At 70.1% G+C, this 115,343-nt stretch carries 96 protein-coding genes and 2 pseudogenes (2 of these 98 cut by a window edge); 50 read left to right on the top strand and 48 right to left on the bottom strand.

The annotated features are described in order from the left end of the window. The 5 genes from BKA14_RS17710 to BKA14_RS17690 all read left to right on the top strand — a co-directional run. Positions 1-1,169: the 3' portion of a hybrid sensor histidine kinase/response regulator gene (locus BKA14_RS17710; protein ID WP_184952041.1), read on the top strand. Its footprint begins 526 nt before the window's first position; 1,169 of the gene's 1,695 nt are visible here — the last part of the coding sequence; the start codon falls outside the window, past its left edge; its stop codon occupies positions 1,167-1,169. 194 nt (positions 1,170-1,363) lie between these two features. Then, positions 1,364-1,510, top strand: a complete 147-nt coding sequence (locus tag BKA14_RS17705; RefSeq protein ID WP_184952040.1) for a hypothetical protein — start codon at positions 1,364-1,366, stop codon at positions 1,508-1,510. Positions 1,511-2,215: 705 nt separating this feature from the next. Next, positions 2,216-3,346 (top strand): epoxide hydrolase family protein, encoded by a 1,131-nt coding sequence (locus tag BKA14_RS17700; protein ID WP_184952039.1) that lies wholly within the window; start codon positions 2,216-2,218, stop codon positions 3,344-3,346. After that, positions 3,336-4,199 carry a class I SAM-dependent methyltransferase gene (locus BKA14_RS17695; protein WP_184952038.1) on the top strand — a complete coding sequence of 288 codons (864 nt, stop codon included), beginning with the start codon at positions 3,336-3,338 and terminating at the stop codon, positions 4,197-4,199. The genes BKA14_RS17700 and BKA14_RS17695 overlap by 11 nt, the downstream gene beginning before the upstream one ends. A gap of 155 nt (positions 4,200-4,354) precedes the next feature. Beyond that, positions 4,355-5,572 carry a low temperature requirement protein A gene (locus BKA14_RS17690; protein WP_221477278.1) on the top strand — a complete coding sequence of 406 codons (1,218 nt, stop codon included), beginning with the start codon at positions 4,355-4,357 and terminating at the stop codon, positions 5,570-5,572. A gap of 13 nt (positions 5,573-5,585) precedes the next feature. Here BKA14_RS17690 and BKA14_RS17685 read toward each other — a convergent pair whose 3' ends face one another. The 3 genes from BKA14_RS17685 to BKA14_RS17675 form a co-directional block, all read right to left on the bottom strand. Further along, positions 5,586-5,960 (bottom strand): nuclear transport factor 2 family protein, encoded by a 375-nt coding sequence (locus BKA14_RS17685; RefSeq protein ID WP_184952037.1) that lies wholly within the window; start codon positions 5,958-5,960, stop codon positions 5,586-5,588. A gap of 32 nt (positions 5,961-5,992) precedes the next feature. Then, on the bottom strand, positions 5,993-6,667 hold the full coding sequence (locus BKA14_RS17680; RefSeq protein ID WP_184952036.1) for a hypothetical protein: 675 nt from the start codon (positions 6,665-6,667) through the stop codon (positions 5,993-5,995). A gap of 129 nt (positions 6,668-6,796) precedes the next feature. Next, positions 6,797-7,513 (bottom strand): TetR/AcrR family transcriptional regulator, encoded by a 717-nt coding sequence (locus tag BKA14_RS17675; RefSeq protein WP_184952035.1) that lies wholly within the window; start codon positions 7,511-7,513, stop codon positions 6,797-6,799. Positions 7,514-7,615: 102 nt separating this feature from the next. Here BKA14_RS17675 and BKA14_RS17670 point away from each other — a divergent pair, with 102 nt between their 5' ends. Continuing rightward, complete coding sequence (locus BKA14_RS17670) at positions 7,616-8,824, top strand: FAD-dependent monooxygenase (protein WP_184952034.1); 1,209 nt, start codon at positions 7,616-7,618, stop codon at positions 8,822-8,824. A 75-nt stretch (positions 8,825-8,899) separates the two neighbouring features. Next, complete coding sequence (locus tag BKA14_RS17665) at positions 8,900-9,526, top strand: LysE family translocator (protein WP_184952033.1); 627 nt, start codon at positions 8,900-8,902, stop codon at positions 9,524-9,526. A 1-nt stretch (position 9,527) separates the two neighbouring features. Here the strand turns inward: BKA14_RS17665 and BKA14_RS17660 are convergent, their stop codons facing one another. The 3 genes from BKA14_RS17660 to BKA14_RS17650 all read right to left on the bottom strand — a co-directional run bounded on the left by BKA14_RS17660 (position 9,528) and on the right by BKA14_RS17650 (position 12,567). Next, positions 9,528-10,436 (bottom strand): alpha/beta hydrolase, encoded by a 909-nt coding sequence (locus tag BKA14_RS17660; RefSeq protein ID WP_184952032.1) that lies wholly within the window; start codon positions 10,434-10,436, stop codon positions 9,528-9,530. Positions 10,437-10,468: 32 nt separating this feature from the next. After that, positions 10,469-10,858 carry a DUF2255 family protein gene (locus BKA14_RS17655; RefSeq protein WP_184952031.1) on the bottom strand — a complete coding sequence of 130 codons (390 nt, stop codon included), beginning with the start codon at positions 10,856-10,858 and terminating at the stop codon, positions 10,469-10,471. 62 nt (positions 10,859-10,920) lie between these two features. Continuing rightward, on the bottom strand, positions 10,921-12,567 hold the full coding sequence (locus BKA14_RS17650; protein ID WP_184952030.1) for an alpha/beta hydrolase: 1,647 nt from the start codon (positions 12,565-12,567) through the stop codon (positions 10,921-10,923). Positions 12,568-12,761: 194 nt separating this feature from the next. Here BKA14_RS17650 and BKA14_RS17645 point away from each other — a divergent pair, with 194 nt between their 5' ends. Then, the gene (locus BKA14_RS17645) at positions 12,762-13,505 is read left to right on the top strand and encodes a helix-turn-helix domain-containing protein (RefSeq protein ID WP_203722890.1); all 744 of its coding nucleotides are present in this window, start codon (positions 12,762-12,764) and stop codon (positions 13,503-13,505) included. Positions 13,506-13,651: 146 nt separating this feature from the next. Here BKA14_RS17645 and BKA14_RS17640 read toward each other — a convergent pair whose 3' ends face one another. The 3 genes from BKA14_RS17640 to BKA14_RS17630 form a co-directional block, all read right to left on the bottom strand. Further along, a complete protein-coding gene (locus BKA14_RS17640) occupies positions 13,652-14,821 on the bottom strand; it encodes an acyltransferase family protein (protein ID WP_184952028.1) in 1,170 nt (389 codons plus the stop codon). Continuing rightward, on the bottom strand, positions 14,818-15,570 hold the full coding sequence (locus BKA14_RS17635) for a DedA family protein (RefSeq protein ID WP_184952027.1): 753 nt from the start codon (positions 15,568-15,570) through the stop codon (positions 14,818-14,820). Before BKA14_RS17635 ends, BKA14_RS17640 begins: the two co-directional genes overlap by 4 nt. Before the next feature lie 135 nt (positions 15,571-15,705). Further along, complete coding sequence (locus tag BKA14_RS17630) at positions 15,706-16,368, bottom strand: TetR/AcrR family transcriptional regulator (RefSeq protein WP_184952026.1); 663 nt, start codon at positions 16,366-16,368, stop codon at positions 15,706-15,708. Positions 16,369-16,476: 108 nt separating this feature from the next. Between BKA14_RS17630 and BKA14_RS17625 the strand changes: the two genes are divergently transcribed. Continuing rightward, positions 16,477-17,265, top strand: coding sequence for an SDR family NAD(P)-dependent oxidoreductase (locus BKA14_RS17625; RefSeq protein WP_184952025.1), 789 nt, complete (start codon positions 16,477-16,479; stop codon positions 17,263-17,265). A 13-nt stretch (positions 17,266-17,278) separates the two neighbouring features. Here BKA14_RS17625 and BKA14_RS17620 read toward each other — a convergent pair whose 3' ends face one another. The 7 genes from BKA14_RS17620 to BKA14_RS17590 form a co-directional block, all read right to left on the bottom strand. Then, the gene (locus BKA14_RS17620; protein ID WP_184952024.1) at positions 17,279-18,742 is read right to left on the bottom strand and encodes a GGDEF domain-containing protein; all 1,464 of its coding nucleotides are present in this window, start codon (positions 18,740-18,742) and stop codon (positions 17,279-17,281) included. Between the two features lie 59 nt (positions 18,743-18,801). Further along, positions 18,802-19,257, bottom strand: a complete 456-nt coding sequence (locus BKA14_RS17615) for a hypothetical protein (protein WP_184952023.1) — start codon at positions 19,255-19,257, stop codon at positions 18,802-18,804. A 145-nt stretch (positions 19,258-19,402) separates the two neighbouring features. Beyond that, positions 19,403-19,717 carry a hypothetical protein gene (locus tag BKA14_RS17610; protein WP_184952022.1) on the bottom strand — a complete coding sequence of 105 codons (315 nt, stop codon included), beginning with the start codon at positions 19,715-19,717 and terminating at the stop codon, positions 19,403-19,405. Between the two features lie 420 nt (positions 19,718-20,137). Then, the gene (locus BKA14_RS17605) at positions 20,138-23,608 is read right to left on the bottom strand and encodes a ThuA domain-containing protein (protein ID WP_184952021.1); all 3,471 of its coding nucleotides are present in this window, start codon (positions 23,606-23,608) and stop codon (positions 20,138-20,140) included. 568 nt (positions 23,609-24,176) lie between these two features. Next, on the bottom strand, positions 24,177-24,470 hold the full coding sequence (locus BKA14_RS17600) for a chorismate mutase (protein WP_184952020.1): 294 nt from the start codon (positions 24,468-24,470) through the stop codon (positions 24,177-24,179). 83 nt (positions 24,471-24,553) lie between these two features. Beyond that, positions 24,554-25,711 carry a cellulose binding domain-containing protein gene (locus BKA14_RS17595; RefSeq protein WP_184952019.1) on the bottom strand — a complete coding sequence of 386 codons (1,158 nt, stop codon included), beginning with the start codon at positions 25,709-25,711 and terminating at the stop codon, positions 24,554-24,556. An 11-nt stretch (positions 25,712-25,722) separates the two neighbouring features. Then, on the bottom strand, positions 25,723-27,126 hold the full coding sequence (locus tag BKA14_RS17590; RefSeq protein ID WP_184952018.1) for a non-reducing end alpha-L-arabinofuranosidase family hydrolase: 1,404 nt from the start codon (positions 27,124-27,126) through the stop codon (positions 25,723-25,725). A gap of 224 nt (positions 27,127-27,350) precedes the next feature. Between BKA14_RS17590 and BKA14_RS17585 the strand changes: the two genes are divergently transcribed. After that, positions 27,351-28,382: an SMP-30/gluconolactonase/LRE family protein gene (locus tag BKA14_RS17585; protein ID WP_184952017.1), complete on the top strand. Its 1,032-nt coding sequence runs from the start codon at positions 27,351-27,353 to the stop codon at positions 28,380-28,382. Here BKA14_RS17585 and BKA14_RS17580 read toward each other — a convergent pair. From BKA14_RS17580 to BKA14_RS17565, 4 genes and pseudogenes are all read right to left on the bottom strand, one after another. Next, a pseudogene (locus BKA14_RS17580) lies at positions 28,370-29,282 on the bottom strand (transposase family protein). The gene BKA14_RS17585 and the pseudogene BKA14_RS17580 sit on opposite strands and share 13 nt — an antisense overlap. A gap of 223 nt (positions 29,283-29,505) precedes the next feature. Beyond that, positions 29,506-30,549 carry a PaaX family transcriptional regulator gene (locus BKA14_RS17575; protein ID WP_184952016.1) on the bottom strand — a complete coding sequence of 348 codons (1,044 nt, stop codon included), beginning with the start codon at positions 30,547-30,549 and terminating at the stop codon, positions 29,506-29,508. Positions 30,550-30,665: 116 nt separating this feature from the next. Then, entirely contained in the window at positions 30,666-31,967 is a 1,302-nt protein-coding gene (locus BKA14_RS17570) for an extracellular catalytic domain type 1 short-chain-length polyhydroxyalkanoate depolymerase (RefSeq protein WP_184952015.1), read from the bottom strand. A 308-nt stretch (positions 31,968-32,275) separates the two neighbouring features. Next, complete coding sequence (locus BKA14_RS17565; protein ID WP_184952014.1) at positions 32,276-33,694, bottom strand: aromatic acid exporter family protein; 1,419 nt, start codon at positions 33,692-33,694, stop codon at positions 32,276-32,278. Between the two features lie 216 nt (positions 33,695-33,910). Here BKA14_RS17565 and BKA14_RS17560 point away from each other — a divergent pair, with 216 nt between their 5' ends. Beyond that, complete coding sequence (locus BKA14_RS17560) at positions 33,911-34,453, top strand: SRPBCC family protein (RefSeq protein ID WP_184952013.1); 543 nt, start codon at positions 33,911-33,913, stop codon at positions 34,451-34,453. Further along, complete coding sequence (locus BKA14_RS17555) at positions 34,450-35,625, top strand: zinc-dependent alcohol dehydrogenase (protein ID WP_184952012.1); 1,176 nt, start codon at positions 34,450-34,452, stop codon at positions 35,623-35,625. Before BKA14_RS17560 ends, BKA14_RS17555 begins: the two co-directional genes overlap by 4 nt. A 58-nt stretch (positions 35,626-35,683) precedes the next feature. On the opposite strand, the gene BKA14_RS17550 is transcribed toward BKA14_RS17555, so the two are convergent. Then, a complete protein-coding gene (locus tag BKA14_RS17550) occupies positions 35,684-36,790 on the bottom strand; it encodes a hypothetical protein (protein WP_184952011.1) in 1,107 nt (368 codons plus the stop codon). A 190-nt stretch (positions 36,791-36,980) separates the two neighbouring features. On the opposite strand from BKA14_RS17550, the gene BKA14_RS17545 reads away from it, so the two are divergent. The 7 genes and pseudogenes from BKA14_RS17545 to BKA14_RS17515 all read left to right on the top strand — a co-directional run bounded on the left by BKA14_RS17545 (position 36,981) and on the right by BKA14_RS17515 (position 46,438). Continuing rightward, a complete protein-coding gene (locus BKA14_RS17545; protein WP_184952010.1) occupies positions 36,981-37,166 on the top strand; it encodes a hypothetical protein in 186 nt (61 codons plus the stop codon). Between the two features lie 35 nt (positions 37,167-37,201). Beyond that, complete coding sequence (locus BKA14_RS17540; RefSeq protein WP_184952009.1) at positions 37,202-38,548, top strand: polysaccharide biosynthesis protein; 1,347 nt, start codon at positions 37,202-37,204, stop codon at positions 38,546-38,548. A 32-nt stretch (positions 38,549-38,580) separates the two neighbouring features. Further along, positions 38,581-40,110, top strand: a complete 1,530-nt coding sequence (locus tag BKA14_RS17535; RefSeq protein WP_184952008.1) for a glycosyltransferase family 2 protein — start codon at positions 38,581-38,583, stop codon at positions 40,108-40,110. A 508-nt stretch (positions 40,111-40,618) separates the two neighbouring features. Beyond that, positions 40,619-40,855 (top strand): annotated as a pseudogene (locus BKA14_RS45715) (IS5 family transposase); the annotation flags it as partial. Between the two features lie 177 nt (positions 40,856-41,032). Then, complete coding sequence (locus BKA14_RS17525; protein WP_184952007.1) at positions 41,033-41,428, top strand: integrase core domain-containing protein; 396 nt, start codon at positions 41,033-41,035, stop codon at positions 41,426-41,428. Between the two features lie 335 nt (positions 41,429-41,763). After that, complete coding sequence (locus tag BKA14_RS44075; protein WP_184952006.1) at positions 41,764-45,975, top strand: endonuclease toxin domain-containing protein; 4,212 nt, start codon at positions 41,764-41,766, stop codon at positions 45,973-45,975. 7 nt (positions 45,976-45,982) lie between these two features. Next, entirely contained in the window at positions 45,983-46,438 is a 456-nt protein-coding gene (locus BKA14_RS17515) for a hypothetical protein (protein WP_184952005.1), read from the top strand. A 5-nt stretch (positions 46,439-46,443) separates the two neighbouring features. Here BKA14_RS17515 and BKA14_RS17510 read toward each other — a convergent pair whose 3' ends face one another. Continuing rightward, the gene (locus BKA14_RS17510; protein WP_184952004.1) at positions 46,444-48,600 is read right to left on the bottom strand and encodes an MMPL family transporter; all 2,157 of its coding nucleotides are present in this window, start codon (positions 48,598-48,600) and stop codon (positions 46,444-46,446) included. Positions 48,601-48,775: 175 nt separating this feature from the next. On the opposite strand from BKA14_RS17510, the gene BKA14_RS17505 reads away from it, so the two are divergent. From BKA14_RS17505 to BKA14_RS17485, 5 genes are all read left to right on the top strand, one after another. Then, entirely contained in the window at positions 48,776-49,930 is a 1,155-nt protein-coding gene (locus tag BKA14_RS17505) for an amidohydrolase family protein (protein WP_203722888.1), read from the top strand. Positions 49,931-50,020: 90 nt separating this feature from the next. Continuing rightward, positions 50,021-50,704: a response regulator transcription factor gene (locus tag BKA14_RS17500; RefSeq protein WP_184956800.1), complete on the top strand. Its 684-nt coding sequence runs from the start codon at positions 50,021-50,023 to the stop codon at positions 50,702-50,704. A 68-nt stretch (positions 50,705-50,772) separates the two neighbouring features. Then, complete coding sequence (locus BKA14_RS17495; protein ID WP_239093641.1) at positions 50,773-52,149, top strand: HAMP domain-containing sensor histidine kinase; 1,377 nt, start codon at positions 50,773-50,775, stop codon at positions 52,147-52,149. Positions 52,150-52,427: 278 nt separating this feature from the next. Further along, entirely contained in the window at positions 52,428-58,154 is a 5,727-nt protein-coding gene (locus BKA14_RS17490) for a ThuA domain-containing protein (RefSeq protein WP_239093639.1), read from the top strand. A gap of 64 nt (positions 58,155-58,218) precedes the next feature. Continuing rightward, complete coding sequence (locus tag BKA14_RS17485) at positions 58,219-58,728, top strand: hypothetical protein (RefSeq protein WP_184952001.1); 510 nt, start codon at positions 58,219-58,221, stop codon at positions 58,726-58,728. A 35-nt stretch (positions 58,729-58,763) separates the two neighbouring features. On the opposite strand, the gene BKA14_RS17480 is transcribed toward BKA14_RS17485, so the two are convergent. The 5 genes from BKA14_RS17480 to BKA14_RS17460 all read right to left on the bottom strand — a co-directional run bounded on the left by BKA14_RS17480 (position 58,764) and on the right by BKA14_RS17460 (position 63,867). Further along, complete coding sequence (locus BKA14_RS17480; protein WP_184952000.1) at positions 58,764-59,759, bottom strand: alcohol dehydrogenase catalytic domain-containing protein; 996 nt, start codon at positions 59,757-59,759, stop codon at positions 58,764-58,766. Continuing rightward, the gene (locus BKA14_RS17475) at positions 59,759-60,649 is read right to left on the bottom strand and encodes a carbohydrate ABC transporter permease (RefSeq protein WP_184951999.1); all 891 of its coding nucleotides are present in this window, start codon (positions 60,647-60,649) and stop codon (positions 59,759-59,761) included. The genes BKA14_RS17480 and BKA14_RS17475 overlap by 1 nt, the downstream gene beginning before the upstream one ends. Beyond that, positions 60,646-61,560, bottom strand: coding sequence for a carbohydrate ABC transporter permease (locus tag BKA14_RS17470; RefSeq protein WP_184951998.1), 915 nt, complete (start codon positions 61,558-61,560; stop codon positions 60,646-60,648). The genes BKA14_RS17475 and BKA14_RS17470 overlap by 4 nt, the downstream gene beginning before the upstream one ends. 55 nt (positions 61,561-61,615) lie before the next feature. After that, positions 61,616-62,977, bottom strand: a complete 1,362-nt coding sequence (locus BKA14_RS17465; protein ID WP_184951997.1) for an ABC transporter substrate-binding protein — start codon at positions 62,975-62,977, stop codon at positions 61,616-61,618. Between the two features lie 80 nt (positions 62,978-63,057). Then, entirely contained in the window at positions 63,058-63,867 is an 810-nt protein-coding gene (locus tag BKA14_RS17460; RefSeq protein ID WP_184951996.1) for a GntR family transcriptional regulator, read from the bottom strand. 206 nt (positions 63,868-64,073) lie between these two features. Here BKA14_RS17460 and BKA14_RS17455 point away from each other — a divergent pair, with 206 nt between their 5' ends. From BKA14_RS17455 to BKA14_RS17440, 4 genes are all read left to right on the top strand, one after another. Next, positions 64,074-64,931: a class II fructose-bisphosphate aldolase gene (locus BKA14_RS17455; RefSeq protein WP_184951995.1), complete on the top strand. Its 858-nt coding sequence runs from the start codon at positions 64,074-64,076 to the stop codon at positions 64,929-64,931. A gap of 8 nt (positions 64,932-64,939) precedes the next feature. Next, complete coding sequence (locus tag BKA14_RS17450; RefSeq protein ID WP_184951994.1) at positions 64,940-66,385, top strand: FGGY-family carbohydrate kinase; 1,446 nt, start codon at positions 64,940-64,942, stop codon at positions 66,383-66,385. Next, the gene (locus BKA14_RS17445) at positions 66,379-67,806 is read left to right on the top strand and encodes an FGGY family carbohydrate kinase (RefSeq protein WP_184951993.1); all 1,428 of its coding nucleotides are present in this window, start codon (positions 66,379-66,381) and stop codon (positions 67,804-67,806) included. The genes BKA14_RS17450 and BKA14_RS17445 overlap by 7 nt, the downstream gene beginning before the upstream one ends. A 67-nt stretch (positions 67,807-67,873) precedes the next feature. Beyond that, positions 67,874-68,626 (top strand): GntR family transcriptional regulator, encoded by a 753-nt coding sequence (locus tag BKA14_RS17440; protein ID WP_184951992.1) that lies wholly within the window; start codon positions 67,874-67,876, stop codon positions 68,624-68,626. A gap of 1 nt (position 68,627) precedes the next feature. Here the strand turns inward: BKA14_RS17440 and BKA14_RS17435 are convergent, their stop codons facing one another. After that, positions 68,628-69,554 carry a YihY/virulence factor BrkB family protein gene (locus BKA14_RS17435; protein WP_239093637.1) on the bottom strand — a complete coding sequence of 309 codons (927 nt, stop codon included), beginning with the start codon at positions 69,552-69,554 and terminating at the stop codon, positions 68,628-68,630. 278 nt (positions 69,555-69,832) lie between these two features. Here BKA14_RS17435 and BKA14_RS17430 point away from each other — a divergent pair, with 278 nt between their 5' ends. Continuing rightward, positions 69,833-70,000: a hypothetical protein gene (locus tag BKA14_RS17430; RefSeq protein ID WP_184951991.1), complete on the top strand. Its 168-nt coding sequence runs from the start codon at positions 69,833-69,835 to the stop codon at positions 69,998-70,000. Positions 70,001-70,131: 131 nt separating this feature from the next. Beyond that, positions 70,132-71,769, top strand: coding sequence for a methyl-accepting chemotaxis protein (locus BKA14_RS17425; RefSeq protein WP_239093635.1), 1,638 nt, complete (start codon positions 70,132-70,134; stop codon positions 71,767-71,769). Positions 71,770-71,792: 23 nt separating this feature from the next. On the opposite strand, the gene BKA14_RS17420 is transcribed toward BKA14_RS17425, so the two are convergent. From BKA14_RS17420 to BKA14_RS17390, 7 genes are all read right to left on the bottom strand, one after another. Further along, positions 71,793-73,295: an acyl-CoA dehydrogenase family protein gene (locus BKA14_RS17420; protein WP_184951990.1), complete on the bottom strand. Its 1,503-nt coding sequence runs from the start codon at positions 73,293-73,295 to the stop codon at positions 71,793-71,795. A gap of 409 nt (positions 73,296-73,704) precedes the next feature. Continuing rightward, positions 73,705-74,253 carry a GAF domain-containing protein gene (locus BKA14_RS17415; RefSeq protein ID WP_184951989.1) on the bottom strand — a complete coding sequence of 183 codons (549 nt, stop codon included), beginning with the start codon at positions 74,251-74,253 and terminating at the stop codon, positions 73,705-73,707. 17 nt (positions 74,254-74,270) lie between these two features. Next, the gene (locus BKA14_RS17410; protein ID WP_184951988.1) at positions 74,271-74,846 is read right to left on the bottom strand and encodes a GTP-binding protein; all 576 of its coding nucleotides are present in this window, start codon (positions 74,844-74,846) and stop codon (positions 74,271-74,273) included. Then, positions 74,824-75,198, bottom strand: coding sequence for a DUF742 domain-containing protein (locus BKA14_RS17405; RefSeq protein ID WP_184951987.1), 375 nt, complete (start codon positions 75,196-75,198; stop codon positions 74,824-74,826). The genes BKA14_RS17410 and BKA14_RS17405 overlap by 23 nt, the downstream gene beginning before the upstream one ends. Continuing rightward, the gene (locus tag BKA14_RS17400; protein WP_184951985.1) at positions 75,195-75,629 is read right to left on the bottom strand and encodes a roadblock/LC7 domain-containing protein; all 435 of its coding nucleotides are present in this window, start codon (positions 75,627-75,629) and stop codon (positions 75,195-75,197) included. Before BKA14_RS17400 ends, BKA14_RS17405 begins: the two co-directional genes overlap by 4 nt. 35 nt (positions 75,630-75,664) lie before the next feature. Then, on the bottom strand, positions 75,665-77,074 hold the full coding sequence (locus BKA14_RS17395) for a sensor histidine kinase (RefSeq protein WP_184951983.1): 1,410 nt from the start codon (positions 77,072-77,074) through the stop codon (positions 75,665-75,667). Positions 77,075-77,306: 232 nt separating this feature from the next. Continuing rightward, positions 77,307-78,947 carry a glycoside hydrolase family 27 protein gene (locus tag BKA14_RS17390; protein WP_184951982.1) on the bottom strand — a complete coding sequence of 547 codons (1,641 nt, stop codon included), beginning with the start codon at positions 78,945-78,947 and terminating at the stop codon, positions 77,307-77,309. A gap of 455 nt (positions 78,948-79,402) precedes the next feature. Between BKA14_RS17390 and BKA14_RS17385 the strand changes: the two genes are divergently transcribed. Further along, positions 79,403-81,442 (top strand): family 43 glycosylhydrolase, encoded by a 2,040-nt coding sequence (locus BKA14_RS17385; protein ID WP_184951980.1) that lies wholly within the window; start codon positions 79,403-79,405, stop codon positions 81,440-81,442. Between the two features lie 283 nt (positions 81,443-81,725). On the opposite strand, the gene BKA14_RS17380 is transcribed toward BKA14_RS17385, so the two are convergent. Continuing rightward, the gene (locus BKA14_RS17380; RefSeq protein ID WP_203722886.1) at positions 81,726-81,878 is read right to left on the bottom strand and encodes a hypothetical protein; all 153 of its coding nucleotides are present in this window, start codon (positions 81,876-81,878) and stop codon (positions 81,726-81,728) included. Positions 81,879-82,138: 260 nt separating this feature from the next. Between BKA14_RS17380 and BKA14_RS17375 the strand changes: the two genes are divergently transcribed. The 4 genes from BKA14_RS17375 to BKA14_RS17360 all read left to right on the top strand — a co-directional run bounded on the left by BKA14_RS17375 (position 82,139) and on the right by BKA14_RS17360 (position 88,061). After that, a complete protein-coding gene (locus BKA14_RS17375; RefSeq protein WP_184951979.1) occupies positions 82,139-82,591 on the top strand; it encodes an HAD-IIIA family hydrolase in 453 nt (150 codons plus the stop codon). Positions 82,592-82,970: 379 nt separating this feature from the next. Next, positions 82,971-84,002: a LacI family DNA-binding transcriptional regulator gene (locus BKA14_RS17370; protein ID WP_184951977.1), complete on the top strand. Its 1,032-nt coding sequence runs from the start codon at positions 82,971-82,973 to the stop codon at positions 84,000-84,002. Between the two features lie 452 nt (positions 84,003-84,454). Continuing rightward, complete coding sequence (locus tag BKA14_RS17365; protein ID WP_184951975.1) at positions 84,455-86,665, top strand: pectate lyase-like domain-containing protein; 2,211 nt, start codon at positions 84,455-84,457, stop codon at positions 86,663-86,665. Between the two features lie 196 nt (positions 86,666-86,861). Further along, the gene (locus tag BKA14_RS17360; protein WP_184951974.1) at positions 86,862-88,061 is read left to right on the top strand and encodes a sensor domain-containing phosphodiesterase; all 1,200 of its coding nucleotides are present in this window, start codon (positions 86,862-86,864) and stop codon (positions 88,059-88,061) included. A gap of 289 nt (positions 88,062-88,350) precedes the next feature. Here BKA14_RS17360 and BKA14_RS17355 read toward each other — a convergent pair whose 3' ends face one another. Further along, positions 88,351-89,331, bottom strand: coding sequence for a TIGR03557 family F420-dependent LLM class oxidoreductase (locus tag BKA14_RS17355; RefSeq protein WP_184951973.1), 981 nt, complete (start codon positions 89,329-89,331; stop codon positions 88,351-88,353). A 193-nt stretch (positions 89,332-89,524) separates the two neighbouring features. Between BKA14_RS17355 and BKA14_RS45095 the strand changes: the two genes are divergently transcribed. From BKA14_RS45095 to BKA14_RS17340, 4 genes are all read left to right on the top strand, one after another. Then, complete coding sequence (locus BKA14_RS45095) at positions 89,525-89,776, top strand: SDR family NAD(P)-dependent oxidoreductase (RefSeq protein ID WP_203722884.1); 252 nt, start codon at positions 89,525-89,527, stop codon at positions 89,774-89,776. Continuing rightward, positions 89,713-89,994, top strand: coding sequence for an SDR family oxidoreductase (locus BKA14_RS43235; RefSeq protein WP_260417118.1), 282 nt, complete (start codon positions 89,713-89,715; stop codon positions 89,992-89,994). The genes BKA14_RS45095 and BKA14_RS43235 overlap by 64 nt, the downstream gene beginning before the upstream one ends. Further along, the gene (locus BKA14_RS17345) at positions 89,994-91,760 is read left to right on the top strand and encodes a glycoside hydrolase family 15 protein (RefSeq protein WP_184951972.1); all 1,767 of its coding nucleotides are present in this window, start codon (positions 89,994-89,996) and stop codon (positions 91,758-91,760) included. Before BKA14_RS43235 ends, BKA14_RS17345 begins: the two co-directional genes overlap by 1 nt. Positions 91,761-91,985: 225 nt before the next feature. Further along, entirely contained in the window at positions 91,986-93,425 is a 1,440-nt protein-coding gene (locus BKA14_RS17340; protein WP_184951971.1) for a ricin-type beta-trefoil lectin domain protein, read from the top strand. A gap of 51 nt (positions 93,426-93,476) precedes the next feature. Here the strand turns inward: BKA14_RS17340 and bglS are convergent, their stop codons facing one another. Continuing rightward, positions 93,477-94,250, bottom strand: coding sequence for a beta-glucanase (gene bglS, locus BKA14_RS17335; protein ID WP_184951969.1), 774 nt, complete (start codon positions 94,248-94,250; stop codon positions 93,477-93,479). Between the two features lie 252 nt (positions 94,251-94,502). On the opposite strand from bglS, the gene BKA14_RS17330 reads away from it, so the two are divergent. Beyond that, the gene (locus BKA14_RS17330; RefSeq protein ID WP_184951968.1) at positions 94,503-95,540 is read left to right on the top strand and encodes a glycoside hydrolase family 26 protein; all 1,038 of its coding nucleotides are present in this window, start codon (positions 94,503-94,505) and stop codon (positions 95,538-95,540) included. Between the two features lie 8 nt (positions 95,541-95,548). On the opposite strand, the gene BKA14_RS17325 is transcribed toward BKA14_RS17330, so the two are convergent. Continuing rightward, complete coding sequence (locus BKA14_RS17325; protein ID WP_184951967.1) at positions 95,549-96,562, bottom strand: LacI family DNA-binding transcriptional regulator; 1,014 nt, start codon at positions 96,560-96,562, stop codon at positions 95,549-95,551. A gap of 136 nt (positions 96,563-96,698) precedes the next feature. On the opposite strand from BKA14_RS17325, the gene BKA14_RS17320 reads away from it, so the two are divergent. From BKA14_RS17320 to BKA14_RS17310, 3 genes are all read left to right on the top strand, one after another. After that, positions 96,699-97,070, top strand: coding sequence for a hypothetical protein (locus BKA14_RS17320; protein WP_184951966.1), 372 nt, complete (start codon positions 96,699-96,701; stop codon positions 97,068-97,070). 78 nt (positions 97,071-97,148) lie between these two features. Further along, entirely contained in the window at positions 97,149-99,464 is a 2,316-nt protein-coding gene (gene secD / locus BKA14_RS17315) for a protein translocase subunit SecD (protein WP_184951965.1), read from the top strand. Positions 99,465-99,561: 97 nt separating this feature from the next. After that, positions 99,562-100,104 carry a GAF domain-containing protein gene (locus tag BKA14_RS17310; RefSeq protein WP_184951964.1) on the top strand — a complete coding sequence of 181 codons (543 nt, stop codon included), beginning with the start codon at positions 99,562-99,564 and terminating at the stop codon, positions 100,102-100,104. A gap of 184 nt (positions 100,105-100,288) precedes the next feature. Here BKA14_RS17310 and BKA14_RS17305 read toward each other — a convergent pair whose 3' ends face one another. Together BKA14_RS17305 and BKA14_RS17300 are read right to left on the bottom strand one after the other, a co-directional pair. Continuing rightward, positions 100,289-100,642, bottom strand: a complete 354-nt coding sequence (locus tag BKA14_RS17305) for an STAS domain-containing protein (RefSeq protein WP_184951963.1) — start codon at positions 100,640-100,642, stop codon at positions 100,289-100,291. Continuing rightward, on the bottom strand, positions 100,639-101,064 hold the full coding sequence (locus BKA14_RS17300) for an ATP-binding protein (RefSeq protein WP_184951962.1): 426 nt from the start codon (positions 101,062-101,064) through the stop codon (positions 100,639-100,641). Before BKA14_RS17300 ends, BKA14_RS17305 begins: the two co-directional genes overlap by 4 nt. 265 nt (positions 101,065-101,329) lie before the next feature. Between BKA14_RS17300 and BKA14_RS17295 the strand changes: the two genes are divergently transcribed. The 3 genes from BKA14_RS17295 to BKA14_RS17285 all read left to right on the top strand — a co-directional run bounded on the left by BKA14_RS17295 (position 101,330) and on the right by BKA14_RS17285 (position 106,123). Then, the gene (locus BKA14_RS17295) at positions 101,330-103,294 is read left to right on the top strand and encodes an ATP-binding protein (RefSeq protein ID WP_184951961.1); all 1,965 of its coding nucleotides are present in this window, start codon (positions 101,330-101,332) and stop codon (positions 103,292-103,294) included. 128 nt (positions 103,295-103,422) lie between these two features. Then, positions 103,423-104,787 carry an aminotransferase class I/II-fold pyridoxal phosphate-dependent enzyme gene (locus tag BKA14_RS17290; RefSeq protein WP_239093634.1) on the top strand — a complete coding sequence of 455 codons (1,365 nt, stop codon included), beginning with the start codon at positions 103,423-103,425 and terminating at the stop codon, positions 104,785-104,787. 82 nt (positions 104,788-104,869) lie between these two features. Then, positions 104,870-106,123 carry a PP2C family protein-serine/threonine phosphatase gene (locus tag BKA14_RS17285; RefSeq protein ID WP_184951959.1) on the top strand — a complete coding sequence of 418 codons (1,254 nt, stop codon included), beginning with the start codon at positions 104,870-104,872 and terminating at the stop codon, positions 106,121-106,123. Positions 106,124-106,238: 115 nt separating this feature from the next. Here the strand turns inward: BKA14_RS17285 and BKA14_RS44065 are convergent, their stop codons facing one another. From BKA14_RS44065 to BKA14_RS17265, 3 genes are read right to left on the bottom strand one after another with little or no spacing between them, the layout of a single operon-like run. Further along, entirely contained in the window at positions 106,239-107,021 is a 783-nt protein-coding gene (locus BKA14_RS44065; protein WP_239093632.1) for a cupin domain-containing protein, read from the bottom strand. Beyond that, positions 106,990-107,988: an AraC-like ligand-binding domain-containing protein gene (locus tag BKA14_RS17270; protein WP_239093631.1), complete on the bottom strand. Its 999-nt coding sequence runs from the start codon at positions 107,986-107,988 to the stop codon at positions 106,990-106,992. Before BKA14_RS17270 ends, BKA14_RS44065 begins: the two co-directional genes overlap by 32 nt. 38 nt (positions 107,989-108,026) lie before the next feature. Then, positions 108,027-108,878 carry an AraC family transcriptional regulator gene (locus tag BKA14_RS17265; protein WP_239093661.1) on the bottom strand — a complete coding sequence of 284 codons (852 nt, stop codon included), beginning with the start codon at positions 108,876-108,878 and terminating at the stop codon, positions 108,027-108,029. 86 nt (positions 108,879-108,964) lie between these two features. On the opposite strand from BKA14_RS17265, the gene BKA14_RS17260 reads away from it, so the two are divergent. Further along, positions 108,965-109,924 carry an acyl-CoA dehydrogenase family protein gene (locus tag BKA14_RS17260; protein WP_184951957.1) on the top strand — a complete coding sequence of 320 codons (960 nt, stop codon included), beginning with the start codon at positions 108,965-108,967 and terminating at the stop codon, positions 109,922-109,924. 198 nt (positions 109,925-110,122) lie between these two features. On the opposite strand, the gene BKA14_RS17255 is transcribed toward BKA14_RS17260, so the two are convergent. Further along, positions 110,123-110,974 carry a helix-turn-helix transcriptional regulator gene (locus tag BKA14_RS17255; protein ID WP_184951956.1) on the bottom strand — a complete coding sequence of 284 codons (852 nt, stop codon included), beginning with the start codon at positions 110,972-110,974 and terminating at the stop codon, positions 110,123-110,125. Between the two features lie 86 nt (positions 110,975-111,060). Between BKA14_RS17255 and BKA14_RS17250 the strand changes: the two genes are divergently transcribed. Further along, positions 111,061-111,792 carry an SDR family NAD(P)-dependent oxidoreductase gene (locus BKA14_RS17250; RefSeq protein WP_184951955.1) on the top strand — a complete coding sequence of 244 codons (732 nt, stop codon included), beginning with the start codon at positions 111,061-111,063 and terminating at the stop codon, positions 111,790-111,792. Here BKA14_RS17250 and BKA14_RS17245 read toward each other — a convergent pair. Further along, positions 111,782-112,105 carry a nuclear transport factor 2 family protein gene (locus BKA14_RS17245; RefSeq protein ID WP_184951954.1) on the bottom strand — a complete coding sequence of 108 codons (324 nt, stop codon included), beginning with the start codon at positions 112,103-112,105 and terminating at the stop codon, positions 111,782-111,784. The two genes, BKA14_RS17250 and BKA14_RS17245, sit on opposite strands and share 11 nt — an antisense overlap. A gap of 270 nt (positions 112,106-112,375) precedes the next feature. Between BKA14_RS17245 and BKA14_RS17240 the strand changes: the two genes are divergently transcribed. After that, the gene (locus tag BKA14_RS17240; RefSeq protein WP_184951953.1) at positions 112,376-112,807 is read left to right on the top strand and encodes a DUF2000 domain-containing protein; all 432 of its coding nucleotides are present in this window, start codon (positions 112,376-112,378) and stop codon (positions 112,805-112,807) included. Positions 112,808-113,188: 381 nt separating this feature from the next. On the opposite strand, the gene BKA14_RS45090 is transcribed toward BKA14_RS17240, so the two are convergent. Further along, on the bottom strand, positions 113,189-113,647 hold the full coding sequence (locus BKA14_RS45090; protein ID WP_184951952.1) for an Lrp/AsnC family transcriptional regulator: 459 nt from the start codon (positions 113,645-113,647) through the stop codon (positions 113,189-113,191). A 127-nt stretch (positions 113,648-113,774) separates the two neighbouring features. Beyond that, positions 113,775-114,392, bottom strand: a complete 618-nt coding sequence (locus tag BKA14_RS17230; RefSeq protein WP_184951951.1) for an ester cyclase — start codon at positions 114,390-114,392, stop codon at positions 113,775-113,777. A 476-nt stretch (positions 114,393-114,868) separates the two neighbouring features. On the opposite strand from BKA14_RS17230, the gene BKA14_RS17225 reads away from it, so the two are divergent. After that, positions 114,869-115,343: the beginning of a LysR family transcriptional regulator gene (locus BKA14_RS17225; RefSeq protein WP_184951950.1), read on the top strand. It continues 476 nt past the right edge of the window; 475 of the gene's 951 nt are visible here — the first part of the coding sequence; it begins with the start codon at positions 114,869-114,871; its stop codon lies off the right edge, out of view.

The raw sequence follows: 115,343 nt of genomic DNA, 5'->3' as shown, positions 1-115,343 counted from the left end.
TCAACGCCGAACTCGCCGCCACCAGCGCCGCACTGCGGGCCCAGCAGCAGGCCAAGGACCAGTTCATCGCCACCCTCTCCCACGAACTGCGCAACCCGCTCGCCTCCGCCCGCGCCGCCCTCGACGTGCTCGGCCTGGACATTCCCGACCATCCGGCCCGGGCCGTCCTGGACCGGCAACTGACCGCGCTGACCCGCATGACCGACGACCTGCTCGACGCCGCCCGAGTCGTCACCGGCCGGCTGCACGCCAGCCGCCATCCACTCGACCTGCGCCTCCTGGTCGCCGCCACCGTCCGCGACGCCCACGCCATACGCGCCGCCGGCGTCGAGAACGAGCAAGAGATCCGGCTGATCCAGCCCGACACCGCCGTCGTCGTCGACGGCGACCCCGTCCGGCTCGCCCAGATGCTGACCAACCTGCTCGACAACGCCCACAAACACACCCCCGCCGGCACCCCCGTCACCGTCGAGGTCAGCACCGCCGACGGCCACGCTCGGATCGACGTCCACGACGCCGGAGCGGGCTTCACCCCCGAGGTAGCCGCGACCCTGTTCGACCCGTTCGTCCGCGCCGCCACCGCCGGCCACCGCGCCTCCACCGGGCTCGGGCTCGGACTGGCCGTCGTACGCGGCATCGCCGAAACCCACGACGGCACCGCCACCGCCCACAGCGACGGCCCCGGTGCCGGCGCCACCTTCACCGTCCGCCTGCCGCTGACCCGCGGCCCCGTCACCGGCCCGCGCCCGGCCGGCCCGCCGGCCCGGCCCCCGCTACGCATCCTCTTCGTCGACGACAACGAAGACCTCGCCGCCATGTACGAACGGCTGTTCACCGAACGCGGCGACACCGTCACCGTCGCCGCCACCGCCACCGCTGCGCTGACCGCCGCCCGCCGTACCCCCTACGACCTGATCCTGTGCGACCTCGCCCTCGGCGCGGACAACGACGGCTACACCGTCGCCCGCCGGCTACGCCGCAGCAGGACCCACCGCCACACCCGCCTGATCGCCGTCTCCGGCTTCAGCACCGACACCGATCGCGCCCGCAGCCGTACCGCCGGCTTCGACGCCCACCTGGCCAAACCCCTCGACCCGGCCGACCTCGACCGGCTGCTCGCCACCTGGACCCACCAGTGGACGCGTCCGCTGTCAACGGACGAGGCCTGATGCGTGCCGCACCCGCCGCCCGGCCTCTCACGCCTGATCTCGCGAGGGCTGCCACCGCTCGACAAGAAGTGGTGCGGCAGTGAGATCAGACCGTCGCTCAACGCGAACGGAACCTCATCGACGTCGAGCTGATCGGCTCGGCGGCTCGGGTCGTCAGTGAGCTGGTGACCAACGTAGCCGCGCACGCTCATACCATGATGTCGCTGACAGTCCGGCTGCAGCTGTGTCACCTGCACATCGCCGTGGTCGACGGCTCGGCCGTGCACGCCGTCCGGCGGCCCCTCGATCCGCACCGGGCAGGCGGGCGGGGCAAGCATCCAGTGCCGCCGCGTCCACGGTGAAGTCGCGCTGGATCAGATCCGGGCGCCGCGCCGCGGCCGGCGGGGTTCAAGGTCGTCACCCTGACCGCGCCGACTGCAACGGTGTCATCGGCAAGCTCCGGCCCCGCAAACTCGGGTTCGACGTCTGCATGTTCAGGCTCCACAAGACGTTCGGGGCGCCCCAGCGCGGCGTCGGCGGACCTGCGGCCGGCGCCTACGGCTGCTCGGCCGAGCTCGCGCCTTTCGGCGCCGCACAAAACAAGTGGCTCACCGGCTGAAGCCCGTGCGACCGGCGACCCGGACACTCGGGCCACGACCTGGCGCGCTCACCAGCGAAAGACGGGCCGCTAGCAGTCTCGGCGACACGCGGCCCACCTGGGGCGAGCGCCGGGCGGCGTTGTCGCGGCTCACTCGGCTTGACTGTGTCGCAACGACATGGTTTCCACTGGAGAGGCACAAGAGCGGCTCGGCTCGGACGGGGACGGTCCGCCGAGTTCGTGGCCGACGGCGTACCTAGTGGAAGGACGGACGGCGATGCCCGTGGCGGTCTTCAGGACACCCGAGGCGCGTCCGGCAGCGCGGGAGCCGCGCACGTGTGAGCTTCACGCGACCACCGAGGCGCAAAGTTGATCTTCTGGGGGCCGGCGGACAGACGCGCCGTCTCCGGCCTGCTGCCCGCTTCAGAGGTGGCGGCACACCGATTTCGCACTGACCGAGGAGCGCCGCATGATCGAGTCCTATCCCGTCCACATCCCCGAGGATGACTTGGTGGATCTGACCCGGCGCCTCGACCGGGTGAGGCTGCCGGAGCTCGAGACCGATCCCTCGCAAGGCGTCTCCCTGGACCGGTTGCGGACACTGCTCGAGGCCTGGCGCGGCCACGACTGGCGGAAGCTGGAAGAACGGTTCAACACGATCGGTCACCACCGGGCGCACATCGACGGACTGGACATCGCGTTCTGGCATGTGCGGTCGCCCGAGCCGTCGGCCGTACCGCTGCTGCTGACCCACGGCTGGCCCGGGTCCGTGCTGGAGTTCGAGGATCTGATCGGGCCGCTGACCGATCCGGTCGCGCACGGCGGCTCGGCCGAGGACGCCTTCCACGTGGTGATTCCGTCGCTGCCGGGGTACGGCTTCAGCGGCCGCCCCGCTGAAACCGGCTGGGGATTGGCCCGGACCGCGCGGGCCTGGGCCACGCTGATGACGGAACTGGGCTACTCGCGGTTCGCCGCGCACGGCGGCGACTGGGGCGCTTTCGTCACCATCGAGCTCGCCACCCAGGTGCCCGAGCGTCTGGTCGGCCTGCACCTGACAATGCCCGTCGCGTCCCCCCTTCCCGAGGATCGCCAGAGCGCCGACCCCAAGGAGCAGGCGATGATCGCCCAGCGCGATCAGTTCCTGTTCGTGGACGGCACCCACTCGATCGTTCTCGGTGCCAAACCGCAGACGATCGGCTATTCGCTGCTGGACTCGCCGGCCGGGCTGGCCGCGTGGCTGGGTGAGAGGTTGACCGCGTTCGCGGACGACGACGGGGTGCCGCTGCAACGGCAGGTGGACAACATCGCGCTGTACTGGTTCACCCGTACCGGAGCTTCCAGTTCTCGGTGGTACTGGGAGGCCCGCCGCGACACACCGCTGGGCGCGGAGGCGGAGAACGCCCGCCCGATCGAGGTTCCCACGGCGTGTTCGCTGTTCCCCGGCGAGCCGTACCCGATCGCCCGGCGATGGGCCGAGCGCCGGTTCCGCAAACTGATCAGCTGGAACGAGATGGAGCGGGGCGGCCACTTCCCGGGCTGGGAGCAGCCCGCGGTGCTGGTCACGGAGATCAGAAACGCGTTCCGGCACTATGGGCGGTGATGCTCATCGCCGGCGGCAACTCGCCCGGCAGATCTCGCCCTCCAGCCTCGGCCAACCCGACTACAACGAGGCCGCCCGGGGTTGGGACCGGCTCGAGTTCCTCATCCGGCCGGTCGCCGAAGCGATTGTGGAACGATTGCCCGACCCGGCGCCGGGTGCGTTCGTCCTCGACCTGGGGTGCGGTACCGGCGAGCCGGGGTTGACGGTCAGGACGCGTCACCCGGCGGTCCGGTTGCTGGGCGTCGACCGGGCGGACCTGATGGTCGAGATCGCCCGGGCCAAGGCCCGCAGCCTCGGCTTCGACAACACGACGTTCGAGACCAGGCTGATGAGTGACACGGCCGTCGCGTCGGCGTCGGTCGACCTGCTCGTCTCCCGTTTTGCCTTCCTGATGCTGGATCATCAGACCCTCGACCTGTCGTTGGCCGAGGCGACCCGGGTGTTGCGGCCCGGCGCCGCCTACTCGTTCGCGGTGTGGGACCGAAGCGAGCTGAACACCCTGATCACGTTGTTCCGATCGGTCCTGAGCGGTTTTCCCGGGGGTGAGTCGCTCCCTGACCCGTCGGCGATCAACTACCTGGCGGATCCGGGACATCGAGCTGACCTTCTGCTGCGCGCCGGCGTCACCACTGTCGAGGAGGCCCCGCTCAGCTGGGACACCCGCATCCCGGACCGGGACTCACTCGTCGACGTGCTCGAGCACACTCCTTTCGGCGCCTTCTTCACGTCGCTGGAGCCCGCCGGCCGAGCGGAGGCCGTGTCCCGCATCATCGAGAGGGCTGGCACCTACCGGGAGCCGGACGGCGGCTACCGGTTCCCGACGACCTGCCGTCTGTTCTGGGGCCGCCGGTGACACCGTCCGGCCGCGGTGGCGTGGCGCAGTTTCTTGACTGTGTTGTGGGAACACGGTTTTCAGTAGGAGCCGTCCGGCCGCGACAAGGGGGCTGACCTACGACGGGCGCTCCGGTCGTCTGCGGTCCTCAACCTTCGCAATCCGAGTAAGGGCAGATGATGGCAGCACCCCACAGTCGTTACCGGCTCGTGCCGATGCGGCCGCGCAACCCCCACGAGCCCGGCCGAAGCGCGTCCAATCTTGAGCTGTTCTTCGACCTGGTGTTCGTCGTCGCCGTCAGTATCGCCTCGGTTCAGCTCCACCATGAGCTGACCGAGGGGCACATCTTCGAGGGCGTCCTCACGTACGCCTTCGTGTTTTTCGGCATCTGGTGGGCCTGGGTGAACTTCACCTGGTTCGCCACCTCGTTCGACACCGGCGACTGGCTCTACCGGCTGATGACCATCGTCCAGATGGGCGGCGTCCTCGTCCTCGCCTCCGGCATCGAACCCGTCTTTTCCGACCACGACTTCGCCCTCGTCGTCCTGTCGTACGTGCTCATGCGGTTCGCGCTGGTCGGGCAGTGGCTCCGCGCTGCGCGGGCGGCTTCGGACACGCGCCGCTCCGCCCTCACCTATGCGACCGGCGTCACCCTGGTGCAGATCCTCTGGCTGACCAGTCTGCTGCTTCCTGCCGACGCCCTGCCCGTAGTGTTCCTGATCCTGGTGGCGGCCGAGCTCACCGTGCCCGTGGTGGCCGAGCGCCGCGGCGGGACTCCGTGGCACCCGCACCACCTGGCCGAGCGGCACGGGCTCTTCGCCCTCATTCTGCTGGGTGAGAGCCTGCTCGCTTCGGCGAACGCCATCATCGAGGCGCTTCGCGAGGCGGATTCTCTCGGCCCGCTCATCATGATCTCGGCGCTCACCCTGATCGTCACCGCGGGGCTGTGGTGGATCTACTTCTGGGCCCCGCATCACCACACCATCGACGGGTTCTCCAAGACCTTCTTGTACGGCTACGGCCACTACTTCATCTTCGCCGCGGCCGGCGCCTTCTCGGCCGGAATCGAAGTGGAGATCGACGTCCTCACCGGTCACAGCGAATTGCACCCGCCAGGCGCGTCCTTCGCCTACACCGTCCCGATTGCCGTCTTCATGCTCGGCGTCTGGCTGCTCGTGATCCGCCCCGTGGCCAACGGCGTCATCAACGCGGTTGTTCCGGCGGGGGCCCTCCTCGTCCTCATCGACCCGATCATCCCCGTTCCGACCGCACTGACGGCCGTCTTCCTGATCGCCGTGGTCGTCGTGCTCGTCTGGCAGGAACCGAAAGTCGAGCCAGCGGCCGGCTCGGGCGACCGCGACCGGCATGCCGACGGCGGCATCGCCGCGCCCTGAACCGGCGTTCCGGTCAACCGGGCCGGCGGGTGAAGGTGTTGCGCAGTTCGACGATGCGCCCGTCCGGCCCGATGACCGCGTGCTCGATGCCGGCGACGGTGATGACCGCGCCGTCGATCGTGCGGGCCGCGCACACCCACTCCACCCGTTGGCGGCCGTCCGGCAGCACCGTGGTGTTCCAGTAGTGCTTGGTCGCGGTGTGGAAAGCGACGAACCCCTGATAGAACTCACGGATGGCCGCCGCGCCCTGGACCGGGGTGTCGTCGATCTGCACCACGGCATCCGGAGCGAACAGGCCGAGCAGGTCGTCCAGGGCCGCCTTGTCGGCGACCGCGCGGTCGGTGGCGGCGAGGTAGCGGTCGAGCGTCAGAGGCGAAGCCTCAGTCATGTGACGATGTCCTTCCGAGGAAGCGGGAGAGGTCAGCTGCCGGGTTGTGCCGGTGCCGCGCCGTTGTCGACGAACGTGTAGACGGTCCGCAGCGGGGCGTCGCTCAGTTCCTCCGCGATGAGGCCGCGCTCGGGGGAGATCTGCAGGTAGGCACCCTGGTTGCTGATGCCGTAGCCGTCCGCTGACGCCTCGGGCGCCGTGCGTACCCGGAACAGTTGCCCCGCGCGCCGCGTGTCGCAAGCCGCGGCGACGACGGTAAGCGGATCGGCCCCGTTGTTCTTGACGCCCATGCAGGACGGCTCCCCGCCGGCGCCGGCCCTGGCCGTACGGATCTGGTGCAGCCCGTCGCGGACCGGCACCAAGACGAAGAGCGCGAAGTCGGACCCCCCGTCGGTGAGGTTGAGCCGGCCCCGCCCGTCGACGGCCAGGACACCCTCGGGGCCACCCGCCGGCCGGATGGCGACCTGCCGCCGGCCGCTGAGGATCGGTCCGTCACCGCCGCTGCCCGCGGCTGGGGTGCGGGTCGGCCGGCCGGTGGTCGTGGTGGGCTCGGGCGCGGGCCTCGTCGTGGGCGCGGTCGTGGCTGAGGCCGGCGCCTCCGGCGACACCGGCGCCGCGGCGTCCGTCGGACTTGCCGAGCCGCATCCGCACATGGTCAGGGCGACCCCGGCCACCAGCAAGGCGTTGTGGGCATGGGTACGGAACATCGCAGTCCTCCCGGGTCTCGTCGAGTTCGTCGGCCGCGCAGATGCATTGGAAACCGTGTTCGTGCCACACGGTCAACCCGGGCGGTCGGCTACTTCCCGGTGCAGCCGCTCAGGGACTGAGAACGCCGGTCAATGCCTGGCTCCGGTGGGGGCCTCGGCCGGTGGGCGTTCGTACGGCCGCAGCCGGGCCGTGGTGGGCCGGTCGGGCGCGGCGGCGGCGACGAGGGCGTCGACGGCGTCCTCCAGGGCCTCGAGCACCTCGGGCACCGCGGCCGCGACACTCTCGACGGGTCCGTCGAGCCGGTCGTAGGCCGAGGACACGAGGTGTTCGAGCGCCGTCAGGATCGTCGGCCGCTCCGGCGGCTCGCCGAGCGCCCGCACCAGGGCGCCCGTCATGGCCACTTCCATGCCCGCGATGACGTCGTCGGTGTCGAGGTCCCGGACGAGGTCGTACGACCGCATGACGTCGACGATGCGGCGGAGCGCACGCCTCGGGGCGACGGCCAGCGCGGGGGCGGACGTCAGCTGGTTCGCCAGTAACGGCGCCGTCGACGGGTGGTCGAGGCCGGCGGTGATCTCGTGCCGGGCGATGGCGCCCAGACTCAGGCGCAGTTCGTCGCGCCGCAGGCCCGTGGCCAGTGAGGCCAGCGTCCGGGCCACCTCGAGGCCGACGACCGCCTCGTGCAGCCGCGTTTTTGACGGCCAGTAGAGGAAAACTGTCCCCTTGCCCACACCGGCGCGGGCCGCGATCTCGTCCACAGTGGCCCGGTCGACGCCGGCTTCGCGGAACTGCGCCCGGGCCGCGGCCAGAATGACCTCGGTTCGGTCCTGTGCCGGACGCGCCACCTCGCGACCCCTTCTCTCGTCTGACCGCATGCTATCGAACAGAGTTTATGACTCGTGATAGCTTTCTGGTCAATAACCGGTATCGCCCGTAGAGGAACAGTCATGAAGACCCAGCGTGCCCTCATCGTCGGCATGGGGATCGGGGGCCTGGCCACCGCTCTTCGCCTGCACGACATCGGGTGGGAGACCGTGCTCGTGGAGCGAGCGGCCGAACGCCGGGCTCCCGGCTACTTCATCGCCCTCTTCGGCACCGGCCGGGCCGCGGCCGAACGGCTCGGTGTTCTGGACGCCATCGGCAACCGCCTGGACGACGACGCCCGCAACTACGACATCGACCGGTCCGGGCGGCGTCGGCCCGGGATGGGCCATGCCGACCTGCCCGGCGCGCCCCGGCTCGTCCTGCGCGGCGACGTCGAGTCGGCGCTGTTCGACGCGGTATCGCCCTGGGCCGAGATCCGCTACGCGACCACACCGGTCAGGATCGACGAGCACGCCGACGGCGTGCTCGTGACTCTGCGGACCACGACGCCGGTCGGGCCGGCTGACGTCTCCGAACGGTTCGACCTCGTCGTCGGCGCCGATGGGCTGCGCTCCACGGTGCGCAGCCTGCACTTCGGCCCGCCCGAGGACTTTCTGCTGCCGTTCCGGCACATGATCGGTGCGACCATCCTCCAGCGCCCGGTGACCGGGTTCCGCGCCAGTGACGGCTTCGTGCTGGCCGAGCCCGGACGGTCGGCCTGGGTCTTCGCCTTCGCCGACCACCAGCCGGGAGTGCTGTTCAACTACCGTACGACCGACGAACAGGCCGAGTTCGGCCGGCCGCCGGTCGAGTCGATCCGCCGGGCCTTCGGCCCCGAACCGCTGGGGCCCGTGCTCGAGGATCTGGTGCACCAGTTCGGGGCGGCCGGGGACGCGCTGTTCGACGCCGCCTACCAGGTACGCATGCCGTCCTGGCACACCGGCCGGGTAGTCCTCCTGGGCGATGCCGCCTGGTCCTTGACGCTCTATTCCGGCATGGGCGCCAGCAGCGCGCTCGCGGGGGCGGACCTGCTGGGAACCACACTCCAGCGCAATCCCGGTAATCCGGTCCGGGCGCTGCGTGAATGGGAGCAGAAGCTGCGGCCCTTCATCGGTGCCGTGCAGACGACCGCCCACCGGGACCTGGTGATGTTCGTACCGCAGACCAGGCGGGACCGGACTGCCCGGACCGTCACCCTGAACCTGCTCCGCAACCCCGTTGTCAAACGCGTGATGAAGGGCGTCATCTCCCGGCAGTTCCGCGAGAAATCGATGGATGTGGCGGGGGTGTGACCCTTGACCCTGTGGTGGGAACGTGTGGTCGGGTGGGCCGGACAGTGATCAACGGTGGTGCGGGAGAACGCAGAAATGACTGACTGGGCCGGATACCTCGGCGCGGCCGTGCTGGTGTCCCTGATCCCGGGGGCCAACCAGCTGCTCGGTCTCGGCAACGCGGTCCGGTACGGCGCCGCACGGGCCATGGCCGGGGTGGCCGGGCGCCTCGCCGCGTTCGTCGTCCTGATCGGATTGGTCGTGGCCGGGCTGGGCGCGGTGCTGATCGCGTCCGGCACGGCCCTCGAAACGATCAAATGGGTAGGCGTGGTCTACCTGGCCTGGCTCGGTGTGTCCAGCCTGCGCAGCGGCCTGCGCCCGGCCGGCCCGGGCGTCGCGCCGGCGGACGCGGGTGGGGCCTGGCGATCGATCGTCACCCGCGAGTTCGCGGTGGCGATCAGCAACCCCAAGGCGCTGCTGTTGTTCGCCGCGCTGCTGCCCCAGTTCACCGACACGACGGCGCCGGGCGCGAGCCTCGACCTGGCCCTGCTCGGCGCCGTCTATCTGCTGATCGAACTGGTCGTGGGGCTCGGTTACATCGGCCTCGGCCGCCGCCTGGGCGCCACCGGCATCCCGGCCCGTACGCAACGACGGGTCGACCTGGGCACCGGTGTTGTCTTCCTCGGCCTGGCCGGCTTTCTGGCCGTCGACGACCTGAGCTGAGTCACAGCCTGTCGGCGTAGAACGTGGCGAGCCGGTCGACGGCGGCGTCGACGTACTCGGGGATGTCGTACATCTCGTAGTGGCGGGCCCGGGGGACGATCACGCGCTCGACCGGGTTGGGCGCGAGCTTCCAGAGCCGCTCGCCGGCGGTGTCGAACCCGGTGCCCTCGAGGTTCTCGGCCAGGATGAGCAGCAGGGGCTGGGTCATGAGCTGGTCGACCAGGTGGAAGGCGTCGTAACCGAGCAGGAGCGTGTCGCCGCGGGAGAGCCGGCGGTTGGTCGAGTGCTCGTTGATGCCCCGTTCCGTTCGGTAGTACCTGATGGCCTGCAGCAGGTCGACGTCGGTGATGCCGGCCGCTTCGGCCTCGGCCATCGTGTCGGGCAGCCAGTTGTCCCGGTGCAGCACGCCGGTGCGGACCTCCTCGAGGCGGGCCTCGGCCATGGCGTCGAGGGCGGCCACCGGTCCGTCGGCCTGGAAGCTGCGGAACGAGGCCCCGATCTCACCCGGGTCGACCGCACCGACGGCTTTGATGCGGTGGTCGGTGCGGGCCGTGTGAATCGCGTAGCCGCCACCGGCGCAGATGCCGAGCACACCGATGCGGTGCGGGTCGATGCCGGGCAGGGCGGTGAGAGCGTCGATGGCGTACGAGATGTCCTCGCCCCGCTGGTACGGATCTTCCAGGTCGCGGGGTTCGCCGCCGCTCTGACCCTGGTATGCGGGGTCGAAGACCAGCGCGGCGATGCCCCGGGCGGCGAGGCGGGAGGCGTAGTTGGCGCCGATCTGCTCTTTGACACTGCTGCCGGGTGTGGAGAGCACCACCGCGGGCAGCGGCCTCGTCTGGTCGAGCTCATACGGCAGGTGCAGCTCGGCGTCGAGCGTGATCGGTCCGCGAGGAATGGTCAGGTGCATGGGACAGCGCCTTTCTGTTCGGAAATGGTGGCTCAGACGAGCGGTGCCACGCGGAGCGTCGCCTCTCGGGCTGATGGTCTGGTCATCCGGCGGACGCCGAAGCCGCGGCCGTAGCGGGCCCGCAGGGCGTGGTCGACCTCGTCCTCGCGCCCGTGGTCGACGATGAAGGCCACTTTGATCCGCCGGCCGTCGACCTCGATCGCGCCCTGACCGGTGCGGGTGGCTCCCCGGTACCAACTGCCGCCGGTCCCGTTCAGCGAGCGGATGAGTTCGTCGTCGCCGACGCGGACATGCCCGATCAGGACGAAGGAGCGAAGTGTCCCGTCCGGTCGTGCCCCCGCGACCCGAATCAGCGGCGCGTCGTCGAGAGCTGCCAACTCGGCCGCGTCCCAAGCCCGGGTGGGTGGTGTTCCAGTGCTCATGAGTTCCCCTTGTACGGAATGAGCAGCCTCGACCCATCAGACACTGTGTTCCGGGAACAGGGTCAAGCTCCCTGGTTCCCCGCAATGGGGGCGAACGCCCGGTCGACGACAGGAATCAGTTGCTTGCCCCGGCTCTCGGCGAACGTTTCGGTGTTCCCCGTGAACGGCTGCGGAGCGTCGGCGCAAACCGGGTTCCCGGCCGGCGGCGTGCCGGTCAGCAGGTAGGCGTCGATCAGGGCGGTGGCACAGGCACCGCGCCCGTACGCGGTGTGGCCCCAGTTGTTGCTGGACAGCAGCCGTGAGTTGGGCAACAGCCGGCTCGTGGAGACCGCGCCCGCGTAGTTGGTCGACGGGTCCCAGAAGTTGCCCACCACCAGCACGGGTGCCGCGGTGCGGCGATGGAACGGGCCGGTGTACGCGTCCTCGTCGCGCACCGTCCACGTGCTGCTCGCGCACGCATTGTCCTTCCAGACCAGGTCGCCGCCGCCGAAGTACGGGGCATTCTTCTCCCGGGCGGCTACGGCGGCCGGCCAGTGCGCGGCCCGGGCGGGGAAGCGGCCGTCGGTGCAGAGGACGCCGAAGACAGCTTCCCGGCTGTTGTCATAGGGCCGGTCGCCGGCCGTCCGGAGCCGCTTCAGCAGAGCCGCGGTGTCGCCGTCGAGCGCGTCCCGGACCTCGGCGGCGAGGGCGGTGACCTCTTCGCCCGCCGTCGGCAGGTACATGGCCGTGTGGACGTCGGTGATGAACCTCGCGTACGTGATCGTCCGGTCTCCGATCACCAGGGGCTTGGACTTGAGCCGCCGGGCGATCGTGTCGAAGTTGCGTACGGGGTCGCCCGCCGCAAAGGCACAGGCCGTCTCGCCGGCCCGGTCGCACCGCCGCAGAATCTCGAACAACGCCCGGGACGCGGCGCCGGAGGAGTTGATCCGCTCATCGAGGATCTGCCGGGTGTTGCCGACCCAAGCGCGCGCGTCGAGCACGCCGTCGACAACCAGGGCGCGAAAGCGGTCAGGGAACATGTTGGCGTAGTACTGGCCGAGGACACTGCCGTAGCTGAGGCCGAGGAAGGTCAGCTTGTCGTCGCCGACCGCGCGGCGCAGCACGTCATGATCACGGGCTACTTCGGCGGTGGACATCGACCCGGCCAGTGGCCGCCCGGTGGTCGAGCACGCCCGGCCGTACCGCTGGGAACCTCGGACGAACGCTCGCTTCTCCGCCTCCGTGACCGGGAACAACTCGCCCAGGTCGCGCAGGGCCGGCGCCTGCTGCTCGGCCGACGCGAAACACCGCACGGGCCGGCTGGAGCCGACACCGCGCGGATCCACGCCGACGATGTCGAAGCGATCGAGCAGCTCGTCGCTCAGGAAGAAAGGCGCGAGACGGGCGATCTGGGTGGCCGAGACGCCGGGCCCGCCCGGGTTCAGGAACAGGCTGCCGATCCGGTTGGCCTGGTCGCGGGCCTTGACCCGCAGGACGGCCACGTCGGTGGTGGCGCCGCGCGGCTGGTCGTAATCGAGCGGCAGCTGCACGGTGGCGCACTCGGCGATCTCCAGACAGGCCGCCCAGCTCAGCCGGGGCGTCGGTACCGCGTCCACCTTGCGGCTCTCCGCTGCGCCGCTCCGATCCGGGGCAACCGTGGCTTGAGCCGGGGTCGCGCCGGCCAGTGCGACGGCCACACCTGCGACGACAAGCCATTGTCCGACCTTCACGGCGTCTCTCCTTCGTCGGCGAGCAACCCATGCTGATCACGAGCAAACAGTGTGTTGCCGCAACACAGTCAAGACCGCGCCGGCCTGGAAGGCTGCTGCCGGCGACCTCGGCTCCGGCGGCAGTACTATCCCGTCCAGCCGGCGAGAAGATCAGTAAGGTTGCCGCCGGATCGTCGGCTGCAGGAGGGGGAGAAGTGGCCTGGAGTACCCGTGAGGTCGCTGAACTGGCCGGCACGACGGTCAATGCCGTCCGGCACTACCACCGAGTGGGCCTGCTCGCGGAACCGGAGCGCCGGCACAACGGCTACAAGCAGTACGACGTTCAGCATCTGGTCACCCTGCTGCGCATCCGGCAACTCGCCGACATGGGGCTGTCTCTGGCCCAGATCGCTGAGCTCGACCGGGACGGCGACCTCGACCCGGAGATGATGCGACAGCTCGACGCCGCCCTCTCGGCCAAGGTCGAGCAGCTCGGGGAGATGCGGTCGACGATCGCGACAATCATCCGTGGCGACGCCCCGGCTCATGTCCCGGCGGGCTTTGAATCCGTGGCGTCGCGATTGTCGGAGATCGACACGTCGCTTCTGCACGTCTACGGCCAGCTGTATGACGACGACGTACTGAAAGACTTCCGCCGGATGGCCGAAGCCGATACCGATCTGATCGGCCGCGAGCTCGAGGCCCTACCGCCGGACGCCGATGAGGCGGCTCGCCGGCACCTGGTCGAGCGACTCGTGCCGGCCCTTGTGCAACGCCTGGTCGACTATCCCTGGATGCGAGATCCGGTGGCTCGGCTGTCGACCGGCAAGCACAGCAACCGGCAGACCCTGGCCGACGCCATGGCCGTGTTCTACAACGCCGCTCAGATCGACGTGCTGCGCCGCGCGAACACCATCGCGTTCCGGCAATTGGGCCTGAAGGTGCCTGAGCTGAACTAGGACCTGTCCTGGGCCCCGGCGCGGATCCGCCGGCGGCGGAGGCGATGGACCGTAAGGGGACGCCGCAGAGCCCGCACGGGCACGATGCCTGAGCCGGGAATCAGGCATTCATCGGTGGGGTAGCCACTGATCCGACCGGCCCGGACTCAGTGGCTGACCGGTTCGGTCGACGCCGCAGTCTTCGCTGGTTGTACGGGACCCCGGGGCACCGGGTGCTCGTACCGGCGTACCAGCACCACCAGGCCGGCCAGCACGACCGCGAGCACCGGATACCAGGCGAGCCGGGCGGCGACCCAGCCGCCGTCGCCGGGCGCGTCGCCGAGGCCGGGCAGTGTGCCGAACCGGCGCGCCACCTCCGAGACGCCGACGAGCGCCACTTGGTGCCAGCAGAAGATGCTCATCGCGCTCAGGTTGAGCGCAGCCACGACGGCCCAGACCCGGGGCCGGCGCAGCAACCGCTCGATGCGCTCGCGCATCAGCAGCGCGCCACCCGCCTGGATCGCGGCGAGGGCCGGCACCATCAGCGACGGCGGGTTCGAGTTGGAGCGCATGGCGCCGGGCACACTCACCAGACTCACCGGATACTTCAGCACGACCAGCAGGACCACGAAAAGAGCCAGTCCGCCGGCGAGCAGACCGCCCGCGATCCGCCGGTCGACACGCCCGCTGGACCAGGCCACGCCCAGTTGGTAGGCGAAGGCCCAGGCCGGCAGCACACTCAGATATCCGACCGCGGCCGGCGTGCCGTCCAGGCCGAAGCGCGCCAGGTCCACCGCCGCCACCGCGGCCGCGAACGCCGGAATCACCCAGAGCCCACCACGGCGGTCCAGCCGTAACGCGTACGGCGTGAGGGAGGTTGTCACCGCGTAGACGCCCATGAACCACAGCGGCTGCACGAACAGCACGACGGTGGTCCGCGCGGTGCCCGCGCTGAGCCCGAGAAGACCGAGCAAGGGCAGCGCCACGGCCAGGATCATTGTCGCGGCGACAACCGGCCGCCCGATCCGCCACAGCCGGCGGCGCACCCAGGCGATGTCGGTCTCACCACGGGCCCTCGCCCGGTGGAGTCCCTGCGCCGCCGTGTAACCGCCGACGAGAAAGAACAAGCCCAGCATCTGCAGAAACCAGGTAGCCGGATGCAGCCACTCCAGATATCGCATCGGACTGTCGATCCGCAGACCACCCGCTCGGGTCTCGACCAAGGCGCCGACCAGCCAGTGGCCGCTCACGACGCCCAGGATGGCCAGGGCCCGGAGCCCGTCTATGAACCGGTCGCGCTGCCGCACGACGTCGTTCGAGCCGGTTGCCCGGGTCATCGGGTCACCGCCGACGATGCGACGGCCGCATGCTCGGGGATCCGGCCGACCGGCCCGGCAACTGCTGCGCCGGGTGCGGCCAGCACGGCCGCGACCGTCATCGTCGCGACCGAGGCCCGAAGCTCGCGTTTCCCGGCCCCGGCCGGCTTCCCGGCATGGCGGTGGGGTCGAGCGGTGAGGCGACGCCGGGTCAGTTCCACGATGCTGCCGACCAGAAGCGACGCCCCCAGCCCGACAGCGACGCCGAGCAACGGCCGCTCAGCGAACGCCGTGCCGCCCAGCACGCCCAGACCGGCGATGTACGCCGCCCAGGCCAGCGCCGCGATCGCCGAGGCCGGGCTGAACCGCGACAGTGGCACCCCGGCCGTGCCGGCGGCGACGTTCATCGTCACGCGACCACCGGGCAGGAACCGTGAGGCCACGATCAATGGGCCTGCCCGGTGCTCGAGCTGCCGGCCCGCTTCGGTCACGGCACGGCGAAAGCGCGGTGACCGGCCGAGCAACCGCGGGCTGGAAGCGCTGCGGCTCAGGCCGTACGCGAGGTGGTCGCCGATGAACACTCCGGCAGCGGTGGCCACGACGACCAGCACCAGGCTCGCCGACCCGGTGCGGGCCAGCACACCCGCCGTCAGGACCGCCGCCTCGGACGGGACGACCGGCACGACGCCGTCCAGACTGCTCAGGCCCGCCAGCAGCGGGTAGAGCAGCGGCGCGGACATCACCGGGTCGATCAGGTGCATCAGATCCATGCACCGAAGCGTGGGCGCGCGGTACCGGCTGCGGCGTCAGCCCACGGAGCCGTTGCGGATCACCCTCGGGTAGGGGTGGGACTACCTCGCCGGACGGACGCCACCCGTACGGGGGCTCGGCGCAGTCAAGGCCCGTCAGGTGACCGGGCGACGTGTCTCGGAATCGCCGGACGGGGCCGGGGCGAAGGACGCGACGGCGTCGGGATGCGCACCCAGCGCGCCCAGCACTGTGCGGACCGTGAGGTTGGTGCGGGCGCCGAGCTCGTCGCCCGCACCGGGGGTGAGCTCGGGGTCGTCGGCCGGCAGCAGGTCGACCTCGTTGAGCACCGCCAAGTAGATGCGGCGGCACCAGTCCGGATTGCCGGCGGCGACGGCGCCGGCGGCGTGCAGCCGGGCGAAGAGCAGGTCCACGCCTTCGCGGACTTCCGGGCTCAGCATCGTCCGGCCGGTGCCCGCGTCCATGGTGGCCATCATGACGGAGCGATGACTCAGCTTGAGCTCGAAGATCAGCTCGGTGGCGCGGTGCAGTGCGACCAGGGGCGGGGCCGTGGCCACGCGGGCCCGGCGCACCACGTCGAGGAAGAGCGCGTTGAGCCGAGCCGACAGCGTCTCGAGCAAAGCCGCCCGGGACGCGAACCGCCGGTGGACGGTGGCCCGGGCCAGCCCCGCCGCGTCGGCGATGCGCTCGAGTGACGCGTTCGGGTCATCGGCGAGGACGGCCCGGGCCGCGTCGAGGATGCGGGCAGTGCTCCGCTCGGCGTCCGCCCGGACGCGCCTCGGCGAGGTGGCTGCACTCATGACCGGAGCCTACTCGGAGCCTAACTGAGACTTAGGTGACTCAGTTATTGACTCCGAAGACAATAAGGTGTTGCATTTTCTTCTACAAGACATACAGAGGAGAACCAGATGGATCTGCAGTTGGTGGGTAAGCGTGTCCTCGTGACCGGGGCTAGCAAGGGGATCGGGCTCGCCACCGTCCGGGCCTTCCTGGCCGAGGGCGCCACCGTCGTCGGCACGTCCCGGACCTTGACCGCGGAACTCGAGGCCACCGGGGCGGCCTTCGTGGCCGCCGACCTGTCCGGCACCGACGGGGCGCGACGCATGGTCGAGGCCGTGCTCGAGGCCGATCCACGGCTCGACGTGCTGGTGAACAACGCCGGCGGCGGCGAGATGCCGCTCGAGGCGTTCGGCGACCCGCTGGACGGTGACGAGGACGTGTGGGACACGAGCCTCGGGCTCAACCTGCGGTCGGCGGTGCGCGTGACGCGGGCTGCGCTCCCCGCCCTGACCGAGGCGAAGGGCTCCATCGTCAACGTCAGCTCACACGCCGGGCGGGCGATGAGCGCCAACCCGTTGCACTACGTCACGGCCAAGGCGGGCCTCAACATGTTCTCCCGCGCCCTCGCCGAGAAGCTGGCTCCTTCCGGCGTACGGGTGAACGTCGTCAGCCCGGCGGCCACGCGCACGAATCTGACCGCGGGCAAGGACGGCTTCCTGGCCCGGGCGGCCGGCGCCATGGGCGTCGACCACGCAGCGTTGCTCGCCGGCGCGCCGGAGCAGACCGGCATGCTCACCGGGCAGCTCGCCGAGCCGGACGAGATCGCCCGCGCGATCCTCCTGCTGTCCTCGCCGGCCATGCCGAGCCTGATCGGCACCAACCTCCTCGTGGACGGCGGTGCGGTCAAAGTCGCCTGACCGGCGTCGGCGGTCAGCGGGAACTGTGGTCGGCCGGGCCGAGCGATGATGCCGACGGTTCTGGCGTCGCCGGTGACTCGAAAACTTCGACGCGGCCGCGGCCGCCCTCCTTGGCCCGGTAGAGCGCGAGGTCAGCCCGGTGGATCAGGGCGGCCGCCTCCGGTGCCTGCTCGTCGAGCATCGCGACGCCGATGGACACGCCGATCCGTACGGTGCGGCCGTCGATCTCGAACGGCTCGGACACGTAGTCACGGATCCGGTCGGCGACCGCCACCGCGTCCTGCTCGGTGTGCAGCTTGCGGCAGAGCACGAGGAACTCGTCGCCGCCGAAGCGGCTCACCATGTCCTCCGGCCGGGTGGCCTCGATCAGCCGGAGCGCCACCTGCTTGAGCAGCGCGTCGCCGGCGGCGTGGCCGTAGGTGTCGTTCACCGGTTTGAAGCCGTCCAGGTCGAGGAACAGGGCCGCCACCGGACCGGTGTCGCCGGTCAGCCGTTTGCGGCGCCAGTCGGCGATCACGGCGTCGGCGCGCTCCAGGAACAGTGCCCGGTTGGGCAGCCCGGTCAGGGCGTCGTGCATCCGCGCCTGAGCCAGCCGCGCTGAGCCGCGCAGGACGGAATACCCGATCAGCACGATGATGACCATCGCGATCGCGAACGCGGTGAACATCAGCCAGGCCGCCTTGGCGTTGGCCTGGACGGGGGCCAGCAGCTTCGAGGTCGAGGTGGTCAGGATCAGCCGCCAGTCGCTGCCGGCGACCGGCCGCGCGACGAAGTACCGGTCGCCGTGGGCGCCGTGAGTGCTCCGCGTCGCGGCGGCGAGCAAGGCGGTGTCGGCCAGCGGCGACCCGGCCAGCCCGTCCTGGGAGGAGACGACAATCCGGCCGTACTCGTCGACGACGTACGAGGTGCTGAAGGTGCGGTCGAGGGTGCCGGCGAGGATGGTGGAGAGATCGGCCAAGCTGACCGGAATGGCCAGCATCCGCCCGCCGCGGGGGGTGTCGAAGGGCTGGAACGCGAGCGCGTACGACCCACCCGCATCGGTCCGCACCTCGCCGAACGCGAGCTTCCCGGTCCGCGTCGCGATCCGGAAGCCCGCGTCCGCCGCCAGGCCTGCGGTTTCCGCCTCCTTCGTCACCGGGTCCGCGATCAGCCGATCGCCGTCGGCCTCGAGCACGGCATACCAGGGTGCGCCGACCTCTTGCCGGCCGATCTGGGCTCGCAGGTCGGCGAGGTCTCCGGCGAACGAATCCTCGCCGGTGGCCCGGGTCTTGGAGTCGCTGCCGGCCAGTGTTCCGGCGATCAGGTCCGCTGAGGTGATGGCCCGGGTCTCGTACTCGCTGATGACTTTGGCCCGAGCGGACGAGGTTGTGCGCGCGAGATAGGTGCCGATCCCGGCAATCAGGCCGACACTCAAGAGCACCGCGGCGGCGACGCCGAGCCGGCGAACCGTCGCCGACGAGGTGAGCTCAGAACCCATGCCAGACAGATCGGTGCCGGACCGGCAATTCTGAGGCACGAACCGGCATCAGTCCACGTCTACGCGGCGGGGTCCACCTTCACGAGCGGGGACCACGGGCTGCAGACGGTGGTGACCTTGGTGCTCCACTCCGCGGCGCACACACGGAACTGCACCTTCGAGTCCTCCCGCATGTTCTTGTTGCAGACCCGGGCGGTGTCGACACCGGCGGTGTTGAAGCACGCGCCGTTGCGGTAAAGGGTGTCGCCGGGATAGTAGTTGCGCCAGAACACGGCGGCCGAGTGGCCGTCGCTGAGGCGGTCGGTCACGTAGAAGAAGTCGCCGTTGGGCTCGAAGCAACCGGCCCCGTAGGCGTAGAGCGTGCACGCACTGTCGTTGGTGAGCTCGTACGACACAGCCGACGTTCCCTTGTCGAACTCCATGGCGATCGCCGCGCCGGCTGGTGCGCTGCCGACCGGCGACAGCAGTAGCGCGGCGGCCGCGGCAACGACCGCGAAAACCTTCGTGATCCGCATGGAACCTCCCCGTGAACACTCCGATGTAGATCATCAGCATTCTCCTGACACCGGGAAAGTCAAGGTCTCTTCCCGAGGCCGGCGTCGCGGTTCGACGCCTGGGGACGGGGGTGCCGGCTGCCCGGTAGAACGGCCGGACCCTCGATCAGGAGGTCCTGGTGACGTCGCGGGTGGCGAGATAGGCGGAACGCTGCTGCAGCAGGGTCCGTAGCCGGTCGGCCTCGCTGCTGGTGGCCTGCTCGTCGTACCCGTCCACCGTGGCCAGCACCTTCAGGGCGGACTCGAGAGCGTTCAGGGCGGCGGCGTTGCCGTAGATCTTCTGGTACATGTCGCGGTAGGCGTCCTCGTACCGGGTCTTGAACGCCGTGCTGCCCAGGAACCGCTCCTTGAGCTTGTTGCCGCCCATGCCGCGAGGCCCGCCCCGGCCGCCGCCCGGGAAGCCCTGCCCGCCGGCCGGCACCCGGCCCTCCGGTATCTGACCGCCTTCGGGCAGCCGGCCGCCGCCGGGGAAGCCACGGGCTGCTCCTTCGGCGTCGCCGGCCCGGCCTGGTCCGAAGCCGTTCTGCCGGGCCTGGCCGTTGCGGGTGAGGCCGGACAGGGTCGAATTGCCCTTGAGCCGGATGCCGACGCTGGTGACGGTGACCCCGTCGACGGTCAGGTCGGCCTCGAGGAAGTCCTTCTCGCCTTCCTCCCAGAACGAGTCGAGCAGGCGCTGATAGTCGGCGTCCCGGAAGGTGATCTTGATGGTGTGGGCGACACCGGCGTCGAACAGGTCGGTGTCGTTCCGGAGGTCGGGCTCGTCAGGCCCGGTGCGTCGGGTGGTTCGTCGGGTGCGGAGACCCCGAGGATCTCCGCACCCCGTCGTACGCGGTCTGCTCGATCAGGAGTAGACCTCGAACTCGAACAGTGAGTAGCCCCAGGCGGTGGCGCGGGCTGTGCCGTTGATCCGCACGTACCGGCCGGTGGCGGCCAGCGCGGTGTGATCGTCGACCGCTCCGTCGCCGCCGGTGATCGTCCGGGCCGTGGTCCACGTCGTCCCGTTGGCCGACGTCTGGATCTGGTACGCGGAACCGTACGCCGCCTCCCAGGTCAACTTGACCCGATTGATGGGGTAGGACTGACCGAGGTCGACCTGGATCCACTGCGGGTCGGCGAAGGCGCTCGCCCACCGGCTGGTCAGCGAACCGTCCACCGCCGCGGAGGCCGGGTAGGCGACCGCCTCGGTGCTGGACGCCGTGGCCGGCTTGTTCAACGCCAGGTTGCCCGACTGCGGCGGGGTGGTGCCGCCGGAGGTGAACGTGAAGTCGTCGATGTCGAACAGCGACCCCGCGCCGCCGGTGAACACCAGGTACAACTGCTGCGTGCCGGCCGGTGCGCTGATCGTCCCGGTGACGTCGGCCCACGTCTCCCAGCCGCCGGTCGGGGCGACTTGCAGCGTGCCGGCCACCGGGCCGGTCGGCGAGCCGGTCCGCACGGTCAGCGTGCCCCCGACGCCGGCCGAGGCGACGCGCGCTTTGATGCCGGTGACGCCGGCCAGGTTGTAGCGGGCGAAGGAGATCCAGTCCCCGTTCTCGATGTACCCGACAGCATTGCCGCCGTGCGCGTTGGCCTTGGCGACGACCTGGACGCCGTTCATGGTGCTGAGGTGTTCGGCCTGCCGGGTCCGCGGTTGCAGCAGGTGCTGAGCCTGGACCGGGACGCCGGCGACAGGGGTGTACTCCGCGGCGAGCACCCCGAAGATGTTCGCGCTCGCGTCGTGCTCCCCGTCGACAGTGGTCTGGATCGAGCCGCTGCAACCGTTCTTGCTGGTGATCGGGTGACCGTGGCTGTCGTGGCCGAGCACGTAGTTGAGCACGACCCGGTTGCAGTCGATGGTGCCCGCGTTCGGATCGGTGACTCTGATCTCGTACGGCACCAGGTCGCCGAACTGGAACACCGATCCGTCGGGCGGGGCGATCAGCTGGATGGAAGGCCGGCCGACGCCGACGACCGTACTGGCCGTCGAGGTCTTGCCGCCGGAATCCCGTACCGTCAGTGTCGCGGTGTATTCACCGTTGGCCGGGTAGGTGAACGCCGGGTTGGCCGCCGTGGAGTCGGTGCTGCCGTTGCTGGTGAAGTCCCAGGCGTACGTGATCGGGTCGCCGTCCGGGTCGTTGCTGCCCGCCGAGCTGAACTGCACGGTCAGCGGCGCCGCGCCGGACGACGGGGTGGCGGAGGCCTGGGCGATCGGAGCCCGGTTGCCACCACTGTTGTACTCGATCCGGTAGAGAGCCGAGTTCTCGTCCCCGCCGAACCACGTCGTGCCGTAGTCGAGCACGTACAGGGCGCCGTCCGGCCCGAACTCCATGTCCATGATCGCCGTGCCGGTCCACGGGATCGGCTCGATCGCCCCGGCCGTGCCGTCGCCGTTCAGGGTGACCGCCTTGATCCAGCGGCTGGTGAATTCCCCGAGCAAGACCTTTTTGTCGTATGACGCCGGGAACTTCACATCGGAGGCCAGCGCCGGGTCGTAGTGGTAGACCGGGCCGCCCATGGGCCCGCCCCCACCCAGCTCGGGCCGCCACGGACCCTGCCCGCCGTAGGGCAGCCACGCCGCCTGCGACGCCGGCAGCGCGGTGATGCCGGTGTTGTTCCGCGAGTTGTTCGTCGGCCCACCGGCACAGTTGTACGCACCGGAGGACGGCCCGGTCGGGAACGCGTATTCCTGGTAGGGGGTGTTGTAGTTGGAGCAGTACGGCCAGCCGAAAAAGCCGGGCCGGGTGATCCGCTCGAACGAGACGGTGCCCGCGGGCCCGCGCTGCGGGTCGGCCGAGCCGGCGTCGGGGCCGTAGTCGCCGAGGTAGACGACGCCGGTGGCCTTGTCGACGCTCATCTTGAACGGGTTGCGGAAGCCCATGGCGTACACCTCGGGCCTGGTGTTCGGCGTGCCCGGGGCGAACATGTTGCCACCCGGGACGGTGTAGCCACCGGTCGCGCCCGGCTTGATCCGCAGCACCTTGCCGCGCAGGTCGTTGCTGTTGCCCGAGGTGCGCTGCGCGTCGTAGGCGGGGTTGCGGTCGGCCCGCTCGTCGAGCGGCGCGAAACCGGCCGAGTCGAACGGGTTGGTGTCGTCACCGGTGGACAGGTACAGGTTGCCGGCGGCGTCGAAGTCGATGTCACCGCCGACGTGGCAGCACAGCCCGCGGCTGGTCGGCACGTCGAGGATCGTCACCAGCGAGGCCGGGTCGATCGTGTTGTCGTCGCGCACGGTGAACCGGCCCAGCTTGTTGGAGCCGTTGAACGGCGCGAACTGCGCCGCCGTGCCCGTGGACGGAGCGTCGCCGCCGGGTGTGCTCAGCGGTGGCGCGTAATAGACGTACACCCAGCGGTTGGTGGCGAAGTTCGGGTCGGCCTTGATGCTCTGCAGACCCTCCTCGTCGTGGCTGTAGACCGGCAACGTCAACGCGACCTTGGTGTTGCCGTTGACATCGGTGTACCGGATGACGCCGTTGCGCGAGGTGTGCAGCACACCCCGGTTGGGCAGCACGGTGAGACCCATCGGCTCCCCGGTCTCGGCCGCGCCCTTGGCCAGGTTGACCTGGCTGAACGTGCCGGCGGGAGCCTGCACCGAGCAGTTGCCGACGTTCTGCGCGGCGTACCTGATGCCGCCGAGCAGGTGGGTGCGGAAGTGGGCCTCGGTGTAGCTCTCCTGGGTGTGGCCGAGGCCGGTGTACCAGGACCGGCCGCCGTCGTAGGGCCGGCACCACGAGATCGGGTGGTCGCCGTTCATGCTGCCGCCGGTGTACGTGGCCTCGTTGAGATTCGCGAGGACGTGCACCTGCGAGCGGGGGTTGGTGCGGTAGTTGTAGAGCTCGTCGGTGCGGTTCCAGTTCACCGGGATGCCCGCGTTGGACGGGTGAGCGGTGTCCTCGATGCGGACGGTGACCGGCTGGATCGCCGGGTGGCTCGCGAAGTAGGCGCCGACGAGGTTGCCGTACCAGGGCCAGTCGTATTCGGTGTCGGAAGCGGCGTGTACGCCGACATAGCCGCCGCCGGCGCGAAGATAGCGCTCGAATGCGGCCTGCTGGGTCGCGTCGAGCACGTCGCCGGTGGTAGACAGCCAGATCACCGCTTTGAACCGGGCCAGGTTCGTGTCGGTGAACTGGGAGGCGTCCTCGGTCGCCTCGACCGCGAAGTTGTTCTGCGCGCCCAGTTGCTGGATCGCGGCGATCCCGGCGGGGATGGCGTCGTGCCGGAACCCCGCGGTCTTGCTGAAGATCAGTACCGAGAAGTCGGCCGCGAATGCCGGGGCGGCGTTGACGCCCATCCCGGCCAGGACAAGGGCGGCGATCAGCAGCACTCTGCGAATCATGATCGGTTGGTCCCTCTCGTGAGGAAGCAGCCGAGACGTGTGCCGATCACGTCTCGAACGTGGCCGCGGCAGGCGCCCCGCGATGGGCCGGAGCGCGCACGGCGGCGCCGCTGACCGTCCCAGCGGTGGAGGTCGGCACGTCGCGCATCGGGGAGGTCGCGCGGCGCCGCGATGGGGGATGGGGAAGGGGTGCGTCGGGTGATGGGCGGCGCCTGATCGGGGTGCGGCGCCGTCACAGCTCGGAAGTCAAACCCTGGGAGAGCGCTTTCTCGTACGGTGCTGAGAAGTTAACAGATTCGTCACTGTCCAACAATGGTTCCATCGACCGCCGTGAAAATCGGTCGTCGAAGTCCATCTCGGCCTGGAAACGCACGATGATGACCGAGGAGCCATTGCGACGGGTCTCTGCTGGTCAGACCTTGGACGCCCGATGACCCATCGTCGGTCGCCGTCGACGAGACACAAGCGCACCCCACTCTGCCCGATGAGGCAACGCGGCCCCCGACCATCGTGCCGGCTGTGAGAGCGCTTCCAGGAGGCTCGACATCCAGGAGAGCGCCCGTCGGCGTTACTGTTCCGCCGCCTGGCGGTGCCGGGCCAGTTCGAGCTCGATGAAGGCGGTGATCATCGAGCGCCAGACCGCCTCGGCCACGGCGGGGTCGAGGCCGGCGGTGGTGGCCTTGGCGCGGACGGTGGCGATGACCCGTTCGACCCGGTCGGGTGCTCGGACGGCGTGCTCGTCGCGCTTGAAGCCGGCCGCGGCCTCGACCAGCCTCTGACGCTGGGCCAGCAGCGTCACCAGGTGGGTGTCGAGGTCGTCGATCCGGGAGCGGACGTCGGCGAGGGACTCGGGTGCGGACACCGGAGGCGGGATCCTTTCGGGCTGGCCGGGAGGAGCCGGTGACCGGACCCGCGGCGCACCGCGGGTCCGGTCACCGGCCTGCTTCAGCTTCCGGTGCAGGTTACCGTGGCGCCGCTGCCGTTTCCGGAGCCTTGGAAGCCGAATGTGGCGCTCTGGCCCGCGGTCAGCCGTCCGTTGTAGCTCTGGTTGGTGACGGTGACCGCGCCGCTGCTGCCGTTGGCCACGGCGTTCCACAGGGAGCTGATGGACACTCCGCCCGGCAGGCCGAGCGTGACGCGCCACCCGTTGAGCGAGGCCGACCCGGCGGTGACGGTGACGTTGGCGACGAAGCCACCGTTCCACTGGTCCTGCACCGCGTAGGTCGCGGAGCAGCCCGTGCTGGGCTCCTCGGTGGGCGGCGGCGTGTCCCCGCCCAGGGTCAGGTTTCTCTGCTGGACCTGCCATTGGCCGCTGCGGCACAGACCGCAGCCGGAGCCGGCGAAGGTGGCGCCGGCGGTCGTGTCGCCCTTGAGCCGCCACTTGAGGTAGAGCACCGCCACCCGGCCGAACTCGCCTCCGTTGACCTGGTCGTAGGTGCCGCCGTGCCCGACGTTCAGGTTGCCCATGAAGGCGGGCAGCCCGGCCGGGAGTTTGCCCCAGTCGTCGATGGCGTTCGGGTAGGCGATGTCGCTGGGCCCGCCGACGAAGTAGGCGATCGGTTTGGTCAGTCGCCGCAGCTGGTAGTCGTCGGCGTCGTTGAGCAGCCCACTGCTGAAAATGGTGGTCGTGGTGACGCGCGGGTCGTTGGAGACCGCGTACGCCTCCAGGCCGCCGCACGAGAAACCGCCCACGGCCACCTTGGTGGTGTCGATCTTTCCGAAGTACTTGCTGCCGGGCCGGGAGTTCTCGGCCACCGCCCAGTCGATGCTTTGCGTGAGCATCTGGGAGTTGGTCGAGCCGGAGGCGTTCGGGCCGCCGTTGGCGATGGCCAGGAAGCCGTGGGAGGCGATCTCGCGCAGGAAGTTCTGCTGGGACAGCCCGTTGGCCGAGCAGCCGCCGTTACCCCACGCAAAGATGGGCATCGGCTGGGACGGCAGGGTCTGCGGCCGGTAGATGGTGTGGTTGGGCAGCCCGGCCGAGGTCTCGTAGTCGGCCGGATAGGGCCCGGATCCACCGACGGCCGCGGTGGCCGGGGCCGCCCCGAGCGTGACGGCAGCGGCGGTGACGGAACCGAGAACGGCCGCCAGAAGCGCTCTTCTCATGTCAGTTCCTTTCATCGCTGCCGGGTGAGCAGGCCCGGACGCCACGGCAGGTTGTTGTAGTCGCCGCCGGCCGTGGGGTTCTTGCCCTGATAGAGCAGTTGCAGGTTGCAGGGGTCGACGGTCTTGGTCTGGTCGGGGTTGGTCCGCACCAGGTCGCCGTGGCTGATGTCGTTGGTCCAGGTGGCCCCGCTGTTGGCCTCGCCCGCGAACGGGTTGCTCTCGGTGGCGGCGTTCGGGGTCCACGTGCCGTTGAGGCTGGTCGCCGTGAACGAGCGGAAGTAGCGCCCGTTCGCACCGATGGCTTCCACGAGCATGAGGTACTGGTTCTGCCCGGCGACCTTGTAGACCTCGACGCCCTCGAACAGGTTGTTCGTGGAATCGCTCATGATCGTGGTGTACGACGCGCCGAAACTGCCGGGGAAGTTCCCGATCGGCATGCTCGCGCGGTAGATCTTGCCGTTGTCGCCGGCGAAGAACAGGTACATGTTCTGGCTGTCACCGATGATCGTCTGGTCGATGACCCCGTACGGGGCGTCGGAGATCGTCCCCGTGAACAGGGTCTGAGCGCCGGACCAGCCGTTGGCGTTCGACGGGTCGGAGGAGGTCTTGTAGCTGAACGACGTCGGCCCCCACTGGTAGGCCAGCACCCAGATGTTCTTCGGTGCGAAGTAGAACAGCGTCGGCGCCACCGTGCCCTGGCTCATCGCGTTCTGACTGGCCGTGGCCATGTCCGACCAGTCGGTGAAAAGGCCGAAGTTCATCGACCCGTACGAGCCGTTCGACACGTTCGACGCGTACACCAGGTGTTTGCCGTTGTAGACGACGTTGGTGAAGTCCTTGAGGGACGTCCAGCCGTTCTTCGGCTGGGCCAGCGCCCCGGTCGACGTCCAGCGGTAGCTCGACGGCAGCGTGCACGTGGGATCTGTGGGCGGCGGGGTCGTCGGCGGCGGAGTGGACGGCGGCGGGGTCGACGGCGGCGGCGGGGTCGACGGCACGGCGCTTCCCGTGCAGGTCACGCCGTTGAGCGCGAAGGCGGCCGGAACGGGGTTGCTGCCGGTCCACGACCCGTTGAAGCCGAACGACACCGTGCCGCCGGTCGCGATCGATCCGTTGTAACTCGCGTTCTTCGCGGTCACGGCCGAACCGCTCTGCGTCACGGTCGCGTTCCAGGCCTGCGTCACGCTCTGCCCGGCACCGTACGACCAGGTCAGCGTCCACCCGGACACGGCGTCACCCAGGTTGGTGATCGACACGTTGGCGCCGAACCCGCCCTGCCACTGCGACGACACGGCGTAGTTCACGGAGCAGCCGGCCGCCGCCGCGCCGGCCGGCCCGGCCGCGACGACGGCGGTCGACGCCAGCACGGCCGCGCCGGCCGACACTATGGCGATCTTGTTCGATCTCGACAGGTTCATGAAATCTCCTGACCTGGGGGAGGGCAGTGGGGATGAGAGATCGACGCTTGTTACCGTTAACACGTCTTTCCGGCATGGTACGGGAGCGCTCCCACGGCTTCAACAGGTGGCACGAACAATCGGCGAAAAACAATGACTCTTGACTATTTCCGGCGACGTGGCCGGGGGTTGGTGCCGAACGGAACCGATTTGCGCATCTGCCTCCGAATGCTACGTTCACAATCATGTACGTCGATGCCGGAAGGCTCTTGACGCGGCCCGCCGCCGCCGTTTTTGGCGCCGCGTGCCTGGTTCTGGGTGCGCTGCCGGTCGCCTCGGCCGCGGCCGGATCGGACACTCCGCCAGGAGCGCCGCCCGGCGTGTGCGAGGCCTCCGCTCCGGCCGGGACGCCCCTGTCCGGGCCTGCGTTGTCCGCCCCGCGGGTGCAGGGTGGCTTCACCTTCCTCGAAGGGCCCGTGTGGATCGACCAGCCGGGCCATCTGCTCGTCTCCGATCTCGGCCCGGCCGGCGGCGTCCAGCAGGTCCAGCCGTCGACCATCCACCGGCTGACTCCCGGCGCGCCGGCCCAGACGTTCGTGGCCGCCTCGGGCAGCAACGGCCTGGCCCTGAGCCCGGACGGGGAGCGGGTCGTCGCGGCGACACATGACAATCGCGGCGTCTCCGTGTTCCGGCTCTCCGACGCCGGCCGCACGGTGGTCGCAGCGACCTTCCAGGGCCGGGCGTTCAACTCGCCGAACGACGTCACGGTCCGCGCCGACGGCGTCGTCTACTTCACCGATCCCAGCTTCCAGCGGGGCCGCCGCGGCGACGAGATGCGCGGCCGCACCGGGGTGTTCCGGGTCGTGAACGGCCAGGTGGCACTGGTCGACGACACCGTGCGCCAGCCCAACGGCATCGCCCTGTCACCCGACGGGCGCACGTTGTACGTCGGCGCGTACGGGGAAAACGTCATCTACGCGTACGCCGTCCGGCCCGACGGCAGCACCCGCGCGCGCACGGTTTTTGCTCCCATCGGCAGTCCCGACGGGGTTACGGTCGACTGCGCGGGCAACGTTTACTGGGTGTCGCACAACGAGGGCCGGGTGCACGTCTTCACCCCGGCCGGCGCCGAGCTCGGCACCATCACAGCCGGCCCGCAGGCGACCAACGCGGCGTTCGGCGGGCCGGACCGGCGCACCCTCTACATCACCGCCGGGCGGACCGGCGACTACGGAATCGCCGCCATCGAGCTGGGCGTGCCCGGCTATCCGTACTGAAAGGTTCCCGCCCTTCCCGCACTGCTCGCGGCCGACACGACGCCACCGGCCACCCGGGTTCTCGTCGTGGTGCGGGCGAGGGCGGCCTCCATGATCGCGGTTGCACGGCACGGGCAGCAGCGTCGCTTGGCCAGATCTCGCAGGTCCCGAGCGTGGCGATCGCTCGCTCGCCGCGGGCGCGGATCTTCGCATTCGCCCGGCCTCGGGCGTGACCATCGCTCGCTCGCCGCGGGCGCGGGTCTGCGTGTGCGCCGGGCTGACTGCCTTCCGCCGGCGTGACAGCGGGCCGGAAGCGGCGCCGCCTGAACGGGGTACGCCCGCTGCCGCAGGCGCCTTGGTAGCCCTCGTCAGCCAACGGCATCACGTCGGCGCTCTCACTGCGTCGACAATGCCGTGGGTGCGGTCGGCGATCAGGTCCTGGGTCGAGCCGGGCCGAGCGGCCAACGCCCAGACGAGACGCCCGGCCCCGTCCGCAATGACCTGCACGTTCGCGCCGTGACGCCGGTGCGCAACGGAGTAGTTCGGCTCGTTCCCGCATCCCGATCAACCCGAAGCCACCCGCAGGTCGCCGCGGCGGGTGCGGCCACCCCCGACGCCGCCCCTGATCGGCGACCCGGTAGATCGGGATCAGCGTGCCGTCCACATCGCGTACGTCCCGTTGCCGGGTGCGCCGCATGGCCGTTTTCAAGTCCTCCGCGGTGGCGCTGATCGCTGCCTGACGGAACGCCACGCAGTCACGGTGCCGATCTTGAAGCCGGCGGCGAGGCGAGTGCAGGTGTCGCCGTCGCTCGCGGTGGGCCAGGGCAAGGACGGGTTGCGCTGCGGGCGGTGGCCGCGGATGCGCTCGGCGAGGGGGAGCAGGGTACGGCCGGACAAAAGAACTGCTCGGGTCCGCAACACGCCGAGCTCGGGTTGGTTGATTTGCGGTACCACCTGGATCCGCTCTTATTGATCTGCACCCCCGGCTGACCTTTCAGGTCAGGTTGGAAAAGGCTCAAGAATGCTTGGGCTTGCCGTCCACACCGCCGGAACTCGCGGGCAGAAAAGTGTTACGTCGCCGTACCGGCATTAGTCGCGACGAGAAAGCAATAACGGTATCGGCTCTTGGATCACCGGGCCCGTGTCAACCCGTTCGGCTCGATCGCCCCTTGGCATCTCCCGGCCGGGCGGCGCGCCGGGCCCCGGTGCGGCGGGCCGCCGGTTCGGCCGGGCCGGACGGCAGGCCCGCGGACAGCTCGTCGACGGTGTGCGCCCGGATGCCCGTGACCGGCCCGCCCGTGACATCCGCCGCGACGGCCCGGACGTGCTCCTGCGCAGTTACGGCCAGGCCGTCGTAGACCGCGACGAACAGATCCCGCGCGGGTTGCCGCGGCCAGCCCGCCGGAAGCAGGTGAAGGGGCAGGCGCGGGTCGAGAACGGGCAGGCGCCGATAGGTGTCCATCACCTCGGTGCGGAACCGCACCGCCTCGGCCCCGGCCGGCTGCTCGGCGGCGATCCGGGCCGGCACGTCCCGCCACCGCTCGAGAAAATTCTCGTACTCGCGGGCGATGGCGGCGATGTCCCACGCCTGCACGGGATTGCGGTGGGGGCCGGTGCCGAGTTCGACGTGCCGGGCGCGGAACACCGTGATGGCGCCCGGAGCGATGAGCGCGAACTGCCCCCGGGCCTCCTCCGGCAGGTCGTGCGGCGAGATCCACAGGCCGTCGTAGAGCGGGGCGTACCCCAGCCAGCGCAGCCTGTTGCGCAGTTCCTGGCGCTGGGCCCGTTGCGTCTGGGGCAGCGAGAAGGCGATCAGCGTCCAGTGTTCGTCCCACGGTTCGGCGCCGGTCGCCGCCGAGGCGATCCAGCTGCCGCCGACGGCAAGGAAGTCGGCCGCCTCCGGAGTGAGCCGGTAGGCGCTGCGCCGCCCCTGCCGCCGTACCTGCAGCACGCCGCGACGGGCGAGCCGGCTGATGGCGGTGCGGGCCCCGGCCGCACTCACGCCGGCCTCGGCGAGCAGGGCCACGATGGCGGCCGACGGCAGTTCGGCCCGGGTGCGCAGGGTGTAGTCGGCCAGCAGGGTCACCGTCAGATCCTGCGGCGAGTTGCCGGCTTGGCGGCGCGGCAGGCGCACCGCGCCCGCCGCGTCGTCCGGAAAGATCTCATCGATGTCGTACGGGCTGGTCACGCGACGGCTCCGGCAGAGTCGGGGGCTGACGACTGCCGAAGATCCTCCCATGCCCGTACGGGGTGTTCGAGCCCTGACCGGTGTGGACGACGCGGCCGTCCGCACCGGGGCCGGCGTCAGCCGGTGGTGCAGGCGGAGCCGTTGAGCGCGTACGCGGTGGGGGTGCCGTTGTTGCCGGAATGGCTGGCTTGGAAGCCAATCGTGGTCGACGCTCCGGGCGCCAGGCTGCTGTTGTAGCCGGCAGCGGTCGCGGTGACCCGTCCCGAGGCCGGTGCGTACGAGGCGTTCCAGCCGCCGGTGATGCTCTGGCCCGAGGGCAGGTCGAAGGCGAGCTGCCAGCCGTTGAGCGCGGCGTTACCGGTGTTGGTGATGGTGAGGTTCGCGGTCAGCCCGTTGGCCCAGGCGTTGACCGCGGCGGTGACCCGGCACGCCGAGGTCGCCGGTGGGGTCGTCGGGGGAGTGGTGGGCGGGGTCGTGGGGGGAGTGGTGGGCGTGGTCAGGCCGAAGAAGGCGACGGCGGCGGCGGCCATTCCGCTGCTGGGCAGGGAGTGCCCGGCGCCCTGAATGCTGTACGCCTCGATCTGCACCGTGCCCGTCGTGTCGGCCCAGCGGCGGCGGTTCCAGCCCGGCTGCGGGGTGTCGCTGGACGTGGGGGTCGTGCTCAGCCCGAAGACATTGGTCCACTGTTCGACCGATTCCTGCAGAAGCGAGTACGGCACGAGGGTGTCGCTGGTGCCGTGCCAGAGCTGGATCCGGGGGCGGGCGCCGCTGAAACCGGGGTTCACCTGACGGACGGCGTCACCCCACTGCTGAGGTGTGCGGTTCATGCTGCCGCCCGTGCACTGGCCACCCGGCGGGTAGTCGGCCGCGTTGGCGAAGCAGGTGAACGGCACACCCATGAAGGACGCGCCGGCCTTGAACAGGTCGGGGTAGAGGGCGAGCATGTGCTGAGTCATCATGCCGCCGGAGGAGCTGCCGGTGGCGTACACCCGGTTCTGGTCGCCGCCGTAACGCTGACCGGCGTAGGCCACCATCGAGGCGATCGAGACCGGGTCGCTGCCGCCGTTGCGTTGTTTGGAGGCCGCCGACCATGTGTCGAAGCACTTGCCGAAGCCGGCCTCCTGCATGGCCGACGGGTAGATCACGAGGAACCCGTACCGGTCGGCCAGCGAGGCGAACTCACTGCCCGAGTAGAAGCCGGGCCCGGATCCGCCGCAGCCGTGCATGGCGACCACGATCGCCGGGTTGGCCGGGCGGGAGTCCGGCACGTAGATGTGCATGCGCATGCCGCCCGGGTTGCTGCCGAAGCTGGTCACCTCGGTCAGCGAGGCCGCGAACGCCGCCCGGGGCGCCGCGACGGCGAGACCGGCCACGGCCAGAAGGGCAGCCAGGGCGTACAGACTTCCTTTGATCTTCATGCTCGTTACTCCTGGGGCAGGCTGGGCCCCGCGCAGGAATGCCATGCCCGCGCACGAGCCCAAGGGGAAAGACGGGATGCCGGCCGTGCACCGTGCCGTTGAGACGTGCGGGTGATCTGCCCTTTCCTCACCCGTACGGGCGCCCTGATCAGCGCCGACCGCCGTGCCACGGCCGTGTCGCGCACCGGCGGACGCGCGTCGTATGGCACTTAGCGTGCACCCGGAACGCAAAACTGTCAATCGACGGGTGCCAATGCCATTGCGTTCCGGCGCAGGGATCGGTCCGCTTCCTGCCTTGTTCACCGAGGTCACGGCTCGTGGGTGCCCCGTGGCCCCGGAGGCGTCGCGGTGTCCTCCCCGGCAGGGAATTGCGGGGTGGCCCGGGGCTCGACCGGCGGGCGGGCGCTGTCATCCCGCCGGCTGGGGCGGGCCGTGCGGGGGTCGGGATTGGCCAGATGGTCCGCCGCGGCGTCCACCATGCGGCGAACCGCCTGGCGGGAACGATCGGTGGCCAGCGGAAGGGCCTGCTCGGCGGCGCCCACCACACGTCGGGCCGCACGTCGCGGCCCTTCGGTCAGCGAGGGTGGGCGCCAGGGTTGAGCGGCCGGGCGGACCGCCGCCTCGATCTCGACCCGCAGCCGGTCCACCGCGGTCAGCAGCGCGCCGTGCTGCTGCCAGGCGGCGGCGTCGGCCCGGGGGTCCACCAGCAAGAGCCGGCTCAGCAGCTCTCGCCGCTGGTACAACTCCTCGAGCTGGTCGACCACCCGGGCGCGACTGATGTCGACCGGCTCAGCTCCCCGGGCGACGGCGGCCACGCCGTCCAGGGCTGCAGCGGCGGCGTCCAGCGTGTCGGCGAGAGCGACGCGGGCTGGTGCCGAGTACGCCTCGGCGTCGAGGTCCGGTGGCAGATAGAACGTCCGGTCGAACAGCTCACGGCACAGCGTCCGCACGACGATGGTGCAGTACTCGATCGCGGTGAGAGCCGTGCGCAGGCGCGGCTGCGCCACCCGGACCTCACCGCCGCGCGGATTGAGCACGGCGCTGCGCTCGGCCCGGACCAGCGAGTGGTCGGCTGCCAGGACGGTTGCGCTCAGACCGCGGGCTGCCGTGAGCCAGTCCTGCGCGGCCTCGCGCGACCATTCGGCGCGCAGTTGCGTGGCCAGCGAGCGCAGGAAGTCACCGAGCCGGGTGGCCAGGCCGGCCACCGCCGAGCCGGCGGACTCCACATGCACCGGAGGCACGATCGCGAAGTTGACCACGATACCGGCTGCCGTGCCGATCAGCGTCTCGTACACCCGGCCGGTCGCCGCCTGCGGCGCTGCGCCGCCGCCCACCGCGAGGATCAGCATCGCGCTGATCGGCACCTCCAAGGTGTGCGGCCCCAGCCGCAGAAGCTGCCCGAGGACGAGGCTCGCGGCCACCACGACCCCGAGGCTCCACCAGCTCAGCCCGGCGGCGGTGGCCAGCCCGACCGCGACCAGGACGCCGGCCAGCACACTCAGGACCCGCTGGAGCCCTTCGGTGACGGTCTGAAAGACGGTCACCTGCACCACCAGGATCGCGGTCAGCGGCGCGAGAATCGGAGACGGCGTGGTGTCGAGCAGATCGGCGGCCACATAGGCCAGGACGGCGGCCAGCGTGACCTTGGCGGTGCGGATCCCCGGAATGCGGCCCCAACGGGCCAGCGCCGCCTCCCACGGGCGGCGCAGCGAGGTGATCAGCCGCATCGCTCCTCCTCGTCGGCCACTTGGGCCTCGTCTGGCAGGTGCTGTCGGGGTGGCTGCCGGGGCGGACGGCCGAAATTCACCGTAGCGGTCGCATGCCGGTTTAGGCGATATCGCGGCGGGTAGCCGGTGCGCCGCACAGGCCCACCGTCCCCGGTGATTCGGGCCCGCCGGACCGGACGGGCGCGACGGAGCGGCTCCGGCCGTGGAGGAGGACACATGGATCTGACGGCAACGACGACCGTCCGCAAACCCGCGCCGGAGGTGTACGCGTTCTGGCGCGATCTGGAGAACCTGCCGACGTTCATGGCGCACCTGGAACAAGTCCGCGCCACCGGTGACCGGACGAGCCATTGGTCGGCCGCCGCGCCGTTCGGCAAGGACGTCGAATGGGACGCGGAGATCACTGAGGAGTCGCCGGGGGAGAGGATCGCCTGGCGTTCGACCGGTGACGCCGACGTGCCCAACGCGGGCACGGTCTCTTTCGTCCCAGCTCCTGACGGGGTGAGTACCGAGGTGTACGTGTCGCTGGTCTACGAGATTCCGGGCGGCTCGCTGGGCAAGGCGGTCGCGAAGTACTTCGGTGAGGAGCCGCATCAGCAGCTCGACGACGACCTGCGCCGGTTCAAGCAGGTGCTGGAGACCGGCGAGGTGGTCCGGTCCGACGGTGCTCCGTGGGGCAAGCGCGCCCGCAAGGAGTTCCCGCAGCGTCCGGCGCAACCCCTGTCGGACGCCGAGCTCGCGAAAGGGGCCGAGGCATGAGGGCGAACACGTGGTCGGGGCGTAACAAGGTCGAGGTCCGCGACGTACCTGACCCGAAGATCCTCAACAACCGCGACGCCATCGTACGGATCACCTCCACCGCCATCTGCGGCTCGGACCTGCACCTGGTCGACGGCTATGTGCCGACGATGCAGGACGGCGACATCCTGGGCCACGAGTTCATGGGCGAAGTGATCGAGGTCGGATCCGCGGTGCCCGGCGACAAGCTACGGGTCGGCGACCGGGTCGTCGTGCCGTTCCCCATCGCCTGCGGCGCGTGCGCCGCCTGCGCCGCCGAGCTCTACTCGTGCTGTGAGAACACCAATCCCAACGCGGGGATCGCGGAGAAGATGTTCGGCCACCCCGTCGCCGGGATCTTCGGCTATTCGCACCTGACCGGCGGATTCGCGGGTGGTCAGGCGCAGTACGCGCGGGTGCCGTTCGCCGACGTGGGCCCGCTCAGGATCGAATCCGACCTGACCGACGAGCAGGTGCTGTTCCTGTCCGACATCCTGCCCACCGGCTACATGGGCGCCGAGATGTGCGACATCCAGCCCAGTGACGTGGTGGCGGTGTGGGGCGCCGGCCCGGTCGGTCAGTTCGCCATGGACAGTGCCCGGGTGCTCGGCGCCGCGAAGGTCATCGCCATCGACAAGGAGCCGTACCGGCTGCAGATGGCCGAACAGGCCGGGCACATCCCGGTCAACTTCGACGAGGTCGACGTGCGCTCGAGGCTGCTCGAGCTGACCGGCGGGCGGGGACCCGACAAGTGCATCGACGCGGTCGGGCTGGAAGCCACCCACGGCAGTGCGCACATCGCCGCGTACGACCGGGTCAAGCAGGCCGTACGGTCGGAGACCGAGCGTCCGCACGCGCTGCGCCAGGCCATCATGTCGTGCCGCAGCGGCGGTGTGGTCTCGGTGATCGGCGTCTACGGCGGCCTGCTGGACAAGTTCCCGGCCGGGGCCTGGATGAACCGGTCGCTGACCCTGCGCACCGGGCAGTGCCACGTGCAGCGCTACATGAAACCGCTGCTGCAGCGCATCGAACGCGGCGAGATCGACCCGACTCGGATCATCACCCACACCCTGCCTCTCGACGAGGCCGAACGGGGCTTCGACATCTTCAAGAACAAGCAGGACAACTGTGAGAAGGTCGTCCTGAAACCTTGACGGGCAGCTCAGAACGGATCTTCTGCCGGAGCGCCGGGCTCGGTACGAGCCCGGCCGCTCAGAGCAGGGCGAAGTCCAGCCGGCGCGGCGGGGTGCCCTCCGTCGTCAGGGTGTTGTAGCCGAAATAGATCGTGCCGATGACGGTCGGGTAACGGCGGCAATAGAGTTCGGTGGTGGCGCGCAGTGCCTTTTCCTTCGCGTTCCGATCGGCCACCAGTCCCGCGACCTGATCCGGCATGTTTCCGTGCTGATACGTCAAGGTGTGAAATCCGTATTCGACGACGATCGGCGTGTCGCCGGACATCCGGACTGCCCGGTCCGCGATGGTCCGCAGGCGGGGCTCATTGATCAGAGCCGACGGGGCGTCGCCGGCGGCCCGCAGCCGGTCCGGCGGGTCGGGATAGCTGTAATTGGTCAGCACATATCCGTCCGCGCCGGCCGCGGAATAGGACGGTATGTCGTAGGAGCCGTCCCAGCCGTAGAACAAGCCCACATAGACGGGCAGGCCGGTCGCCGCCCGCACCGCGGCGACCAGATCGGCCGCATAGGTGACCTGTCGCGTCCGGGAGGTGGCAGAGTTCACCCCGCCGAGGCGCTGCTGCACCGCGGGGTCGTCGACCGGCATGTTGAGCATGATGTGCGTCACCCGTTCCCGGTTGCCCGGCGCCGCCGCGTGGGCCAGCAGGGTGCGGTGCGCGGCGACGACTCGGGCCACGTCCTGCGGGCTGAAGGCGAACGTGGCCGGGTCGTACGCCTCGACCCGCAGGGCGAGGCGCAGGTCCAGGTCGCGCAGGGCGGTGAACAGGCGGTCCAGGCGGCCGCCGGAAGCGTCCCAGTGCTCCAGGCCGTACACGTTCACGGTGTTGACGTGGTACTCGTCGCGCATCCGGCGCAGGGTGGCGACCATCTCCGGACCGTCCAGACCGGTCGCGTCCAGCGTCGCGCCTTGGACGAAGCGCTCCGGGGACGCCGGCACGGGGTAGGGGGTGAGGGCGCCGGGCGGACCGCCGCCGGACGGTGGGCAGCGGTCCGGGCCGGGCGGGCGCAGGGCCCACAGTGAACCGGCGAGCGCGAGCGTCACGGTGCCGGCGGCCAGCAGCACCCGCGACGCCGATGCGAAACGGGCGGGCTGCCTGCGTTCACCGGAATGTTCGACGTTTTTCATCACAGTGGACGAATACCTTCGCGATGGTGGGGCGCGTCACTCGTTTTTATATTGTGCCGCATTTTATTTGATCGAAACAATGCCTGGTCGGAAGGGTCGGAAACGAATCGTACGTCATCGTTTTACGCCAATGTAATATGCGTAGATCCTACGCTGTGCCGGTGCGATCGATCCGGATCGGAACACCTTTATGAGCGTAGGAGGCGCGATCATGTACGACAACTCGTCATCGCTTTCGCTGGCCGGCACCGGAGTCACCGTTCTCGGTCAGAGCGCCGGATTGCTGGTGCTGACCGTGGCCGGCCTGCTCTTCCTGGTGCTCGCCTGCGTGCTCGCGTTCGCCGAACGCCGATCCCGGCGCGATCCCGCAGCGTGATCCCGGAGGGCTGATCGATGGATCCGTTGCACCTGATGAGGCAGGTCGCGCCGCCGGGGCAGGCGACGCTGCCGGCCGCGACGGTCGACGCGCTCCGCGAGCTCACCGCCGAGCTGCTCGCGGCGCGGCCGGAGGCGCCGGCCGAGCACCGCCGATTCGCCGCGGTCCGGCACCGCGCGATCAGCCCGCCGGGGACGGTGGTCCCCGCCGTCGCCGGGCGTGTCGTGCTGGTCACCGGCGGCACCGGCTGCGTCGGCCGGCAACTGCTGCACCACCTGGCCGCGCTGCGCCCGGCCCGGCTGGTGAGCCTCGCCCACCTGCCGCCGGGCCGGCCGGTGCCGGGCGTGCGGTACGAGCTCGGCGACGTCCGCGACAGGGCACTCGTCCGCCGCGTGCTCGCCCACCACCGCCCGTCCCTCGTGTTCCACCTGGCCGCCCAGCGCGACCCCGGCCGGGCCGAGGCGCAACCGGCGGACGCGCTGGCCACCAACCTGATCGGCACCCGCAATGTGCTGGCCGAGGCCGAGCGGACCGGGGTGCGGCGGCTCGTCTACGCGTCCACCGGCAAAGCGATGCGGCCGTACACACCGGACGTCTACGCCGGCTCCAAGCGGCTCGGCGAGGGGCTGGTGGCCCGGGCCGCGGCCCGAGGCACGACGGCGTGCTCGGCTGTCCGCTTCACCCACGTGGTGGACAATTCGATCATCGCGCGGCGGCTGCGACTCTGGTGCGAGCGCGGCGACGTGGTGCGGCTGCACGCCGCGGACACGATGTTCTACGTCCAGTCCGCGCGGGAGTCGGCGCAACTGCTGCTCACCGCGCTGACCGCCCCGGCCGACGACGTGTACCGCATGTACACGATCCGCGACCTGGGCTGGCCGGTGAGCCTGCTCGACCTTGCCCTCGGCGTGATGGCGGCACAACAGAGCATCGTGCCGCTGTATGTCGCCGGCCCGGAACCCGGCTACGAACCCGCGGCTTATCCCGGGCTGTTCGACCCCCGCTACGCCGGCGGCATCAGCCCGCTGATCAACGCGCTCGAGGCGCCGTACGCCCGGCCCTCGACGTGCCCGGAGGTTGACGTGGTGACAGTGCCCCGGGCGGCGGCGGACTGGCCGGTGGAGGGACTGGCCGACCTCGACGACGCGTGCCGGACCGGCGACGCCGCCACCGCGCGCCGCCTGCACCGGCGGCTGTGCGCCCTGGCCCTGACCGCTGCGGCCGACGCGGCGGCACCCGCGACACTGCGGCGCGTCACCCGCCTCACCGAACCCCATCGCCCATCGATGCCGGTCGTTCATCGCCTCATCGACGACGCATTCCGTACGGCCCTGGCTCGGCACGACCCGGCCCGTGCGCTCGCGGCCCCGACGGCAGCCTGAGCGTCACCCCCTTGCACCCGAGAGGTACCCCCGTGTCCAAATCACCGCGCGTCTACCTGATCATTCTGGGCACCTGGGCCGCCCTCCTGGCCCTGCTGGTGCCCACCTCTTACCACCAGGCCGCCCAGGCGGCAGACGCCGGCTGGCCGGTGCTCACACTGGTCGTGGCGAGCGCCGTCTTCATCGCGTATTTCTGGCTGAACGGCACCAAAGACATCGTCTACACGCTCTATTACCACCTGGTGGCGGCGCGGCGGGCCAGTCCGGTGCCGCGCCGGCCCGCCGGTGCGCCGCCACGCGTCGTGCTCGTGTACTGCACCTGTAACGACTTCTCCGCGGACAGCCTGGCCCGCAGCATGCGGCAGCGGTACGACAACACCGAAGTGGTGATCCTCGACGACTCCACCAAACCGGAATACCTGGCGATGGTCGACGCCTTCGCGGCCGAACACGGGGTCCGGGTGGTGCGCCGCGCCGACCGCGCCGGCTTCAAGGCCGGCAATCTCAACAACTACCTGCGTACGGCCGAGTTCGACTACTTCGTCATCCTGGACAGCGACGAGATCATCCCGCCCGGATACGTCGACCGCAGCCTCGACTACTTCGCCCACTACGGCAACGCAGGCATCGTGCAGGCCAACCACGTGGCCACCCGCAACCGCAACGCGTTCATGCGGATGTTCTCCATCGGCGTGGACTCGCACTGGGTGGCGTACCAGACCGTCAAGGATCGGTACGGCTTCCTGTCCCTGCTCGGGCACGGCGCGATGGTCAGCCGGACCTGCTACGTCGCGGCCGGCGGCTTCCCGCACGTGGTTGCGGAGGACCTGTGCTTCTCCATCGCGGCCCGGGACGCCGGGCTGCTCACCGTGTTCGCTGCTGACGTGATCTGCGAGGAGGAGTACCCGGTCGACTATCTGGCGTTCAAGAAACGGCACTCCAAATGGACGCAGGGCAACATGGAGTTCATCAAGCGCTACACCGCTGTGATCCTGCGCTCCCGGATGACCTGGTTCGAGAAGCTGGACATCGTCCTGTTCACCTACAATCTGCCGCTCACCGCGATCTTCTCGCTGTACGTGGTGCTGCACGTGATCGCGCTGCCACTGCTCGGTTACCAGATCGTCTTCCCCCTGTGGATGCTGCTGCCGACCGCGGTCTTCCTCCTCGCGCCGATGCTCAACGACATCGTCTTCCACTGGCGCACCATGTCCGGCCGGCGGCTGATCTGGTACACGTTGCACACCATGCTGCTGTACGGCTCGATGTTGTTCATCAGCATCCGGTCGTCGGTGACCTCCGCGTTCGGCAAATCGGTCTTCCTGGTCACGCCCAAAGAGGACCAGCACGTCTCGCTGCGGCAGGCACTGGTCGCCAACCGCAGCGAAATCGTCTTCGGGGTGGCGCTGCTGGCCATCTCCCTGATCCTGGTGGGCAGCGCGCTGCCGGTGCTGTTGATCGCCGTGCCCGCGGTGTTCTGCACGTACCTGGCGCTCAAGCACAACCGGCCGCAGCCGGGGGCCCCGGCCGATGCTCCGGTGCCGGAGCGACCGCCAGCCTGACTCGGCCCTGGGAGTCGGTCCCCGCTCCGGACGGTGGGAGCGGGCCGCCGTGGCCGGGCGGGACGGCTGTCTCGATTCCGTCCCCGGCGGCTGTGCCTGGCCCCGTGTCCGCCCGGCCAGGCGCTGACAGGGGGCCGAGACCAAGTGCGGCGCAGGGCGCTGACGCGCGCCAAGTCGTTCCCGGCCCGCAGCAGTCCCTTGACCGTGGAGACCGACCGGCGCAGGAGCCGGGTGTCCGGCCCGCTCCGACAGGGCGGCGAGGGCGCGTTGTGAGAAAGTTGGATTGCCGGTGAGGCCACGGCGTGGCGGTGATCGATAACAGAAGAGGTCTCCGGTACTTGGTGCAACGACCAAGAAGCACCATCCACCGGAGACCTCGTGGCCACCCTGGCGGTGACGAGGCGGCACGACGTCACCGACGCGCAAGGGGCGGCCCTCGTCCCGTTGCTGCCTGCGCCGCCGACCAGAGGCCGTCCGCCGGAATGGACCAGACGGCGACTCATCGACGAGCAAGACCGACCAGGACGCCCACCGCAAAGCCCCAGGATCCCAAGGCGGGCGGCCACCCGGTTTCGATCCGCTCGTCTCCCGCCGGCGCCCCGCCGTCGAGTGCGGCATCAACCGACTGAAACGCCACCGCGGCGTCGCCACCCCATACGACCAACTCGCCGTCCGCTACCAAGCCGTCCTGACCATCAGCCGTCCCACGTTCTACAAATGGCTGCGCCGCTACCAGGACGAGGGCCTGGCCGGCCTGCGGGACCGTTCCAGCGCCCCGCACCACAGCCCGAACGCCACCCACGCCGACATCGTCAACAAGATCGCCGACCGGCAAAGCCCCACTCACCGGCCGGCTACCCGAACAGCGCCGACGCGCGAAGTACTACCAGTTCACCGGGATCGACGACTGCCCCGGCTACGCGTGCTGCGCATCTGCCCGCGCTGCGATCAGAAGACTGCGATCCAGTTCCTGGACCCCGTCCTCGAGCGCCTGCCCTTTCGGGTCGAAGTCATCCAGACCGACAACGGCGCCGAGTTCCGAACCGAGTTCCACTGGCACGTGCTCGACAAAGGCATCGCGCACACCTACATCGAACCCGCATCACCGCACCTCAACGGCAAGGTCGAGCGCTCACACCGCATCGACGCCGAAGAGTTCTGCCGCATGCTGGCCGGCGTCGTCATCGACGACACCGGCGTCTTCAACAACAAGCTGCGCGAATGGGAGGACTACTACAACTACCATCGCCCGCACGGCGCCGTCGCCGGCCAAACCCCCTACGAACGCCTCATGCAGAAGACTCAGACCCAGTTGTAAGCGACCTTCGGCAGTTGCACACCTAGCTCGGTGCCGAAGGAACGGATGTCCGGCTGCGGGTCGCAGAAGCCGACCGTGAGCTGCCACAGGCGATGTGCGGGCCGCCGATGTGCGGGTGAACGAACCCGGGGTAGAACGCCGAGTCCCGCTCGTGTTTAGATACGCGTCGCATCGGAGTCCGTCGACGTCTGGCGGCTCACCACGGGGGATTCATATGGACATCAAAAGACCATCACGCGGGTCCGGCCCTATCCAGGCCGTCTGACCACACCTGTTCCGACACCTGTGCGCGCCCGCGCCCGGGTGTTCTCGCCTGCATCCGGAATGGATTTCGCGTGACGATCCTGACGCGCCTGCGCGCGCTGACAACGGCCTCGCTGACCGCCCTCATCCTGCTCCCCGTCCTGCACGCCCCACCGGCCGCAGCGGCGCCACCGGTGACCGCCGCCCGTGAGCCTGTCGAGGTCACGATCCCGCCGCTGGTCACCGAGCAGTGGAACGGCACGTCCGGCGTCGACCAGAACGCCGAGCGGTGGCGTAAGGCCGTGTCCGACGTGGCCCAGCTGTCGCCCGAGCCGGAGGTCCGCGACGCCGCGCTGGCCGCGCTGGCCAGTGCCGACCCGGCGGCCATCATGAGGTTCGCGACGGTCGACAAGCCGGCGCTGGAGAAGCAGATCGCCGCCCGCAAGAAGCAGGAGGCGGCGGACAACCTGGCTCGGATCACGGCGATGAAGGGCACCGGCACGCCCGGTGGCTACTTCAACGCGGAGGTCGAGCGGGTGCTCAAGGGCACCGACTCCGACCGGGCGCAGTTCCTGGCGTACGGCGCCGACATCGCTCGGCAGCGCGACGAGAAGGTGGCGTCAAACGCGCGGGAGCGGGCGGCCCAACTGCGCGAGCGCGTACGGCTGCTCGCCGCCGCCGCGCCCGCCGAGTCCCACGTCAAGGCTGCGGCTGAGCAGGCGCTGGCCGGTGACGACGCGGCGGTGGCGGCGTTCCTGGCGACCGGCTATCTGGCCGCGGCCAAGGCCGACGCCGCCGAGCGTGAGCAGTATTTGAAGGACCTGGAGGCACGCAACAAGGCCGCCGAGGAGCTGACCGACCTGGCCCAGCGGGCCAAGCGCGCGTCCGAGGCGCGGACCCGGCTGCTGGCCGCGCACGGCGACGCGGTCCGCGCGTTGCAGCGGGCGGCCAACGCCATGGGCGGCGCCGCCAACGCGGCCCGGCACGCCGAGCGGGTGCTGACCGCGGGCGCCGGCTCCCCGGCGTCCAAGGCGGTCGAGCTGAACGCGGCCAAGACGCAGACCGCCAACGAACTACGGGCCGCTCAGCTGGCCGCGTCGCAAGCGAGCGCGGCGGCCGCGATCGCCACCACGGCGGCCGACGACCTGGTCGACACCGGTCTGACGTACGGGGCCGAGTGGTCGCTGATCGTCAACGGCATGTCCGCGGCGTCCGCCGCCGCGGTCGGCGCCACCGAGACCGCGCTGAACGCCATCGACGCCACGATCGCCACCAACAACGCGCAGGACGCGCAGGCCAAGGCCGAGGCGCACGCCAAGCAGGCCGAGAAGTGGCGCAAGCTGGCCGCCGATCACGCCGCCGCGGCCGAGAAACTCGCTGCGGCCGCCGCCAAGCAGGCCGCCGCGGCCAAGACCGCCGCGGCGCGGGCCAAAACCGCTCGTGAGCAGGCTCAGGCGGCCGAGGCCGAGGCCTGGCGGCAGGCCGAGGCGACCCGCCGGCACCGGGAGACGGCGGAGGCGCAGGCGGCCGAGGCCAAGCGGCAGCGGCAGATCGCCGAGGCCGAGCGGGCGAACGCGGCCGCGCACCGGGCCGAGGCCGAGCGGCACGCGGCCGCCGCGGCGAGCGCCCGCGCGAACGCCGACGCTCAGGCCGCCGTCGCCCGCGGCGCGCGGGGCCGCGCCGAGGCGGCCGAGGCCGCGGCCGCCGGCGCCGACACCCGCGCCTGGGAGCAGGAGGGTCTGGCCCGCCGGGCCCGCGACGAGGCCAACGCGGCCGAACGGGCCGAGCAGACGGCCAAGGCGAAGCAGGCCGCGCTGCGGGCCGGCGTGGCCAACGCGCGGACCGAGGCCGAGCGGCAGGAGGCGCAGCGGCAGGCCGACGAGGCGGACCGGCAGGCCGGGACGGCCGGCACCGCGGCCCGGTCGGCCCGGTCCTCGGCCCACAGCGCCACCGCCTCCGCCGCGAACGCGCGGTCGGCGGCCACCCAGGCCCAAGCCGCCGCCGACCGCGCGTGGGTCGCCTCGCAGCGGGCGGAGGCCGCCGCGGCCGCCGCCGACGCCGCGGCCGACCAGGCGGAATCGACCGCGCGGGCGACGCACGCGGCCCGGCTGCGGGCCGATGCCAAGGCCGCCGAGGCCACCGCTCAGGAGGTGCGCGCCGCCCGGGCGGCGGACGCCGCGACCCGGCTCTCCGAGCAGGCGGCCGAGGAGTCGCTGCGGGCCCAGTGGTCAGCCGACCGCACCAAGGCCGAGGCCGAGGCGGCCACCACCGAGTCGGTCGCCGCGTCGCACCAGGCCGAGATCGCGGTCACCGCGGCGTCCGCGGCCCGGCAGTCGGCGACCGGCATCGCCGCGCCGGCCGACACGGCGATCGGCATGGTGTCGCCGTTCAGCGGGGCCGACATCGACGCCGACTTCGTGCGTGAGGTGGCCGAGCAGGCGCTGACCATCGGCCAGGAGCAGGCGGACGCGGCGCAGGCCCGGGCGGCCGAGGCGCTGACCGCGGCCGAGCGGGCCGAGGACGCCGCGAAAACGGCGAACGACCAGGTCAAGCCGGCCTACCTGTCCGCCGCCCAGGCGGCGCGGGCGGCCGCCGACGCGGCCCGGTCGGCCGCCGAGGCCCGCCAGGCGGCGGCCCGGGCGGCCGCCGACGGCGCTCGGGCCCGGGAGGCCGCGGCCGGCGCGGGCCGGGCCGACGCGCAGGCCCGGGCGGATGCCGCCGCGGCCCGCCGGGCGGCCAACGAGGCCGCGAACGACGCCGCCATCGCGGGCAAGGCCGCCGCCGCGGCTCAGGCCGACGCGAACGCGGCGAACAGCGCGGCGTCGGCCGCCGAACGCGACGCCGCCGCAGCCCGCGGCGCCGCCGACCGGGCCGAGGCCGACGCGTCCGCGGCCCGCGGCGCCGCCGACCGCGCCCAGGAGCACGCGGACAGCGCCGCGACCGCAGCGGCGAACGCGCTCAAGTGGGCGGTCGAGGCGCAGCAGGCCGCCGAGCGGGCCGAGGAAGCCGACCGCAAGAAGGCCGCGCAGGCCCTCGCCGATGCGGCGTCGGCGCCGCCGGGCCCGGTCGACCCCGATCTGCTGCCCCACCTGACGCCGGAGCAGCAGGCGGAGCTGAAGCAGGCGATCGCCGACGCCGGGATGAACGTGCTCGACTTCATCAAGGAGAACGCCTGGCAGCTGTTCCTCGACCTGTCCGGGGTCGGCGACATCTACTCCTGCATCGCCGAGGGCAACATCGAGGCCTGCCTGTGGAGCCTCGCCGGGCTGCTGCCGGCCAGCAAGATGGTCGGCATCGCGGCCGATCTCGTGAAGCTGATGCCGAAACTGCTCAAGTTCCTCGACAAGGTGCGCGACGGCCGCAAGCGCCGCGACGAGTTGCAGGAGCTCGCCGAGCGCCGCAAGCGGGAGGCCGGCGCGTCCTGCCCGATCCCGCCGCGGCCGAGCAGCTTCCTGCCGGGGACCCCGGTGCTGCTGGCCGACGGGGGCACCCGGGCCATCGAGAAGCTGGCTGTCGGCGACGAGGTGCTGGCCACCGACCCCGTCACCGGGTTCACCGGGCCGCGCAAGGTCACCCACCTGATCAGCAGCGCCGGCGTGAAGCGGCTGGTCGACATCACGGTGGACAACGGTGACCGCGGCGGTGTCCTGACCGCGACCCACAACCACCCGTTCTGGGTCCCCGAGCTCGCCGAGTGGGTGCGGGCCGCCGAGCTGCAGGCCGGGCAGTGGCTGCGAACCGGCACGGGCACGTCGGTGCAGATCTCCGCGGTGCGCGAACGGGTGGAGATCACCCGTGTGCACAACCTGACCGTCGCGCGGACCCACACCTACTACGCGGTGGCGGGCCGCTCGCCGGTCCTGGTGCACAACCTGGACTGCGAGTTCGAGTCCCCCGAGGAGATCACCGGCCTCAACGAGCGGTGGGCCCTCGACGACCGGATGAAGATCGAGCAGCGGCTGGGCGGCAACCTGCCCGACCGCTTCCCCTACATCGACTCCTGGGACGAGGCGTCCGGCGCCGCGACCAGCATCAAGTCGATCGACGCCCGGGCCGACACCTACAAGATCTCCAACTCGGCGATCACCTCGACCGGCAAGAAGCAGGTCGAGGACATGGTGAACTTCCGGCGCAACGGGGCGACCCAGGGCTCGACCACCATCACGAGGGACATGGTCAAGTCCTTCAACCTGAAGATCGCCGTACGGGCCGACTCCACGCCCGCGCAGGTCGAGGCGTACAAGAAAATCGTCGCTTACGGCAAGGAGAAGGGGATCAACGTGACCATCCATCCGATCGCATAATGGTCCGATGCTGAGGACCGAGTACGACTCGTACGCCGCGCTGGTGACCCGGGTCGGCGACACCGCCGGCCCGAGCCCGGACGGGCGGGTGCAGGCGCTGGCCCAGGGGGTCCGGGTGCTGCCGGTCACCGACGACGCGCGGGACGCCGCCGGCGCCGCCCTGGCCGACGATCCGGACCTCGCCGCCGACGCGAACAACCTGGTCCAGCTCACGATCCGGCACATGCGGGCAGGCGAGGAGTTCGTGGCCCGCTGCTGCTACGTCGAGGCCGACCGGCACCAGCAGTCGTACGTGTGGCAGGAGAACGGGGTGAAGCGTGGCCTCGACGTCACCGCAGAGGACGGACGGCCGGGGCCGGAGCGCGCGCTGAACGTCGCGCTCCGGCTGCTCGGAGTGGATCGCGGCGACCATCCCGACGAGGCGACCGCGGTCGGGCTCGACACCACCTGGGGGCCGGCGTGACCCGTTCACCGTGGCCGCGCGGGCTCCTTGTCTCCGGCCCGTGAGTGCCGCCCCGCCGGGGGCGCCTGCGCCGCGGGCCGGGACAGCCGGCTCGGCCACCAGATCCGCCGGCCGATCAGCAGGGTGAGGGCGGGCACCAGGACCGACCGCACGAGCAGGGCGTCGAGCAGCACGCCGAAGGCGACCAGGAACCCGACCTCGACCAACATCACCAGCGGAAGTGAGACGAGGACCGCGAACGTGGCCGCCAGGACCAGCCCGGCCGAGGTGATGACGCCACCGGTGGCGGAGAGGGCTTTGCGCATGCCGTCCCTGGTACCGAGACGTGCGGTCTCCTCCCGGGCCCGGCTGGTCAGGAAGATGTTGTAGTCGACGCCGAGCGCCACGAGGAACAGGAAGGCCAGCAGCGGCACCGCATAGTCGATGCCCTGGAAGCCGAGCACGGTGTCGAAGACGAACACGCTGCCGCCGAAGGCTGCGGCGAACGAGACGATCACCGTCGCCATCAGGACCAGCGGGGCCACGATCGCGCGCAGCAGCAGCCCGAGGACGATCAGGACCACGGCCAGCACCAGCGGGATCACCAGCTTCTCGTCGCGGCCGGTGGTGACTTCGGTGTCGAGGTTCTCCGCGCTCGGCCCGCCGACGATGGCCTCCGCCCCGCTGACCGCGTGCACCGCGGCGCGCACGCGCTTGATGGTGTCGTACTCGGCGGGGGTGTCCGGAGCGTCGGCCGGGTACACGGAGATGTCGGTCCAGCCCTGGACGGTCTGGCCCGGTTCGGTCTGCGCCACGCCGGGAGTGCGCTTGACGACGTCGAGGATCTGCTTCTCGTACGCCGGTCGCGTGTAGACGGTCATCGGCTGCCCGCCGAGCTCAGGGAAGTTCTGGCGCAGAACGGTGAAGCCGGTGACCGACTCCGGCGGGGACAGGAACTGGTCCTGCTCCCGCAGGGCGCCCGTGTTGCCCGTGAGCCCGATGCAGAGCACGGCGAGGATGCCGAACGAGCCGAGCGTCGCCATCCACCGGCGGCGGTCGATGGCGGCGCCGAGCCGTCCCCACAGCCCCGGCTTCGCCTGTACGGCCGTGCTGAACCGCGGGATGGCCGGCCAGAAGATCCGGCGGCCGAGCACCACCAGCACCGCGGGGAACAGGGTCAGCATGGCCACCAGGGCGCACAGGATGCCGGCCGCGCCGATCGGGCCGAGCCCGCTGATGCTGTTCAGGTCCGCGGCGAGCAGGCAGAGCAGGCCCGCGACCACGGTGGCGGCGGACGCGATGATGGCCGGCGCGGCACCACGCAGCGCGTGGACCATCGCCACCCGGACGTTCTCGTAGTGGTGCAGTGTCTCCCGATATCGGGCGATGAGCAGCAGCGCGTAGTCGGTGCCGACGCCGAACACCAGGATGGTCAGCAGCGCCGAGTTCTGGTTGTCGACCACGATGCCGAAGCCCTTGACGAGCAGGTAGACGGTCGCCATCGAGGTCAGCGCGGCCACGCCCACGACCACCAGCGGGACGAACCACAACACCGGGCTGCGGTAGGTGAGGATCAGCAGGATCGTGACGACGATGACGGTGGTGAGGAAGACCTGCAGGTCGATCCCGTCGAAGACGGCGTCCAGGTCGCCGTCGATCGCGGCCGGGCCGGTCACCTCGAGTTCCAGGCCGGTGGGCCGGTCCTTCGCGGCGTCACGCAACGGGCCGACGAGCTCCTCCGGCGGACCGTAGCTGGTGCTCAGGTCGAGGGCGAACATCATCGCGTTGCCGTTGGTGGACGGCCTGATCGCGGGACCGTCGTCATCCTCCTCGCCGCCGGTTGCCGTCTTCGGCGGGTACTTCTTGGCCAGGGTGTCGTAGTGGCGTTCCACCGTGGCGCGGTCGGCGTAGGTCAAGCGGCCGGCGCGGTGGTACACGAAGACGAAGGTGTTGTCCTCCGCGCCGGGAAGGCTTTCCTCCAGCACCGCCACCTTGGTGGACTCGGCACTGGCGGGCAGGGCGTCCACGGCCTTGTCGGTGGTGACCGAGCTCAGCTTTCCGCTCAACGGCACCATGACCGCCGCCAGGGCCACCCACAAGCCGATCACCAGCCACGGCAGCCACCGGCCGGCCGCCCGGCCGGGCGGCGCGTCCTGGGTCGTCGGCGCTACGTCGACTGTCATCGATCCTCCTGAGCGATTGGTTGTCCGAGGCCGACTTCGTACCGAGTGATTCTGAGACGATCATTAATGTTGCGCCCTGAGCAGCGTATTAATGATCGTCTCAGATTCGCCAGGTACGAAGTCGGCGTCAGACAAGCGAGGCAATCCGTCGACAGGAGAGACTGATATGAAGCCCATGGGACGCCGCAGCTTCTTGGCCGCCGCCACGGCACTCGGCATCGGCGCCGGCGTGTCCTCGCATGCCATTACCGCGGCCGCGAGCGACACCAAGAAGACTCCGGACCAGGCTCCGGAACAGAATGCGGACAGGACCGCGGAAATTTACCAGCGAGACCGGGATCTGCCCTTCATCGGCACGGAGGAGACCTTCTCGACTCCCGCGTTGCTGAAGCTGAACTCCATCAACAAGGATCACATCGCGTTCCTCGAGGAAATCGGCCTGGCCGATCTGGGCCGACGCCGCATCGACGACATGGACGCGGGGGGACTCAACGTTCAAGTTCTCTCCGCTCATACGCCGTCGGTTCAGAATGTCCCGGGGCGCAGGGGCATCGACCTGGCCTACCGTCTCAACCGGCAGCTGGTGACCGGGCCCATCGCCAAGTATCCGGGCCGCTTCAAGGCCTTCGCCACCTTGCCCCTGCAGAGCCCGGAGGCGGCGGCGGACGAACTGGAGCGCTCGGTTTCCGAGGACGGCTTCTTGGGGGCGCTGACCAACGGGCACATCACGAAGAAGTACCTCGATCATCCCGATTTCGAGCCCGTGCTGGCCCGTGCCGTTGCTCTCGACGTGCCGATCTACCTGCATCCCGGCTATCCGGCGGACGAGATCTTCAAAATTCTTTACAGCACCACGCGGACGCAATACACCAAAGAGTTCCAGCCCTACATTTTCAGCGGGTCCGGATACGGCTGGCACCAGGAGGTGCTGACCCAGTGCATTCGGATGATCACGTACGGGGTCTTCGACCGATTCCCCAAACTGAAAATCATCATCGGTCACATGGGTGAGGGTCTTCCCTTCTACTACGACCGGATCGTCAATGACATGGGCGAGCCGACCGAAGGCTCGCTCAAGAAACCCTTCGGGCAGTACTTCCAGGACAACTTCTGGGTCACCACGAGCGCATTTCCCCAGACCGAGCTGCTCGAGCTCCTGCTGAGGCACATCAGCGTGGATCGGGTGATGTTCGCAACCGACTACCCGTTCGCGGACATCAAGGCGCAGACCGACTGGTTCCGTGGAGTCGACTTGCCGCGCGAGGACAAGGAGAAGATCGCGTACCGAAACGCGGAGAAGCTGTTCCGGACGAAGGTGCTCGTGAAGTGACACGTTGGCGTCTCTAATACTGGCCTCAGGTTGATCGGGGAGGATGAGCGTCGAGGCGTCGGTGGAAGGGGTGGGGCCGCAGTGCGCATCATGATCGCGGACGACGAGGCGGCCATCCGTGAGTCGCTGGAGCGGGTGCTCCAGGTCGAGGGCTATGACACCAGCACGGTGGCCAACGGTCTCGCCGTGCTCGACGGGGTCGAGGGCGCGGGGGGTGACACGTTGGATCTGTTGATCCTGGACGTGATGATGCCCCGTCTCGGCGGCCTGGAGACCTGCCGGCGGTTGCGGGCGGCGGGCCGGGATCTTCCGGTGCTCATGCTGACCGCCCGCGACCAGGTCTCCGACCGGGTCGCGGGGCTGGATGCGGGCGCCGACGACTATCTGCCCAAGCCGTTCGCCACCGAGGAGCTGCTGGCCCGGGTGCGGGCCCTGCTGCGTCGGCGCGCGCCGGCCGGCGAGCAGTCGCCGGTCCTGTCGTTCGCCGACGTGCGCATCGATCCCGACCGGTTCGAGGCGTGGCGTGGCGGGCGGCCGCTGCGCCTGACCCGGACCGAGTTCTCCCTCCTGCAGGTGCTCGTACGCAACGCGACCCGCGTGCTGACCCGCGACGCGCTGTTCGAGGCGATCTGGGGCTTCGACATGAGCACCACCGACAACAACCTGCAGGTGTACGTGAGCTATCTGCGCCGCAAGATGGAGGCCGAGGGTGAGCCGCGGTTGATCTACACGCTGCGCGGGCTCGGCTACACGTTGCGGGAGACTCCTCCGTGAGCGGGGCCGGGGGCCGGGAGCCGCGCCCGCTGACCCGGTGGTGGCGCGGGCGATCCCTGCGGACCAGGATGACGGTGATCGCGGCGACCGCCATCGCGGTCAGCGTGTTCGTGTCCTTCCAGGTGGCCAGCGAGCTGATGAATCGCAAGCTGCTGGACACCGCCGAGGATCAGCTGCACGCCGACTCCCGCGTTCTGGCCACCAATGCGGAGCGCGCCGGTCTGGCGCAGGTCCCGCTGCCGCCGTACCCGGGATCCGGCCGGCTGGTGCGGGTCATCCTGCCCGACGGCTCGACCCGGACGCCGGCCGGCCAGCCCGAGCTACCCCCGGTCAGTGAGCAGGCCGGGCGTGTAGCGGAGGGCGCGTCGACCGATCTGCTGGAGTCGGCCGACTGGGATGACGGCTACCGCGTCTACACGCTGCGGACGGGCGACGGCGCGGTCCAGGTGGCCGACCTCGCCGACGACAGCCCGATCAACGAGTTCGGGTTCGGCATGCTGGTGATCGGGCTGCTCTGCGTGGCCGGCGGCGCCCTGGTGGGGCGGACCGTGGCGCGGGCCGCGCTGGCACCGATCGACCGGCTGACCGCCGCCGCGGTGCGTGTCGCGGACACCCGGGATCTCGACGCCGACATTCCGGACGAGGGCGGTGGGGAGATCCGGCAGCTGATCCAGTCGATCAACGACATGCTCGCCGCGCTGCGGGAGTCCCGGCAGGCTCAGCGGCTGCTCGCCGAGGATGCCTCCCACGAGCTCAAGACCCCGCTCACCAGCCTGCGCCTCAACGTCGAGCTGCTGATCCGGCTCGATCGGCGCGGCACCCTGGACAGCGCGCTGCCGGCGGAGAGCCGGACCCGGCTGCTGCACGATCTCGGCGCCCAGGTGGCCGAGTTGAGCACGCTGGCCGCCGAGCTGACCGAGGTGGCCCGCGGTGACGTCAGCGACGAGAGCACCGAGCTGATCGACTTCGCCGACGTGGTGGTGGCCGCCGCGACCCGCGCCCGTTCGCGCATGCCCGACATCGAGGTCGCGCTCGATGTGAGCTCCGTGTGGGTGACCGGGCGTCCCGCCGCGCTGCAGCGGGCTGTGCTCAACCTCGTCGACAACGCCGGCAAGTGGTCTCCCGCGGACCAGCCGGTCCAGGTCCGGCTCCGTGCCGCCGGCGCGTCGGCGGTGCTCGAGGTCGACGACGCCGGACCGGGCATCGACGCCGCCGACGCGCCGCGGGTGTTCGACCGGTTCTACCGGGCCGACAGCGCCCGGGCGTTGCCGGGGTCCGGCCTCGGGCTGTCGATCGTGCAGCGGGTCGTGGACGCCCACGGCGGCCGGGTTACCGTCGCCCGCTCCACCCGCGGTGGCGCGCTGCTGCGGGTCAGCCTTCCGGCCGCGTCCGCGCCTACCGCGAGCGCAGGGTTCGCCGCCGGGAAGGACACCGCGGCGCGCTGACGCCCCGGCGGGCCTGCTCGGCCTGATCTTCGTACGGCGGGGAGGGCCGCCCGCCGCTGGTGCCCTCGGTCGTTCGTCATCAGCCGGTCGGACACATCGGCGTACCTCAATGGTTGAGAACACCCTCGGTTACCAAAACGTTACACAGGAACATCTTGCCTGAAACGAAGGGCAGGACCGAAGTTTGTCCAAGAGATAAACAAATCTCGATGTTCTCCGGGATGGCCATCGGCGGGCCGGACCGATCGAAGAGGTCTACACAGGACAAGGGAGATTCCGTGCCCCGTCGACGATTCCGCCTGCCCGGGCGCAGGCTCATCACCGCTGCCCTGACATCGAGCGCGCTGCTGGCGGGCAGCCTGATCGGCACCGCACAACCGGCAGTGGCCCAGGCCGCAGCCGCCGCCGCGGATCCGTACTCCGTTCTCGTGTTCTCCAAGACCGCTGAGTTCCGGCACGACGCGATTCCGGCCGGGATCGCGGCCATCCGGCAACTCGGTGCGGACAACGGGTTCACCGTGGACGCCACCGAGGACGCCGCGGCCTTCACCGACGACAACCTCGCCAAGTACAAGGCGGTCATCTGGCTCTCCACCACCGGTGACGTCCTCGATCCGGGGCAGCAGAGCGCCTTCGAGCGCTACATCAAGGCCGGCGGCGGCTACGCCGGCATCCACGCCGCTTCCGACACCGAGTACAGCTGGCCCTGGTACGGCAAGCTCGTCGGCGCCTACTTCTCCGGTCACCCGGCCAACCAGCAGGCCGTCGTCAAGGTCGAGGACCACGCCCACCCGTCGACGGCCGGGCTGCCGGACCGATGGTCACGTTTCGACGAGTGGTACAACTTCCGGACCAACCCGCGCGGCGCCGTTCACGTGCTCGCGAGCCTCGACGAGACCAGCTACACGCCGGGCTCGGGGGCGATGGGCTCCGACCACCCGACGGCCTGGTGCCAGGACTACGACGGGGGCCGGGCCTGGTACACCGGCGGCGGCCACACCCAGGAGTCGTACGCGGATCCGCAGTTCCTCTCCCATCTGCTGGGCGGCATCCGGACCGCGGCGGGCGTGCTCGACGCGGACTGCGGCGCCTCGCTGACCTCGAGCTTCGAGAAGGTCACGCTGGACGCCAACACCAGCAACCCGATGGAGCTGGACATCGCGGGCGACGGACGCGTCTTCTATGTCGAGCGGGACGGCCGCGTCCAGATCATCAAGCCCGACACCGGCCGTACGGTGACCGCGGTTGACCTTGATGTCTTCACCGGCAACGAGGACGGGCTGATCGGTATCCGGCTCGACCCGGACTTCGACAGCAACGGCTGGGTCTATCTCTACTACGCCCGCAACGACGGAGTGCCGCGCAATCTGTTGTCGCGCTTCACCGTCACCGGTGACTCGATCGCCACCTCCAGCGAGAAGGTGGTGCTGCAGGTCGACACCCAGCGCAACACCTGCTGCCACGCGGGCGGGAGCATGACCTTCGACGCCGCCGGCAACCTTTACCTGGCCACCGGTGACAACACCAACCCCTTCGAGTCGGACGCGTTCGCCCCGCTCGACGAGCGGCCGGGCCGGCAGGACTACGACTCCCAGCGGACCTCCGCCAACACCAACGACCTGCGGGGCAAGGTGCTGCGGATCCACCCCGAGGACGACGGCACCTACACCGTGCCGGCCGGCAACCTGTTCGCGCCCGGAACGGCCAAGACCCGCCCCGAGATCTACGCGATGGGCTTCCGTAACCCGTTCCGCATCGGCATCGATCCCAAGACCGGCACCCTGTACCTCGGCGACTACGGTCCCGACGCGAGCGCGGCCAACCCCAACCGGGGGCCCGAGGGCACGGTCGAGTGGAACATCGTCGGCGCCGCGGGCAACTTCGGCTGGCCGTACTGCACCGGCGCCAACTACGCGTACAACGACTATCAGTTCCCGTCCGGGCCGAGCGGCGCCAAGTTCAACTGCGCGGCGCCGGTGAACGACTCACCCAACAACACCGGCCTGACCACCCTGCCGCCGGCCCTCGCGGCCACCGTCGACTACGACTACGGCGGCAACCCGCGCTTCGGAGAGATCGGCGGCGGCGGGGCCCCGATGGGCGGGCCCGTCTACCGGTACGACGCCGATTCCACCTCGGCCCGCAAGTGGCCGGCCTACTACGACGGCAAGGCGCTGTTCGGCGAGTGGAACCAGTCCAAGATGTACACGATGCAGGTGACCCCCGACGGCAAGTCCCTGGTCGACATCAACCAGTTGCTGACCGGCATGAGCTTCGTCCGCCCGATGGACTTCGAGTTCGGCCCGGACGGCGCGTTGTACCTGATCGAGTGGGGCAGCGGGTTCGGCGGCAACAACGACAACTCCGGGATCTACCGGATCGACTACATCGCCGGTGAGCGGGCGCCGATCGCGGTGGCCAAGGCGTCGCCGACCTCGGGCCCGACGCCGTTGACGGCGACGTTCTCGAGCGAGGGCTCCCGCGACCCGGACGGCGGCGCGCTCACCTACGCCTGGACGTTCGGCGACGGCAAGTCCTCCACCGAGGCCAACCCCACGCACACCTACACCGAGGCCGGTGACTACACCGCGCAGCTCACCGTGACCAACCCCAAGGGCCGTACGGCGGTGGCCAACGTCCCGGTGACGGTCGGCAACACCCTGCCTGCCGTCTCCATCGAGTTCCCACCCGACGGCGGCTTCTTCGAGTGGGGCGACCAGGTCAAGTACACGATCAAGGTGACCGACCCCGAGGACGGGACGATCGACTGCGACCGCGTACGCCTGCAAGTGCTGCTCGGCCACGACGAGCACGCCCACCCGCTGGAGCAGTACACCGGCTGCACCGGCACCGTGCAGACCGCCCTGGCCGCCGGGCACGGCGCCGAGGCCAACGTGTTCGCGGTCTTCGAGGCCACCTACACCGATGACGGTGGCGAGGGCGGCTCCGCCCCGCTCACCGGCCGGGCCATCGAGCAGCTGCAGCCCAAACGCAAGCAGGCCGAGTACTACTCGGCGACCGGGCGGGTCCCCGGCAGCACCGGCGGCGGCGACGCCGGCGTGCAGAAGGAGACCGCCACCGACCCGGCCGGCGGCGGCCAGAACATCGGTTTCATCGAGGACGGCGACTGGTGGTCGCTCGACCCGGCCAGCCTGACCGGCGTCGACGCGATCCGCTTCCGGGCGGCGTCCGAGGCGGGCGGCGGGCGGATCGAGGTGCGCTCCGGCGCGGCCGACGGCCCGCTGCTGGCCACGGCCACCGTACCGGGCACGGGTGGCTGGCAGAGCTACGTCGACGTCTCCGTCGACGTCACGGCGGCCGACACCGAGTCCCTGTTCTTCGTCGCCCGTGACCCCGGCGGCGGAGCAGGGTCGCTGTTCAACGTCAACTGGATGGACTTCCTCGGGCGCGGCGTCACCGAGAACGCGCCCCCGAAAGTCACCGCGGTTGCCACCCCGGCCACCGGCACCGCGCCGCTCACGGTGGCCTTCGACGGCACCGCGACCGACGCCGAGGGCGACACCCCGCTGACGTACGCCTGGGAGTTCGGCGACGGCGGCACCGCCACCACCCTGGACGCCGGCCACACCTACAAGGCGCCCGGTTCCTTCACCGCCACTCTGACAGTGACCGACAGCCGGGGCGCCAAGGCGTACGTCAACGTCCCGGTCAAGGTGGACGCGCCGGCCACGTCCTGCTTCGGGGCGCGGTCGGACGACTTCCTCGGCAGCGCGCTCAACCGTGACCGCTGGACGGTGGTCCGGGAGAACCAGACCTTCTCGGTCACCGGCGGCACGCTGCGCCTGCCCACGGCGGCGGGCGACCTGTACGGCAGCCGCAACGACGCGACCAACCTGGTCGTGCAGCCCGCACCCGCCGGGGCCTGGCAGGCCACGACCAAGGTGACCGTGCCGGTGACGGCGAACTATCAGCAGGCCGGTCTGATCGTCTACGGCGACGACGACAACTACGCCAAGCTGGACCTGCTGTACAACGGCTCGCGCCGGGCCGAGTTCATCCGGGAAACGGCCGGGACGCCGCGCAACGAGAGCAGCGACAGCGCCGCGGCGCCGACCGGTGACACGGTCTACCTGCGCATCACCAGCGACGGGACCAACCTGACGGCGCAGACCTCGGCCGACGGGCAGACGTTCACGACGGTCGGCCGCTCGGCCGCGCTGGCCGGGATCAGCAACCCGCGGGTCGGTGTCTTCGCCCTCAACGGTGGCACCGAAGCGCCGGTGGTGGACGCGGCCTTCGACTGGTTCCTGCTCACCCCGGACGAGCCGGCCACACCGGCCTCGCGTTCCGACGAGTTCACCGGTGACACGCTCGACAAGTGCCGGTGGGACGCCGTCGTGCGGGAGGACGCGGCCGCGTACCGGATCACCGGCGGGGCGTTGCGGATCGACGTGCCCAACGGCGACATCTACACCGGGAGCAACACCGGGCCGACGAACTTCGTCCTCCAGAACGCGCCGTCCGGCGACTGGACCCTGGAGACCAAGGTCGACGGCAGCCAGCTCGACGAGCAGTACCAGCAGGCCGGGCTGATTGTTTACGGCGACGACGACAACTACGTCAAACTCGACTACGTGCTCGACAACACGGCCGGGCAGGCGCCCAGCCGCCGGATCGAGTTCCGCAGCGAGATCGGGGCGGCCGTACAGGACCCGCAGCCGCAGGCCGGCAGCCTCACCTCGGGCGTGTGGTACCTGCGGCTGGCCCGGACCGGTAACACCTACACCGGCTCCTACTCGGCCGACGGCACGGACTGGACGGCGTTCCCGGCGCTGACCAACGCCGCGGCCGGGGCCACCCCGAAGGTGGGCCTGTTCACCCTCGGGGCCAACCAGACCGCGCGGAAGACCGCGGCGTTCGACTACTTCCGGCTGACCACCGACTCCGCTCCTCCGACGACCACGGCTGCGCTCTCCGGCACTCCGGTCGAGGGCTGGTACACCGGGCCCGTGGCGGTCACGCTGACCGCGTCGGACACCGGGGGCGTGGCCGGCACGGAATATCAGATCGACGGCGCGACTGCCTGGACCGCGTACACCGCACCGGTGACGATCAGCGGGGACGGCTCGCACGAGGTGCGGTTCCGCTCGACCGACAAGGCCGGAAACGTGGAGCCCGCGAAGTCGGCCACGGTGAAGATCGACGGCACGGCTCCGCTGACGACGGCGCAGTTCGCTCCGGCCAACGACAACGGCTGGCACGACGGGGCCATCCCGGTCACGCTGGCCGCGACCGACGCCGGGTCGGGGGTCGGCAAACAGGAATGGTCGCTCGACGGTGGGGCCTGGACGCCGTACACCGCGCCGATCGACGTGACCGGGGACGGGCCGCACGAGCTGCTCTACCGGGCCACCGACAAGGCCGGCAACCAGGAGACGCTGAAGTCGGCGGTCCTGCGGATCGACGGCAGCAAACCGACCCTGCTGGTGGCCGGGATCGCCCACGGCCAGCTCTACGGCGACAGCCAGGACGTCCGCATCTCGTGGCAGGCGGTCGACCCGAGCTCCGGGATCCAGAGCACCTCGGCCACCCTGAACGGGCAGGCGTACACCAACGGAGCGCTGCTGGCCATGTACGAGCTGCCGCTGGGTCTGCACGACCTGACGGCGGTCGCGGTCGACAAGGCGGGCAACCGCACCACCACGACGGTGCAGTTCTTCGTGGCCACCTCGTTCCGCGACATGCAGAACCTGCTCGACCGGTTCAAGGCGACCAGCCGGCTCTCCACCCAGGCGCACAAGGACTTGTCCAAGAAACTGGAGGCGGTGCGCAAGGCGGAGGCGGACGGCAAGGACGACAAGGCGATCAAGGAACTGAACGCCTTCAAGACCCTCGTCAAGGACCCCAAGCTGGTCACCGACACCGACGTCAGGGACACCCTGGTCCGCGACGCCGACGCGATGATCGTACGGCTGGGGGGAACGGCCGGCACGGGCTGGCTCAAGGGTGACCCGACCCGCAAGGCGCCGAACCGCTGGCGTTGATCCGACCGGGCCCGTCCCCTCGCGCAGGGGGCGGGCCCTTGCGGGCCGACAGGAAAGGATTCCGATGCGTCGTACGGGTATCGCTCTCACCGCCGGACTGATGCTGGCGTTCGTGCCGGTGGCCACGCCGGCGTGGGCTCACGAGGGAAAGCTGAAGCTGGAGGTGGCCGGGGACGGCGCCACCGGCATCACGGTGCAGGCCGAGCACGCCGATGGGCACCAGCTCGAGGACATGGTGCGGCTCGTGGTCAGCGCGACCGCCGCCGGCGGGCAGAGGGTCGGCCCGATCCAGCTCGAACCGGCGGGGGAGGGGCAGGGCTTCTATCTCAGCGGCCCGATCCTGACCCCTGGCGATTGGCGGGTGACGGTCCGCGCGCCGGCGCCCTACACCAGCGAGTCGACCGTCGCGGTGCGCGCCCGGTCCGCGCAGACGCCCCCGCCGCCGGCCGCGAAGGCCGCCGACCCGGCCGGTTCCGGGTCCCGGTGGCGCTGGTGGCTGCTCGGATGCGGTGCCGTGGCCGCCGCGGGGCTGGCCACAGCACTGACGCGGGCGCTTCGCCGCCGGCAGCCCTGAGCGGGTTGTCTCGGCACGTTCCGCGAACCGGCGCTTTACTGCACCATGACGTGCACCTTGAGCGCCTCGGGGGAGGCCGCTGCGGCCAGTGCCTCGGCGTAGGACTCGAGGGGGAAGGTATGGGTGACCAGCGGCCGCAGCGTCGCCGTCAGGCCGGCCATCTGCTCGGCGGCGGCCGGATAGCAGTCGGCCAGGCTGTTCGAGCCGAGCACGGTGATCTCTTTCTCGAAAACCTCGAACGGGTGCAGCGGCACCGTGGTGTCCGGGGCGGTGACACCCATCTGGACCAGGGTGCCGCGCACGGCGATCCGGTCCAGCGCGTCGGTGATGGCCGCCGGGTGGCCGCTGGCCTCGATGACGAGCTCCGCGCCGTCGCGGAGGTCGAGGTCCGCCGAGCCGGCCGCGGCGGCGTCGGCCCCCAGGCGCAGGGCCGCGTCGCGGCGGACCTCGTGCGGCTCGACGATCTGGATGCGGCCGGCGCCACGCTGCCGCAGCATGGCCGCCATCAGCAGGCCGATGGATCCGGCGCCGTAGATGAGCACGTCGCGATCGGTGACCGTGGGAGCGCGGTCGAGGGCGTGCAGCACACAGGCCAGGGGTTCGACCAGAGCGCCGGCGGTGGCGTCCACACCGGCCGGGAGCCGGTAGGTGACCCGCGCGGGCACCAGGACCCGGTCGGCGCAGGCGCCGTCGCGGGTGACGCCGACCGGTTCGAGCCGTACGCAGAGGTTGACCGCCTTGACCCGGCACCAGCGGCACTCGCCGCAGGGCACGTTGGGGTCGACCCCGACCAGGTCTCCCTCGGCCAGGCCGGTGACGCCGGAGCCGACCGCGGTGACCGTGCCGGCGAACTCGTGGCCGGGGACGACCGAGTAGCGGCCGGTGGCGTAGCTGCCGTCGACCAGGTGCAGGTCGGTGCCGCAGATGCCGACCGCGGCCGGGGCGACGACCACCTGCCCCGGTCCGGGCGTGGGCTCGGGGCGGGTGGACAACTCGACGCCGTTCCGGCCGTCCAACACGATCGCACGCATCACTTCACCGCTCCGAACAACAGACCACGGACGAGGCTCCGCTGGCAGATCCAGCCGAGGATGACGACGGGAACACTGACCACCGTGGCGACCGCGGCCACCTGGGCGGTGTAGAGCTCGCCGAACGACAGGAACTTCTGCATGAACAGCGGCAGGCTGGACGTCGTGGTGGTCAGGTTGACCGCGTAGAAGTACTCGTTCCAGGAGAAGACGCAGCACAGCAGGGCGGTCGACCACAGGCCCGGCCGGATCAGCGGCAGCACGATGCTGCGCATGGCCCGCAACCGGCCGGCACCGTCCATGGCCGCCGCCTCGAGCACCTCGCCCGGCACTTCCTGCAAGAACGAGCGGATCATCCAGATCGCCAGGGGCAGGTTCATGCCCAGATGCATGATGATCAGCACGGTGACCGTGTTGAGCAGGCCGAGCTGCTGCGCCACGATGTACACCGGGATGATGGCCGCGGCGACCGGCATCATCTTGGTGCTGATGAAGAAGAACAGCGAGTCCTGGGCCTTGCGGACCGGCCGGACGGCGAGCGCGTAGGCCGCCGGGATCGCCAGCAGCAACACCACGACGGTCGAGATCACGGCGATGGCGATCGAGTTGCCCGCGTACGCCCAGAAGCCCTGGCCGAACACCTCGGGATAGTGCTCGAAGGTCGGCTTGAAGATCAGCTTGGGTACGGGGGAGGCGGCGTCGGTCTCCGTCTGGAAGCTCTTGAGCAGCATGTAGGCGACCGGTGAGAACAGGATGAGCGAGCCCAGCCAGCCGAGCACGGCCACCGGCCAGCTCGCCGTGTCCTTGGTGCGATGCCGCTTGCGGCGCGGGATCTCGGCCGCGGGCTGCTCGGCGACGGGCTGGGTCTGGGGCGAGGTGGTGACGGTCATCGCCGGCCCTCCTGCTGGAAGATGCCCGAGAGCAGGCGCAAGGCCGGCAGTGCGAGCGCGATGGTGAGGACCAGGGCCACCAGTCCGTACGCCGAGGCGAGACCGTAGTCGAAGGACTGGAACGCGCGCAGGTACACGTAATAGGTGATGTTGGTGGTGCCGAACGCGGGACCGCCCGCGGTGAGCAGCGCGATCTCGCCGAAGGTCTGGATGAGGTTCATGCTCAGCAGCAGCGCGGTCAGTTCGAGGAACGGGCGCAGGTGGGGCAGCATCACGCCGCGGAACTGCTGCCACCAGGTGGCCCCGTCGACGCGCGCCGCCTCCAGCTGGTCCTCGGGCAGGGCCTGGAGCCCGGCCAGGAGCACCAGCATCGCGAACGGCGTCCAGCGCCAGGACGAGATCATGATGATCGACAGCATCGACTGCTCGCTGAGCCAGTTGACCCGGGGCAGGCCGACGGCGTCGGTGAGCCAGCCCAGCAGCCCGAACGACGGGTCGAAGATGGCGCTGCGCCAGAACAGGGCGGCCGCGACCGGCATGACGAAGAACGGGGTGATCGCCAGCGTGCGGGCGATGCCGCGGCCGGGGAACTTCTTCTGCAGCAGGACGGCCAGCACGAGCCCGACCACCATGCTGGCGACAGTGGCGCCGACGGTCAGGACCGCGGTGTTGCCGAGCGACTGCCAGAACACGCTGTCGGTGAAGGTCTGCTGGTAGTTGTCAAGGCCGGCGAAACTGCGCCGGCCCGGATTCAGCAGGTTCCAGTTCTGCAGCGAGTACCAGATCGTCATGACGAACGGGACCTGGGTCAGCAGCAGGGTGATGATCAGCGCGGGGAGAAGCGGCGCGCGGCGGCTCCACGAATCGCGCCGACTCGACGTCTTGGGCGCTGGTGGCGCGATGGTGGTCATGAAACCTCTCTTCAGGGTGAGAGCGGCGCCGCCCGGGGCGGCGCCGCGCTCGGTGCTACTTGAGGTAGCCGGCCTTCTTGACGACGCCCTCGGTGTAGGTCTGGCTCTTCTGCAGGGCCTGCTCCACCGTCTGGGTGCCGCTGATCGCGCCCGCCACCTGCTGCGACACGTAGTCGCCGATGTCGGTGAACTCGGCGATCTGGACGTACTGCACGCCGGTGTACGGGACCGGCTGCACGGTCGGCTTGTTCGGGTTCGCGGCGTCGATCGACTTGATGGTCAGATCGGCGTACGACGACGCGGCCTTCTGATATTCGGGCAGGGCGTAGGTCGAGGTGCGCGAGCCGGGCGGGATCGCGTCCCAGCCCGCCTTCTCACCGGCCAGCTTGATGTAGTCCTTACTGGTCGCCCACGAGATGAACTTCCAGGCGGCGTCCTTGTTCTTGCTCGACTCGGTGATGGCCAGGCCCCACGACCACAGCCAGCCCGAGGCGTCGGTCTTGTTCACCGGGGCCAGGGCGAAGCCGAGGTTCTCCTTGACCTGGGGGGTGGCCTGGTCGAGGGCCGAGCCGGCGAAGACCGTGTCGTCGTACCACATCGCCGTCTTGCCCTGGGTGATCTGCTGCAGGCAGCCCTCCCAGCCGTCCTTGGCCGCGTCGGGCTGACCGTGGGCGCGCAGCAGGTCGACGTAGAACTTGACCGCGGCCGTGGTCTCGGGCGAGGTGAGCTGCGGGTTCCACTGCTCGTCGAACCAGCGGCCGCCGAAGGTGTTGATGACCGTGGTCAACGAGGCCAGGTTCTGGCCCCAGCCGGGCAGGCCACGCAGGCAGATGCCCGAGACGCCGCCGGCCTTGTCGTCCATTTTGGCCGCGGCCGCCGCGACCTGGTCCCAGGTCGGCTTTTCGGGAATGGTGACGCCGGCCTTGGCCGCCAGATCCTTGCGGTAGAACAGGAACGACGAGGAGCCGTAGAACGGGGCGCCGTACAGCTTGCCGTCGGCCGAGACGATGTCCTTGATCGGCTGCAGCACGTCGGCCGAGTCCCAGGCGGTGTCCTTGGCGACGTAGTCGTCGAGCGGCGCGATCCACTTGTTCTTGGCCCAGATCGGCACCTCGTAGCTGCCGATCATGGCCACGTCGTACTGGCCGGCCTTGGTCGCGACGTCCTTGGTGACGGCCGGCCGCAGGTCGTTCTCCGGCAGGGTGGTGAACTTGACCTTGATGCCAGGGTTCTTCTGCTCGAAGTCCGCAATCAGTGTCTCGGCGGTCTTCATCTGCGGGTTCGCGGCGAGCGCAACGGTGATCGTGGTGTTGCCGCCGGACGCGCCCGGCTCGGCTGTGGGGTCCGAGCAGGCCGACGCGGCGGCGAGCGAGGCCACGGCGACCAGCGCGGTGGCGACATATCTACGACGGGACATTGATGTCCTTCCGGGAACAAGGCGCGGATGATCGGCCCGCGACGACAGCGCCGTGGGCGGGGGAGAGCGGTCAGCGGGAATCAGGGACTGGCGATGCGGCCGAACTCGGGGGCCGGCGACGGGTGATGCGCCGGCGCCGGGGCGCCGACCTGGATCTCGACATGAACGACGTCGCTGCGGACCCAGACCTCGTGATGATCGAAGACCACGAGGTCGGAGTTCCAGGACGTCGACTTGATCTTCAGAAGCGGTGCGCCGGTGGGCACGTCCAGCCGCTGGGCGAGCGTGCCGTCAGCGGTGACGGCCTCGACGGTGCGGGAGGCTCCCGCGACGTCGTAGCCGGCCTGGTGCATCGTGGCGTTGAGGGAACCGGTGCCGGTCGGCACGTCGGACAGCGCGACCAGCCGGCCGATCCGGGACGGCAGATAGTTGATCGAGTAAAGGGCGATGTTGCCGTCGAGCGCCCGCACCCGCTCCAGAACGTAACCCGCACTGCCGGGCGGCAGCTGCAAGGCTTCGGCCGCGAAGCGGGGCAGCTCGGTCTGCTCGGCCCGCAGGACCGCCGTGGTGACCCGGTGCCGCCGGCTCTCGTTCTCGAAGAATCCCTCCCGGCCGTGCAGCAGCCAGCCCCGTTGCGGTGGCATGGTGGCGAAGGCGCCGCGCCGGGCGATCCGGCTGACCCACCCGTGCTCCTCCAGCAGGCGCAGTGCCTCGCGCACCGTGGCCCGGGAGAGATTCCAGCTCGTGGCCAGCTCTCCCTCGCTGGGCAGCCGCTCGCCGACCGCGATGGTGCCGGCCGAGATCCGGTCGCGGATCCGGTCCGCCAGCTGGTTGTAGTAGGGAATCGACGAGACGCGGTCGATGGCGGCCTCGACGCCTGATCCGCTCATCGCCACCTCCAGTGCGGGACATCTTGTACGTACAACACGTACTGTCTCGAATGACTGGACTGTATGCGTCAAATTTCTGGCAAGTCAAGTAGGGATTTCACCCCGGTCAAACGGCGTCCCCCTTGCTCCCTCCGGCTAAGGGGACGTACAGTCCCGCTCATACGTCTTGTACGTCTTGTACGTACAAATTCTCGGGCGGGAGTGCCATGAGTTTGGTCAGTGGGCAGGAAGTCATCCGGGAGTGCGCGTCGAGAGGGCTGGTGGCCGGCGCCTTCAACACCACCAACCTCGAGACGACGATGGGCATCGTGCAGGCCGTCGAGAAGACCGGCGTCCCCACGTTCATCCAGGTCGCGCCCACGAACGCGGTGCTCTCGGGCTACGAGTACATCTACGACATGGTGAGCCGCCGCGTCGCGGGCACCGACGTGCCCGTCGCGCTCCACCTGGACCACGGCCGGACCCTGGACGACGTCCGGGCGGCCCTGGCCGCCGGCTTCACGTCGATCATGATGGACGCCTCCGGGCACCCGTACGACCAGAACGTCAAGCTGTCGGCCGAGGCGCGAGCGCTCTGCCCGCCCGGGATCGCGCTCGAGGTCGAGCTGGGCAGCATCGGCGGCAAGGAGGACGACCACGGGCCCGAGCGGGAATTCACGACCGATCCCGCCGAGGTGGCCGACTTCGTCGAGGCTGTCGGCTGCGACCTGCTGGCCGTCTCGGCCGGCAACGTGCACGGGTACGCGCCGGACGCCCGTCTCGACCTGGACCTGTTGCGTCGCATCCAGGAGGCCGGCTCCGTCCCGCTGGTCATCCACGGCGGGTCGGGGCTTGGTGCCGACCAGCTCGGCGTGCTGAGCGACTACGACGTGGTCAAGGTCAACGTGGCCAGCGACCTGCGGAACGCCATGATCCGCACCTTCGGCGAGGCCTACGTGGCCAACCCCCACGAGTACTCGCTCATCCGGGTGTCGACGGCGTCGGTGCAGGCCATCTCCGACGTGGTCGAGCAGCGCATCCGGTCCTTCAATCCCCGCCTCGGCAGCCCTGTCGCCCAGTCATGATCCGAGACATGAAGGCGACCGTCACCATCGACATCGGGACGACCCGGATCAAGCTGGGCTACTTCGACGCGCGGGGCAACCAGCTCGCCTCGGAGAAGCAGCTCACCCCTAATACGACCGACGCCTGGGGTGTCGTCTACGACGTGGACACTCTTCTGGCCCTGATCGTTCGCTTTCTCAAGAACCTGGACGAGGGGCACCGGCGCTCCGTCGAGCGCGTCGCGATCGCCGGTGTGGGGGAGTCCGGAGGACTGGTCGGGCCGGACCTTCAGCTCCGCTCGCCGATGATCCTGTGGCATGACCAGCGCGGAGCGGCGCTGATCGAGCGGCTCGGCCGCGAGGACCGCGAGCGGGCCTACCGCCTGACCGGCCTGCCCGTGAACGCCAACTACTCGCTCTCCAAGATCGCTTGGGCCGTCGAGCACCTGGAACACCGCGCCGCCGGCCTCAAATGGCTCAATGTGTCCGAGTTCGTGGCCGCCGTCATGACCGGCGAGCGCTGGGCCGAACTCTCCCTGGCCAGCCGCACCATGGCCCTGGACCTGCGCGAACGGGTCTGGTCGAAGTCCATGTGCGAGATGGTCGGCGTCGACCCTGAGGTGCTGCCCGAGCTGTGCAGCGCGCGCCAGGGCCGGCGTCTCACCGCTGACTTCGCCCAGCGGGTGGGGCTGCCGACCGAGGTGACCGTGCACGTCGTCGGGCACGACCACATGGTCGGTGCCGTGGGGGCCGACCTGCGACCCGGTGAGATCCTCAACTCGACCGGCACCACCGAGGGCGTGCTGCTGCTGCGCGACGCGCCCAGCCTCGACGAGAACTCGTACAAGGCAATGCTGGCCAACGGTATTGCGTGCGACGCCTCGGCCTACACCCTGTTCGCCTCGATACCCACCGGCGGCTCGGCCTTCGCGACCCTGCAACGGATGCTGGGGATGTCCGAATCCATGCTCGAGACGTGCGTGTCCGCGCTGAGCGAGCGCTATCTCTCCGGCGGCATCAACCTCTCGGCGATCCCGATCGTCGTGCCCCGGTTCCGGGGCAGCCCGCCGCCGGAGAAGTCGTCCACCGCACGTGGGGTGATCGCCAACCTCAGCAGCGACGTCAGCGCCGAGGACATCGTGTTCGGCTGCTTCCTCGGGCTGGCGATCCAGTTCCGCAAGGTCGTCGAGCTGTTCCGGGCCGGCACCAGCGTCACCAAGGTGATCGGGCCGGCCAGCGAGAACCGGTTGTGGCTGCACCTCAAGGCCGACGTGCTCGGCGCCGACCTGAGCGTCTCCAAGTTTCCCGAGGTGGTCTCGCGCGGTGCCCAGGCGCTGGCTTCGGCCGAGCGTACCGACTGGGCCGCCTGCCGGCCGACGGTGGTCGAAGCGGACCCGAAGCGCCACCGCGACCTCGAGGAGTGGCACCAGGGCATCCAGCCCACGATCCAGAGCCTCGGCGCGTTGACATGGTGACCCGGCCGCTGGTGGCCGGCATCGATTCGTCCACCCAGAGCTGCAAGGTCAAGGTGTTCGACCTCGAGACCGGCGCCCTGCTGCGAGCCGGCAGCGCGCCCCACCCGTCTGAGAAGATCGTCGACCCCGAGCACTGGTGGCAGGCGCTGTTGCTGGCCGTGCGCAGGGCCGGTGGCCTGGACGACGTCTCGGCCCTGTCGGTGGGCGGGCAACAGCACACCCCGGTGTTTCTGAGCGCGCACGGCGAGGTCGTCCGCGACTCACCGCTCTGGAACGAGACCAGCTCACACCCCCACATGGTCGCCCTCAACAACGAACTCGGCTTCAGCGAATGGATCCGGCGCACCGGTCTGCCCATCACCCTGTCCGACACGGTGGTGAAGCTGCGCTGGCTGCGCGACACCGATCCGGCCGGTGCCGGGCGAACGGCCGCGGTCGCGGTGGTCCACGACTGGCTCACCTGGCGGCTGATGGGCTTCGGGGCCGGCCGGGCCGACTTCGACCGGCTCGTCACCGATCGTTCCGAGGCGAGCGGTACGGGCTACTGGTCCGGCGAAACCGAGGACTACTGCCCTGAACTGCTCGAGCACGCCCTGGGCCGGGCCGCCCTCGTACCCCGGGTGCTCGGCCCGAAGGACCGGGCGGGGGTCACCGCTGAGGGGATCCCCGGAATCCCGGCCGGAATCGCGATCGGTGCCGGCAGCGGGGACAACGCCGCGGCCGCGCTGGCCCTGGAGCTGGCGGTCGGCGACGCGGTGATGTCGCTCGGCACCTCGGGAGTGGTCTACAGCCGCAGCCAGTCCCCGGTCCACGACTATTCCGGGGTGGTCTGCAGCTACGCCGACGCCACGGGTGGCCACTTGCCGCTGGCGGCGACGCTCAATGCGGCCCGTGACCTGGAGGCCGCGATCGCCATCCTCGGCTGTGACTACGGCGAACTGTCCCGGTTGGCCCTGACCGCCCCGGCCGGGGCCGGAGGAGTCACCCTGTTGCCGTATTTCGAGGGCGAGCGCACCCCGGACCTGCCGGCCGCCAAGGCCTCGCTGCACGGCCTCACCCTGCAGAACAGCAGCCGGGCCAACCTGGCCCGGGCCGCGATCGAGGGCATGCTGGCCAGCCAGGTGGTGCTCGTCGAAGCCTCCCGCGCGTGCAAGGTGGCCATCGACCGCCTGTTCCTGATCGGCGGTGCGGCCAAGAGCCCGGCCGTGCAGCAGGTGCTGACCCAGATCGTCGACGTCCCGGTGCTCGTCCCCGAACCCGGCGAGTACGTGGCCATCGGTGCGGCCAAGCAGGCCGCGGCCGCCCTCACAGGCGACTTCGCGGACTGGTCGCCCAGCGTGCGCGAGGTTCCGCCGGCGACCCCGGCCAAGGTGATCATGGAGCAGCACTGGGCGGCGCGGGAGGTTCTGGGCTACCGGTGAAGGCCTCTTGCGGAATGTGTCCGCACAGTCCGTACAATGAGCCGACAATCGGGGCCAGGGGGCACGGATGAAGAGCATCGAGCGCGCTTCGCCGGTGCCGTACTACGAACAACTGTATGACGTCCTGCTCGACGACATCCGTCGCGGCGAGCTCGCCCCGGGCGATCGGCTGCCCGGCGAAAGCGAACTGCACCGGACGTTCAACCTCTCCCGCGCCACCGTCCGCCAGGCCCTGGACCTGCTCGAGGCCAACGGGCACGCGCACCGGGTGGCTCGCCGCGGCTACTTCGTGTCCACCCCGGATACCCCGCAAGGCTGGCTGATCGAAGGGCTCGGGGGCTTCCTCGAGAACGGCATAGGGCACTCCAACCCCCGCGTGAGCACCCGGGTGGTGGCGTCCGGCGAGCAGGAGATCCCGGACGAGGCGGCGGCCGCCCTGCGGATACCCCGCGGCGCCACCGGCTTCGTCCTCGAGCGCATCCGTACGGTCGACGGGACATTGGCCCTGTTCAGCGTCAACTGGACGCCGCCCGCGGTGGCTCCGGTGGTCGCCGCGGCCACCGGGGTCCGCGACGGGTCGTCGTCGCTGACCGCGGCGCTGCAGGAGGCCGGCTACGTAGCGGCCCGGGCCAAGCGGGTGGTTCACGCCGTGGCCGCCGACCGAGTGGTGGCCGGCCACCTCGAGGTGGCCGAGGGAACACCCCTGCTGCGCATCCGCTCCATCACGTGGAACAAGGCGCAGGTCGCCTTCGACTACTACGAGACCTGGCTACGCACCGACATCGTCGCCCTCGAGGTGGACGCGAAAACAAGCGCCTGAATCAGGCCGGGCGATACCTCCCACCCTCTTCATCGGCACCGGGCAGTGGACCGGCACCCGGCTCGGCGAGGTCGGCGGACCGGCCGGCGGCGCTGGTCGCCGTGAGCGCGGCCGCGAACAACAGCATCTGATTGATCGCGTTGAGGAAGACCAGCAGCCCGACCGCACCCGCGACCAGCTGATAGACGGGATTGGCCTCGGTGAGTCGCACGTACACGCCACCGATCGTCTTGAGCAGCTCCGTGCCGACCCCCACCAGCAGCGCCGGCCCGAGCAAGCGGCGCCACGACATCCGTACCCGTGGCAACGCGGTCAAGGCGCCGCAGGCCAGCACCGTATTCACCACCACGCCCACCAGGAACCCGAACGCGGTGAGCCACCGATGCGACAAGACGGCGCCGGCGTCCGACGCATCGGCCACCCGGTTCGCGGCCGCGCTGGTCACGTACGCCACCCAGAGCGAACCCGTCAGGAGTACCCCGAGCCCGGTCAGCACTCCCAGGTCGATCAGCACCCGGACCGCCAAGGCGCCGGGGTACTCGGGCAGCCGCCAGATCCGGCGGATCGACGAACGCAGCGCGTCGACCCAGAACCATCCGGTCACCGGCAGACCGACGAAGGCGATGACCCCGGCGGTGGCCCGGGCATGACGCAGCGCCTGCACATCCATGGTGGGCAGATCGTGCGCGACGTACTGCTGAATGGAACGGACTACCGATGAGTCGTCCAGGACGGGACCGAAGACGGCGAACGCCACCAGCTGCAGGGCGAACGTCGCGAAGAAGGCGTAGTACGTCACCGCGGCGGACAACCGGCCGCCGTCGGCTTCGTCGTACCGGACCCCGGCCCGGACCAGGCGATCGACCCAGCGCACGCGACGCAGCCACCGGCATGCCTTGGTGACGTCACCGAAGAGGCGTCTCACCACCAGCGGCCTCCCTGCGCCGATCACCTCTGTCGGGGGCCCGCTACCGACGCCACCTGTCGGCCCGGCCCGGGCTACCCCGGGAATCCGGGGGCTACACCAGCCGGAGCAAAACTCGTCGCCGGCGGCGGTCGGGTTCTCGTTCTGATCGGGCACCGAGTACGGCAACACCTTGACCGGCCTGTCGTATGCGGTCGGCGCTCAGACGAGTTCGAGCCCGGACGATTTTGCCCGGATCGCGGCTCAGGCCGCCGCCGGACGTCTGCCCGGCGCCGGAGGGCGTGGCGCAGCAACCCGTCGAGCTGCCCGATGAGCCGCCTGCGGCGGTGTCGGCCGGCGTCGGCATCGCCGTGAACCGGCCCGGCGCCACCGCGGGCTCGATCCTCCAGGACGCCGGTACGGCCATGTACGCCGCCAAGAACCGCTACGCCGGGGCCGGCCACGCCTGATTGCGCGGCACCGGTCGACCGACCGCTCAACGACGCCAGCCGCCGTACCCCTGCGCCTCGTTTCGAGGTAGCTGTCGCGCATCTTGCCCTCGCCGGTACCGGACGGATGTTTTGCTGTATCGAGGGCGGCCGTGACCGCCTCCGTGACCGGCGAGAGCAGTGAGAACTCGGGAGATCGTGTGCTGCGACTGCTGACCGACAGGCGGGTCGGTACGAAGATCATGCTGGCTGTTCTGCTGGTGGTGCTGATCAGCGTCGCGGACGGGCTGCTGGCGCTGAGCAGCCTCGGCGCCACGAACGCCGACGTCAAGGACGGCTATCGGCAGAGCCAGGAGCTCGACAACGTCGGTAATCTGCGGTCGGCGGTCAACCGGGTGTGGCTGGCCGCCGACGACTATCTGCTCGCGCCCGACACGGCCGGCCGGACGCAGGCCCGATCGGCTCTGGAAACCGCCGAGAACCAGGTCAGCCAGTACACCGACGCCCACCAGACGTTTCCGCTGCCCGCTGTGGCCGCCGCCGCGCTGGCCACGTTCCGGCAAGACTGGACCGCGTACGAAGCCACTTTGACGGACCAGGTGCTGCCGCTGGTGGCCGCCGGGGACGCACGCCGGTTGCAGACAGCGCGCAAGGGGGTGCTGGCCACCGCGCAAGATGCCGTACGGATCCACCTGAGCGCGCTGGCGGACTCGACGGTGCAGGCCGCAGCTGATCAGCAGGCCGCCGCGGAGAGCCGCTACCAGGCCACCAAGTGGTGGGTGATCGCGCTGCTGGTCGGGGGCACGCTGATCGGCGTGGGGCTGGCCGTCGGGATCACCCGGCTGATCGTGCGGCCCCTGGCGCGATGCATGCACGCGCTCGCCCGGCTCGGCCGCGGTGACCTCACCGTACGCGTCCAGGTCCATTCGGCGGACGAGGTGGGCCAGATGGCGGAGGCGGTCAACGAGACCGCCGCGGCCATGGCCGCCACCGTGGGCCGGGTGTCCTCCAGCTCCGAGTTGCTGGCGTCGGCGTCCGAGCAGCTGACGTCGGTCTCGAGCCAGTTGTCGGCCTCGGCCGAGCGGACTTCGGCCCAGGTGGCCACGGTGTCCGCCTCGGCCGACACGGTCTCGGACGGGGTGCACGCGGTGTCGGCGGGCGCGGAGCAGATGGGGCTGTCGATCCGCGAGATCTCCACCAGTGCCAACGAGGCGGCCGGCGTCGCGTCCGAAGCTGCCCGTACGGCCGAGTCGACCAACACCAGCGTGGCCCGGCTCGGTGCGGCCTCCGCTCAGATCGGCAGCGTCGTCGCCGTGATCACCTCGATCGCCGAGCAGACCAACCTGCTGGCGTTGAACGCCACCATCGAGGCGGCCCGGGCCGGGGAAGCGGGCAAGGGTTTCGCGGTGGTCGCCTCCGAGGTCAAGGATCTGGCCCAGGAGACCGCGCGCGCCACGCAGCAGATCACCGCGCAGGTGTCCGCGATCCAGGCCGAGACCGGTAACGCGGTCGCCGCGATCCAGGACATCGCCGAAGTGATCGGCACGATCAACAACTACGCCACCACGATCGCCGCCGCCGTGGAGGAACAGACCGCCACCACAGCCGAGATCGCCCGCAGTGTCGGGCAGGCCGCCGAGGGTTCGTCGAACATCGCCGGCACGATTGCCGGGGTGGCTCTGGCCGCCCAGCAGGTCACCTCAGGCGCGTCCGAGACTCAGCAGACGGCCGCCGAACTGGCCCGCACAGCCGCAGACCTGCAGACGACGGTGTCGACGTACCGCGTCTGAGAACGGTGACTCGGTGCGCTCGGTCATCGCAGGAGGGGGTCGGGTCGCCACTCCTCGGCCGGCCAGCGCCGCTGGTCGATGTCGCCGATGACCTGGGCGTAGTCGGCGACGTGGTCGTCGAACTCGGCCCGGGTGGGCAGGTGCCGGTGCGGGCCGTAGGCCCGGTGCAGACGGCGCTGGAGCTGGTGCTCGGTCCACGAGGCGGTATACGCGTGCATCGCCGAGCGGTGCGCGGCCTCGCCGGTCAGCATCGTCAGCAGGGCCCAGCAGGCCAGTTCCCCGACGAGCGCCGCATGAATGTGCCGGGCGGCGGCCTCGTCGGGGCGGTCGGCGGCGATCTGCGCGACCTGGTCGATCAGATGCAGGACCGGTGCCGACGGGTGGGTCCGGCGGACCAGTTTCGCAAAGGAGTCGGGATGCCGGGTCAATGTTGTGCCCAGATAAACCGAGAGGGCCTCGGTCGAGCCCTCGAATATCCGGAACAGCCGGTAATCGCGAAAGTGCTGACCGACGGTGTTGGTGTCGAGAAAGCCGCGGGCGCCCAATACTTGCAATGCCGTGTCGATAGCATTCCAGCCCAGCTCGCACCCGAGTATCTTTGCGCAGAAATACCAGGCGTCGGGCACGTCCCGGCCGTCGTCGCGCCCGCTCGCGATATGCGAAGTCAGCGTCTCGACTGCTTGGACGGCGGCGCCGGCCCCGGCCAGCACCTCCCGTATGCGACCGTTCTCGGCCAGCGAACCGGTGGCCACCGCTCGCCCTTTGGTGAATCTCTGAGCCAGCTCCAGCGACCGCATGGCCGCGCCCATCACCATCGCCGCCAACACCGCCCGGCCGCCCATGAACGCCGCTTTGGCGGTGGCCAGGCCGTCCCCTTCCAGGCCGAGTAATGCGGCCGGGGGCACCCGAAGGTTATTGAAGGTGAGATCGTACTGGGGCACCGCCCGCAGGCCGAGGGTGAGCATTTCCGCGCCGATGCCGAAGCCCGGTGTGCGGCTGTCGACCAGGAAGCCGGTGATGCCCAGATGGCGCCCGCGCTCGTCGCGAAGCCCGGCGAAGACGTTGACGTACCGCGCATCCCCGCCCAGCGATATCCACTTCTTGGCGCCATTGATCGTGTAGGAGCCGTCGGCGTGCCGGATCGCGCTTGTGGTCATGCCCCGGACGTGCGAGCCGACCGCCGGTTCGCTGATCGCGCTGGTGGTCAGCGCTTGTCCTGCGGCCAGGCGCGGCAGCACCTGGCCTTTGACGTCCTCGGTCGCCGAAAGCAGGATAGGTGCTATCCCGAGGGTGTTGTGAACCGCGCAGAAGATGGCGAGGTTGGCGTCGATGGCGCCGAGCTGGGTGAAAACCCGGTTCGTGTCCGTGTGCGACAGGCTTTGCCCGCCGAGCGCTTGTGGGATCTGCAGGCCCAAAAGGCCGGCGTCGGCGAAATCGGATATCATTGCCGGGGGCAGAGAACGGCGCTCGTCCATGAGCCGAGAATTGAGGAAATTCTGGGCGTACGTGCGCAGGAAGACCAGCATATCATTCGTCGATGATGGTTCCGGTCGACCCGCGGCTGACGTATGGAAAACAGTGTCCGGGTGATAGGCTCTGGTTTCCAAAATGCGCTCCTGGGGGAATTCGATATTCACCGGCGGTGGGCGTGCTTCGGTGCGGCCGGGTTGAATATCGCATGCCGGTGCGGACGCTGCCTCAGGCGTGAGGGATCGCCGGAATGGTGCACCCGGGCGGCGGCCGAATCGGTGGTCGGGCGTACGTCGGTCTCTGTCCCGACCGAACTCTACAACGAAGCCCTCGGTTCCTCAACGGGGTCGTATCGTCACCCGAAGTAAGGGGCGCGTGGTGTGGGCGGCCGTTCGTCGCCGATTCCTGCAACTTGCAGAAGGCGGACCCTTTTGCCCCGGAACGGAGAAGCGAAAAGGTCTTTCTTCAGTCGCGGCCCTCACGGGCCTGAATGTGCGACACCAGTTCCGCGGCGAGCGATTTGATGGTTTCGAGCCCGGGCCGGCCCCAGGGTCGCGGCTCGACGTCGACCACGCAGACCGTGCCCAGCGCGATACCGGTCCGGTCGATCAACGGCGCGCCCAGATACGACCGGATGCCGATCTCGTCCACCACCGGGTTGCCGGCGAATCGTGGATAGTCGCAGACGTCGTCGAGCACCAGTGCCTTGCGCCGCACCACGACGTGCGGGCAGTACCCGTGCGCCCGCGAGAACGTGCGGCCGGCCAGCCCGGCCCGCAGAGCCGCGGGAACGGTGGCGCCGGTGTACAGGCCACCCAGGAACTGACGGTCCTGCTGGATGAAGTTCACCATGGCCAGCGGTGCCTTGGTGATGTCGCCGACCCGCTGCGCGAACTCGTCCAGGTGCGGATTCGCGTCGTCGCCCAGGCCGAGCTCGGTCAACCGGCGCATGCGGGCCGGAATCTCCGGGTCGGCCGGGGTGAGGAGGTGGTGTCCGGAGAGGTCATAGATCATGCCGGGGCTCCGTTCGATCATCGGCAGGCCCGCTGGGCCAGGAGGTGATGGATCAGGTTGATGAGCACGCCGGTGGCGGAGCGCTGATCACGCGCGTCACACAGCACGATCGGCGTGTCCGGCTTCAGGTCGAGGGCGCTGCGCACGTCGTCCGACTCGTACCGGCAGGCCGGGTCGAACTCGTTGACGGCGATGAGAAACCCGATGCCCCGCGACTCGAAGAAGTCGACGGCGGGAAAGCAGTCCTCCAGCCGCCGGGTGTCGGCCAGCACGACCGCACCCATGGCGCCGCTGGACAACTCGTCCCACATGAACCAGAAACGCTCCTGGCCGGGCGTGCCGAACAGGTAGAGCACGTGGTCCCGGCTGATCGTGATCCGGCCGAAGTCCATCGCGACGGTGGTTGTGCACTTGCCCTCGACGCCGGTCAGCCTGTCCGTGCCCACGCCGGCGGTCGTCAGCAGTTCCTCGGTGTGCAGCGGCTCTATCTCGCTGACCGCGCCGACGAAGGTCGTCTTGCCCACGCCGAAGCCACCCGCGATCAGCAGCTTGAGCGCGGACGGGAACCCGTCAGATCCGTCGTTCAAGGGCATTGAGGATGGTCTCCAGTACCGTCAGATCGGTGAGATCGGCCATCGGGTCCGGGGCGTGGGTGTCCACCACGCCCCAGTCCACCAGGTCGGAGAGAAGGATCTTGGTGACGACCGCGGGGAGCCGGAGCCGGGCCGCGACCTCGGCCACGGTGGTCACACTGCCGCACAGGCGCAGTGCCTGGGCGTGCTCCGGGCCCAGCTGACCGTGCGGCTGACGGCCCGTGGCGATCACCATCGACAGCAGTTCCATCCGAGTGGTCGGCTCGGTGCGGCCGTTGCTGATCGTGTACGGCCGGATGAGCCGTCCCGCGGCGTCGTCGAACCAGTGCTCGCCGGTGTCCAGCACACTCACTGGCCGCGAACGCTCAGGAACTCGGAATCGTGCCGCGCCGGGGTCGACAGGTACGGCCTTACGCTCTTGACCAGCTGAGCCATCTCGTAACCGAGGACGCCCGGATCGGCGCCTTTACCCGCCACGACGGCCAGCACCGCCCCGGAGCCGGCCGCCGAGACGAACAACAGTGCCTCCTCCAGTTCGGCCACCACCTGCCGGACGCTGTCGCTGCCCCCGAACCGGGTGCCGGCGCTGCGGGCCAGGGAGAACAGTCCCGACGCGACAGCGGCCAAGTGGTCCGCGCCGTCGTCGTCGAGCCCGTGGGCGGCCTTGCGCAGCCCGTCGGACGACAGGAGCAGCGCGCTGGTGGTGTCCGGGACCCGGTCGACCAGACTCGACAACAACCAGACCAGGTCCTGGGACGTACGGGGGGATTCGGTGCGCGACATGAGGGTCGGGCCTTTCTGCGATCGGGAGCCGTTGGTCAGCCATGACTGTCGGGGCCGGGCCGGTCGGCTTCGCCCTGCGAGACGCCGCTCATGAACGAGGCCATCAGGCCCGGCGCGTGCTCGCCGGCCGGATCGGTCACCGGGCGCGGCGGTCCCAGCTGCAGTTGCGGCGCCATGTGGGTCTGCCGGCGGCGGCGCGGCAGCGGAGGCCGCGACGGCGTGGCTTGCGGTTGCTGCTCCGCTCCGACGACTCGGCCGGCCGCGTCGGGACCGCGGCCCGCGAAGGAAGGGGATCCGGTCTCGACGGAAACGGCAACCGAGGGGGCGGCCGGGCGGACCGAGCGCGGAAGAATCTCGGTGGGTTCTTCGGTGTGACTCGGCGCGTCCACCCGGGACGGCCGGTTCTCCCGTACGGGGAACCGGTGCTGCTGAGGAATTCTGCGCTCGAGAGGGGGCCGGTGCGCCGCCTCCAGCCGCTCCGGCGGCTGGGGCAGGCTCGGCCGTGACGCCTCGGGAGCGGCCTCCAGAGCCGTGCCGAGCAGCAGTGGCGGCAGGATGACCACGGCCTGGGTGCCACCGTAGATATTGGTCTGCAACTGCACGACGATCCCGTGCTGCCGGGCGATCATCGCCACCACGTAGAGCCCGATCCGCCCGTCCCGCAGCAGGTCGTCGAGGTTGGTGTCGTCGGGGTGGACCAGCAACTGGTTGACCCGGTCGAGGTCGGCGCGCTGCATGCCGAGACCACGGTCCTCGACCTCGATCGCCATCCCGGCCGCGACCGGCTGCGCCCGCAGCAGCACCTGGGTGTGCGGCGGCGCGAACATCGTCGCGTTCTCGATCAGCTCGGCGATCAGGTGGATGACACTGGCGACGGCATGCCCGGGCAGGGTCCCCTCGATCGGCGGCACCAGCTTGACCCGCGAGTAGTGCTCGACCTCGGCCACCGCTGAGCGCAGCACCTCGGTCAGCGCGACCGGACGGCTCCACTGCCGCCGGGACACCGACCCGCCCAGTACCGCCAGGTTCTCCGCGTGCCGCCGGATCCGGGTCGCCAGGTGGTCGACCTGGAACAGGCCCTTGAGCAGGTCGGGGTCCTCGACCTCGTGCTCCAGCCCGTCGAGCAGCTTGATCTCGCGGTGCACCAGTGATTGCAGCCGCCGGGACAGGTTGACGAACACCTCGACGTGCCGGCCGTCGGCGGGCGCAGCCGGCGCCCGTACGGGCTCGGTCGTCTGCACCTGCCGAAGCCGCTCGGTCAGCTGCTCGACCTCGGTGCGGGCCGCGGCCAGCGCGGACCGGGTCTCGGTGAGCGTGGACGCCTCGTCGGCGGCCGGGGCGAGAAGCGCGCCCGGGCGGCCCGCGGAACGCCGGCCCGCCCAGGCGGCCAAAACGATCGCGCTCAGCACCGCGATCGCGGCGATGAGATAAAAAATGGCGACCATGAGCATCCTTGAATTCGGCAATGCGGCACTGTCCGGTCGGTGGGGAAGTCATTCACTGTAGGCGGGCCGAGAGGCGTGACCAAGGTGCGAATGACGTCCGGCATCGATCCGGTGAATCGGATGCTCTCGATGCAGTTATCTCTCATCTGTTCGGGTGAATCGGCCGTGACGAGTGACCTGAACCGGGGTTAGGGTCCCGATGGTCACCGTCTGCCCGGAACCGGGTCCGGGATCAGCGGCGCGTCCATTTCTGGTTGGCGGCGCCGTTGCAGGTCCACAGCAGAACCAGGGTGCCGTTCGCGGTCAGGTTCCGATCGACATCCAGGCACAGCCCGGACTGGTTGTTGCGGATGGCGCCGTCGGCCTGGAAGGTCCATTGCTGATTGGCGCCGCCGTTGCAGTCCCAGATCTGCGCCTTGGCGCCGGCCCCGGCGTTCAGCGGCGCGTCGAGGCACTTGCCGAGGGCCTGCAGAGTCTGACCGGAGACCGTCCATCGTTGGTTGGCCGCGGTGCCGCAGTCCCAGATGACCGGCTGGGTGCCGTTGGCGGTGTTGCTCTGCGGGACGTCCAGGCAGCGCCCGGAGGACGAGCTGACCAGCGCGCCCGAGGAGGGGGTGGCGGTGCCACCGCCGCTGACCCGGTAGACCACGGTGCCGTGCGCGGGGACGGAAGCGCTGATCGCCCCCGAAGTGGTGGTCACGGCGCCGGTCCAGGCATCGGTGAGGGTGAAGGAGCTGCCGCTCTTGCCGATGGCGGCCGCGCTGGTGGTCATCGTGGCGGCGCTGGAGCCGGGGTTGTAGAGCGCGACGGCGACATCTCCGCCGGCCAGCGGCTTGGCCAGCACGCGGCGGCCGCCGTCGTTGGCCACCTGGGCGCCTTGCCGGCCCAGGGTGTCCTGGTTGATGGCGATCAGCCGGCTGTTCTTGAGGATCGTGGACGTGGCGCTGTCCATGGACCGGACGTCGTTGCCGGCGATCAGCGGGGACGCCATGACTGCCCACATCGCGAAGTGCGTGCGCATCTCCGTGTCGGTCATCCCGCCTCGGCCGACCACCATCATGTCGGGGTCGGTGAAGCCGCCCGGCCCGGCGTACCCGGCCAGGGGAACGGTGATGTCGATGATGTTCTTGACACCCATCGGATAGCCGTTGGTGTTGCCGGTGTCCCACCGGTTGGTGATGTCCTCCGTGGTGCGCCACATGTTGGCCACGTCGCCCCAGTTGCGCTGGGGGCCGGTGCAGCAGTGGAAGCTGTTCGAGTTGATGCTGAACACGATGGGCCGGCCCGTGGCGCGCAGCGCGTCGCGCATCTTGGCGAACGTGGCGACCTGGTCGTTGATGGTGCCGCTGCCGTCGCACCAGTCGTACTTCAGGAAGTCGACGCCCCACGCGGCGAACTGGTTGGCGTCCTGCACCTCGTGGCCCCGGCTGCCGGTCGAGCCAGGGTAGGTGCCGACGCTCTGCGCGCAGGTGCGAGCGCCGGGCACCTGATAGATGCCGAACTTCAGCCCGCGGGCGTGCAGGTAGTCACCGAGCGCGCGCATGCCGGACGGGAACCGGGACGCGTTGGCCTGCAGGTTGCCGCTGCTGTCGCGGTTGGGGTCGAACCAGCAGTCGTCGACGACGACGTACTGATAACCCAGGTCGCGCATCCCGTTGCTGACCAGCGCGTCCGCCGTCTGCTTGATCAGCGTCTCGTTGATGTTGCAACCGAACGTGTTCCACGTGTTCCAGCCCATCGGTGGGGTCCGGGCGACGCCGTTCTCCAGCGCCTGAGCCGGCGGCGGCCGCAACACAGCGGCTCCCACCGCCATGACGATTGCCACCACCGCGAACACGACGACCCATCCCCGGGCCAGTGCCTGTCGAGTCATTTCTCCTCCTTATGAAAACCAGTAGTTATTTCCGCTCCGCGCGCCTTTCCCGGCGAGCTGGAAAACATGATCGGAATTGATGGACGTCATTGACCGATTTCTCCGCGGGTCCCGGCGCGGCGCCTCCCGGATCGGCGCGGACCGAGGGTGTTGCCGCACCCCGATGCCCGCCGGTGCTCGGCTCGGCCGCATCGATCAGCCATGCCGGCGTGCCGGCTCGGGGCCGGGATTTCGCGAGAGGGCGGGCCGATGTTCCGCACGGACGAGCAGTTAGCGTTCACAGGTATAACCGTCTGGCGTCGCTGCTGGCAAGGGGCGAAGAAGGTCCCGAAAAAGTGTTACGGATCGGCCTCCGAGTCAGTCCAGGAATCTGTCAACTTCGATGCCTTGAGGAGCCGGTCACATTCTGGCAACCTTGGCGTAATCCACTATGTGAACGCTCACAGGAGCTTGCCATGCGACTTCGACTGACCGCCCTCGTCGCGGTTCTGCTCACCGGCGCCGCGGTGCTGCTGAGCGCGCCCGCCGCCGAAGCGGCGACGGTGGACACCTCGGCCTGGTACGTGCTGGTCAACCGGACGAGCGGCAAGGCCCTCGACGTCTACAACCTGTCCACTGCCGACGGCGCGCGGATCACCCAGTGGGCCCGCAACGACGGCAACCAGCAGCAGTGGCAGTTCGTCGACTCCGGTGGCGGCTTCTACCGCCTCAAGTCGCGCCACTCCGGCAAGGTGCTCGACGTGGCGGGGGCCTCCACCGCCAACGGCGCGGCCGTCAACCAGTGGACCGACAACAACGCGACCAACCAGCAGTTCCGCCTGGCCGACTCCGACGGCGGCTACGTCCGCCTGATCGCCCGGCACAGCAGCAAGGCGGTCGAGGTGCAGAACGCCGCCACCACCGACGGCGCGAACGTCGTGCAGTACGACGACTGGGGCGGCGGCAACCAGCAGTGGCAGCTCGTGCGGGTCGGCGGCGGCACGACCAACCCGCCGTCCGGCACCTTCACCAACCCCGTGGTCTGGCAGGACTTCGCCGACGGCGACATCATCCGGGTCGGGGACGCCTACTACTGGTCGGCCTCGAACATGCACTACTCGCCCGGTGCGCCCATCCTGCGCTCGTACGACCTGGTCAACTGGGAGTACGCGGGTCACTCGGTGCCCCGGCTCGACTTCGACTCCGCGGCCTACGACCTGAGCGGCTCCCGGGCGTACGTCAAGGGGGTCTTCGCCTCGACCATGCAGTACCGGCGCAGCACCAGCACGTACTACTGGATCGGCTGCATCGAGTACAACCGCACCTACGTCTACACCGCCTCCGCGGTCGACGGCACCTGGCAGAAGAAAGCTCGGATCAACAACTGCTACTACGACGCCGGGCTGCTGATCGACGACAACGACACCATGTACGTCGCGTACGGCAACACGACCATCAACGTGGCCCAGCTGTCGGCCGACGGGACCAGTCAGGTGCGTTCCCAGCAGGTGTTCCAAACCCCGTCCAGCGTCGGCACGCTCGAAGGCGCCCGGTTCTACAAGCGCAACGGCTACTACTACATCTGGCTCACCCGCCCGGCCAACGGTCAGTACGTGCTGCGGTCGAGCAGTCCCTTCGGCCCGTACGAGATGAGGCAGGTGCTGCTGAACCTGCCGGGCCCGATCTCCGGCGGTGGCGTGCCGCACCAGGGCGGACTCGTGCAGACGCAGAACGGCGACTGGTACTACATGTCCTTCGTCGACGCGTTCCCCGGCGGACGGGTGCCGGCCCTGGCCCCGATCAGCTGGAGCTCGGACGGCTGGCCCGTCCTGCAAACCGTCAACGGCGCCTGGGGCACGACCTACCCCAAGCCGAACATCACCACCGCGCGGACCGTGCAGTCGATGCTGCCGAACGAGACCTTCACCGGCTCCACCCTCGGGCCGCGGTGGGAGTGGAACCACAACCCGGACAACTCCAGGTGGTCGCTGACCAACGGGTTGCAGCTGCAGACGGCGACCGTCACCAACGACCTCTACAACGCCCGCAACACGCTGACCCACCGCGTGCAGGGTCCGGCCTCGACGGCCACTGTCGAGCTCGACTACAGCACGATGCGCGACGGCGACCGTTCCGGTCTGGCCATGCTGCGCGACTCGTCGGCCTGGATCGGTGTACGGCGGGACAACGGCCAGACCCGGGTCGTGATGACCAACGGGCTCACCATGAACAGCAGCTGGGGCACCACCGGCACCGGCGCCGAACAGGCCGGGGCGGCGGTCTCGGGCGGACGGATCTGGCTGCGGGCCCAGGCCGACGTCCGGCCCGGCTCAGGGCGGCAGGCCACCTTCTCCTACAGCACGGACGGGACGAACTTCACCCGGCTCGGCCCCGGATTCACGCTCAACAACGCCTGGCAGTTCTTTCCCGGCTACCGGTTCGCGATGTTCAACTACGCCACCCAGGCGCTGGGCGGATCCGTGACCGTCAAACGCTTCACGATGACCGCTCCGTGACGAAGTCCCGTCACGCCGTTCCCTCGTGTCTTGAGCCGATCGGCGGCGACAGCCACGCCCGCAACAAGTGAAGTCTGGTCTGAACGCTCGCCGCCCGACCGGCGGCGGGCGGCTCAGGAAACAGCCACGTCCGTGGGCACGGCCCAACCGACGGCCCGGATCCACGAAGCCAGATCCAAGGTGGCCGGTTCGATCGCCCGCACCACGGAGAGGTCCGAAGGGCGTCCGGCCTCCCTCCCGAACTGGCGGAACATCGTCCGGTCGAGTTCGTTGGGTAGAACGCTCAGCGGCAGTGCCTCGTACCGTGCCGGGAGTCGTTCCTGACCGCGCAGAGCAGCGTGGCTTGCGAAGGGGTCATGTCGAACTCGGCGAAGATCTGCGCGTACTTGCGTTGAATCAGAACCGAGAGCCAGAAGAGCTTGTCGCCATAGTCCACGCCGATTCCCCTCGCCCGATGGCGGACAGCCAGCCTGCTCGTCACAGGCCGGCGGGCCGCGGAGCGCGTGCTCGATCGCTCCCGCTCCCGGAGCAGGGTGACGATGCCGGCAACCGGCCGCGCTGCGGGGAGCCTCGCCATCTCCGAGCCTCGTCTCTGCCAAGCCCTGTGCGCGATGCTCGGCCGAGCCGGTGCGCCGACGCTGCCCCACCACCCTGGTGCCCTGTCGCCACGGCGGAAGTCGGTCGTACACTCCGGCCGTGACCCTCGTGCCGGCCGTCTTCTTCGACCTCGGCGGCACCTTGCTGGCCCTGGACGGCGACGAGATCGCCCGGGACGAGCGTGGCCGCGTCACCGTCCTGCCCGGCGTCCGCGAACGGCTGGCCGTGCTGGCGGGCAGTCCGGTCTTCGTCGTCACCAACCAGGCCGGCGTCGCCGAGGGCACCCTGACCGAGCGGCAGCTGCAAGCCGACCTGGCTCAGTTGTCGCAGGCGACGGGCGGCGCGGTCACCGACTGGGCGGCCTGTACGCATCGTCGGGATGCCGGGTGCGTCTGCCGCAAGCCGAGGACCGGTCTGGTCGAGGGTCTCGCGAGAACGCACGGCATCGATCTCACCCGCTCCACCATGGTCGGCGACAGCCCTGCCGACCAGCAGATGGCCGTCGCCGCCGGGATGGCCCGGTTCGTCTGGGCCGCTGACTACTTCGGCTGACCTCTGATCTGCAGACCGGCCCCGGCCGCTACCGGCGCGGTTTCGAGACCTGGACGCCAACCGGCCGTGTGGTCCTGGAGGCGTTGCCGACCTCCGGGGACGGCCGATCAGCCGGCGGACCGAGGTGACGCCGTCCAAGGCCGGCGGCGTCGTGAGAGGACATCAACCAGATGTTGCGGCGTCTTTCCGGGCCGACGTCGATCGATGGCATGCCGGGAAGCACTGCGGCGAGCTAAACAACCGCTGGGCGCGGGAGCGCAGCCGTTGGAGAAGTGGCCCGGCGACTGCTGCGCCGCCAGACGGTGATCCCCGCCTGAGCAGGCAGTGGGGCCTCGTTCTCCGGGTTCTCAGAACATTGCCGGGGATCTACGATCGTTTCATGAAACATGAGGCAGCCGCGCGGTTGACCATCCGGGACGTGGCCGCTCGCACCGGGCTGTCGATCGCGACGGTGTCGCGGGTGTTGAACGGCCGGGACAACGTGGCCGCCGCCACCCGGGAGCGCGTGCTGGCCGCCATGGGTGGACTCGGCGACCGGGCCCCCCGCAGACGAGCGAACTCCGCCGCACCGCGGGCCGACAACGGCGTGTACGTGCGCTGCCCGTACGTTCTGACCGACTACCTCGGGCTGATCGTGTCCACGGTGATCGAGGCGCTTCATGCGCGCGGGATGCATGCTGTCGTCGACGCGGGGGAGTCGGCGTGGCGGCACACCGACGTGCTGCCCACGCTGGTGGGCTGGCCGCAGGTTCGCGGAGCCGTCCTCGTCATGCCCGCGGAGACGGGGCAGGAGCTGGCCCGGATGCGTGACCTCGGCTTCCCGTTCGTGATCGTGGATCCGCTGACGCCGCCGCCCGGCAACGTCGTGGCGGTGTCGGCCGCCAACTTCGACGGGGCCCGGCGGATCGCCGCGCATCTGGTCGAGCTGGGGCACCGCCGGGTCGGCGTGCTCGGTGGCCGGCCGCAGTGGCGGGTCAGCGCGGATCGGCTGGCCGGATACACCGCGCCCCTGATGGCGGCCGGGGTGATGCCGAGCGGGGAACTGCTGCGCTCGACCGACGACCCGACCGTGGAGGAGGGTTACCGGCTCGCCGGGGAACTGCTGGACCTGCCGCAGCCGCCGACGGCGCTGGTGGCGTTCAACGACAAGATGGCGGTCGGTGCCTTGCGGGCCGCGACGGCGCGCGGGCTGCGCGTGCCGGACGACCTGTCCGTGGCCGGCTTCGACGACATCGAGCTCAGCCGGATCACGCAACCGATGCTGACCACGGTCCGCCAGCCGCTCGGGGAGATGGGCCGGATGGCCGTGAGTCTGCTCGAACGCATGCTGACCGGCGGCGAGATCGAAGCCTTGCACGTGGAGCTGGGGACCGAGCTGGTGATCCGGGATTCGACGGGTCCCCGGCCCTGACGCATGTTTCATCAGATGATTCACTGAAGTCCTAATATTTCTCTGAATCTTATTGACGTGTTCGGCGCCACCGTGTTTCCTTCTGATGAATCCGTCGGGAGGGCCGGGCAGCCCGTCCGACGGGAAAGCCGACCCGTCCGAGGACCGTCGCTTCTGCCGACCAGGCGCGACGGGGGTCACTCACCGCGCGACCCGTCGTGCGGTTCGACTGATCCCACTGGAGTTCCTCGTGCTGACGGCGGCAGCCATCTCATCCCCACCCCACCGGCGATCTCTCTTGCGCCCGGCGCCCTGAAGGCACGGTGCGCGCCACTCCTCGGTGGTGCGTGCCGAGGTGCCGCCCGTGCCTCGCGGGCGACCCCTCCGGGAAGGCCGGCGCTGCCCGGCGCCGGCCTTCTTCGTCCCCCCGGTTTCCCCCAGGAACCTGTCCCCGTACAGGGAAGGAATCTCGCATGTCGGAAGTGCATCCCCCACGCCGGATCCGGCGTTCCGCAGTGCTCGCCATGGGCGTCTCGGCCGTGGTGGTCGCCGGTGTCGGCGCGGTGACGATGACGAACGCGTTCGCCGCGACCACCGGCTCCCTGATCAACGCCGGCAGTGGCCGCTGCCTCGACGTCATGGACAATTCCACGGCGGACGGCGCGGCCGTGCACATCTGGGACTGCATCGGCACGGTGAACAGCCAGAACTGGACCATCGCCGACAACGGTCAGGTCCAGTCCCAAGGCAAGTGCCTCGACGTGGTGGCGAACGGATCGGCCGACGGCACGCTCGCGCACATGTGGACTTGTTACGACACCGTCGCCACCCAGAAGTGGACGTTGAACGCGTCGGGAGCGCTGGTGAACCAGGCCAACGGCAAATGCCTGGACGTGAAGGACAACGGCACGGCCAACGGCTCCCGGGTGCAGATCTGGGCCTGCGCCGGCACGGCCAACCAGCAGTGGACGCGGTCCGGCGGCACCACCCCGCCGCCGACCACGCCGCCGTCGTCGCCCGGCTCACCGGTGACGAACCCGGACCTCGGCCCCAACGTGTCGGTCTTCGACCCGTCGATGTCGGCCGCGACCATCCAGAACCGGCTGAACCAGGTGTTCCAGCAGCAGGTGACCAACCAGTTCGGCCCGCAGCGGTACGCCCTGCTGTTCAAGCCGGGCACCTACACCACTGACGCCAACGTCGGCTTCTTCACCCAGGTCGCCGGGCTCGGGCTCACCCCGGACCAGACGACGATCAACGGCCGGGTGCACGTCGAGGCGGACTGGTGGCCGGACGGCTCGCAGAACGCCACCCAGAACTTCTGGCGGTCGGCCGAGGGACTGAACGTCCAGCCGACCGGTGGCCTCGACCGGTGGTCGGTGTCGCAGGCGGCCCCGTACCGGCGGATGCACGTACGGGGAAACCTGGCGTTGTCCGACGGTGGCTGGTCCTCCGGCGGCTGGATCTCCGACTCGAAGATCGACGGTCAGATCCAGTCCGGCACCCAGCAGCAGTGGATCACCCGTAACTCCCAGATCGGCTCGTGGACCGGCTCCAACTGGAACCAGGTGTTCGTCGGCGTGCAGGGCGCCCCGGGCACCTCGTTCCCGAACCCGCCGTACACCAATGTGGGGCAGGCCCCGGTGGTCCGGGAGAAGCCGTACCTGTACGTCGACGCGGCGGGCGCGTACCGGGTGTTCGTCCCGGCGGTTCGCCGCAACACCAGCGGGATCAGCTGGGCGTCGGGTAACCCCGCCGGGGAGTCGATCTCGTTGAGCGAGTTCTTCATCGTGCGCCCGGGCGACAGCGCGGCCACCATCAACGCAGCCCTGGCGGCGGGAAAGCACCTACTGGTGACGCCCGGCACCTACAACGTGAACCAGACGATCAACGTCACCCGGGCCAACACCGTGGTGCTCGGCCTCGGCCTGGCCACGTTCGTGCCGCAGGGCGGCATCGTGCCGATGCGCGTGGCCGACGTCGACGGGGTCAAGGTGGCCGGAATCATGTTCGACGCCGGCACCACCAACTCGCCTTTGCTCCTGGAGGTCGGCCCGACGGGCTCCGCGGCCGACCACGCGGCCAACCCGGCCTCGCTGCACGACGTGTTCTTCCGGATCGGCGGCTCGATCGCGGGCAAGGCGACGACCAGCCTGCAGATCAACAGCGACGACGTGATCGGCGACCACACCTGGATCTGGCGTGCCGACCACGGCAACGGCGGCACGGTCGGCTGGACCATCAACACCGCCGACACCGGCCTGGTCGTGACCGGCGACGACGTGACCTTCTACGGCTTGTTCGTCGAGCACTACCAGAAATATCAGACCATTTGGAACGGCGAGAACGGCCGCACCTACTTCTACCAGAACGAGATGCCGTACGACCCGCCGAACCAGGCCGCCTACATGAACGGCTCCACCCGCGGCTACGCCGCATACAAGGTGGCCGACACGGTCAACAACCACCAGGCGTGGGGGCTCGGCTCGTATGCGTTCTTCAACGTCAACCCGTCGGTCGTCAACGAGCGCGCGTTCGAGGTCCCGGCCAAGCCCGGAATCCAGTTCCGCAACATGGTGACCGTCTCGCTCGGCGGAACAGGAACCATCAACCGCGTCATCAACAACAACGGCGGCACCGTCAACAGCGGGAACCAGGTCACCTACCTGACGACCGGACCCTGATGAGGAAGCAGTGACCTGACGGGACCGGAGCGGTGGCGCGCCCATGTGGGCGTGCCACCGCTCCTGCTCTTGATGCAATCAGCGGCATGGAGCGCTCAGATCGGCGAGGGATCGTCCGAAGAGTTCAGAACGGCGATCGCCGGTATTGACTTACGTACGGTGGATGGGCTGCCGGACCGAGCAGGGAGGGCCGAGCATGCTCGAAGCACCGATCAAGAACGCTCACGGGTGGCACCCGGAGGATCCGGACCGGGTCGAGGTCGAACGCCTCCTGGACCTGGTCCGGCGTCACCTCGGGGTGGAAGTGGCCTGGGTGTCGACCTTCACCGCCGACCAGCAGACGATCAGCGCGGCCACCGGCGAGATCGAGGCCATGAACATCCCGGTCGGCCGGGGCACCGACCTGAGCGGCTCCTACTGCGTTCGGGTGCTGGCGGGGACGCTGCCGCCGGTGGTCGAAGACGCCCGCCGCCACCTGACCACGCGCGATCTGGCTGTCACCCAGGATCTGCGGATCGGCTCCTACGCCGGAGTGCCCTGGCGCCGCCCGGACGGCACCGTCGCCGGCATGCTGTGCTGCGTCAGCCGCCACCGCGACCCCGCGCTCGACACCCAGACCCTCAAGTATCTCGGGCTGATCGCCGACCTCATCGCCGTGCACCTGGGCAGCCCCCTGGCCCAGCACCATCACGCAGCCACCTCCGCCCGGCGCACCGTGCAGGCCGTGCTGAACGCCGAGGCCGTGCACATGGTGTTCCAGCCCGTCGTCCGGCTGCACGATCGGCAGACCATCGGACTGGAGGCGCTGGCCCGGTTCGAGCCGGCCGCCTTCACCGGCCCCGACAAGGCGTTCGCCGCGGCCGCCCGGAGCGGTCTCGGCGTTCCTCTGGAACTGCTCGCGGTCCGGCAAGCTCTCCGCCGGTTGCCGGACGTACCGGCGGACCGCTGGCTGGCCGTGAACCTGTCAGCCGAAGCCCTGCTGGACGGGCAGGTCCGCGACACGCTGCTCGCCCACGCCGGCCGGCATCTGACCGTCGAGGTCACCGAACACACCCGGGTCGCGGACTACGCCGAGCTTCTCACGGCCCTCGATCCGCTGCGGCAAGCCGGCATCCGGCTGAGCGTCGACGACGCCGGCGCCGGCTACGCCGGGCTGCACCACATCCTGCGCCTGCAGCCCGACCTGATCAAACTGGACATCAACCTCGTCCGTGACATCGACACCGACGCGGCCAAAGCCGCCCTCGCCCGGTCGCTGACCGACTTCGCCCGCCGTACGGGCGTCGACCTCATCGCCGAAGGCATCGAGACCGCGGCTGAACTCGACCGCCTGACCGACCTCGGCGTCACCTACGGGCAGGGCTACCACCTCGGCCGCCCCGGCCGCCTGGCCTGATCCCGCAGCCCGGCGCCCGTGCTGTTCACCCGCAACCGGCCGCTCACGGCAATCCCTCGCTGCGGCAGGCACTGACTGCCCACCGCAGCGAGATCGTCTTCGGGGTGGCGCTGCCGGCCGTTTCCCTGGTTCTGCCCGGCAGCGCGCTGCCGGTGCTGCCGATCGCGGTGCCCGGTGTTCTGCCCGTACCCGGCGCTCAAGCACAACCGGCCGGAGCCGGTGACCCCGGTAACCGATCCGGGCCGGAGCGACCGGCCGCCTGAGCGAACAACGGCAGTGGGCGACCGAGTTACTGGCTGAGCTTGCGGAGCCGTTCGAGCAGAGGGCCGGCTGCCTCGTCGAGGAAGCGCTGCTGGAGGGCGTCGCCGACCTGGACCAGGGCCACGTCGGTGAAGCCGGCCTCCAGGTACGGCTTGACGCTCTCGGCCAGCTCGTCGAGGTCCGGGCCGCAAGCGATCGAGCCGGCGACGTCTTCCTCGCGCACGAACTGGCTGGCGGCCTGGAACCCGGCCGGAGTGGGCAGGTCGGCGTTGACCCCCCAGCCGCCGCCGAACCAGCGGAACTGCTCGTGGGCCAGTTCGATCGCCTGCTGCTTGTCCGGCGCCCAGCAGATCGGGATCTGGCCGATCGCCCGCGACGCGGCGGCGCCCTGCGGCTTCGCGCCGGCCCAGCCGGACACCAGGTCACCGTCCGGCTCCACGGCGATCAGGTGGTCGCCCAGCGGCGCGAAGCGTTCGATCGACTTGTCCCCGGAGACGGCCAGCGCGATCGGCACACCGCCCTCGGGCGCGTCCCAGATGCGGGCCGAGTCGACCCGGAAGTAGTTGCCCTCCCACGTGACCAAATCACCGGTGTGCAGGGCACGGATGATGGTGACGGCCTCTTCGAGCATGTCCTGCCGCTGGGCGATCGGGGGCCAGCCCTCGCCGGTGACGTGCTCGTTGAGGTTCTCGCCGGAACCGAGGCCGAGGATGAACCGGCCGTCCGCCAGCTCCTGCAGGGTTGCGGCTTTCTGCGCGACCACGGCCGGGTGGTAGCGCTGAATGGGACAGGTCACGTAGGTGGCGAGCTCGACTCGTGAGGTGGCATGGGCGACCGCGCCGAGCACCGTCCAGGCGTACGGGGCATGACCCTGCTCGGTCAGCCACGGTGAGTAATGGTCGCTGGAGACCTCGAAGTCGAAGCCGAGGTCTTCGGCCTGGACCGCGTAACGCACGAGATCCTTGGGACCGCTCTGTTCCGTCATCAGGGTGTATCCGAACTTGGCCATGCTCGGTTCGTCTCCTCGTGTCTGGGGCCGGTCCCGGACGTCGCCGGCTGTAGTCGACGGTTCCCTGCGGCATTGCCCCCAAACCGCCCACGGTGTTCGCTCGCCGGGCCCTCCCGGTCACAGCCGAGCGGGCCGGCTGACCGAGGCGGGGACCCCGTTGTTTCGGCCATGATCGGCGGGGCACTAGGCGGTCGTGGAACTGGGCTTGCAGGGACGAGCGGCGCTGGTCACGGGCGGCGACTCGGGAATCGGGTGGGAGACCGCAAAGGTCTTGCTGGCCGAGGGCGCAACAATGGTTTTGTCCGATCGGGATGCCGATGAACCCGAGAAGGCCGCGGACCTGCTGGCGCCGGTGCGGGTGACCCGGGCCGTGCTGCCGGCCTGCATCGCGGCGGGTGGGGACGGGTCAACTGCGTCTCGCCGGCGTTCGTGCGCACGCCGATGACCGACGTGATGATGCGTAAGCGGGCGGACGAGAACGGTACGTCGTTCGACGAGGCGATCGCGTCCTTCCTGGCCGACGAGCGGCCGCACATGACGCTGGGCCGGCGTGGTGAGCCCGCCGAGGTCGCGTCGGTGATCGCCTTCCTCTGCTCCGAGCAGGCCAGCTTCGTCAACGGTTCCAACTGGCGGGTCGACGCGGGATCGGTGGCTCACATCTGATGTCGCGGCGTGACGCGGCGGGGTACGCGGACCTGCGCTCGTACGCGGCGATCGGTGATCTGCGCACGGTCGCTCTGGTGGCCACCGACGGCTCGGTCGACTGGCTGCCGCTGCCCGACCTGGACGCGATTCCGGTCTTTGCCCGGCTGCTCGACGCGGCCGGCGGCGGCTCGTTCCTGCTGGCGCCGGCCGATCCGTTCACGACCGAACGACGCTACCTTCCCGGAACCGCGATCCTCGTGACCACATACACGACCGAGCGCGGGGTCGTCGAGGTCACCGACTCGCTCAACCTGGGCGTGACCGGGCGACTGCCGTGGAGCGAGTTCGCCCGCGTCGTCACCGGTGTGCGCGGATCGGTCGACATGATCTGGGAGATCGCTCCGGGGACCGGGCTCGGCACGGTGTCCCCGTGGCTGCAGCAGACCGGGAGTGGTCCGGTTCTGCGCATGGATGCGGTGACCATGGCTGTGCGCACTCAGGCCGCCGGCGATCCGGTCCAGCACGACCGCCGCATCGCTGCCCGGTTCACCACCGCCGCCGGCTCCGAGCACCTGGTCGCGCTGGTGGCCGCCCGAAGCGAGCCGGTCCGGATGGCCGACCCGGCCCAGATCCTGGCCAATGTGCGGCACACCCGGGCGGCCTGGGAGCGCTGGTCGTCACAGTTCACCTACGACGGGCCGTGGCGCGACGAGGCGCTACGGACCATGGTGATGCTCAAACTGCTCGCCCACCGGCAGACCGGCGCCATCGCCGCCGCGGCCACCACATCGCTGCCGGAAAGCGCAACCGGCGGAAAGAACTGGGACTACCGGCTCGCCTGGCTGCGCGACGCCACCTACACGTTGCACTGCCTGCTCGCCTACGGCGAGTTCGAGGACGTCCACGCGAGCGTGACCTGGCTGCTGCGGGTCGCCCGGGACCACGACGGTGACCTTCCCGTGCTGGCCCGCCTCGACGGCACCCAGCCCGGCCCGGTCATCCGTCATGACGTTCCCGGATGGCGCGGCATCGGCCCCGTGGTGACCGGAAACCCGGCCGCCGAGCAGTTGCAACTGGGCGTCTACGGCGATCTGTTCGATCTCGTCCGCACTTACGTGCACGGCGGCAACGTCCTCGATCTGGACAGTGCCCGGTTCCTGGCCGGCGCGGCCGACACCGTCTGCGACATCTGGCAGCGGCCCGATTCCGGCATGTGGGAACTGCCGGAGATCCGGCACTACACGAGCTCGAAGATGGCCTGCTGGCAAGCGCTGACCTATGCGTCCGAACTGGCCGACAACGATCACCTGCCGGGGAACGCGCAGCGATGGCGCGACGAGGCCGGCCGGATCCGCCGATGGATCGACGAGCACTGCTGGTCACCGGAGCGCCGCGCCTACACGTGGTACGCGGGTACCACTGAGCTGGACACGTCCGTCCTGCTGCATGCCCGCAAGGGTGGCTTCGACGCCGGGGAACGCATGTCCGCCACCGTCGACGCGCTGCTGGCCGAACTGTCCGCCGGCCCGCTGATGTACCGCTTCAGCGGCGCCCGCGAGCAGGAGAAGACCTTCACCGCCTGCGCCTTCTGGATAGTCACCTCGCTGGTCCACCTCGACCGCCGCGCCGAGGCCCTGAATCGGATGGACCCGCTGATCTCGCTGGCCAACGACGTGGGCCTGTGGTCGGAAATGATCGACGAGGACGACCACAGCTTCTGGGGCAACCTGCCCCAGGCCCTGAGCCATCTGGCGCTCACCACGGCGATCACCGCCCTCAGCTGAACGCGCTGCTGCCGTGGACAATGGGCGGCGACCCGGCCGTAGCAGGACTGCCGTCCGGGGGCCCGGACGAGGACTTCATCTGGCCGATCATCACGGCGGTCACCGGCCTCCGGTACGACGAGGGGCCGCAGGATCGCCTCTATCCGGTGTGCTGCGCAGCATGTCGTCGTCGGCTACCTTACATAGAAGCTTGCCGATGTAATCCCGCTGCTGCCGGAGGGCACCATGTTCCGACTGACCGGCCGGTTCGTCACCGCAGTGGCCGGTGCCGCGGCGGCTCTCGCGGCCGTTCCGCTGGCGCTCGTGGCTTGCCCGCCGGGCGCATCGGCGGCCACCAGCCAGTTCCGCGGGGTCAACTGGGCCCGGGCCGGCGACAACTTCACCGGCGAACCCCTGGTCCTGTACGGGCTGAGCAGCAGTGACGGTTACTCCACCGTGCGGGCCAAGGCAGATGCCGTCCTCGCCGGCTTCGAGCGCAATCTGGGCGCGAACACCGTCCGGTTACCGGTCAACACCGCGTCCGTCGGCACCGCGTGGTGGAATTCCTACACCGGCGTCATGGACTCGGCCACCGCCCGCGGGATGAAGGTCATCCTCTCGTTCTGGGACGACGGCCGGGCGTCCTCCGGTGGCCGGATCACCGACACCACCGCCTACAACGCGATGTGGGACACGGTCGTGGCCAAGTACGGGGCGAACCCGCTGGTCCTCTTCGAGCCGATGAACGAGCCCGCGGGTTACAGCGCCGCCGAGTGGAAGAACGTGGCCGCCGCGTGGCTCGCCGCTCGGCCGTCGGTGCCGCGCAACCGCGTGTTCATCAGCGGCTCCGGGCTCAACCAGGACATCAAGACGATGTGCGCGGACAGCCGCTTCGACGGGACTTACCTGTCCCTGCACCACTACACGTTCTTCAGCGGCGCCAAGACGTACGACGGGTGGGTGAGCTTCCTGCGCGATGCGGTCGGCTCGTGTGCCGGCCGCACCGTCATCGACGAGTTCGGCGCCCCGATGGACTCCGGGCTCAACTACGACGACGCCGGCAGCACCGACAACTTCGTCCGTTACTTCCGGGCCACCACCCAGGTGCTGCGTGAGCTCGGCATGGGATCGGTCTACTGGCCCGGCCTCGGCGGCAAGATCACCGCCGGGCAGAGCGACGACTGGTACGCCATGCAGAAGCTGCAAGGCAGCGGCACCAACCTGTCGCTGACCACGCCCAACCTCACCGGCGCGGGCCGGCTGCGCTACGCGTGGGGGCTCACCGGCACCGAGCCGCAGCCCGGCAACCGGTTCCGCAACGGCGGGTCGGGCCGCTGCCTGGACGTTCCCGGCGCCACCACCGTCAACAACACCCAGATCGCCATCTACGACTGCAACAGCGGCACCAACCAGCAGTGGACCGGCACCTCCGCCCGGGAGTTGCGCGTGTACGGCACCAAGTGCCTCGACGCTCGTGGCCGGGGGGCCGCCAACGGCACCGCGGTCGTCATCTATGACTGCAACGGCGGCGCCAACCAGCAGTGGAGCGTCAACACCAACGGCACCGTCACTTCAGTGGCCTCCGGGCGCTGTCTCGACGTCGTTCAGAGCGGCACCGCGAACGGTTCCCGGATTCAGTTGTGGGATTGCACGGGCGGATCCAACCAGGCGTGGTCGCGCGCGTGACGGTGAGCTTCCCCCGCCGCGGTGGGGCGATCGGCGGGGGAGCGTGTTCGGTCAGTATTTGGTGTATTTGACCCAGTCGTAGGTGGCGGTCAGTTTGGTGCCGGGATAGGTGAAGGGCTGCAGCCAGCTGTCCACGCCGATGCCGGGCCAGAGGTTCATCATGACGCGCTGCGGGCGGGTGGGCAGCGGCCCGCGCGAGCCGTTCTCCTGGTGGACGAGTCGTCCGTCGACGAACCAGTTGATGGTGCCGCCGTTCCACCATTCGAACGCGTAGTTGTGGTATCCCGCGGCGGCGTCGAAGCCCAGGTTGATGACTGTCTCGTGGCCGCCGGCGCCGTTGGTGAAGTAGTTGACCTGCATCTGGGTGGTGTTCTTGCCGAGGATCTCCACGTCGATCTCGTCCCAGGGCTGGCCGTCGCTGGGTCCGGTGTAGGTGAAGAACGAGGTTACGGCGCCCGGGTTCTTGACGGCTTTCATGCGTGCCTCGAAGCGGCCGTACGAGTACAGATCGTTGGTTCGGTACTCGCCGGAGGCGTACGGCTTGCCGGAGCAGCCGCTCGGGCACGGCGTGGTGTCCAGGTTGAGGCCCATGACACCGCCGTTGAACCAGACGTGGTCGGCCCGCCAGCCGGCGTTGAACATGCTGCCGTTGCTGTAGCCGTCGGCCTTGTGCCAGCGACCGGTGGTGAAGGCGTCGAAGTTGTCGACGAAGCTCGGGCCGATGGCCGCTTCGGCCGGCGCCGCGCCGGGTCCGGTCAGGACGGCGGTGATGCCGAGGACGGCGGCCGCGACCGCTTGGGGCAGGCGAGATCGGATGAGGGCCACTGATGTCTCCAGTTCCGTGCGGGGATTCACCGTGCCGGGGACGGGTGGGCACGGCGTAGGGGAACGTGTCACTGGAAGCGCTACCAGTCTGAGTTTGTAACCGCGCCGTTAACGTTGTCAAGGATGCGGCTGCACCCGGGGAGCCCAGCCGTATTCGCTCGGCAATCCGGGCTTTACATAGATGATCGCAAGTCTTACCTTGACACCGGAAGCGCTTCCAGTCTGATGGAGCGCTCAGGGACGGAGGCAGGTATGCGGAGGCGATCACTCCTGACCGTGGCGGCGGCCGCGGGCGCGCTGGTGGTGTCGGAGGCGGCCGGGGCATCGGCCGCGCCGGTCCGCGGCCCGGTCGCGACCCGATATCTGGGCGTGTTCCAGGAGAAGGACCCGACGGCGACCGCTGCCGACGTCAGCCGCCAGTACGGCGTCACTCCGGCCAGCGTGATGTGGTTCGACAGCTGGGCCAGTGGGCGGGCCTTCCCGGTGACCGAAGCCAGACAGCTGTGGCGGCGCGGCATCATGCCGCACTACACCTGGGAGCCCTGGAACACTGCGCTCGGGGTGAACGACCCCGCGCAGATCCATCTGACCGACATCATCGACGGCGCCTGGGACGGTTACATCTCAGCGCGGGCCCGCGAGTTCGCCGCCGTGCGCCTGCCCGTCCTGGTTCGCTGGGGTCACGAGTTCAACGGCAACTGGTACCCGTGGGGCATCGCGAACAACAACGCCGACCCCTCGCTGTACGTACGGGCGTACCGGCATGTCCATGATCTGGCCCGGGCGGCCGGCGCCCGCAACGTGCAGTGGGTGTGGGCGTTCAACAACGGCTCGTCACCGGACGAGGCCTACAACGACCCGGCCGCCGCCTACCCCGGTGACGCCTATGTCGACTGGGTCGGTATCGACGGCTACAACTGGGGTTTCGGTCCCTCGTGGGATCCGGCCGGCGACCACTGGACGAGCTTCGAGGCGGCGTTCGCCACCGCGTACGCGAAAGCCCGTTCCGTTGCTCCGAAGCGGCCGGTCATGCTGGGCGAGTTCGCGTCGACCGAGGACGGCGGCGACAAGGCCCGGTGGCTCGGGGACATGGACACGGCGCTGCGGTCGGGCGCCTTTCCCGACCTCAAGCTGCTCACCTACTTCGACGTGATCAAGGAAGAGGCCTGGTCGCCGGGCTCGTCACCGGCCGCCCGGGCCGCGTTCACCGCCTGGGTGCAACAGCGATACATGAAGGGGCGCGGTCACGAGCTGGCCCGCGTCGCCGCGCATTACGCCCGTTCGCGGTAGGGCGCTCGTCAGGCCGACTCCCGGACCACCATTTTGGTCGACAGGACGAAAGGCTCCGGCTGAGCGCCGTCCAGCAGATCGATCAGCATGCGGGCTGCTTCACGCCCCAGAGCCTGCACCGGCTGGTGCACGGTGGTGAGTTTCGGGTCGGTGTGCACAGCGACCAGCAGATCGTCGAAGCCGACCACTGCCACATCGCCTGGCACCGTGCGGCCGGCCTCACGCAATACTCGCAGGGCGCCTGCTGCCATGTTGTCGTTGGCGGCGACGACGCCGTCGAGGTCGGGGTGCGCGCTCAACAGCGCGCGCATCGCGGCGGCGCCGCTCTGTTCCAGGAAGTCGCCGGGCTCGGTGGCGTACGGGCCGAGCCCGGCCAGCATCAAGGCCTCGGCATAGCCTCGAAGACGTTCGCGGGCCACCGCGGTGTCCTCCGGTCCGGTGATCATGGCGATGCGTCGCCGGCCGGACCGCAGGAGATGCTCGGTCGCCGCGCGAGACCCGCCGGCGTTGTCGACGTCGACGTAAAACGGTGGCGTTCCGTGCATCGGCAGCCCCACGAAGACCGTCGGCAGCCCGGACTTCGCGGCGATGTCGATCAGCGGGTCCTCACCACGCATCGCCACCAGCATCACCCCGTCCGCCCCCCGGGTCCGCAGGAAGGCCTCGAGGCGCTGCCGGCCGTGAACGGGCGTGGCCAGGCTCAGCATGAGATTGAGGTCGGTCTTCTCCAGCGCCGCGGCAACACCGGCGATGATCTGGGCGAAGAACGGGTCCGTGAACACCTCCGGCCCGTCGCCGGAGACCACCAGCACCACCACGCCCGTCTGACGGGTGACCAGAGCCCGGGCGGCCCGGTTGGGCGTGTACCGGAGCTCCCGGATCGCCTTCTCGACCGCGTCGCGTTTGGCCCGGCTGACGTGCGGTCCATTGTTGACGACGCGCGAGACGACGGTGCGCGACACCCCTGCGCGCTCGGCGACCTCATCGAGGGTCGGCGGTCGGGACGGGCCCGGTGACGGCATGCGTCCCCCTCCGATCGAGCCGATCACCAGGTGGAACGTTGTCGCCGGCCTGGCCCGGCCCTCGCTCACTGCGGTCCGTGGCCTCACATCGTACGCGGCGACGGGTACGATCGTTGCTGCGGCGAGGAGGGGCAGCGTGCGGGCTGAGCAGCGGGTGCGGCAGGTGTGCCGGGCTGGGGTGCTGCCGCTCGTGCTGGTTCTCACGATCGCCTGGGCCGCACTGAGCAGTGCCGGTCACGACGAGACGTCCACCGCTGACAGCCTGCCCCGCCTGACGGTGGCCGCCGTCGTGCCCTCGGCGGGGACGCCGATGCCGGTGGACTTGCGGCCGGCCGGTAAGCCCTTGGCGCCGGCGCTGCTGCTGTTCGCGGCCGCGGTCGTGGCGCTGCTGTTCGGTTTGCGGCGACGCGTGCGGTGGCCGGTCGCCACGACATCGATGTCCGCGGCGAAGCCGTCGCTGCTGCGCCACACGGTTGGGGGACGGGCACCGCCACGCTTCTCGGCGTAGTTGTGTCCTTTCCCTTTCTCCCGCGGTGCCGTGTCCGACCGGTGACCGTGGGCTCATCCGTGTCGAGGAGCATCCGAAATGTCGCGCGCTACTGCCGTGCGCGCACTTCTCGCCCTGGTCGTGCTGGTGGTCTCGGGGTGGCTGATTGCCACCCGTTCGCCCCGGCTCGGGCTTGATCTGCGCGGCGGTACCCAGATTGTTCTCGAGACCCGGGACGGCCAATTCGCCCGGGCGACCTCCGCCACCACCGACGAGGCGCTCGAGGTGCTGCGCCGCCGGGTCGACGAGCTCGGCGTGGCCGAGCCGACGCTGGCCCGTTCCGGTGATCGCCGCATCATCGTGGAACTGCCCGGTATCACCGATCCGGCCGAAGCGGTACGCGTCATCGGCCGTACCGCCCAGTTGACGTTTCACCCCGTTCTCGGCGTCGTCGCCGCAGAACCGTCTGCCGGCCCGGGCCGCAGCGCACAGCCGGCGCCGAGCGGCGAACCCGGCCCGGGTGATCCGGAGAAGCCCGGCGGGGAGCTCGTCCTCCCGGCCGGGAGCGGCGAACGGCTGCGGCTGGGCGCCGCCGCACTCTCCGGCCAGCAGGTCGACGGCGCCACCGCGGCGGTCGACCAGTTCGCCGGATGGCAGGTCGGCCTGGACTTCCGCGGCACCGGCGGCGAGGCCTGGCGCAAGCTGACCGCCGACGCCGCCTGCGCCGCCCCCGGTGAGCCCGGACGGCGGGTCGCCATCGTCCTGGATCAGCAGGTGATCTCCTCGCCGCAGGTCGATGAGGACGTCGCCTGCGACACCGGTATCGCCGGCGGGCGCACTCAGATAACCGGCACCTTCACCGAGACCGAGGCGAAGGATCTCGCCCTGTTGATCCGCGCGGGCGGGCTGCCGGTCCCGGTCGAGGTCATCGAGCAGCGTACGGTCGGCCCCAGCCTGGGCGAAGCGGCGATCGAGGCGTCCGCGGCGGCCGCGATCCTGGGCATGATCGCGACCATCCTGTTCATCGTCGGCGTGTACCGGTTCGTCGGTGGGATCGCTGCGATCGCGCTGGTCTGCTACGGCGCCATCTCCTACGCCGCGCTGCTGGCGATCGGGTCCACCCTCACCCTGCCCGGGCTGGCCGGTTTCGTCCTCGCGATCGGTATGGCCCTGGACGCGAACGTGCTCGTCTTCGAGCGGGCCCGGGAGGAGTACGCCGGCCGCGGCGCCCGCCGTAGTTTGCGTACCGCTTTGCGGGGTGGGTTCACCAACGCCTGGTCGGCGATCATCGACTCCACCATCACCACGCTGCTCTCGGCCGGGCTGCTGTTCTTCCTCGCCTCCGGCCCGGTGCGCGGCTTCGGGATCACCCTGTCCATCGGTGTGCTGGTGTCCATGTTCACCGCTCTGGTGCTGACCCGGGCGCTCGCGTCACCGCTCGTCGGCAGCCGCTGGTTGAACCGGCGGCCGTCCTGGAGCGGCCTCGGCGGCATCGGCTGGGTCCGGCGGAGGCTGGAGTCCGGCGATCCGGACCTCATGGGGCGCCGCCGGCTGTGGCTGGGGGTGTCGGCCGCGGCGGTGGTCCTCGCCGTGGCCGGCATCGGGCTCCGCGGGCTGAACCTCGGTGTGGAATTCACCGGCGGCCGCCTGGTCGAGTACGCCGCCACCGCCCCGCTGTCCGCCGACGCCGCACGGGACGCGGTCGCGTCGGCCGGGCTGGAGCGGGCGGTGGTCAACACCTCCGGTGACGGCAACATCAGCGTCCGCGCCGGCGCCTTCGGGGAGGAGACCGAGGCGGGGGTGCGGTCCGCGCTGGCCGAGGCGAGTGGCCACGACATCCAGCGGCTGCGCGACGAGAAGATCGGCCCCACCCTCGGCGAGGAGCTGCGCCGCAACGCCCTGATCGCGCTCGGCGTGGCGCTCGCCGCCCAGCTCGTCTACCTGGCCGTCAGGTTCCGCCGGCAGTGGGGTGCGGCCACCGTACTCGCGATGCTCCACGACGTGCTGCTGGTCGTGGGCGTGTTCGCCTGGCTGGGGCGACCTGTCGACGGGGTGTTTCTGGCGGCCTTGCTGACCGTCATCGGATACTCGGTCAACGACTCGGTGGTCACCTTCGACCGGATCCGTGAGCTGGTCCGGGCGAAGGACCGGCGCGGCACTCCGTTCGCGAAGCTCGTCAACACCGGCATCCTGCACACCGTGCCCCGTACCGTCAACACCGGCCTGGGCGCGGTCTTCATTCTCACCGCGCTCGCCGTGCTCGGTGGCGACTCTCTCGTCGACTTCGCGCTGGCCCTGCTGATCGGCATCGGCGTCGGCACGTACTCCTCGGTGTTTCTCGCCGCGCCACTGGCGATCGTGTTCGAGTCACGGCCCGGTGGCCTGGCCACGCGTCTTGAAACAGCAGACAGATGACTACCGCCTGGCAACGCGCCTCAACCCGGCGCGGCACCGCACCCTGCCTAACGTCAGACCTAATGGCATTCAAGCCCGACCCTCGTCAGGAGCACTCGTGAGCAACAGCCTGTCCACCCGGCCGTCCTCTGTTTCCCCGTGCGGCACACGCCTGCTCGAGCCCGCCCGCCTCGTTGCGGTTGCGGCGGCGCTGTCCGGCCTCCACGACAAGACCGCGACGGGATTGTCCGAGCTGGTGGACGCACTCGCGGGGACCTTCCCTGGCGCCACAGTCGCCCTCAACCTGATCTGGACGAACAACTCTTTCGTGCTCGCGTCCCACGGCATGCCGGAATGGATCGTCGATGCGGGCGGCGTACCCATCGGCTGGGCGCCGTGCGCGCTTGTGGTGAAACACGACAGCCCACTGATCATCGACGACACTCACGACGACCCCGCGCACATGGACAACCCGATCGTGACGGTGTGCGGAGTGCGGTCGTACGCCGGTGTGCCGCTGCACGACACCGACGGTCACCTCGTCGGCACGCTGATCCTCATGCACACCGAGCCCCGGGCGTTCAAACCCGCTGACCTGCCGGCCCTGACAACAGCCGCCGCCCACGCGACCACGCTGTTGTCCCCATCCACCGGCGTCTGACCGGCACCGGGTGAGCGGTGTCAGGGCCGACGACGCGTCCCGGCCGGGCTGCTCGGCCCGGTACAACGCGGCGTCGGCCGCCGCCTCACCGCCGTAGCGCACCACTAAAGCTGTCACGCCGTCAGGTCGGCGTCCGCACTCCGGCCAGGGCGGGCGGACTCCCCGCCCGCACTTTCCCCGATCGTCAGGGTCGCGCGGCCGCTGAGCCGTGGCCGCTGCCCTCGGAGGTGCTCAGTGTGGTGAGCGGGGTGAGCAGACCGGTGACCTCCAGCGTGCGCCGGGTGATGCCGGTCGGGCTGCTCAGCTGGAACGCAGCGCCGTACCGGTGCGCGGTCTCCCGGGCGCGTAACAGGGCGTGGATGCCGGACGAGTCACAGAAGGCCACCTCGGACGCGTTGACGATCAGCGTGTGAGCGGACTCGCCGGCGAAGACATCGGCGACGTGCTGATCGAGGTCGCCGGCGGTCGCCATGTCCAGGTTGCCCGCCGGCGTCAGCCGTACGGTGCCGTCCTGCTCACGATGAACGGTGATGTTCATGACTCCTCCGTCCGGATCGTGCCGCCGGCCTTGATCGTGTCGCCCGGGCACGGCGGCAGTTCGGCCCGGACGCGTTTGCCGCCTTCGTGCGTCTCGACGTGCCACCGTACGGTGTACGCCTCGATGATCGTCAGCCCGAGGCCGCCGGACCCGTCCGGGCGGCGCGGACGCGGCACGACGCTGGAACCGTCGGCCACCGAGACGATCACCCGGCCACCGTGTGCCTCGACATCGACCACGATCTCGCCCCCGCCGTGCCGGACGGCGTTGCTGACGAGCTCACTGACCACCGTGACGGCCGCGTCGAGCCACTGCTGATCCCGCAGGCCCCATCCACCCAGAACGGCAGCGACCGCACCGCGGGCCCAGCCCGGGGCGGTGTGGTCCAGTGGCAGATCGAAATGGGCTGTCAGCGTGCTCATCGCACAGGTCACCGCCTCACTCTCAGGTCCCCGCCGACAACGTCGATCGCTGTCCGGCGCCATCGGCCGCCGCGCAGCGGCGAATCTGCTACCCCTGCGGCCACGGTCGTACACCTGAGTCCGGCTCAGGGGTGCTCGCTGCCGGCGGGAACCGGTGGCCGGCAACCCGCGCCGGATGCACTCGCTCAGTGATGGGGCCACGTCGAGGTGACCGTGAATCAGCGAAGCCGCTACGCCCGGTGTTGTGCCATTTTAGGATTTGCCGGTGGCTTTGGTCCTGATCGCGGAGGATCACCGCGATCACCAGAAGGTGATCGTCGAGGTGGCGCGTCGGCTCGGGTGCACGACGATGGTCGCGGATGACGGCGCCGCGGCCCTGACGGCGGCCGGTGAGCAGCGGCCGGACCTGCTGATCGCCGACCTCGACATGCCGAAGATGAACGGCGTCCAGCTGTGCCGGGCTTTTCGTGGTGATCCGCTGCTCGCCGACGTCCCGGTGGTGCTGGTGACGGCATTGTCTCCGCACGATCAGGCCCGCATCGGTAGCTGCGCCTCGATGGCGACCGTGCAGAAGCCCTTCGACATCACGGAACTGTCCGACGTCATCGCCGCTCATCTGGCCGTGACCGCGGGGGAGTCCGGCCGCCCGCCGTCGGCGCCCGGGCCGAGGGTCGCCGATGTGTTGCTGTCCTGCGTCGATGCGGGTCTCACCGCCTGTGACACGACCGGCCGGCTGACGTTCTACAACGATGACCTCAGCGACTTCTTCGGCACTCACGGCGCTGGAATTCCGCTCGCGAACTGGCCGGAGCGGTTCGGACTGCGCACCCACGACGGCCGGCCGTTGCGTCCCGAGCAGCTGCCGATGGCCAGGGCTTTGTCGGGTGAGTCGGTGCGGCAGGCCGGGATACTGGCCACCGACCGGCTCGGCCGGCAGCGCTGGCTCACGCTCAACGCCCGGCCGGTGCGCGACGAGCACGGCGAGATCATCGGCGCGGCAGCCGCTGTGCACGACGTCACCGCCGGCCACCTGTCACACGTCTACGAGAACTGCAAGACAGCGGTCTTGGAAGCGCTGGCCGGCGGGGTCAGTGCCGTCGCGGCGCGCCGGCAGGCAGTGAACGCCGTCGGCACCGGACTGAACTGGCCCTACGTTCGGCTGTGGCTGCGCGATCCGGTGACCGACCGGCTCCATTGCGACGCCACCTACGCCGCCCCCGGCGAACCCCCGGTGCCGTTGCCCGACTCGTTCGCTGTCGGCGAGGGGCTGGCCGGCCATTGCTGGCAGGCCGGCAAGCTGGTCTGGGTCCCTGACATCCACGACGCCGGCTCGCCGGTCGTACCCCAGATCCGGGCCGCCACCACCTTCCGCGCCGCCGGAGCTGTTCCGATCACCGCCGGTGGTCAGGTCACCGGCGTCATGACCTTCTTCTCCCGCAATCCGCAGCAACCCGAGCCCGGGCTGGCCGTCCTGCTCACCGGTATCGCCGGTCACATCGGTTCCCACCTGCAACAACATCGAGCCGACGATCTCGCCCGGCATCTTGCCGCGGTCACCGACGACTACGTCGCGCTCGCCGGTCACGAGATACGGACCCCGCTGACCACGGTCACCGCTTACGCCCAGCTCATCGCCGAGATGCCGGAACTTTCCGACGACGTACGCGAGATGGTCGGCGTGATGGAACGCAACAGCCGCAAGTTGCGGCAACTGTTCGATCAATTGCTCGACCTGGCGGGCCTCGACTCCGGACATCTGATGCTGGCCGACGGCCCGGTCGATCTGGCCGCCGTGCTGCGCGAAGCCATCGATGATGTGCAGGAAACAGCGGCCGTACGGGGGGTCACTGTCGTTACGCCGGTCGTGGACGACCTGCTCGTGCGGGGTGACGGCGCCCGGCTACGGCAGGCCGTGACCCATCTGATCGACAACGCGGTCAAGTTCAGCCCCGACAACGCCGAGGTCTCGGTGCGATTGACTCGTGACGACGGCGCGGCTCTGCTCACCGTCGCCGACACCGGCGTGGGTCTGCCCACCAACCCCACTGTCGACCTGTTCCGCCGGCTGTACCGTGGCGACAACGCCCGCCACACGGACGTGCCGGGCAACGGTCTCGGCCTGGCCCTGTGCCGCACCGTCGTCGAACGGCACCGGGGCACCATCACCTTGACCTCCAACCGCCCCCGCGGGACTGTTGCCACTGTGCGGCTGCCGCGCCACGACGCGTGATCGCCCTCGTCCGTCGAGCGGCTCAGCCGGGATCTCCGCGGTCACCGGTAGCGCGGCCGGGGCCTCGGCACCGAGTTCGGCCCGACTGAATCGTGTGAATGGGCCGGCACGTCGTTTGGGGTCCGACGGTGGTGGTACGGAAGGCCCGCGACATCCTGGGAGACTCCACCTATCGGGCCGACATGCTGGCCTCCAGCGGGCTGGACGACCGGTCGTCCTCGCAGGGCTACCTGTCGCACGCCGAGCAGTTGATGGCCGACGCGGTGGGCGCCGGTCAGTCGTTCTTCTCCACTGCCGGCAGCTCGCTGTCGGTCAAGGCGGCGATGCTCGCCGTCGCCGGCGGCCGGGGCGAGCTTCTGATCAGCCGCGACGCCCACAAGTCGATCACGGCCGGGCTGGTGTTCACCGGCGTCGAGCCGCGATGGGTGCCGGTGCAGTACGACGAGAACCTGCACCTGGCCCACCCGCCGTCACCAGCCCAGCTGGAGCAGGCCTGGCGGCAACATCCCACGGCGGCCGGGGCGTTGATCGTCAGCCCCACACCGTACGGGACCTGCGCCGATATCGCCGCGTTGGCCGAGGTCTGCCACCGGCGCGGCAAACCGCTGATCATCGACGAGGCGTGGGGCGCGCACCTGCCGTTCCACGAGGACCTGCCGACATGGGCCATGGACGCCGGAGCGGACATCTGCGTCGTCAGCGTGCACAAGATGGGCGCCGGCTTCGAGCAGGGCTCGGTGCTGCACTCGCAGGGCGACCTGGTCGACGCGAAGCACTTGTCCGCGTGCGCCGACCTGCTCATGACGACCAGCCCGAACACGGTCGTCTACGCCGGCCTCGACGCCTGGCGCCGGCAGATGGTCGAGCACGGTCACCAGCTGCTGTCCGACGCGATCGAGCTGGCCCGGCACGTACGCCGGGAGCTGGGCACCGTGGACGGTCTGCACGTCGTCGAGAAGGAGCTGCTGGGGGCCGAGGCCGGCCACGAGCTCGACCCGCTGCAAGTCCTCATCGACGTCAGCGGGCTGGGCATCAGCGGCTACCAGGCCGCGGACTGGCTCCGGGAACACTGCCGCATCGACATGGGCCTGTCCGATCATCGCCGGATCCTGGCCACCCTGTCGATGGCCGACGACCACGAGACCGCCGGTCGGCTGCTGGAATCATTGAACCGCCTGGCCGCAGGTGCCGCGACCCTGCCCGCGGCCAAGGCCGTGCATCTTCCGGTCCCCGCGAGTTTCGACGTCGATCCGGTCCTGTTGCCGCGTGACGCGTTCTTCGGCCCGACCGAGACGGTGGCGATCGGCGACGCGGTGGGCCGCGTGTGCGCCGAACAGGTCACCCCGTACCCGCCCGGCATCCCGGCTCTGCTGCCGGGCGAGCGCATCAGTGCGGATATCGTCGACTACCTGCGGTCCGGCGTGGCCGCGGGCATGGTGCTGCCCGATCCGTCCGATTCCACCCTGGACACCATCCGGGTGGCAATCGTCTGATCCCGTGACCGGGGTGAGTTGCGGTTGGCGATATCTGGAGGAGAGTGCAGCCGTAGGGTCGGACGCCGTGAGCGGAGTGGGCATGAGCAGTGTGGAAGTGTTGCGGCGGCTGCTGCGGCAATCGCATCACGCCCGGCCGGAGGACCTGCCGGAGATGGCCATGCGAGCCGCCCGCGGGGCCGGCGCCACCGCCATGGTCATCTATCTGGTTGATCATCAGCAGCGCCGGTTGCTGCCGCTGCTCGCCGGATCCGCTCCGTCGCGGAAGCCGATCAGCGTCGACGGCACCCTCGCCGGCCGGGCCTACAGCCTGGCCACGCCCTGTGCCGGCCAGGACGCCGGCGCGACGACGCTGTGGGTGCCGCTGCTCGACGGCAGCGAACGCATGGGCGTCCTGGAGATCGACGCCGACCACGAACTCAGCGATCAGGCCGTCGACGACTACGTGTCCGTCGCGTCTTTGCTGGCGGAACTGATCGTCACCCGCAGTCTCTACAGCGACACCATCGAACAGGTGCGCCGCTGCGAACCCATGCAGCTGGCCGCCGAGATGCTCCGGGCGCAGCTGCCCCCGCTGACGTTCTCCACCGGCCATCTGATGATCAGTGGCATCCTCGAGCCCTGCTACGACGTCGGCGGCGACGCGTTCGACTACGCCGTCAACGGCGACATCGCCCACCTTGCACTGTTCGACGCGGCCGGGCACGGATCCTCCGGCGGCATGCGCGCGGTCATCCTGGCCTCACTGGCGCTGGCCTCCTACCGCAACGCTCGCCGAGCCGGCATGACCCTGACCGACACCTACCACCACATCGACGACGCCGTACGGGACCACGACCGCTACGGCATGATCACCGCCGTGCTGGCGCAGCTCGACCAACGTACGGGAATCCTGCAGGTGATCTCGGCCGGACACCCCAGCGGGATGATCCTGCGCCAGGGCAAAGTCGTCAAAGTCTTGCCCACCCCGACCGCTTTGCCCGTCACGCTGGGTGACAGGCGTTCGCCGATAGTGGTCGAGGAAGCCCTCGAATCGAATGACCGGCTGCTGCTTTACACCGACGGGATCATCGAGGCCCGCTCCGCGCAGGGTGAGCAGTTCGGGACCGACCGGCTCATCGACTTCGCGACCAAGGCCGTCGCCGACGACCTGCCCCTGCCTGAGATCACCCGGCGGCTCGTCCACGCCATCCTGCACTACCAGGACGACCGTCTGCAGGACGACGCCACTGTGCTGCTCGCCGAGTGGCGCAGCCCGGCCCCGGTGCCTTCCGATTGCGAACTGGTGACCCCACCTGCCGACGATCTGCTGCTCGCCGACGAACCACGTAGTTGAGCATCTGCGCGATTCGGTGCCGCGATCGGCCGCGAACCGGTCGACCGCCTTGATCAAGCCGGCGACGCTCATCTGGATCAGGTCGTCGGCGGGTTCGCCCCGGCCGGCGGAGTCGTTACAGCTGGGCGCGGTGAGCGAGTTCGGCGGCGTCCGGCGGCACGGTCGGATAGACCTCGACGTCGAAGAATTGAGCGAAGGGCAGGGTGCGCAGCGTCTCGGTTGCCTCCTTCTCGCCGGCGGCGATGATCTCGACGAAGGTTGCACCCCGCGCTGGGGAAACGTAGTGCGCCCCGACCCGTCTCTCGGAACGGAGCACTGCGAGTTGCCGGTGTTCTGCCTCTCGCAGCGCGCCGAACCGTGCCAAGTCGGTATCGGGGCGGAGTGTCCCGACCGCCATGAACGTCTGAACCGCGGCGGGGCCCGGTGAGGTCGCCGTAGCCGGCGCGTACTCGGTCGAGATCTCGGTGGCGTAGTTCTTCCAGAGCGGCTCCATGGAAGCGGCGTTGACCGGCTGTCCGGAATCGATCAGGGCCTTGAAGTCGCGGAAGTACTGCACGTACAGGTCCGGCGTGAAGGTGTTGAGCATGACCGCCGTCTCGTCGCCGGGGTTGGCGAACGTGTGCGGCGCCCCGGTCGGCACGATGACCCAGGTGCCGGGCCCGGCGTCGTGGTCGTCCGGGCCGACGGTGAACCGGATGGTTCCCGAGAGCACGTAGAAACCCTCGTCGTGCTGGGAGTGGCGGTGCTGCAACGGGCTCGGGAAGCCCGGCGGGACGGTGATCTCGGCGAATCCCAGCCGGTGCGCGGTGTGCTCGCCGGTCTCCAGGATCCGGACCTGCGCCGGCCCACTGGCAAGGATTTCGCCCTCACCGGGGCGGACGATGGACACCCTCGCCATGACTGTCTCCTTGCTCTCGGATGCTGTGGCGATCACCATCCTGGTCCGGGCTGTCCGAGCGCGTCTTGGTCATCCGTGCACGGTTGCTGGTCATCAGTGCATGAGCGTTGTAGCCGTACGTGGCCTTGAAGAGTTTGCTGAAATGCGTGGGGTCCGTGAACCCCCACCGGGTGGCCACGGCGGTGACCGTGCGTCCGCCCCCGATGAGCTCGGCCCGGCAGCGCTCCAGGCGGCGACGACGGATCAGGGCGGCGACCGTGAGGGGTTGGTCCTCGAAGAGTTTGTGCAGCCGGCGTACGGAGATGTGGTGGGCGGCGGCGATGGCGGGTGGGCCCAGCTCGGGATCGGCCAGCCGGGCCTCGATGTAGCCGGTGATCCGGTCGCGCAGCCGCTCGTCCGGGGCCGGTCGTTCGTCGCCGAGCCGGGCCTCGAGCGCCACCGCTATCAGTTCGACGACGGCCGCCGCGGACCGTCGCGCGTCGCCCTCGCGGAACCCGGTCACCGAGCGAGCCGATTCGCGGGCCACCGCGGAGACGAGGGCGCCCGGACCGTGGGCGCCGTCGATGCGTACGCCGAGGAGCCGGTCGAGATGCGCGGGGCGGAGCCGCAGCTCGCGGCGCGGAACCAGGATGGTGACGTGCGCCGAGGCGGTGCTGGAGAACCGAACCCCGCGGGTGGGGTCGAGCAGCACCAGATCGCCCGGACCGAGTGCGGTCTCGCCGTGGCCCTGCTCGATCCGCGTCCGGCCCCGCGTCATCACCTTGATAGCGAGGTGCCGGCCGTCGCGGGCGTCACGCTCCCGGCCGACACACGCGCTCTCGGGCGTAGCCAGGGACACCATCCGCAACGGCCCGAGATCGCGGGTGGCGATCCGGGCCTGGAAGCCCGCCCCGGCCAGCGTGTTGACCATCGGCGGGAAACCGCTGCCCGCCAGCTCGTCCTGGAACGTCTCAAGGTCGGCGATCACTTGTCAACGATAGGTCCCCGGCCCGCAGTGGCCGCGGTTCAGGAGGCGCGGAACTGACCCGGCGCCACCCCGTAGGTGCGGCGGAACGCGGCCGAGAAGGCGAACTCCGTCGAGTAGCCGACCTGCCGCGCGATGGCCGCCAGTGGCGCCGGGCTCGCCCGCAACAGCTGGGCGCCCAGGCTCATCCGCCGGTCGGCCAGATACGCCATCGGGGGAGTGCCGGTCACGGCGGTGAAGCGGCGGTGGAAGGTCGTGCGCGACATCCCCGCGACCGAGCTCAACTGCTCCACCGTCCACGGCCGCTCGGGGCGCTCGTGGATCGCGTGCAGCGCGCCGGCGATGCCCGGGTCGGTGACCTCCGGCCGGTCCGGCACCTGGCGCAGCATCTGCACGACCATCAGGTCGATCAGGGCGGCCCGGGCCGCGCCGGTGCCCGGTTCGGGCCGGTCGAAGTCGGCGTGCAACATGTCGATCAGCGTCCGCAGCTCCGGCTGCTCGGCGTAGTCCGGCGTGATCAGGACGAGCTCCGGCAACTTCCGCAGCAGGGCGGGCACCCGGCCGTCCTGCATGCGGTAGGCGCCGCAGAGGAACTCGAAGTCGGCCTTTCCGGGCGGCGCGGGCTCCTCCACCGTGAAGACGGGCAGGTCGTCGAGGGTGCACGGCGCGGGGGAGAACCCGTGCACGACACCGGCCGCGGTGAAGATCACGTCCCCCGGCCGTACGGGAAGGGGGTCGATCCTCTCCTGAATCAGCCACCCCTCACCGTGCAGCATCACGTGGAAGCCGAGCACGGCCATCGGCGGGAAGCGCAGCCCCCACGCGCCCGACTCCGTGATGCGGCGCCCGTTCACGCGCAGGGCCCGGACGCTGCCGAGCGCCGCAGAGATCATGTCCACGTCCGCGATGGTACGTCCGCGTATGGTCTCGGGCCGCGCGCGCATGGTCGCGCGGAGCCGGAGCTGCTTCGGTTGACGGCGTGACATCACCACTCGTGGAAATCCTGGCTGCGCAGGCCGCGGAGACCGAACGCCAGGGCCGTCCCACCGCGAAAAGCTTGCAGGCCGCCCGGGAGGCGGGCGCTTTCGCCCTGCACGATCGCACCGCCACCGAGGCCGTCCAGCTGCTCACCGAGCTGGCCCGCGGTTGCCCGTCCACCAGCTGGATCGCCGGCACCTCGCTCACCGGCAAGATCTTCAGCCGCCGGGCCATCGGCGACGTGATCGGCCCGGACGCGCTTCTCGCCGGGTCGGGCACGCCGGGCGGCCGGGGTGAGAAAGCCTTCGGCGGCGTACGCGTCACCGGCCGCTGGGCGAACGTCTCCGGTTGCGAGGACGCGGAGTGGGCCGGCCTGGCCGTGCTGATCGACGGGACGTTGTCCTGGGCCCTGTTCCCCACACGCGACCTGCGCGTCGAGCACACCTGGTCGGCCGCCGGCATGCGCGGCACCGGCAGCCACACCCTCGTCGCCGAGGACGTCCTCGTGCCGGCCGTGCGCGTGGCGCCGCTCGACTTCGCCGCACTCGCCGGCGACATGGTGCTCTTCGGCCTGACCGCGCTGGCCCCGGTCGTCGGGGCCACGCTGGGTGCGCTGGATCTGATCACCGCGATGTTCGCCTCCGATCGCAAGCCCTACCTGAGCGCGTACGCCTCCATGGGCGAGTCCCCGGCCGCGCGCACCTGGCGGGCCGAGGCCACCTCCCTCGCCCGGCGGGCCGAACGTACGATGCTCGCCCTCGCGGCGGCCGGCCCGGGCGACCACGGCCTCGACATGTCCGGTGCGGCCCGGGACTGCCGCGCGGCCATGGACCTCATGCTCGACCTGCACGGCGCGAGCGGTTTCGCGGAGTCCAACCCGCTGCAGCGCTACTGGCGGGACGTCGCCGTGGCCGGCCGCCACCCGCACATCAACGCGTTCCTGGCCGCCAATCGGCTTTAGCGTCGCGGCTCGATCCTTCTCGGTGCTCCGCCCTTCCCGCCGGTCGGGGCACGGATTCCCGATCTCCCCCGGACGGGCTCCGGCCTGGGATCGGCGAGTCCACGCACGCGCCCGGCGGCGGTCAGCAGAGTGGAACGGCATCGAGCCGGTCGGCCGAGGTGACGGCCCCGGCGCAGCTTCCGGCCCACCGGGAGAGGGTCAGCCGGCTGATGGCCCGAGGCTGCCGGAGACCAGGGCCAGTCGCAGCTTGGTCTCGTCCTCGCTGCCGGCCGCAGCGGTGAGGATCACCAGTTTCAGCTCCGCGTCGCCGTCGGTCAGCACGTCGCAGTCGACGGCGATGGGGCCGGCCACCCCGTGATGAATGATCTTCTGATCTTCCCGGTGGGCGCCGACCGTCCCCACCGACCACAGCTCGGCGAAACGGCGGTTGCTCCGCTTGAGGTCGCGGATCAGGACGGCGAGGCGACGGCTGTCCGGGAAGCGGCCGGTCGCGCGGCGCAGATCGGAGACGACGGCGGCTTCGGTCATGTCGCGCGACAGCGATGTCACGGGCCACTGGGACAGGTGTGGGCCGCTCTCCCCGGCCGGGAAGCTGTCACGGGCGAAGTTGCGCTGGGCCGGGGCCACCGCGGAGGGGTCGCCCAGCAGAGCCGCCCAGCCCCGGTTCCACCGGATCATCTGCCAGTCCGCCGCGAACACCGCGACGGCGGCGGTCTCCCCGAGCCGGCTCAGCATGCGCTGCAGACCCGGCGGGATGTGATCGGAGATGTCGGCCGGCGCCACGATGCCGGCCAGCCGGTAGAGGTGGTCCCGCTCGGCCGCGGTCAGTTGCAGAGCCCGGGCCAGGGCTGCGACGACCTGCGCGGACGGGGTGGTGAACCGGCCCTGTTCCAGGCGCACGACGTAGTCGACCGAGATGCCGGCCAGGTCGGCGAGTTCCTCCCGGCGCAACCCGGCCGCACGGCGTCCGCGGCCGGCCGGCAGGCCCACCTCGGCCGGGGTGAGGCGGTCACGCCAGGCGCGCAGGACCGTGCCGAGTTCCGAAGTCATGGTCAGATCATCCCTCGCGAGCCGCGGCCCAAGGTGGTAACAGTCTTCCCTGGCTGGCCGGCCGGGGCCGGCCGACCATGGGACGCATGACGATCACCTTCATCACCGGAGCCAACAAAGGCCTCGGCTACGAGACCGCCCGTCGTCTCGTCGAGGCCGGCCACACCGTTCTGCTCGGCTGCCGCGACGCCGCTCGCGGCGCCGCGGCCGCCCAGACCCTGGGTGCTCGTTTCGTCCAGATCGATGTCACCGACGAGGTGTCGGTCGCTGCGGCGGCCGCCGACGTCGAGCGGCACGAGGGTCACATCGACGTGCTGATCAACAACGCCGGTGTCCCCGGCACCTTCGGATCCACCGACGTCGCCGACATCCGGGAGGTCCTCGAGGTCAACGTGGTCGGCGTCGTGCGGACCACCTCGGCTTTCCTGCCGCTGCTGCAGCGCTCGGACGACCCGGTCATCGTCAACGTGAGCAGCGAGATGGGCTCGCTCGCAGCCACCCATGACCCGGCGCGGGCCGAGTCCAAGGTCATCTTCCCGGCCTACACCGCGTCGAAGGCGGCGCTGACCATGCTGACGACCCAGTACGCCAAGTGGATGCCGCAGATCCGGATCAACGCCGCGGATCCCGGCTACACCGCGACGGACTTCAACCACCACTCCGGCCCGCAGACCGTCACCGAGGGCACCGACGCCGTCGTGGCGCTCGCCACCGAGGGACCCGGCTCGGGCACGGGACGGTTCGTCAACCGTGAGGGCGACATCGCTTTCCAGGCCGGCCCGGTCAGGGCCCTGGGCCGGCGGGGCATCAGCCGGTGATGGTCATGCGGGTGACGTGATCGCCGGCGATCTGGAAGACGAAGTGGCTCGGCCCGTTGAAGCCGCCGCCGCTCACCGTCGCCGCCACCACGTGGTTGCCGTCCTTCACCTCGACCCCGGTGACCTCGAAGTGCGCCCGTACGCCGATGTTCTCGCGGTCGTTCCATCCCCTGATCGCCTCGTGGCCGCGGAACTGCCGGCCCCAGTCGTCGACGACCGCGTCGTCGGCGAAGGCGGCCAGGAAAGCCGAAGTGTCGCCGGCGTTCGTGGCGTCGAAGAAGGCCTGGACCGGGGGCGGCAAGATCACGCTCATGTCATGAAGATAACGCCGGTCCGGCGCCCTGGTCATCGAGGCCTGAGGCGCCGCCAGGACCGCGGCCGGCGTGACAGTGCCGTGGGTCCAGGTGCCGACGCATTCGGGTCGCGGTACTTCGTGCGGCCGTCTCAGGCCAAGTGTCTGCTCGACCGGGCGTGGAGGCTTTGCGTCGAATAATGTTCGGCGTTCTCCGGGTGGGGCGCTCTTTCTCGAACGACGTTCAGAACTGCGCCGCGGGCCCCGGACAGCTGGCTAACTTCGTGTCTCGTGTCTAGTTCAGCAGAAGTCGCGCGCCCCGCGACCAAATTGGTTCTGGTGGTCGACGAAACGCTTCCCACCGGTCATGCCGTCAACGCCGCCGCCGTTCTGGGTCTCAGCGTCGGCGCCCGGCTCGCGGACTCCCTCGGCGCCGACGGCAAGGACGCCTCGGGCGGCGTGCATCCGGGCCTCAACCCTCACCCGGTTCCGGTCGTGACAGCCGGCCGCGAGCAACTGCGGGAGCTGCGTCAGAAGGCAGCCGAGCGGCCGGATCTGCTCGTCGTCGGCTTCAGCGAGGTGGCCCGGCGCGCCCGTGCGTACGACGACTACCTCGCGACGCTGGCGGAGACCCCGGCCGAGGACGTCGACTACGCCGGGATCGCCGTTTACGGCCCGCGCAACCGCGTCACCGCGCTGACCAAGCGCTTCCCGCTGCTGTGACCGCGCCGTCGTCTGCCGTTGGCCACCGGACTCACGCTCGTGCTCGTCTCGGTGCTCTGTCTGGCGCTCGCGGTGACGACGATCGGGGTTCCCGGGAGCGCCGCCGGAACCACGGCGGTGCCGCTGAGTCACCTGCCGGCGACCGCGTTCGGCCCGGCCGGACGAGTGATCACCGCGGTCGCGGCGGTCTGGGGCGCCTGGGCCGGCTTGGCCTTCACCGCCCCTCGTGCTGGCCTTCTGCGGCCTGCTGCTCCTCCCGGCCGCCCTGGCCGCGGGCGCGCTGCTCACCTGCCGGCGGCGTCGCCCGGCCGCCGGTGACACCGCGGCGCAGCCGGGCGGTCGAGCACGGCCGCCTCCGTCCTGAGTGGCCGCTGACCGGGCTCACGGGTCGAGTGGCTCGATGACCGCCTTACGGGTGTGCTGGTAGATCACCGAGCTGCGGAACCCGGCGATCTCCCGCCGTCCGCTGAACTTGTCCATGAGGAAGGCGTGCAGGCTGTCCACGCCAGGCACTCCGACGTGCACCAGGAAGTCGTCGCCGCCGGCCACCACGAAGACCGACAGCACTTCGGGCAGACCCATCGCGTACGCCTTGAAACCCTCGATGACCGTGCGGCTCAGAGGCCGGACCTGCACGTGCAGCAACGCTTGGACACCGCGGTTGAGCGCCCCGAGGTCGACCTCGGCGTGGAACCCGGTGATGATGCCGCGGTCGCGCAGCAACCGGACCCGCTCCAGGCAGGTCGACGGGGCGACGCCGACCGCCTGGGCCAGGTCCCGGTTGGTCTGCCGCGCATGGGCCTGCAGGTGCGCCACAATTGCTGCGTCGATCTCGTCCACGGTCGATCACTCTAGTGTTCTGCCGAACGTCCGACGGGGCCAAGCGTCATTAGCAGCCGAATATTCGCAACGCAGGCACCCGGGACCGCAACGGGAAGCGATCCCGGGTGGTCGCGCGGCTGCTTGATCAGGACGCCCGCGGGCCGGCCGGAACCAGCCGGACGCCTAGAGTCTCGAGGAACAGCCGGCTGTCGTACTGGGCCCACTCCTCGGCCAGCTTCCCGTCCTCGTGGTAGCGGAAGACGTTGTTGATCCGGTACATCGCGCGGGCGCCGGTGGGCTCCAGGGGGCCGATCGGCGATGCGTCGAACCGGCGCGCGAAGATGCCGGAGAAGGTGGTGCGGGCGCCGGCCAGGGCCCCGCCGTCGGAGAAGAACTGTTGCCGGGTGACCTGGAAGTCGTCGAAGGCGCGCCGGCAGGCCGCGAAATAGTCCCAGAGCTGCTCGCGGGTCAGCGATCCGCCGTCGGGACCGTGGAAGACGAAGTCGGTGGCGAAGAAGGCCTCCAGCGCCGCCTGGTTCTCGCGGGCGATGCCCTCCTCCCCGATGCGGACCAACGCCCGGGCTCGCGGCTCCAGCGAAGGGTCGGTGGCCGACAGATTCGGTTCCGCGGACGGGGTGGCCGATGGTGCGGGGGTAGCGGCCGCGGCGGGCGTCGAACCGGACGACCGGCCGCAGGCGCCGAGAGCCGCGGTGGCCGCGACGCCGGCGATGGCGGAAAGCGTCGCGCGACGAGAGAACGGCATTACCGGCCGGGGTGTGTTCATCATGGGTGTCCTCGGTAGGGGTGAGATCGGGCCCGTTCCGTGCCCGTACGAGATGACATCTCCGCCGGGTGACCAGGCAAATCACGACGGTTGCGCATGGGTGCATGCCGCGCCCGCATGACTCCGCAATCGCCGGCGGTTTCGCCGCAACAAGCGGTTCCCGGTGGTTACGGGACGGGGGAATCCGTAGCTGACCTCTTCACCGGAAAGGAAGCCTTCATGACCACCTGGTTCATCACCGGTGCTTCGCGCGGCCCCGGCCGGGAACCCGCCGAGCGGACGCCGGCCCAGGGCGATCGCGTTGCGGCCACCCTGCGACGCCTACGAGGCGGTCACGGCCGGCATCCGGACGCGGCTGGCTGCCCTGGAAGATCAGCGGGAGAGCGCCTACGCCGCGGACGCGGAGCACCCGAGGCTCGAGGACCGATGAGGACGGTCGACTCCCGTCAGGCACCATGGCCGAGCTGACGCTGCTCGGGCTGCGCGTGGTGGTGGAGGTCGCCCGGTGGGGCTCTTTCACCGGCGCGGCCCGCTCGCTCGGCTACACGCAGTCCGCGATCTCCCGGCAGATCGGCGTGGTCGAGGCTGCGGTCGGCAGCCCCCTGTTCGAGCGGCAGGCCCGCGGCGTGCTGCCCACGACCGCGGGTCACGCGCTGCTCCGGCACGCCCGGCAGGTGCTCGCCCACATCGAGGCGGCCGAGCGGGAGATGGCGGGCCTCCGCGACCAGGTCGCCGGTCATCTCACCGTCAGCGCCTATCCGACCGCGGCCGCGGGGGTCGTGCCCCGGGCCGTCAGCCGCCTGCGGGCCGAGCACCCGGCCCTGACCGTGGCGGTGTGGGAGGCGAGCAGCCCCGCCCAGCTGTTGCGGCTGCGCGCCGGCGGTGCGGATGTCGCTGTGATGGCGGCCGGTCCCGGTCTTCCCGAGTACG

Source organism: Paractinoplanes abujensis (genome assembly GCF_014204895.1).
GTDB classification, from domain to species: domain Bacteria; phylum Actinomycetota; class Actinomycetes; order Mycobacteriales; family Micromonosporaceae; genus Actinoplanes; species Actinoplanes abujensis.
This window is presented reverse-complemented; position numbering and strand designations above follow the sequence as displayed.

Coding starts and splice junctions, on each gene's coding strand:
- BKA14_RS17420 (WP_184951990.1), bottom strand. CDS start 73,295: ATGCTGGTCTTCCTGCGCACGTACGCCCAGAATTTCCTCAATTCTCGG.
- BKA14_RS17625 (WP_184952025.1), top strand. CDS start 16,477: ATGGATCTGCAGTTGGTGGGTAAGCGTGTCCTCGTGACCGGGGCTAGC.
- BKA14_RS17590 (WP_184952018.1), bottom strand. CDS start 27,126: ATGAACCTGTCGAGATCGAACAAGATCGCCATAGTGTCGGCCGGCGCG.
- BKA14_RS17620 (WP_184952024.1), bottom strand. CDS start 18,742: ATGGGTTCTGAGCTCACCTCGTCGGCGACGGTTCGCCGGCTCGGCGTC.
- BKA14_RS17345 (WP_184951972.1), top strand. CDS start 89,994: ATGTCGCGGCGTGACGCGGCGGGGTACGCGGACCTGCGCTCGTACGCG.
- BKA14_RS17550 (WP_184952011.1), bottom strand. CDS start 36,790: ATGAAAAACGTCGAACATTCCGGTGAACGCAGGCAGCCCGCCCGTTTC.
- BKA14_RS17470 (WP_184951998.1), bottom strand. CDS start 61,560: ATGACCACCATCGCGCCACCAGCGCCCAAGACGTCGAGTCGGCGCGAT.
- BKA14_RS17605 (WP_184952021.1), bottom strand. CDS start 23,608: ATGATTCGCAGAGTGCTGCTGATCGCCGCCCTTGTCCTGGCCGGGATG.
- BKA14_RS17460 (WP_184951996.1), bottom strand. CDS start 63,867: ATGAGCGGATCAGGCGTCGAGGCCGCCATCGACCGCGTCTCGTCGATT.
- BKA14_RS17465 (WP_184951997.1), bottom strand. CDS start 62,977: ATGTCCCGTCGTAGATATGTCGCCACCGCGCTGGTCGCCGTGGCCTCG.
- BKA14_RS17285 (WP_184951959.1), top strand. CDS start 104,870: ATGAGCAGTGTGGAAGTGTTGCGGCGGCTGCTGCGGCAATCGCATCAC.
- BKA14_RS44065 (WP_239093632.1), bottom strand. CDS start 107,021: ATGGCGAGGGTGTCCATCGTCCGCCCCGGTGAGGGCGAAATCCTTGCC.
- BKA14_RS17365 (WP_184951975.1), top strand. CDS start 84,455: ATGTCGGAAGTGCATCCCCCACGCCGGATCCGGCGTTCCGCAGTGCTC.
- BKA14_RS17685 (WP_184952037.1), bottom strand. CDS start 5,960: ATGACTGAGGCTTCGCCTCTGACGCTCGACCGCTACCTCGCCGCCACC.
- BKA14_RS17500 (WP_184956800.1), top strand. CDS start 50,021: ATGATCGCGGACGACGAGGCGGCCATCCGTGAGTCGCTGGAGCGGGTG.
- BKA14_RS17360 (WP_184951974.1), top strand. CDS start 86,862: ATGCTCGAAGCACCGATCAAGAACGCTCACGGGTGGCACCCGGAGGAT.
- BKA14_RS17570 (WP_184952015.1), bottom strand. CDS start 31,967: ATGAAGATCAAAGGAAGTCTGTACGCCCTGGCTGCCCTTCTGGCCGTG.
- BKA14_RS17635 (WP_184952027.1), bottom strand. CDS start 15,570: ATGGATCTGATGCACCTGATCGACCCGGTGATGTCCGCGCCGCTGCTC.
- BKA14_RS17705 (WP_184952040.1), top strand. CDS start 1,364: ATGATGTCGCTGACAGTCCGGCTGCAGCTGTGTCACCTGCACATCGCC.
- BKA14_RS17245 (WP_184951954.1), bottom strand. CDS start 112,105: ATGAGCGTGATCTTGCCGCCCCCGGTCCAGGCCTTCTTCGACGCCACG.
- BKA14_RS17585 (WP_184952017.1), top strand. CDS start 27,351: ATGTACGTCGATGCCGGAAGGCTCTTGACGCGGCCCGCCGCCGCCGTT.
- BKA14_RS17640 (WP_184952028.1), bottom strand. CDS start 14,821: ATGACCCGGGCAACCGGCTCGAACGACGTCGTGCGGCAGCGCGACCGG.
- BKA14_RS17475 (WP_184951999.1), bottom strand. CDS start 60,649: ATGACCGTCACCACCTCGCCCCAGACCCAGCCCGTCGCCGAGCAGCCC.
- BKA14_RS17305 (WP_184951963.1), bottom strand. CDS start 100,642: ATGAACATCACCGTTCATCGTGAGCAGGACGGCACCGTACGGCTGACG.
- BKA14_RS17690 (WP_221477278.1), top strand. CDS start 4,355: ATGATGGCAGCACCCCACAGTCGTTACCGGCTCGTGCCGATGCGGCCG.
- BKA14_RS17660 (WP_184952032.1), bottom strand. CDS start 10,436: ATGCACCTGACCATTCCTCGCGGACCGATCACGCTCGACGCCGAGCTG.
- secD (WP_184951965.1), top strand. CDS start 97,149: ATGTCGCGCGCTACTGCCGTGCGCGCACTTCTCGCCCTGGTCGTGCTG.
- BKA14_RS17670 (WP_184952034.1), top strand. CDS start 7,616: ATGAAGACCCAGCGTGCCCTCATCGTCGGCATGGGGATCGGGGGCCTG.
- BKA14_RS17495 (WP_239093641.1), top strand. CDS start 50,773: ATGACGGTGATCGCGGCGACCGCCATCGCGGTCAGCGTGTTCGTGTCC.
- BKA14_RS17355 (WP_184951973.1), bottom strand. CDS start 89,331: ATGGCCAAGTTCGGATACACCCTGATGACGGAACAGAGCGGTCCCAAG.
- BKA14_RS17450 (WP_184951994.1), top strand. CDS start 64,940: ATGAAGGCGACCGTCACCATCGACATCGGGACGACCCGGATCAAGCTG.
- BKA14_RS17395 (WP_184951983.1), bottom strand. CDS start 77,074: ATGGTCGCCATTTTTTATCTCATCGCCGCGATCGCGGTGCTGAGCGCG.
- BKA14_RS17565 (WP_184952014.1), bottom strand. CDS start 33,694: ATGCGGCTGATCACCTCGCTGCGCCGCCCGTGGGAGGCGGCGCTGGCC.
- BKA14_RS17255 (WP_184951956.1), bottom strand. CDS start 110,974: ATGACTTCGGAACTCGGCACGGTCCTGCGCGCCTGGCGTGACCGCCTC.
- BKA14_RS17560 (WP_184952013.1), top strand. CDS start 33,911: ATGGATCTGACGGCAACGACGACCGTCCGCAAACCCGCGCCGGAGGTG.
- BKA14_RS17545 (WP_184952010.1), top strand. CDS start 36,981: ATGAGCGTAGGAGGCGCGATCATGTACGACAACTCGTCATCGCTTTCG.
- BKA14_RS17410 (WP_184951988.1), bottom strand. CDS start 74,846: ATGCCCTTGAACGACGGATCTGACGGGTTCCCGTCCGCGCTCAAGCTG.
- BKA14_RS17415 (WP_184951989.1), bottom strand. CDS start 74,253: ATGATCTATGACCTCTCCGGACACCACCTCCTCACCCCGGCCGACCCG.
- BKA14_RS17445 (WP_184951993.1), top strand. CDS start 66,379: ATGGTGACCCGGCCGCTGGTGGCCGGCATCGATTCGTCCACCCAGAGC.
- BKA14_RS17515 (WP_184952005.1), top strand. CDS start 45,983: ATGCTGAGGACCGAGTACGACTCGTACGCCGCGCTGGTGACCCGGGTC.
- BKA14_RS17700 (WP_184952039.1), top strand. CDS start 2,216: ATGATCGAGTCCTATCCCGTCCACATCCCCGAGGATGACTTGGTGGAT.
- BKA14_RS17385 (WP_184951980.1), top strand. CDS start 79,403: ATGCGACTTCGACTGACCGCCCTCGTCGCGGTTCTGCTCACCGGCGCC.
- BKA14_RS17330 (WP_184951968.1), top strand. CDS start 94,503: ATGCGGAGGCGATCACTCCTGACCGTGGCGGCGGCCGCGGGCGCGCTG.
- BKA14_RS17615 (WP_184952023.1), bottom strand. CDS start 19,257: ATGCGGATCACGAAGGTTTTCGCGGTCGTTGCCGCGGCCGCCGCGCTA.
- BKA14_RS17555 (WP_184952012.1), top strand. CDS start 34,450: ATGAGGGCGAACACGTGGTCGGGGCGTAACAAGGTCGAGGTCCGCGAC.
- BKA14_RS17325 (WP_184951967.1), bottom strand. CDS start 96,562: ATGCCGTCACCGGGCCCGTCCCGACCGCCGACCCTCGATGAGGTCGCC.
- BKA14_RS17480 (WP_184952000.1), bottom strand. CDS start 59,759: ATGCGTGCGATCGTGTTGGACGGCCGGAACGGCGTCGAGTTGTCCACC.
- BKA14_RS17440 (WP_184951992.1), top strand. CDS start 67,874: ATGAAGAGCATCGAGCGCGCTTCGCCGGTGCCGTACTACGAACAACTG.
- BKA14_RS17400 (WP_184951985.1), bottom strand. CDS start 75,629: ATGTCGCGCACCGAATCCCCCCGTACGTCCCAGGACCTGGTCTGGTTG.
- BKA14_RS17265 (WP_239093661.1), bottom strand. CDS start 108,878: ATGATCTCTGCGGCGCTCGGCAGCGTCCGGGCCCTGCGCGTGAACGGG.
- BKA14_RS17390 (WP_184951982.1), bottom strand. CDS start 78,947: ATGACTCGACAGGCACTGGCCCGGGGATGGGTCGTCGTGTTCGCGGTG.
- BKA14_RS17505 (WP_203722888.1), top strand. CDS start 48,776: ATGGGACGCCGCAGCTTCTTGGCCGCCGCCACGGCACTCGGCATCGGC.
- BKA14_RS17510 (WP_184952004.1), bottom strand. CDS start 48,600: ATGACAGTCGACGTAGCGCCGACGACCCAGGACGCGCCGCCCGGCCGG.
- BKA14_RS17370 (WP_184951977.1), top strand. CDS start 82,971: ATGAAACATGAGGCAGCCGCGCGGTTGACCATCCGGGACGTGGCCGCT.
- BKA14_RS17340 (WP_184951971.1), top strand. CDS start 91,986: ATGTTCCGACTGACCGGCCGGTTCGTCACCGCAGTGGCCGGTGCCGCG.
- BKA14_RS17655 (WP_184952031.1), bottom strand. CDS start 10,858: ATGAGCACTGGAACACCACCCACCCGGGCTTGGGACGCGGCCGAGTTG.
- BKA14_RS17680 (WP_184952036.1), bottom strand. CDS start 6,667: ATGTTCCGTACCCATGCCCACAACGCCTTGCTGGTGGCCGGGGTCGCC.
- BKA14_RS17540 (WP_184952009.1), top strand. CDS start 37,202: ATGAGGCAGGTCGCGCCGCCGGGGCAGGCGACGCTGCCGGCCGCGACG.
- BKA14_RS17595 (WP_184952019.1), bottom strand. CDS start 25,711: ATGAGAAGAGCGCTTCTGGCGGCCGTTCTCGGTTCCGTCACCGCCGCT.
- BKA14_RS17230 (WP_184951951.1), bottom strand. CDS start 114,392: ATGCCGTTCTCTCGTCGCGCGACGCTTTCCGCCATCGCCGGCGTCGCG.
- BKA14_RS17665 (WP_184952033.1), top strand. CDS start 8,900: ATGACTGACTGGGCCGGATACCTCGGCGCGGCCGTGCTGGTGTCCCTG.
- BKA14_RS17250 (WP_184951955.1), top strand. CDS start 111,061: ATGACGATCACCTTCATCACCGGAGCCAACAAAGGCCTCGGCTACGAG.
- BKA14_RS17485 (WP_184952001.1), top strand. CDS start 58,219: ATGCGTCGTACGGGTATCGCTCTCACCGCCGGACTGATGCTGGCGTTC.
- BKA14_RS17455 (WP_184951995.1), top strand. CDS start 64,074: ATGAGTTTGGTCAGTGGGCAGGAAGTCATCCGGGAGTGCGCGTCGAGA.
- BKA14_RS17630 (WP_184952026.1), bottom strand. CDS start 16,368: ATGAGTGCAGCCACCTCGCCGAGGCGCGTCCGGGCGGACGCCGAGCGG.
- BKA14_RS17300 (WP_184951962.1), bottom strand. CDS start 101,064: ATGAGCACGCTGACAGCCCATTTCGATCTGCCACTGGACCACACCGCC.
- BKA14_RS17695 (WP_184952038.1), top strand. CDS start 3,336: ATGGGCGGTGATGCTCATCGCCGGCGGCAACTCGCCCGGCAGATCTCG.